The organism is Rothia sp. HMSC069C04, assembly GCF_001812895.1.
Lineage (GTDB): Bacteria > Actinomycetota > Actinomycetes > Actinomycetales > Micrococcaceae > Rothia.
On record NZ_KV810735.1, the window covers coordinates 1 to 98,494 of the forward strand.

Below are 98,494 nucleotides of genomic sequence, written 5' to 3' on the forward strand. Positions count from 1 at the left end.
ATTTATAGCGTCCAAGTTTCGGGGCGCAGTTCACGCTTCAACAGCGCAGGAGGCGGGGCTCGCTACCGAACTAAACCCTATCGGGTCAGCTTGCGGTGCACCACGCGGTGCGGCTTGGCGGCCTCGGGGCCGAGGCGCTCAATCTTGTTCTTCTCGTAGGACTCGAAGTTACCCTCGAACCAGTACCACTGATCCGGGTTCTCGTCGGTGCCCTCCCACGCCAGGATATGGGTTGCCACGCGGTCCAGGAACCAACGGTCGTGAGAGACGACCACGGCGCAGCCGGGGAATTCCAGCAGCGCATTTTCCAGGGATGCGAGGGTCTCAACGTCCAGGTCGTTAGTGGGCTCATCGAGCAGCAGCAGGTTACCACCCTGCTTGAGGGTCAGCGCCAGGTTCAGGCGGTTGCGCTCACCACCGGAGAGCACACCCGCCTTCTTCTGCTGGTCCGGGCCCTTGAAGCCGAACGCGGAAACGTACGCACGCGAAGGCATTTCAACGTTGCCGACCTGGATGTAGTCCAGACCGTCAGAGACGACCTCCCAGAGGCTCTTCTCCGGGTCGATGTTCGCGCGGTTCTGGTCAACGTACGAGATCTTCACGGTCTCGCCGACCTTCAGCTCGCCGCCGTCGAGGGGCTCCAGGCCAACGATGGTCTTGAACAGGGTGGACTTACCCACACCGTTAGGACCAATCACACCCACAATGCCGTTACGGGGCAGGGAGAAGGACAGGCCGTTAATCAGGGAACGGCCGTCGAAGCCCTTCTGCAGGTTCTCAGCCTCAATAACGACGTTACCCAGGCGGGGTCCCGGAGGAATCTGAATCTCTTCGAAGTCAAGCTTGCGGGTCTTCTCAGCCTCCGCAGCCATCTCCTCGTAGCGTGCCAGACGAGCCTTCGACTTAGCCTGGCGGCCCTTAGCATTGGATCGGACCCAGTCCAGTTCCTCGCTCAGGCGCTTAGCGAGCTTAGCGTCCTTCTTGCCCTGAACTTCGAGGCGGGCGCGCTTCTTCTCCAGGTAGGTGGAGTAGTTGCCCTCGTAGGGGTACAGGTTACCGCGGTCAACCTCGGCGATCCATTCTGCCACGTGGTCGAGGAAGTAACGGTCGTGGGTAATCGCGATGACGGCACCCTCGTAGGACTGCAGGTGCTGCTCCAGCCAGAGCACGGACTCTGCGTCCAGGTGGTTGGTGGGCTCGTCGAGCAGCAGCAGGTCGGGCTTCTGCAGCAGCAGCTTGCACAGTGCCACGCGGCGGCGCTCACCACCGGAGAGGTGGGTGACGGGCATGTCAGCGGGCGGGCAGCGCAGCGCCTCCATTGCCTGCTCCAGCTGGGAGTCGAGGTCCCAGGCGTTAGCGGCGTCGATAGCTTCCTGCAGCTGACCCATTTCTTCCATGAGGGCGTCGAAGTCAGCGTCGGGCTCAGCCATGAGGGCGGAGATTTCGTTGAAGCGGTCCAGCTTGGACTTGATTTCGCCCACGCCTTCTTCAACGTTGCCCAGAACGGTCTTCTCTTCGTTCAGCGGCGGCTCCTGCATGAGGATACCCACGGTGTAGCCTGCAGTCAGGCGTGCCTCACCGTTGGAGGGCTGGTCGAGGCCAGCCATGATCTTCAGGATGGTCGACTTACCCGCACCGTTCGGACCAACCATACCGATCTTGGCGCCGGGGAAGAACGACATCGTCACGTCGTTAAGGATGACCTTGTCGCCCACAGTCTTGCGGGCCTTGATCATCTGATAAATAAATTCAGCCATAGTTACCTATTTTAGCGTGGATTCGGCTGAGGGTACGAGAGTTTTAGGTTGCGTGCTAGGCGGGGTACCGTGCGGGGCACTAGACTCGAAGCTATGAGCACAAACCCCTCCCCCAAAGTTCTGCGGCCCGAGGACCTGGAGCAGACCCTGTACCGCATCGCGCTCGCCATGCCTCTGGCAACCTCCGACCAGCCGTTCGGGCCCGAGCACACGGTGTACCGCATCGGCGGCAAGATGTTCGCCATGTACACGGAGGGTATCGGCTACCCCATTGTGAACCTGAAGACCGACCCGGAAGAGTCGGAGGTGCTGCGGCGCATCTACCCGAGCATTATTCCGGCATGGCACATGAATAAGCGGCACTGGATCTCTGTGGGAGCCGGCGAGGGTGTCACCGAGCGGGTGCTGGAGGAGCTGGTCGAGGATGCGTACCTGCGCGTCATGTACTCGCTGCCCAAGGCGAAGCGGCCAATCGAGTTCCGCGAGCGCCCGGTACCCGAAAAGCACTAGCCGAAAAGCGTTACGGCCTGAAGGAATCTTTTAAACAGCGGAGCGGGTGAGCTTCGGTCCGGACCACCGAATTGCCCACCCGCTAAGCAAAGCACTTTCCTGTCCGCGATAAGGAGGGTCATCAACCACGATGAACGCTCGAACCACCAAGCTCCCATCCCATATATTGCGGGGTTCCGCACCATGCACCACTTGTGTGAATACGTGATAGTTGAGTCGGCACCCTTGCCAAACCTCCTATGCAGAGGAGGCGCTGACCTGGGTGCGCTGAATATTTCCCTTGAGTGACTCAGCTACGTCATGCGATGCAGCTGAGAGGGGATCGCCGTCTTCGCCCGAACTACCGGCACGGACGAAGTGTGCTCTCGGGAACAATAATAACCTTTTTGCATTAAAGTGTCACTTTCGGATTGAAGGATACAGAGGGTATTTATTGACCACAATTCAGGTGTTTTATAGCACCGAACCCACATATCCAACCACCACGAAATACCTGCAGATTTTATGCCCCGAAAAATCAAGGAGGGGCCGCGCCGACCCTCCCTTATATCGCCTCCACATGGGCTAATACCCACTTAAAGCAATATTCAGAAAAGTCAGCGCGACCCCTCACTATATGAGATAAATTCTTCATCTCACATGGGCTTCAACCGTAAATCCGGTCAGACGCAGACAAACACAGATGTTAGTCGTCGAATTCCACCTTCTCGAAGCTCATGGTGCCATCAGCGTGCGAGACAACAGTGTTCGGGTCACGCTCACGACGAGCCGCCGCGTACGCATCGTGGCTTGCCTCATCAACCCAGCGGGTCACCACAAAGTAGTCGCCGCCCTCATCCAGGGGGCGCCACAGCTCAAAACCCTCAAAGCCGGGGAAAGAGTCAGCAATGTGGCGGGCAGCAGTGAAGCGCTTCTCCAGCTCAGCCTGGTTGTCGCCAACGACAGCAAGACGGTGAACCTTAACAACGGACATGTGTCCTCCTTCTGTTGAGTACGTGCTTTCAACGATGAAAGCGTATTACCACCTCGCACCACCTATAGGTAGGCTATGTTCTTAGCGAGGTTACCCTCAGAATAACGGTTTGCAGGCACAAAAAATAGGGGTCAGCGCCAACTAACAGTTATATGACGCTAACCCCCATTCAGAGGTTTACGAGGCGCTCGCGAGCGCCTATTCGAGGCCTAGGAATTTGCCTCGGGCTGGGCGGTATCGGGCTGAGTAGATTCACCCTGAGGCGCGGTATCCGCCTGGGCGGCGGTATCAGCCTGCGGTGCGGGGCTCTTCTTCGCCTTCTTCTGAGCCGCCTTCGCGGGGTTCGCAAAATGCACCCCGCGCTCAGCCAAGAAACGGCGGTCCTTCTTATCCCACTGCTCCACCGGGTACGCCTCCAGCAGGTCCGGGCGGCGTTCCAGGGTGCGCTCAATCTGACGATCACGACGCCAACGCGCAATCGCACCGTGATTACCCGACAGCAGCACCTCCGGCACCTCACGCTCACGCCACACGGCGGGCTTCGTGTACACCGGATACTCCAGCAGGCCACCCGTATGCGACTCCTCCTCCAGGGAGGCGGGGTTACCCATCGCGCCCGGAATCAGGCGGGTGATAGCCTCAATCATTGCCATGACCGCGACCTCACCGCCGTAGAGCACGTAGTCGCCCAGGGACACGGGCATCACGCGGAAGCTCTCCTGCGCCCAGTCCAGCACGCGCTCGTCAATGCCCTCGTAGCGCGCCGGAGCGAAGACAATATGCTTCTCCTCCGCCAGCTCGTACGCCATCGCCTGATCAAAAACGGCACCCGCAGGGGACGGGACAATCAGCAGCGGACGGGTATCAGCGGCGGGTTCAGCGGGCTCGGCGCCCTCAGCAGAGTCTTCGGAGGCGGCATTCAGCGGGGAGGCGGCAAGCACCTCGTCCAGCGCCAAGCCCCACGGCTCCGCCTTCATCACCATGCCCGCGCCACCGCCGTACGGGGTGTCGTCCACCGTGCGGTGACGGTCAAAGGTGTACTCACGCAAATCGTGCAGGTGCAGATCCACCAGACCCTTCTCACGCGCCTTACCCAGCAGGGACAGCTTCAGCGGCTCCAGGTACTCGGGGAAAATCGTGACCACATCGTAGCGCACGGACTACTCCCCCGCCTGCTCGGTAGCCTGCTCAGCATCCTCAACCAGGTCAATCAGACCCGCCGGAGGAGTCAACAGCACAAAGCCGGGCTCGTCCTCGGTCGAGGGAACCACCTCGGGCACAATCTCCTCAACAAAAGGAATCATGATCTCTTCACCCGCACCGGATGCAAGGCGCGGCGAACGAGCCAGCTTAATCAGCAGCAAATCCTGAACCGGCATGGTCTGCAGACCGGTCACCTTGCCCAGCGGCTTGCCAACAGCCGGGTTATCCACGGGGCTCTCACCCTCGGGCACGTCAGCGAGCAGGTACACGGGCAGGTTCACGAGCTCCTGCTCGTAGAAGCCCTCTTCATCGCCCTCATCCTCGGGCACCTCGTAGACCAGGCGGCTACCGCGCAGCTCCTCAGCCTGGTTGCGGGTGGTCACCTCATCAAAACGGACCACCAGAATCTTCTTGTTCCAGCGGGCACCGGCAACCGTCAGCTCACCGGTAGGCGCCACCGAAGCGGCAGCAGAGCCGGGCTTAAAATTCTCGATACCGAGCACCTCACCGCGGGCAAAACGCTCCTGCGGGGCATCAGTAAAGAGCTGAACCGTCACCTCACCACGAATACCGTGAGGCTTACCGATACGAGCCACCACAACCTGCATAATTTTCCTCCGCTGGATACAAGCTAAAAACCTACGCCGTGCACGTGCACGGCTCCCACTATTCTACCGGGCACTTAGGACGGGCGCATTCTGCCGCCCGCACTACCACCGGGACCCGGGTACGCGAAAGCCCCCGCCTTCCGGAAAAACTCCGGGAGCGGGGGCTTCAAGCGTTTACGAGCTAGCGTCGCTTTTTGTCGGTGTCGATAATGTCGATACGCATCGGCTCGCCATCAGAAATAGCCTCCATCACCAGACGGATGCTCTTGGCGGTACGACCAGACCTGCCGATAACTCGGCCCAGGTCATCCGGATGCACGCGAACCTCAAGGGTTTCACGGTGACGCTGAGTGCGCAGGCGCACCTTCACGTCCTCCGGACGATCGACAATCCCTCGAACCAGGTGTTCGAGTGCGTCAGCCAACATAATTACTCAGCTGCTTCCTCAGCCTCAGCCTCGGGTGCTGCTTCCTCAGCAGCCTCTTCAGCCTTCTCAGCCTTGGGGGTGATAGCCTCGGGCAGGATCACGGAACCCTTTTCGGGAACAACGAACTCAGCCTTAGCCTCGACGGGCAGAACCTTGGACTCTGCCTTCTCGCCCTTGAATGCAGCCCAGTCGCCCGAGAGCTTCAGCAGAGCCAGAACCTGCTCGGTCGGCTGTGCGCCGACGGAGAGCCAGTACTGAGCACGCTCAGAGTTGATCTCGATACGCGAGGGGTGCTCGGTCGGGTGGTAAATACCAATCTCTTCGATGGTCTTACCGTCGCGCTTGACGCGCGAATCAGCAATCACGACGCGGTAACGAGGATCGCGGATCTTACCCATACGCTTGAGACGAATCTTAACAGCCACTTTAGTGGTTACTCCTGTTTCATAATTTGGTGCGAGGCACGCGGTTCAGCACCCGTGGGGCGGGCCATTCACGGCGCCTCTATGGACACAACGGCGCGCGAAGAGAGGGGTCGCGCGTCGCCGGGTACTCAGCTAGGGTATCAGAGCCCGAGATTTTAAGCTAGCGACACGGAAAAATAATTGCCGCAGGCACCGAACATCACTTTTAAACAGCGTTCTGTTCCCGTGATGTGCCCGGCTGTGCCCGGTCACTCGGCTGTTACTCGGCTCAAATAGCTGCCCCGGCGCCCTCACCGATGAGCTCTAGTCGAGGTTGCTAGGAATTGATGTGGCTAGGAGTCGAGGTTGCTCATCTCCAGAGTCTCCCCCGTCTCCAGGGCGCGGTAGCACTCACGCAGACGCTCCACCATCGACGGACGCACGTAGCCTTCCAGGTTCTCCGGAGCAACCCACTCATAGGTCACCAGCTCAGCATCCTGCAGGGTAATCTTCGTATCCGCCGCGATTACGCCGCCGTCATACATGTAGTAGGTCGAATCGCCCCACACGCCCAACGCCAGGCCGTGGAAAATCAGCAGCACGCGGCCCAGTTTCACATCCAGGCCCAGCTCCTCCACAATCTCACGCTCGCAACCGGGCTTGGGAGCCTCGCCAGCCTCCACGGTGCCGCCGGGAAGAATCCAGCCGTCCTTATAGTTCGGCTTCACCAGCAGCATCTCGCCGCGCTCATTACGAATCAGCGCGCCCGCCGCCAAACGGCGCGTAGGCAGGGTCGCGATAAAAGCCTTCAGCTCTTCATCGCTCAGATAGGAATCCTTCATGGCTTCTTTCCTTTAGCGGTCGGTTTTCTTTGCAGCGCGCTGCCTGATGCTACGCACTATACCCAGGGCACGCTCATGCAGTCCAGAGGGTGCTTGCTCCGTGGACGGGGCGGCATCCTCCACCGTGCGGTAGTTGCCCTCACGTAGGTCATCAATGAGAGTGCGCTTCTTGGTCGGGGGCTGCTCCCCTGCGGTGTCACCCGGATGCACCAGCTCAGCATCCGCAACCGGGCGGGCATGCTTCTTCAACTGGGTCTGCTCGAAAGAACGCAGAACCGTCGGAATCAGAGCCGACTCGACCGTAGCGTTCAGCGCAAAGAGCGCGGCAGCCACCGAGAACTTACGGCTCGCCTTACCCTGCGCGCGGCGGCGGCGCGCCACATTCGCCAAGGTCAGGGCAATAGCGCTCTGAGCCGTCACATCCGCGCCCAGGACAAGACCCACGCGGCGGGTCTTCGCACGAATCTGCTCCGGGGTCAGGCGCTTGCGGCGCGAACGAGGCGCGGGACTCTGAGCGGAAGAGCCCTGAGCGGAGGTGTTCTGCGGTGCGGGGGCCTGGGGTGCAGGACTCTGATCTGCAGAGCTTGAGGAAGCATCGGGCACGGTCTCAACGCTCGGGGCGGCTTCGTTCTGAGGTGCGAGCGCGGCAGAAGGCTCGGGAGCCTGCTGGCTTACCTTTGCCTCGTGCGATGCCTGCTCCTCGGTAGGCGAAGAGTCAGCCTCGTGCAGGGCGCTGTCAAGAGACAGGTAGCCCTCTTCAGTCTCCACGAAGGAATCCGGCGCAGAGCCCTCCGGCGAACCCATATGCGTGTACTCGTAGGGGATATGCGCGTTATTGAGAGCATCCATCCACTCGGCGAGAGTCACGCGGCGACCGGTCGCCACCAGGCGGTAGCTACAGTCCAGGGGCGAGGTGTAGCCGCCCGGGTAGGGTTCAATCTCCTCATCGTCAAAAGAAACATCCTCGGCGGGAGTACTCTCGGAGAAGGTAGCCTCAGCATCAATAGATACGGTCGCATCGGCGGACTGCGCGAGCTCCTCATCCTCGTTGCCGAACACGCGAGCCGTGCTAATCGACGCCACATCAAAACCGGTGGTCGGAACCAGCGCCAGCTCCGTGGGAACATCCAGCAGCTGCAGCACCGACTCCAGCGCCAGGATATTGCTCGTATCGCGCAGGTACGCGTTCAGGCGGCGGCCGGTAATGGAATCAGCCTCCACACCAAACATCGCCATGACATTAGCGATGCCCTGCTCGATTTCTTCCTCATCGGAACCAAAAATCTTCGAACCCGAAAGCTCCGGGGCGCTACCGGGAAGCTCCGACAGCAGATCCTCCAACACGCCGCCAAAACGTGCGACTTCCTCACGGCTGAGGGCCCGGTTCAGGCGCTTAGGCACACGCTGCCAGGTGAACTCCTCCACGATGTTCTCGTAGGGTTCGCCGAACGCCTCCAGGTACCACTCCTCATCCGAGTATGGGTCGCGGGCGGGCTCTTCATAGACCACCAGGTGCTGCTGGTTCGCGTTGCCCTCAGCAATCAGGGCGTTGCAGTTCAGCAGACCCAGCAGAGCCATGAGGTCCACCGGATCGGCAGAAATGAGGGTCCACTCCCCCGCCGGCGCAGCAACAACCTGCCGAGTACCGGCAGGAAGGTAGGCCAAAAGAAGCCCGGTAATCATGTCAATGGGCAGGTCAACGAGCATGGCGGCGTCACCGTCCACCAGGAACTCCAGCTCGCCCTGTCCACCGGGCAGCTCCTCCCACACGGTCGCCTCACCCTCCAGGGCGGCACCGGTGACCGGCAGATGCTCCACCAGCTGAGCCACATAATCCTCAACGGGGGTACCCACGTGCAGGTGGCCGTCAGCGACCTCCAGCACGTTCATGTAGCCCTCATCGTCCACCGCGCAGAGCACGTAGAGCTGCACCTGGTGCTCACCCATCTCGTAAGCAATCAGCTCCGGGGAGGCGGCGGTCGCCTCAATGAGGGCGGCAATCAGTTCCTCATCGGTGGTGGAACGAGCCATGATGCGGCGGCGCTGAATCTTCTCCTCCAGCTCCATGGTCTGCTCGATACGCTCATTGCGCTGCTTCTCGGCGGTGCGCTCCTCATCCTGGGCGCGCAGGTATTCGGGGCTATCCGACTCACCGGTTCCGGCAGGCGCGGGGGCACCGTCCCACATGTCGGTGAGCTTATCGACGGTCCACTCTTCGCTCTCCAGGGCGGCGGCGAGGCGGTCAACCTTCGTGCGGTCGTTCCAGGCGCGCTGCGTATCGGGGTCTTCCGCCTTCACCTCCTCGTGCATGCTGCGGGCTTCACGAATGAGGTTCAGGATAGTTGCGGCAACATCGTCGACTGCGGGGTCGTCGCTCTCGCTCGAGTAGACGAGGTCGCCAGCCAGTTCGGCGGAGTGCTCACCGTACTCGAGGGCAATACGCGCCCAGACGGGAGTGTACCCGGGAAGGATGCTCGAATCATTATCGAAGCCGTCCGCAAAGTCGCCCGAAAGGTCGTCTTCAAGAACCTCTGCGGGAGCATCAGAGAAGCCCAGCGAGCCCTCCTCAACTGCAGACTCGCCTGCAGGCTCCTCTACAAACTCAGCGGCAGATGCGCCGGCAGGGTCCTCTACAGCATCATCAGCGAAGGCGCGTTGAGACCACGGCGTGACCTGCTCATTCAGCTGATCATCCGCGTTCTCTCGATCCCAATTCTGCTCATTCTGAGCCATTGATACCTTCCCTTCACACCCATTCATGCACCCAAACCGGGCACCATACCGGTACGGGTGCGCCCCGTCACCACGTGCGCACCCGTACCACCCCTTACCGGGGCTCATATTTGCTCTTACTGCAGGAACTTCTCAAAGCCCTTCGGCAGGTTCATGCTGGACAGATCCATCTCCTGGTTCTGAGCCTGCTGACCGAATGCAGCACCGGCGCGAGCCTGCTGCGCCTTAGCTGCTGCCGCCTCCTGCGCCGCACGCTTCTGCGGGTTGCCGGAGCGAGCCTTCTTCTTCTTGTTGCTCTTCGCGTTCTTACGAGCGCCACCCGCCGCAGCCGCCATACCGGGCATCTGCATACCACCGGGCATGCCGGGCATCTTGCCCGAAGCGAGCTTCTTCATCATCTTCTGAGCCTGAGCGAAACGCTCCATCAGCTGGTTCACCTCAGACACGGTCACACCCGCACCCTTAGCGATACGGGCACGGCGAGAACCATTAATGATGCGCGGAGCCACACGCTCATGCGGGGTCATGGAGCGAACAATCGCCTCCACGCGGTCAATCTCGCGCTCGTCAAAAGCCTCAAGCTGCTGACGCATCTGAGCCGCACCGGGCATCATCATGAGCAGCTTCTTCATGGAACCAAGCTTACGAATCTGCTGCATCTGAGCCAGGAAGTCCTCAAAAGTGAAGTCTTCCTGATCGATGAACTTCTTCGCCATGCGGTCGGCTTCAGCCTTATCCCACTGAGCTTCAGCCTGCTCAATCAGAGTCAGGATGTCACCCATATCCAGGATGCGGCTTGCCATACGGTCCGGGTGGAACTGCTCAAAGTCAGTGACGTTCTCACCAGTGGACGCGAACATAATCGGCTTGCCGGTCACCGAAGCCACCGACAGCGCTGCACCACCGCGGGCGTCACCATCAAGCTTAGACAGGACCACACCGGTGAAGTCCACGCCCTCGTTGAATGCGTTAGCGGTGTTCACAGCGTCCTGACCGATCATCGCATCGATAACGAACAGAACTTCGTGCGGCTCAATAGCGTCACGAATGTTACGTGCCTGCTGCATGAGCTCAGCGTCAACACCCAGACGACCCGCGGTATCGACAATCACCACGTCGTGCAGCTTAGCGCGAGCCTCAGCCACACCGTCACGTGCCACCTGCACGGGATCGCCGGTGGGTACGTCAAACTCGCTGGTCACACCGGGGTGCGGCGCGTACACGGGCACGCCCGCACGCTCACCAACAACCTTCAGCTGGGTCACCGCGTTAGGGCGCTGCAGGTCGGATGCAATCAGCATCGGGGTGTGACCTTGGCCCTTCAACCAGTGAGCCAGCTTGCCCGCCAGGGTGGTCTTACCGGCACCCTGCAGACCCGCCAGCATGATGATGGTCGGGCCGCTCTTCGCCATGTTGATGCGGCGGGTCGAACCGCCGAGGATGCTCACCAGCTCCTCGTTCACGATCTTGACGATCTGCTGGGAGGGGTTCAGCGCCTCGGAAACTTCCGCACCAAGAGCGCGTTCCTTCACGTGGGCGGTAAATTCGCGGACCACGGGGACGGCGACGTCAGCGTCGAGCAGGGCGCGGCGGATTTCGCGGACGGTTGCATCAATGTCTGCCTCGGAGAGGCGGCCCTTGCCGCGCAGGTTCTTAAAAGTTGCCGTCAAGCGGTCGGAGAGAGAATTGAACACGAGCCGTGATCACTTTCTTAACGTTGAGGTGGCCCCCAGCCGCGAAGGCGAACGGGGATGGTTAGTCAGTCTTTAAGGATACAGGATGCGCGCTTTCTCCCCCGCCTCCACCTGTGGATAAGTGGCACCGGTTCACCCTGAGCTCAGGATTTACACTCAACGTCCCCTCCCGCACCCCTCAGCAAATGTGTGGCAGGTACCAGACTTACCCCCTCATAGAGGCGCGACAGAAACCCTCAGTAGATGTTCCGCGCCCCGCCTCAGCCTGCTCAACACGTCCGATAGATTAGATTTTCTAGACAGCCTGGGTTAGAATTCTAAAGGTGTTACGCACAAATGCGTGATACGCCCGAGTGGCGGAATTGGCAGACGCGCCTGACTCAAAATCAGGTTCTTCGGAGTGTGGGTTCGAGTCCCACCTCGGGCACCAACGCAAAAGCGGCGGGAAAGCCTCAAGCTTTCCCGCCGCTTTTCTGTATCCGCTTATACGCCGCCCGCTGACCGGATGAGGCCCTACACAGACACAAAACCGCCGCCCGGCCGTGAATTCACGACCGGGCGGCGGTTCTACATACCGAGCGTACAAGCGAAGGATTACCCTCAGCTACGCATCGGAAAGATTGGTAAACGGCTTAGCGCTTGACCTCGTTCTCCTCGTAAGGACGCAGAGCCTCGCGCTCGCCCTCAGCACCGTAGACGCGGTGTACCTGAACCATGTTGGTGGTACCTGCGCGACCTGCGGGAGCACCGGCAGCAACGACGACCAGGTCGCCAGCTTCTGCCAGATTATTCTTCAGCAGGTACTCGTCCACGAAATGGAACAGACCTTCCTGATCGGTGATCATCTCAACCTGCTCAGCCTCAACGCCCCACAGCATGGACAGGAAGGAACGAACCTTCGAGCTGGTGGTGAACGCGACAATCGGGGTCTCGGGACGCAGACGTGCCAGACGACGTGCGGAGTCACCGGACTGGGTGAAAGTAACGATGAGCTTTGCATCCAGCTGGTCAGCGATGTTCACAGCTGCGCGGGTGATTGCGCCACCGCGGGTGCGGGGCTTGCGGTCCAGCTCGGGCACGCGGTACAGGCCGCCCTTTTCGGTATCCTGAACGATTGCAGCCATAGCCTGCAGGGTCAGGATCGGGTACTTACCGACCGAGGTCTCACCGGAGAGCATCACAGCGTCTGCGCCGTCGAGGATTGCGTTAGCGCAGTCAGAAACCTCTGCACGGGTGGGGACGGGGTTGTCGGTCATGGACTCGAGCACCTGGGTTGCCACGATGACAGGCTTTGCCCAGCGGCGTGCCATGTCGATTGCCTTCTTCTGGACGAGGGGAACCTCGGAGAAGGGCAGCTCAACACCGAGGTCACCACGAGCGACCATGATGCCGTCGAACTTGTCGATGATGTCCTGCAGGTTCTCAACTGCCTGGGGCTTCTCGATCTTGGCGATGACGGGTACGCGGATACCCTCTTCGTCCATGATCTTGTGGACGGGGTCAACGTCTGCGCCGGTACGGACGAAGGAGAGTGCAATGATGTCTGCACCCATCTTCAGTGCGAAGCGCAGATCGTTTGCGTCCTTCTCGGTCAGCGCGGGCAGGGAGACTGCTGCGCCGGGCAGGTTGATGCCCTTGTTGTTGGAGATCGGGCCACCGACGACCACGCGGGTGCGAACGCGGGTGGGAGTTACCTCAATAGCTTCGAGGCGAATCTTGCCGTCGTCGAGCAGGAGCTTGTCGCCGAGCTTTACGTCGCCGGGCAGACCCTTGTAGGTGGTGCCACAGATTTCTGCGGTACCTTCAACGTCTTCGGAGGTGATGGTGAAGTCTGCGCCGGGCTCAAGGTATTCCTTGCCGTTTGCGAAACGCTCGAGGCGAATCTTGGGGCCCTGCAGGTCGGCGAGGATAGCAACGTCCTTACCGAGCTTTGCAGACTGGTCACGGATGGTGTCGTAGCGTGCCTGGTGCTCGGCGTGGTCACCGTGGCTCATGTTCAGACGGGCGACGTTCAGGCCAGCCTTGATTGCCTCGGAGATCTTCTCGGGGGACTCGATTGCCGGACCGATGGTTGCAACGATTTTTGCGCGCCTCATGTACCTAACCTTTGTGTGTTGTTTCATGTGGCCCCTGAGGGCTCACACTGATTTTCCGGGGAAGACTAATGTCAAATTCCCAATTATTCCCACGTGTTCTAACAGGTAACCACATGCCGGATGCGTGGGACTCTTTCTCAATTATAGGGGTTTTGCGCCCTCTTGGGTATGCTTCTCCCAACTCTTTCCACCGAAGAAATTGTGTTTCACGTCGCATTTTGAACGCCACCCCTCTTCCATCGAACACGCCACAGAAAGTCGATTTTCACCCCCACCACCCCCGCCTCGCCCGGAAAGTAAATTAGGGTGCTTTTTACCCATATCTAGCCAGTACTGCGCAATATTTAGTCTCGTTCGAGAACATTCGAGCATATTTCAAAAACATAGAGACACTCAGAGTGGGCTATGAGAAGATAGATGGGGCATCCAAAAGCTGGGCGATTTCACATTTTCGCGCGCCTAGCCTATATTGGAACCCATAATTAGTATTTGAAATGCGAAATATATCTGGAAGGTTCACAGATGACTACTCGCGTGCTGATTATCTTCGGCTCCACCTACGGCTACACCGAACAGTACGCCACCTGGCTGGCAGAAGATCTGCGTGCACTCCCGCAGGCCCCCGAGGTTGAGACTGTCCCCGCCTCCAAGGTCACCCCCGAGCAGGCTGAGGCATTCGACGCTTTCGTCATTGCCGGCAGCGACTACGGTGGATTCCTCAACGGCGCACCGGCACTTCGCAAGAAGATTCTGCCGATTATTGCGCCCAAGAAGAACCGCACCGCATTCTTCACCGTCTCCTTCACCGGTGAATACTCCAAGAAGCTGCTGGACAAGGCCGTCGCCAAGAGCTACACCCCCGAACTGACCGAAGGTCGCCCCGTCTACCACCTGCGTGGCGGCATCGACTTCGACAAGATTTCGCTGGCTCACAAGACCGCCCTGAAGGGCCCGGTGCGCGCATGGCTCATGGCTAACCCGCACCCGAACGAGGGTATTCAGCAGATGCTCGAATGCTACAAGACCGGCAAGGCTGAGTACATCGATCGCGAGACCCTCAAGCCGCTGGTCGAGGACATCGCAAAGTTCCTCTAAGCCCTCGAAATTTTAAAAAATTCGAGGAAAAATAAACTTTCGCCTCTTCCCTCCCGATCTTTCAGCCGGACACCAGAACCTGAAAGAGCGGGCGGGAAGAGCCGAGAAAAACGTGCCAACAGGCACCATATACGTGGTCGATGACTCTTCATCTCTCCTGCATCGACCATGAAACTCCGGGTGCCGGTGCGAGGCCGCGCCAAATACAGTACCCGGAACATGAGGGGTGGGTCTTTGTGTGTGCGGCCCACCCCTTTCCTTATGCCCAAAAGCCGACTCAAAAGTCGCAAGAGGCACCGCCCGGCGCATCAGCACCCGACTGCATCCCGGCAACGTAGCTCTAGATGCTGCGGCCCACCCTGAACAACGAACCGACACAGCGACGCCCCAATACAGCAGTCCACAGAGTGAAATTCGCAACACCCCGGCGTGTCGCGTGCCTAAAATTTTGTCCCAAAAACTTGAGCCAATAAATGCACCAACAAGCCACAAAGTAAAACAGGCACCCCAAAGATTCTAGGTTACTGTGCACTCTGCGAAAGATATGCCGCCAGAATGACACCCCAAATCATTGCGCACATCGGTGCAGGTACCGTACGCTGTTAGCTGTGTCAGCCGCATGACATACCCGGCAGCCGACACACACATCACTTCAACTACCCCACATATTCACTCGTGTCAGAAGCCCCCACACAGGGCCACATCGACACATCCACCTCTCAAACACAGGCAAAATCTATGAAGAAACTCCAGACTGCCGCACGCTCCGCGGCAGCCCGCTCCATCATGGCGTCCGCAGGTGCGCTCTCCCTGGTCGCCGCATCCCTCACCTCCGTTCCCGCCGCCTTCGCCGCTCCCAGCGCGAGCGCAGCCGCAGAGGTCGACCCCAACGCATCCTACGAGGAGCTCACCTACGCCCCCGCCCCGGATGCATCCCTGGTCGAACGCTCCAACCCCGCCATGGGTGCGGGCGAGCGCGAACGCCTGGGCACCGCCAATGCACGCACCGGTGCCATCTCCCCCGCTTCTACCGCAACTCTGAGCGGTATTTCCGCGACCCAGAGCTCCGCGCAGGGTCTGGGAGCTGGTCGAGCTCCGGCAGCCGGTCAGGCACTGGCACAGGGCCGCTCCGCGTGGACCCCCTCCGGCGGCACCCTCGGTATGGACGTCTCCTCGCACCAGCAGAACGTGGACTGGGCGAGCGCCTACGCCGCAGGTTCCCGCTTCGCCTACGTGAAGGCAACCGAGGGCGGTTACTACACCAACCCCTACTTCGCTCAGCAGTACAACGGCTCCGCCGAGTCAGGCATGATGCGCGGCGCCTACCACTTCGCAAACCCCCGCACCTCCTCGGGTGCCGATCAGGCACGCTACTTCGTGCAGAATGGTGGCGCGTGGACTGCCGACGGCAAGACCCTGCCCGGCCTGCTGGACATCGAGTTCAACCCCTACCCCGCCTACGGCAACACCTGCTTCAACATGACCCCGGCACAGCTGACCGCCTGGACCCGCGACTTCGTGGACACCTACCGTTCGCTGACCGGTCGCGACCCGATGGTGTACACCGCAACCTCCTGGTGGTCGCAGTGCGTGGGTTCGCAGCAGTTCGGCGTTCTGCCACTGCACCTGGCAAGCTACTCGACCGTGGTCGGTGCGATTCCGGCGGGTTGGAGCGGCTACGACATTTGGCAGTTCACCGATTCGGGCCCGTTCGTGGGTGACTCGAACTTCTTCCCCGGCACCGTGAACGATCTGAAGGTTCTGGCGAAGAACCCGAAGGCTGTGCACCGCAACTGGTCGAACGGCCAGGACCGCGCTGTGGAAGACCGTGCGGCAAAAGACCGTGCGGCACAGGATTCTAACGTGGTGACCACCGCGACCGGTTCCATTGATATTCGCACCGGCATCGGTAACTTCTGGAATAAGAACCGCTCCTTCTACGGCGACCCGATCGGTACCGAGTACACCCTGACCAACGGCGTGTATGCGCAGAAGTTCACCAACGGCAAGACCATCTACTGGACGAACTCTCACGGTTCGCACTGGCTGGTCACCAACGGCGGCCTGGATCATAAGTTCCGCTCGGACGTGGCACGATTCCGCGGCCTGACCACCGACGAGGAAACCCGCTCCGACACCATCGCGGTCTCTTTCGCCAACGGTGAGGGTGCCTACTGGTCTGCCGCTACCGGCACCCACATCATCAATGAGCGCGGCTCCATCTACGCGACCTGGCGTGCAGCTGGCATGAGGGGCGTGCCCACCACCGACGAGCAGAACCTGGGCAACAGCCTCATCAAACAGGAATTCACCGGCAACACCACCTACGTGTGGTCCGCACAGACCGGCACCCACCGCATGCACACCGGCGGCGCGTTCTACCACCGCTTCCTGCAGCACCGCGGCGCCTGGGGTGCACCGGTGACCGACGAAACCGCCACCTCCACGGGTGCTCAGGTGCGATTCGCCTCGGGTAAGGTGCTGCTCTGGTCGGATGCGTACGGTGCGTACGAGACCAACGGTAACGGCGCAATCTTCAAGCACTGGGAGAAGAATACCGCCCGTTACGGTGCGGCACGCGGTGACGAATCCTACGTGAACGGCGTGTACTACATGGACTTTGAGCGCGGCACGATCCGCTGGACCGCGCAGCGTGGAATCTACTAAACAGCGTGGAATCTACTCAACAGCACGGCAGCTAATAAACACTACAACGTGCATATAAAAACGAGGGGCACCTGGCAGAGGTGCCCCTCGTTCTTTTGCTACAGGAAGCATCTTCTGAACAACACAAAAATCAAGATGCGTTCTGCAGCGGGTGGGTTACCGAGTGAGTAGAGAACCCGGCTATGTTACCCGTGCCGGCAGGTAAATTTATAGCGTGGCGGGTGTGCCGCCTCGAAGTCATGCAATGTCCTAAAAGCCCCGGATTAGTGTGGCGGACATAGTCCCCATTGACTATGTCCGTGGGGCCCACACTAATCTTGTGAGACCTCACCCCGAAGGTGTCTAGAGGGGCGCCTGACCGGAAGTAAGGACTCAACGGTGAATAACGGCACGGTACGAAGATGCTGAAATTCACCCGGGTATGGCGTTCCGGGAGAAGGAATCGATATCTAGGAGGACCGAAACCTTCACACGTCATATCCCGTTACATCTAGGGTAGGTGTAGGCGCACGCGAAACCTATCTCTTCGGCAAATATTACGCCTCAACCAGTGGTTGAATGTTTACAATACAAGTATGCATTTTGAGGCCTATAGATGTCAAACAAAATGCTATATTGAACTAATTTAGTGAGAATTTTGAGATAATCCACCGGATATTTCAAAAATAAATTCCCACATATATTACGTTTAGGTGCCTAGTACTCACAGAGGAATTCGGCTCCTCACGATAACGACTCTCAACAACCCGGAGCCCTAAAACGCCGCATTAAAAACACTAGGACGCACCCCGCGTCGTATGCACAGCAGAAAGAGTACCCCTACTCCCCCGCCACACGGGATGCGCCCTAGGCGCTATAACCATCGAAACTACCGGCAAGACCCCAGCCGAGTGAGATCTTGAAGCCCTACCGGGCGCCTCGAACCATCCGCTAGCTTAGAGGCTAGCGAAGTCCAGAACCATACGGCCGGTAATCTTACCCGCCGCCATTTCCTCGAAGACAGCCGGTGCCTCGTCAACCTCACGCAACTGAACCACCGGAACCACGATGCCGTCAGCACCGAACTGGAACGCCTCCGCCAGATCCTGACGGGTACCCACCAGGGAGCCCACCACGCGGATGCCGTCCAGAATAATCTTCACAATGGACAGCTCCATCATCTCCGAAGGCAGGCCAACAGCCACCACGGAACCGCCTGCGCGAACCGACTCAACAGCCTGGTTGAACGCAACCTTCGACACCGCGGTCACCACAGCAGCGTGAGCGCCGCCGCCGGTCAGCTCGCGAATACGAGCCGGAACATCCTCAACCTCACGGCCGTTGATGACGTGATCAGCACCGGTCTCACGAGCCAGAGCCAGCTTGTCGTCGTTGATATCAACAGCAATAACCTTGGCGCCGAAAACCTTCTTAGCGTACTGAACAGCCAGGTTACCCAGACCGCCAGCGCCGTAAGCAACCAGCCACTGACCCGGGCGAACCAGCGACTCCTTGATTGCCTTGTAGGTGGTCACACCAGCGCAGGTAATGGAGCTTGCCTGTGCCGGGTCAAGACCCTCGGGAACCTTCACAGCGTAATCAGCGGTCACCAGAGTGTACTCACTCATGCCGCCATCGACCGAGTAGCCTGCATTCTTCACCGAACGGCACAGGGTCTCACGGCCCGAGGTGCAGTACTCACAGTGGCCGCAGCCCTCGAAGAACCAAGCCACCGACACGCGATCGCCTTCCTTCAGGGACTCAACACCCTCACCGACCTTGACGACACGACCAATGCCTTCGTGGCCCAGAATACGACCCGGAACCTCACCGAAGTCACCGGAAGCCACGTGCAGGTCAGTGTGGCACACGCCCGAGTACTCAATCTTCACGAGCGCCTGGCCGTGACCGACAGCCGGAACGGGAACCTCACGGACAACAACCGAACCGTCAACCTTCTCAGGGACAACAACAGCCTTCATGGTTTCCTTGCACATGATCTAAACTCCTTAGTCATCGGTGGTCGCGCTCAAACCGCAATCTGTAATCTGCGCTGTGCAACCTAGCGGGGTGAGCGCGCGTATTCTTTACATTTCCACCGTAAAATGAGGAGCCCCCAATCTAAAGGACCTTCCCCGAATATGACAGAGGGGTTAGATAGAGGCATTCTCGCGAGCAAGGATGATCTTTCGATAAGGTCTATTCCGACCAATGCGCTAAACCGCCAAAGGTTGATATGACGCTATGACGAAACAACACAGAAGATGAGAATGCCTCCCAAATAAGCGGTTTGGGAGGCACTCAGAAAAAATTTAAATATTAAGTTTGAGGCGCATACCACCCTAAAGAAAGGGTTCAATCTACACCTATACGATTCCTACAGGCTTATAGGAACTCTTAACCGATGAGACTTAGCTGCCTAGAAGCAGAAAGCAACCTCAATATAGCCAGCGCCGCGCTCACCCGGACCATTCGGAGCGTTCAACGCCCACCCCAGATCCATGATGCGCACCGTAGAATCCATGAACGTACCGCCGCCAGCGCCACCGCCAGCCAGCTGCACCGAACCCACCGCATAGCGGGCACGAGCCGAATCGTTATTCCACTTCTGCGACACCACACGAGCCGAAACACTCAACGCAGCGCCGGAACCGCCGCCGCCATAACCGGCGCCACCGCCTCCAGAAACCACCGACTGGTAGCCGTTAAACAGCTCGCCAGCGTTCGACGGGCGGTTATCGGTACCCTCCGGAGTCTGATCCCACTGGTACGAATAGCTCGCCACACCATCGGCGCCCTTCGCGCGGAAACCGCTCGAACCCGCCGCACCGGCAGTCGCAGTGCTCACCAGCTTCTGGGTGGCGGTGCTCGAAAAACCAATCACCGAACCATCAACAGTCGGCGGGTTCAGCTTCTCACCGCCAGCACCGCCCACACCACCGGCGGCACCCGAACCCGGGTTCACCGTCAGAATCGGATTAGACTGCGCCTCGTACGAGGTGAAACCAACAAAACCGGGCGAACCGTCGCCGTCACCCGAACCAGCGCCACCACCGGTGCTGAACTGGTGCTCGCCACCGGAGCTATCAAGCGAATAGTGCGCGGTCGGGCGCACAGCACCCGCCTTCGCGGGATTCGGCAAAACCGTCGCATACGACGCCAGAACGCCAGCACCGCCGCCACCACCGGCAACAATCATCGGCACGCCATCCACCTCAATAGCGGAGGAACCACCGCCGGACGCCGAATACAGCACAGCGCTCATGCCACCGCGACCGGTCACACCGCCAGAAATGCGGGTCAAATCATTAATCGCAGAAACAACGTTCGCGGGAACCGGCGAAGAAGCCTTCGAGGAGCCGCCCACGCCGTAGCCGTCGCCGCCCTCAGCGGGCTTCAGCTCACCATTACCGATACCGCCCGAACCGGCAGTCAGAGTAATAGTCTGGCCGCCGCGCACAGCCATAGAACCCTCCACCATGGCACCGGAACCGGCATCAGCCACAGTGTAGTTCGTGCCGCCAGCACCACCCACAGCGGTAAAACGCATACGCTTAGCGCCCGCAGGAACCGTCAGCACGGCAACCTTCTTCACGCCATCACCGGCAGTGATCATCGTCGAATCCTCGTAAGGGCCGGTGCACTCGCCTTCCTCATCAGAAGCCGCATACGCCGGAATCACCGACGACGCCACAACAACCGGGGTAGCCCACGCCGCACCAGCCACAAGACGACGACGGGTCAGACCCGGACGAGAAGAAGGAGAAACGGGGCGCGAAGAATCGCCGGCAGAAGAGCTCACGATAAAAATCCTGTACGTTGAGTGGGTGTTTCTAAACGCAGACGCGACGGGCGTTCGAAGAGCCTCATACTCCTTACACGGAGCCTCATGCCCCTTACGCGGGCGCCCGCCACACGCAATACCTCTATTATGCCTTCTCAACAGCCTAAATCCGTACAGGGCCCCGGCATATGCCACCATGAGAACATCCACCAGCAAGAAACAGACAGCAAGCACAAATAGCGGGCACAAAAAACCGCCGGACAGGGGCGCTCCCCCATCCGGCGGTTTTTCTATGAAATTTAGATGGAGCTAGAAGATGAAAGCTAGGAGCCCTTTGTCAGCTAGGAGCCCTTCGTCGAAGACTCAGAAGAGTCAGAATCCTCGGCGGGCTCTGCCTTCTCAGATGCCTTCTCGGATGCCTTCTCGGATGCCTTCTCCTCAGCGCCCTCTACAGACTCATCTGCGGCAGGCTTCGGAGCGAACTCGGCAGGTGCAGGCTCAATACCCGCAGCAGCCTTCGCCGCAGCACGACGACCAGCCACCACAAAACCAGCAGCACCCAGCAGAACCAGCAGCAGAGCAGTCCACACGTGAATACGAACGCCCCAGAGCATCTCCGAGGTATCAATACGCAAGAACATCTCAATGAAGAGGCGACCCACACCGTAGTAGAACACGTACAGCCACAGGGTCTGACCCAGCTTCAGCACGCCCTTACGGCCCAGCCACAGCAGCAACGCCACACCCAGCAGGTTCCACAGCGACTCGTACAGGAACGTCGGATGGAACAGCGTACCCGCCGGATACTGGGTCGGGAAATTACCGCTCGACGCGCTAATCTCCAAGCCCCACGGCAGAGTCGTCGGCTTGCCGAACAGCTCCTGGTTGAACCAGTTACCCCAGCGGCCAAACGCCTGAGCCAGCAGAATACCCGGCGCTACCGCATCCGCAAAAGCAGGGAAATTCATGCCATAGCGGCGGCAACCATACCAGGCGCCCAACGCACCAACCGACACGGCACCCATAATGCCGATGCCGCCCTCCCAAATCTTCAGGAAAGCCCACGGATCAGCAACATTCGGACCGAAATAGCTACCCGGGTCAGTAATCAGCACATGGTAGGCGCGGGCACCAATAATACCCGCCGGAATAGCCCACATCGCCACGTCAAAAACGCGCTCAGGGGTACCACCCGCCGCCTTCCAACGGCGAGAACCCAGCCACAAGCACACCGCCATACCCGCAAGAATACACAGGGCATAGAAATGCACACGGAACGGGCCCAACTGCAGGTACGAAACGCTCGGAGAGGGAATCGAAGCCAGCACGTTAGCTACCGGCACGCTCGCCAGCGACAGCACATCAGACATTAGCCTTCACGCCCCGCCAGCTCACGGGTCAGCTTAGCCACCGCCTCAACACCGCCAGAAGCCAAAGCCTTCACTAGCGCAGTACCGACAATCACGCCGTCCGCATACTCGCCAATCTCCTCAACGTGGGCACGAGTCGAAACGCCCAGACCCACGCACGCACGAGGCGCACCGGCAGCCTTAATGTCCGCAACCAGGGTGCGAGCCGCCTCCGACACGGAGGTGCGGGCACCGGTCACGCCCATCACCGACACGGCGTACACGAAGCCGCTCGACGCCTTCGCAATAGTCGCCAGACGCTCCGGCGAAGAAGACAGAGCAGCCAAGAAAATACGGTCCAGACCGTACTCATCAGAAGCTTCAAACCACGACGACGCCTCATCAGGCACCAGGTCCGGGGTAATCATGCCCGCACCGCCGGCAGCCGCCAAATCACGCGCAAAATTCTTCACACCGTACGCCAGAACCGGGTTCCAGTACGTCATCACGACAACCACCGCGTCGGTCGCCTCGGTAATGCGGCGGACCGCCTCAAACAGCTGAGGAAGCTTGAAACCGTTCTCCAGCGCCACGCCGGTAGCCTTCTGAATCACCGGGCCATCCATGACCGGATCAGAATAAGGCACGCCCAGCTCAATAATGTCCGCGCCGTTATTGCCCAGAGCAATCGCCGCGTCAATCGACTCGTCCAGGGTCGGGAAGCCCACCGGCAGGTAGCCAATCAGCGCCGCACGGCCCTGCTTCTCGCACTCAGCCAGACGAGCCGCCAGAGGCGACTGCGCATTCGGAGCGGGGAAAGAACCATCCAGCACCGTAAAAGGTGCCGCCTGAGAAATAGCGTCCTGGTAGCTCATTACTTAGCCTCACTTTCAGCCTGTGCGTTCTGTGCAGCGGATGCGGCAGCTTCCTTATTACCGGTCATCAGGGTCGAGGACGGAATCGCCTTACCCAGACCGAACCACTTCAGCGCGGTCTCCATGTCCTTATCGCCACGACCCGACAGGCAGACAATCATCGTCTTCTCACGTGCCGCCTCCGGATCCTCAGCAACCCAACGCTGGCACACGCGCAACGCGCCCGCCAGAGCGTGCGAGGACTCAATCGCCGGGATAATACCCTCGGTGCGGCAGAGCAGACGCAGAGCGTCCATCGCCTCGGTGTCAGTCACCGGCTCGTAAGTCACGCGACCAATATCGGACAGGTAGGAGTGCTCAGGACCCACACCCGGGTAATCCAGACCAGCAGAAATCGAATGGGACTCAATGGTCTGGCCGTCCTCATCCTGCATCAGGTAGGTCATCGCGCCGTGCAGCATGCCCGGGCGGCCCAGAGTAATGGTCGCCGCGTGACGGCCGGTCTCCACGCCGTCACCGCCAGCCTCAAAACCGTAAATCTCAACCGAAGAATCGTCCAAGAACGCGTGGAACAGACCAATCGCGTTCGAACCGCCACCCACGCAGGCAGCAATACCATCGGGCAGGCGGCCAGTCTCAGTAAGAATCTGCTCGCGCGCCTCCTCACCGATAGCGTCGTGGAAGAAACGCACCATCGCCGGGAACGGGTGCGCACCCGCAGCGGTACCCAGCAGGTAGTGGGTGTTCTCAACGTTCGAAACCCAGTCGCGCAGCGCCTCATTAATGGCGTCCTTGAGGGTGCGGGAACCGTTCTGAACCGCAATCACCTTCGCGCCCAGCAGCTGCATACGAGCCACGTTCAGCGACTGACGCTCAGTGTCTTCCTCACCCATGTAGACCACGCACTCCATGCCGAAGAGCGCAGCCGCGGTAGCAGTCGCAACACCGTGCTGACCCGCACCGGTCTCAGCAATCAGACGGGTCTTACCCATACGCTTAGCGAGCAGAGCCTGACCAATCACGTTATTAATCTTGTGGCTACCCGTGTGGTTCAGGTCCTCACGCTTGAGGAACACACGCGCACCAGCATGCTCAGAGAACTTCGGAACCTCAGTCAGTAGCGACGGACGGTTCGAATACTCAGCAGAAAGACGCTGGAACTCAGCAATGAACTCGGGGTCGTTCTTCGCCTCGTTAAAGGTTGCCTCCAGCTCATCCATGGCGGCAATCAGCGACTCGGGCATCCACCGCCCGCCGTACTCACCAAAATAGGGGCCGGGGGCATTCTTCAACGACTCGCCGTTGAGGAAAGCATCTGCCAGGTTCTCGCTCATCACTATTCCTTCCCTGGATGGTTGCCGCCGGATGCGCGCCGTGGGTAGGGCGGGGCATCAGGCCTGATCACAGCGAAACACCACGCCAACCGTGAATAGGTGGGCGGTGTTCGCACATATCCCCCTATAGTACCCGGGTGCAGGCGGTGACCTGTACCCCGGAGTGCACATGACCATTCCTAGGACATGTGACGTTCGCCGGGGTGGGTGTGCGGCGGACTACAGCAGCTCACGCAGCTCCTCCATCTGCTGAGAAAGCACCGTCGACACGCCACCGCGCATCGACACCCCGTACAGGGTCTCCGCGATCTGCATCGTGCGCTTCTGATGCGTCACCACAATCAGCTGCGAACGCTCCCCCAACTCACCAATCACCTGCAGCAGGCGCGAGAGGTTGCGGTCATCCAGCGCCGCCTCAACCTCATCGAGGGCGTAGAACGGCGACGGGCGAGACATATAAATCGCAATCAACAGCGCCAGCGAAGCGAGCGAACGCTCACCGCCAGACAGCAGCGACAGGCGCTTAACCTTCTTACCCGCCGGGCGCGCGTGAATCTCCACACCCGAATTCAACGGATCGGACGGGTCATCCAGCTCCAGGTGACCCTCGCCTCCCGGGAACAGGGTCTCAAAGATGCGGCGGTAGTGGGTGTTAGTGTCATCCATCGCGGCGGTGAACACCTCCGCAATGTGGCTACTGACCTCGTCCATGACCGTGTTCAGGTCGCGGCGGGTCGCCTTCAAATCCTCAATCTGCTGGTTCAGGTAGGCGTGGCGTTCGGACAGCGCCTCGTACTCCTCCAGCGCCAGCGGGTTAATGGCGCCCAGCGCCTCCAGTTCGGCGCGGGTTGCCTTGAGGCGAGCGCGGACGCTCTCGGTGGAGGCTTCGGTGGCCTCTGATGCCGTTTCGGTAGCAGCATTTTCGGAGGCGTCGTTTTCGGACGCCTCATCTGCGGGCACGTCAACCGGCAGCTGCTCGGAGTACTCCTCCTCCAGCTGCTCCAAGGTCAAACCGGTCACCAGGCGGGCACGCTCAGCCAGCGCCTGCACACGCTCCTGTACGCGCGCCGCCTCCGTCTGGGTGCGCGCCAGCAGGGTCAGTGCCGCCGCGTGCGCCGCCTGCAAATCCTGCACCTCATCGTTCGTGCTGGTCAGGCCCTCCTGGGCGTTCTTCAGGGCGCCGCTCAGCTCGTGCAGCTGCTGCTCACGCTCGCTCACCTGCTCGGCAAGCACCTCACCCAGACGCTGGGCGCGGCGCTCAATTGTCGCCGCGGGAGCCTGCTCCCCCGTGCCCGCCAGGTAGGAATCCTCGCGGGTGCGCGCCGACTCGTAGGCGGTGCGCGCTTCGGCTACGGATTCCTCCGCGGCGGTGAGGCGCTCGTTCAGGCGGGCGCGCTCATTCTGAATGTTCTGCGCGGAGGCTTCCAGGGACTCCGCCTGGGCGCGGGCGCGGGCATGCTCGGCGCTCGCCACGCCCGCCGCCTTCGCTGCCTCGCGTTCTGCTTCGACCGCCGATTCTGCCGCGGTCTGAGCCTGCCGAACGGCCTGCTCGGCTTCGTCTAGTTCGGTGCGGGTGCGGGTCACGACCTGGGAGGCGGCGCGGTATGCGGCGGCGAGTTCCAGGGGGCTGGCGCCCTCAGCCGGGTAGAGCAGGCTGTAGCGGGTGTGTTCGGTGCCTGCGGGGTCAAAAATACGCCAGATAGTGCGCTGACCTGCGAGGGTATTCTCTGCGAGCAGGTGCAGGGCTTGCTCTGCGGAGGCGGCATCCGGCGCGAACAGCACGCCCGTCAGGCGCTCACCCAGCGCCGCGGTGACGCGTGCCAGGGTGTGCTCGTCGATGCCGGCAAGCGCGGCGGCGTCCTCGTTGAGCGGTTCAATCATCTCGGTGGCGGGGCGGATACCCAGCTCGCGCAGCTCGGTGGCGCAGGATTCGGGCAGGGCGGTTTCGGGCAGTTCTGTTGAAAGTTCCGTCGCGGCAGATTCGCTGCTTTCGTCCCCCTTGCCACCGCGCAGCTGCGACACCTCGGCGCCCTCAACCGGCACGTTCAACGCCGCGGTCGCCAGCGAGGTCAGCGCCGCAGACGCCGCACGCGCATACTCGGGGTCAATCTGCACGGCATCCAGCACGCGCAGCAGGCTCGCGCCCTCGCTCGAAGAATCCATGAGCTCGCCGGTCTCGGGGTCGAACACCGCCTCGGCAGATTCAGTGTCCAGTTCGGCGGGTTCCTCGCCCAGGCTCTGGCCCAGCGCCTCACGCAGGGTTGCGGCACGCTCAGCCGCCGCCGCGTAGGCGCGGGTCGCCTCCACTGCAGTGGCGCGGGCGGCATCTAGCCGAGCCTGCGCGCGGGCACGAGACTGCGCCGCCTCACCCGAGGCGCGCTCAGTCTGCGCCACCTCGGACGCCGCCTTCTCAACGTTCTTCAGCGCCGCATCGTAGCGTTCCTCAAAGCTGGCGTAGCTTTCCACCGCGCGCTCTGCTTCTTCGCGGCGCTCCTTCAGCAGTTCCAGGGCGCGTTCGTATCCGGCGCGGGCGGCGGCGGTCGCCTCGGTCAGCTCCACGCGGTAGGTGCGCACGCGCTCGGCGGCGATGGATTGCACGGTGCGCGCACGCGCGGCGGACTCGCGCAGGGTCGACACGGCCTTCTGGCAGGCGGTGACCTCGGCGTTCAGGCGGTTCTGCTCCTGCTGATGCTTCGCGGATGCGGCGCGCGCCGCTTCCAGCTGTTCTTTCAGGGTTTCGGCGCGGCGGGTACCTTCCGCCTCGGAGGCGAGAGCCTGCGTCTGCTCAGCCTGCAGAATACCCAGCTGACGGGCCAAAAGTACCGCCTCCAGCTGGCGGATGCGCGCCTGCAGCTGGCGCGCGGTCGCGGCGGATTCTGCTTGCTCACTCAGCGGCTGCAGCTGCGAATCCAGCTCGGCAACCAGGTCGCTCAGGCGGGTAACGTTCGATGCCACAGACTCCAGTTTGCGGCTGGTCTTCTCCTGGCGGCGGCGGTACTTGACCACGCCCGCCGCCTGCTCGATCATGTCGCGGCGCTGCTGCGCGGTGGCGTGCAGGACCGCATCCAGCTGACCCTGGCCGACGAGCACGTGCATCTGCTGGCCCAGACCCGCCTCCGAGAGCAGGTCCTGAATGTCAGCAAGACGCGCCGGGGAGCCGTTAATCTCGTACTCGCTGCCGCCGGAGCGGAACATGGTGCGTGAAATCTGCACCCGATCAGCGGGAATGCTGAGGGTGCCGTCAGAATTATCGAAAGTCAGGGTGACTTTGGCGCGGCCCAGGGGCGCACGCTGGGCGCCATCGCCCGAACCAGCCTCGCCGGAGCCCGCAAAAATGACGTCCTTCATGCTGCCGCCGCGCAGGCTCTTAGCGCCCTGCTCACCCATCACCCAGGCGAGCGCATCCAGCACATTGGACTTGCCGGAGCCGTTGGGTCCGACCACCGCGTTAATGCCGGGGGTGAACTCAAAAGTGGTGGCGGAAGCGAAAGACTTGAACCCGCGCAGGGTCAGCGACATCAGGTGCACAAGGGGCCTTTCTGCAGAAGAACTGGTGTTTGCCGGGCACGTTCTGTGGTGCGTGGCGGCATCCCTCTAGTGTACGCGGTGCGGCGGGCGGGCGGCGTGAACGTGCACGGGGTGAAAGGGGTTCAAAGTTCCTCATTGTGCATCATCTTACGCGCGGGGTGAACGGGCGCGTTCATATTGGGTCTACGGATACGGGTTCGCCCGGTCGGTGCGGTAGATTGGAATGAGCATCACGAATTCTGCGGGGCCACTGTTCGCATCCCCGCGTTTTTCTATGTATCCCACTGACTTCTATTTTCAAGGGCCACACCATTGATGAATTCATCCGCCGATAAGATCGGCACGAACTCTGACATTCGCCACGCTAATGCAGCTCTGCTGTCTATTACCCATGAGCTGCCTCCGGAGGTCGTCACGAGCGACTACTTCGATGAGCAGCTGGCCCAAACCTATAAGCGTCTGCGCATGCCGAAGGGCCTGCTGGAGCGTCTAGCCGGTATTAGCACTCGCCGCGGCTGGGCTGAGGACCAGACCTTCGAGGACGGCGTTGTTGCCGCAGCCGAGAAGGCTATCGAACAGGCGGGTATTGACCGCTCCCAGATTGGCCTGCTGATTAACGCTTCGGTGACTCGCGATAACTTTGAGCCCGCCGTTTCGGTGGGTGTGCACGACCGCCTGGACCTGCCGCGTCACGCCCTGAACTTCGATATTACGAACGCATGCCTGGGCTTTGTGAACGCGATGACTGTCGCCTCCACCATGATTGATGCGGGCGCTATCGACTACGCCCTGATCGTCGCTGGCGAGGACCCCTCCCCGTGGCACCGTACCGCGGTGCGTATCCTAAACAACCCCGATTCGACCCGCGAGGATGTGCTGGCTCAGTTCGCGACCCTGACCCTCGGTTCGGGTGCGGCAGCGGCTGTGATTGGTCGCGCTGACCGCCATCCGGAGGGTCACCGCATCGTTGGTTCGGTGTCCCGCGCGGGCACTGAGCACCGTAACCTGTGCATCGGTGGCGAGGCGGATCAGGGCATGAACACTGACGCAGAGGGCCTGCTCAAGCACGGCCTGGAGCTGGTGGCGCAGGCGTGGGAGCAGGCGCATCAGGACGGCTGGGAATGGAACGACATGACCTCCTACGTGACCCATCAGATTTCTAACGCCCACACGAACGCCATTATTGAGGCGGTCGGTATTGAGCGTGAGCGCATCCCCTTGACCTTCCCGAAGTGGGGCAATGTGGCTGCGACGGCTCTGCCGATGACTCTCGCCGAGTGCGCGCCGACCTACACGGAAGGCGACCGTATTCTGTGCATGGGTGTGGGTTCTGGCCTGAACACCGCCCTGCTTGAGATTCAGTGGTAACCCGTTAGCTTTTGCGGTAGACATTCACCGATTCGATCCGGAAGGATTCCCAGCATGCGCCATTTGAACTTCCCTAAGGCTCAGCCCCCGTATAACCCGGAGGAATGGGCGGGCGTGAACCCGCGCTACTCCCACCTTCTGGAGGTGCCCACCTCCGCCCCCATTGAGCAGCGGGCGCAGCAGGCTGGCGCGCGCCGCTGGCACTACCTGGATAACCTTCCGGTGCTGGTCGAGCAGGGTTTGGAGCCGATTGGCACGATTCTGTGCGTGCACGGTAACCCGACTTGGTCGTACCTGTGGCGTACCGTGCTGGATGCGGGTGTGAATGAGCGCGCCCCGTGGCGTGTGGTTGCGGTTGATCAGATTGATATGGGTTATTCGGAGCGCACCCACCTGGATTTGGAGGGTGAGCGCCGCTCCCTGACCGACCGTATCGCTGACCTGGGTGATTTCACGAAGACGCTCGGCCTGGATGAGACCGATAAGCCGCTCGTGACTCTCGCCCATGACTGGGGTGGGCTGGTGTCCTTTGGTTGGGCGCTGGAGCATCGTGAGATTCTTTCGGGCGTGATGCTGACGAACACCGCGGTCTACCATGACGGCATTGAGAATATCCCTGCCGCCCTGCGCCTGGCGTTGGGTGTGCACGAGTGGGGTACTCACGATTCGACCGCGTTTATTGATGTGACCTTGGGTTTGGCTCAGAATGAAGGTCGCCTGCCCGCGCCGGGTTCTGCCGGTGCCGGCGCGCTTGATGGTGCCCTGCCGCAGCCGGTGGGCAAGCAGCCTAAGCGCCTGTACCCGAGCCCGCTGAACGAGGCGATTTACCGCACCTACCGTGCGCCGTACGCTCATTCAGCGTGGCGTGAGGGTGTGCGTAATTTTGTGGGCGATATTCCGACCGGCACCGATATTCCTTCTTATACGCCGATGCAGCGTATTGCCGAGCAGATCCGTGGCCTGGACGTGCCCGCCTTCTTCCAGTGGGGTACGAAGGACCCGGTGTTCCAGCGCCGCTACCTGTTCGACCTGATGGAGCGCATGCCGCAGGCGAAGGTGCACCGCTACGAGAAGGCCTCGCACCTGGTCATTGAGGATTACGATATTGCCTCCCCCATGATTTCGTGGCTTGCGCAGACTTTCGGCACGCTGGAGGACGGCATGCTGGTTCCGGCGCGTAATGCGGAGGCGGAGCATCGTGCCGCCCGCGCGCGCCGCCACGGTCTTACTGCCGGCGAGGGCGCTACCGCTGAGGGCGCTGTTCCCGCGGCGTTCCGCCCCATGCTCGCAGCCCTCACCGAACGCGCCGACGACGCCTCCACCGCCGTGGTGGACATGGACCCCAAGGGCGACGGCACCTCCGTTTCCGTGACCCTGACCTGGGCTGAGCTGAACCAGCAGGTCAACGCCGCCGCGACCCGCCTGCACGCCCTGGGTGTGCGTCCGGGCGACCGCGTGAACCTGATGGTGCCTCCGGGTGCCCGCCTGACCACCCTGATTTACGCCTGCATGAAGCTGGGCGCTGTCATTGTGGTGGCTGATACCGGTCTGGGTATTCCGGGTCTGACTCGCGCGTTGAAGGGCGCTAACCCGAGCTTCCTGGTGGGTATTCCCGCCGCGCTCAGTGCCGCCCGTACCCTGCTGTGGCCGGGTGTGCGTATTTCTGTGGAGCCGCTGGGTTCGGTGCAGGAGAAGCTGTTGGGCGTTGCCGGTTCGGTGTTTACCGCGCCCTCCGCTGACGGTACTCCGGGTGCGCCGGTGCCCACCCCGACCGTGGTGGAGTTCCCCTCCCCCGTGCCGGATGCTGATGCGGCGGTGCTGTACACCTCCGGTTCGACCGGCCCGGCTAAGGGTGTGGTGTACACGCAGCGTCAGCTGGCGGGTATGCGCGATGCCATTGCGAATACGTACGGTTTTGCGCCCGGTAGCGGTCTGGTGGCTGGCTTCGCGCCGTTTGCACTGTTGGGCCCGGCACTGGGTGCTACCAGCGTGACCCCGACGATGGATGTGACCCGTCCGAAGACCCTGACGGCTTCGGCATTGGCGTCGGCTGCGGCGGCTATTGATGCGTCGGTCGTGTTTGCTTCCCCCGCCGCCCTGGTGAATGTGGTGGCGACCGCCGATGAGCTGAACGCTGAGCAGCGTGCGGCGTTGGCTAAGGTTCAGACCGTGCTGAGTGCTGGCGCGCCGATTCCCGTGCCGCTGCTGGAGGCGCTCTCCGCCCTGGTGCCGAACGCCTCCCTGCACACCCCGTACGGCATGACCGAGGGTCTGCCGGTGACCGATGTGTCTTTCGAGATGATTCGCCAGGCGATTGCTGAGGGCACCCCGAATGCTGCCGGTGAGGTGCTTGACCCGTTCGCCCGTGACGGCGTGTGCGTTGGTTTCGCGGTGTACGGTGCGGCGGTGGCTATTGCGCCTCTGCTGCAGGACGGTTCGGTGGCGGATGAGCTGACCCATGAGCCGGGTGTGACCGGTGAGATTCTGGTCTCGGCACCCCACGTGAAGGACCGCTACGACACTCTGTGGGTGACCGAGGAGCAGTCCATTAGCACTCCGGGTTGGCATCATACCGGTGACGTCGGACACCTGGACGCTTCGGGTCGCCTGTGGGTTGAGGGTCGCCTCGCGCACGTGCTGCTGACCTCCCAGGGCGTGCTGACCCCGGTGGCTGCCGAACAGTCCGCCGAGTCCCTGCCCGAGGTGCGCCGCGCCGCCCTGGTTGCGGTGGGTCCCGCCGGTACCGCCGCCCCGGTGCTGGTCATTGAGGCTTCCGCGAATACCGCCGCCCTGGAGGCGCGCCAGTCCGCATCCGTGTTCAAGCGTGCCCTGCTCGACCGCGTGCCCGGCGCTCGCCGCTTCCCTATTGCGGAGGGTGTGGCGCCCTTTGAGCTGTCCCAGCTGGTGCGTCAGAAGGTTGCCGATGATACCGGCGTGGAGCTTGCCGCCGTGCTGGTGGTGCACGAGCATCCGACCGATATTCGCCATAATTCGAAGATTGACCGCCCCGCCCTGGGTGAGTGGGCGTCAAAGGTCCTTGCGGGGGCGTAAGCGCCTGCCGGATCCCTATGTCTAAGGAGTATGATGTCCCCTCATTCTTCGCGTGAGTCCTCTTCCCACGAGTCCGCACCCCGCTTGTCTGCGTCCCGCCTGTCAACTTCGCATGCGGTGACCTCCCCGACGGCGCGGTTCCGCAAGCCGGCGCAGCCGCTGGCGGCACGCTACACCGACCCCGCCCCTCGTTCGTTGCGCCCGGTTGAGGAGCCCGATTTCGCGCCGCGTATTGGCGAGCGCATCCTCTTTACCGGTGCGAGCGGTCTGCTGGGTCGTGAGAGCGTTCTGGCGTTGTTGCGTTCCGGCTATGATGTGCGCGTTTTTCAGCGTGGTGATTCGGGTATTGCGGCGCTTCTGCCCGATTCGATTCGCCCCCGTTTTGAGCAGGTGCGCGGCGATATTACGAACGCGCAGGCTGTGGATCTGGCGATGACCGGCGTGAACGGCGTGGTGCATGCCGCGGCGAAGGTTTCGGTTAGCGGCGAGTGGGCTGATTATGAGCGCATCAATATTAAGGGCACCCGCACCCTGTTGCAGGCGGCGCTGAACCATTCGGTGGGTTCTTTCCTGTACATTTCCTCGCCGTCGGTGGCTCATGCCGGTGCGGCGATTGTGGGTGACGGTGCCGGCGTGGCGTCCCCGGAGCATGCGCGCGGTAACTATGCGCGTTCGAAGGCTGCCGCTGAGCTGCTCGCGTTGGAGGCAAACGGCACCACCCTGCCCGGTGGCGGGGTTTTGCGCGTGGGTGCGTTGCGTCCTCACCTGATGTGGGGTCCGGGCGATACCCAGCTGGTCGAGCGTATTCTGGAGCGTTCCGCCGCGGGCCGCCTGCCGCTACTATCCGGCGGTACGGGCCTGATTGATACGCTCTACATTGATAACGCCGCGGATGCCGTGGTGCGCGGCTATCAGCGCCTCGACGCTTTTGCGGGCCGGGCGCTGGTGGTGACGAACGGTCAGCCGCGCACTATCGCTGAACTACTGGGTGGTTTCTGTGAGGCGGTGGGCGTTCCCGCCCCGCGTTTCTCGGTTCCGGCGAAGGTTGCGGCTCTGGCGGGTAAGGTCATTGAGCGCGTCTGGGAGCGTCTGCCGAAGAACGTGACTGCCGGTGATGAGCCGCCGATGACGGAGTTCCTCGCCGAGCAGCTGTCGACCGCGCACTGGTTTGATCAGCGCCGCACCCGTGAGTTGCTGCAGTGGGAGCCCGCCGTGTCGATTGAAGAAGGCTACGAGCGTCTGGGCTTGTTCTACGGGGACAAGTACAGCCGCTAGTTGCTTCTTTTTGGGTCGGTTCCCCCAGCCCCTTTCTCAACCCAGCTGTAAACGAATGACGGCGTAGCTACATCCCCCATGGGAGGAACGTAGCTACGCCGTCATATGCATAACTAGCGTGAGTTTGTGCCTATCGAGAGCGTGGGGCCCGCTGGCAGTGCGGGCAACGGTAGGATGAGCGGTTCTGGAACGGTTCGCGCACCATCAGGGTTGTGCGGCCCGCCTCCGCGCAACGGTGGCAGGGCTCCCCTGCACGACCGTAGGCGTTCAGCGAGCGCTCAAAGTAGCCCGACTCCCCGAGCACGTTCACGTACAGGGCGTCGAAGCTTGTGCCGCCAGCCGCCAGGGACTCACGCAGCACCTGGGTGACCGCCTCCAGCAGTTCGCGGGTTTGGGTGGCGCTGAGGGTGCGTGCGGGCTTCGCGTAGTGCAACCGTGCACGCCACAGCGCCTCGTCGGCGTAGATATTGCCCACGCCGGAGATCACCGACTGGTCCAGCAGCACCTTCTTAATGCCGCTGGAGGTGCGCAGGAACTTGCGGCGCACCGCCGCGGGGTCGAAGAACTCATCCAGCGGGTCGCAGGCAATGTGCTTGACCGCCTCCGGTACTAGAAAATGCTCCGGTACTTCGCTCTGCCCCATTTCATCGGGCGCTGCTTTATTCGTTGCAACCGCTGCGGGTACGTCCGGTACCAGCGGGCTGAGGAACATGCCGCCGAAGATGCGCTGATCCACGAAGAGCAACCACTGCCCGGTGCTTGCCCGGTTGGTGCTCGCCGCGCCACCGGTAGCTCCCGCAGCGCTGGTAGCTCCCGCCGGTCCTAGTTCGAGCGCCACGCGCAGGTGCCTCGGCTGCTCATCAAAGGCCGCACGCGCCTGCAAATCATTACCCGAGTCACTGCCCATTTCGCCGCCCGGCTCATCGCGCACGAGCAGCTGACCGCTCATGCCCAGATGCACCACGAGCGCCTCGTCGGCGAGCGTGCCGTCCGCCTCGCTCAGGGTCAGCCACAGGTACTTGCCGCGGCGGTAGGCGCCGCGCAGCGCCCTGCCGGTGAGTGCCGCTTCAAAGTGGGCGGGACCGGGCAGGTGCCTGCGCAGCGAACGGGCATCGACCACGCGCACCGCCCGCACGGGCCGACCCAACGAATGGTCGGCAATACCCGCACGAACGGTTTCCACCTCGGGCAGTTCGGGCATGAATTACTCCAATCAGCGGGGCTACAGAATCAAGAGCCCGCAGAGCTAACAGGCCTGCAGGATGCTTGAATGAGCCTAAATCAGAACGCGGTACGCCTGCTCAGCGGCAAGGCGCTCCGCCTCCTTCTTGCTCGGACCCACACCGGTACCGGCCTGCTGGTTCGCCACAATAGCAACCGCAGTGTACACGCGCGCGTGGTCGGGGCCCTCGCCGGTCACCTCGTAGCGCACGTCTCCCCAGCCGCGGGCGGTGGCGAGGTTCAGCAGCTCAGTCTTCCAGTCGCGTCCAGAGTTCAGGACCTTCTCATCGTCGAGCAGCGGCGCAATCAGGCGCAACACCAGGTCACGAGCCGCCTCGCGACCGCATTCCAAGTAGGTCAGGCCAAAAATCGCTTCCATGGTGTCGGCAAGGATCGAGTCCTTATCGGCGCCGCCGGTGTGAATCTCGCCCTTACCGAGCAGGATGTACCTGCCCAGGTCAAGGTCGCGTGCCACCTTCGCCAACGCCACCGTAGACACCACCACGTGGTGCAGCTTCACGAGCTCACCCTCGGGCAGGTCGGGGTAGCGTCGGTACACTTCTTCAGCGATCGCCAGGGAAAGCACCGAATCGCCCAGGAACTCCAGGCGCTCATTATGCTCCACTCCGGGGTTCTCGAAGGCGTAGGAGCGGTGGGTTAGGGATAGCAAAAACGTCTCGGCGTCGATATCGACTCCGAGACGTTTACGCAACTCCCTAGTATCAACACTAGGAAATTCAGTCATAAGGATTCACCGCTTCTTAGGCGTCTGCAACCTTACGGCCCTTGTACTCCAGGAACAGGGCGTTGCCTGCAGCGTCGGTTACAACCTTTGCCTGGTGGGGCAGGCTGTAGGTCACGCGACCGTTTTCAACGGTCTTAACCAGCTGGGGCACGGATGCCTTCCACTGGGAACGGCGTGCGCGGGTGTTAGCGCGGGACATCTTGCGCTTGGGAACAGCCACAGCTATCTCACAATCTCTAGTAACAACAATTTAGTTTTCGGTATCTGCACCGAGCAGGCCCTGTAGGGCCGACCAGCGCGGATCCAACACCTCGTGATGATGCCCGGGGTCATCCTCCAGGCGCGCACCGCAATCGGCGCACAGACCCTGGCAGGTGTCCCTACAAACAGGCTGGAACGGCAGTTGAAGGATTACTGCGTCCCGCAGAGCCGGTTCAAGGTCGATGGAATCATCCTCAACGGCGTACTGCTCATCTACTTCGTCTTCGGGGCCGCCAGCCGGGGCCTTCTCAAAGACGAAAAGCTCTTGAATATTGGCCGACATCTCGTAATCAATCGGATCCAAGCAGAGGCTACACTCGCCGTGTACATCCACAACGACGGAGCCGGTTACTAGGATACCATCAACAACAGACTCCATACGAATATCGAGGTCAATATCCGAACCCTCTTCCACGCCGATGAGCGTGTTACCCAGGTCTGCCGGTGCGGGCAGAACCTCAGTGAGAGTTTCCATGGTGCCGGGGCGGTGAATCAGGTTAGTGACCGATACCACCAGCGGCGATGCGTCTGCACGTGAAATGGCGTTTCTCCTTACGAAATGTATAAACCAAAGTCCCATTTTAGGGGTCATTCGCACCGTTAATCAAGATTAAGCGCCTTTTAAATCTCTTTAAGTGGCGCTCACCTCTTAAATATCCCCTTAAGGAGGCGCCGCGCGGCATTTAATCGGCCGGTCGGGGCTACTACTGGGGGATTTTAAGTGCCCGGCCGGTGGTGCAAGTTATTCTACCGGAGCCCTGCCGGTGGGCATGTCGGGCGTGTCGGGTGGGTGCACACATGGGTTGCCCGGGGTGCCCGGGTTGATGAGGCGTTTTCCTAGGCGCTCTTCAGGGCGCGGGCAACCGCCTCCGGCACGAAGGGAGTCACGTCACCCCCCAGCGACGCCACCTCACGAATAATCGTGGACGACACCGCACCGTAGCGGTCCTCACCGGCCAAGAACACCGTCTCAACCTGCGCCAGGTGACGGTTCATGCTCGCCATCGGAGCCTCATAGCTATAGTCCGTCGCAGAACGCAGACCCTTCACCAGCACCTTCGCACCACGCTCCGCCGCGTACTCGGCAAGCAGCACGCCTGGCGGAATCGGCTCCACGCTCACGCCCTCAATGCCGAGCTCCTGCAGGGATTCACGCACCAGCTGCACGCGCTCCTCCAGGGAGAAACGGTACTTCTTGGAGTTATTGTGCGCCACGCCCACGATCACCTCGTCAAAGAGCTGAGCGGCGCGGGCAATGATTTCCAGGTGGCCGTGGTGCACGGGGTCAAAAGATCCGGGGCAGAGGGCAATCATGGCGGTCCCTTCACGAATAAATATCAGAGGTTGGAATGGCTGGGGGCGGGTGGGTTAGAGGGGTTGAGCTCGCGGGGGATGCGCGAGCGCAGGGTTGCGCGAGCGCGGGCTTAGGCTGCGAGCTCTTCAGCGTCCTCGCCGGGCTCAGTATTCTCGCCGGACTCGTCGCCCGCCTGCTCCTCCGCCTCGTCAGGCTCCACGTAGTAGAGCACCGTCTCGCCGTGCTGACGGGTCGAAAAACAGTACAGGCCCTCGCCCCACACCGGCTCCGCATCGCGCGAAGAACGCTCCACCACGACCACGGCACCCTCGGCAAGCTTGGGGGTGAGCGCCTCCAGCAGCTCGCTGACCTGCTCGTTCGGCATGGCGTAGGGCGGGTCAACAAACACCAGATCCCACGGCCCGGAGGCGGATTTTACGTAGGTCAGCGCCTGAGACTGCTGCACGCGCGCCGCAGAACCGGTAGCACCAGAAGAACCGGTGCGGCCCATCGCCTTCTCCACCGCGGCAACGTTCTTGCGAATCACCGCAACAGCCTTCGGGTAGGTGTCCAGCAGAGTCACGGAGGCCGCACCGCGCGAGAGCGCCTCGCAGCCGAGCGCGCCCGAGCCGCCAAAGGCGTCCAGCACGCGAGCGCCACGAATAATGTCGTAGCTCTCCAGCTTGGAGAAGAGGGATTCCTTCACCCGGTCGGTGGTGGGGCGAGTATTATCCCCCGGAACCGAGGCAAGGCGAACGCCTCCGGCGGCACCGGAAATAATACGGCTCATAGGGTCTCTCCTCTTAACTAGTGCGGTGTGTTGAAGTCACGGTTTCAGTCGGTGGCGGGCAAGGCAGATTGGTGGGCACAACTGGCAGAGCGTTCTGCCCTGTGGGGCGCTTATCCCCTGCCGAGGAACGCCTCACGGTCAGCGTCCAGAGCGCGGTCAATCGTACGCGCCAACGACGGATGCTTAGCCAGCGTCGGGTCCTTCTCCACCACCGAGCGGGCATCCTCGCGGGCACGCTCAATAATGTCAGCATCGGCGAGCGCCCGCAAGAACCGCAGGGTGCTCTTCGAGCCCGATTGTGCAGCACCCAGAATATCACCCTCACGGCGCTGCGCCAGGTCGATGCGGGAAAGCTCAAAGCCGTCCGTGGTGGAGGCAACCGCATCCAGGCGCTCGCGGGACACGCCGCCCTCCTCCTGGCGGGTGACGAGCAGGCAGGTGCCCGCGTAGCCGCCGCGGCCCACACGACCGCGCAGCTGGTGCAGGCCCGAGATGCCGAAACGGTCGGCATCCATGATGATCATGAGCGTGGCGTTCGGGACGTTCACGCCCACCTCAATGACGGTGGTGCTGATGAGCAGGTCAATCTCTCCGCGCTCGAAAGCGGTCATGACGGCGGTCTTCTCCGCCGGGTCCATGCGGCCGTGCAGGGTGCCGATACGCACGCCGACGAGGGCGTCCTCAGCGCTCAGGTACGAGTACATTGAGGCGACCGAGGTCAATTGAACCTTGCCGTCGCTACTGGCGCTACCGCCCTGCCCGAAATAGCCCTGGGCAGAGTTGCCCGCGCCCGCACCCGCACCGTTCAGGCTGGATGCGCCAAAGAACGCGGCGCCTTCCTCCATGCCGTCGCCATCCTCCCCGATTTTGGGTACGACAACATACACCTGGTGGCCCGCATCGATTTCTTCGCGGGCGCGCCTCCACAGCCGGGACGCCCAGGCGGGCTTCTCGGCAAGGGGTACCACGTGCGTTGAGATTTTCTGGCGACCGGCGGGCAGGGTGTCGAGCACGGACACGTCCAGGTCACCGAACACGGTCATGGCGACGGTACGCGGAATGGGCGTTGCGGTCATGACCAGGCGGTGCGGCAGAACGCCGTCGGTGCCGCGCAGGCCGTCGCGCTGTTCCACGCCGAAGCGGTGCTGCTCGTCCACGACGACCAGACCCAAATCGTGGAAGCTCACCTCATCGGAGAGCAGGGCGTGGGTGCCAATCACAATCTGGGCGGTGCCGTCGGCGAGCTCCTGCAGAACCTTGCGCTTGGCGCGGGTACCCATGGAGGCGGTCAGCAGGCGCACGCGCACACGGCGGGGTTCATCCCCGCTCCTCGAGGGAGTTTCCTCGGCAGAACCGGCGGCTGAATCGTCAGAGTCTTCGGGCGCCGCCATATCCCCCAGGATGTCCAGCACCGAACGCAAATGCTGCTCGGCAAGCACCTCGGTCGGGGCGAGCATCGCGGACTGGCCGCCCGCATCGGCCACCTGCAGCATGGCGCGCAGAGCCACCACGGTCTTACCGGAACCCACATCACCCTGTAGCAGGCGGTTCATGGGCGATTCGCTCGACAGATCGGCGGCAATCTCAGCGCCCACCTTCTGCTGCCCCTCGGTTAGCTCGTAGGGCAGAACCTGAAGCAGCTGATCGGCGAGTCCACCCTCCACGGCGGGGCGCGGCTGAGTCAGGTGCGCGGCACGCGCCGAATGCAGGCGGGCGAGCGCGCTCTGCAACACGAATGCCTCGCGGTAACGCATCTGCGCCTGCGCGGCACGCCAGGTGTCCTCCGAATCGGGGGTGTGCAGGGCGCGGTACGTCCACTCCAGGGAGGGCACCTTGCGGGCGCGACGAATCGTGTAGGGTACCGGGTCTTCGAGTTCTTTGAGCGGCACCTTTTCGAGCAGCTGCACCATGTAGCCGCTGATGCGGTCGGTGGGCAGCTTCACGGGGGCGCGGTAGACGGGCACGGGGGCGGTGGCGGCGTCGGTGACGTCCGCGCCGGAGGCATCCTTCGAGAGCAGGGCGTAGTGCGGGTTGGTGAGGGTGTATTCGCCGCGGTAGATGTCGACCCTGCCCGAGAACATCATGGTTTCGCCCTCGTGGATTTCTCGGGCGGCGGTCCAGGCGTTGAAGAAGGAAAGCTTCATCTGCGAGCCAATAAGCGCACCGGGGTTCGTCATGCTGGGCGCGGGCACGCCAAAGAGGCCTCCCTGCACGAAGCTATCCTGTGCAAAACTATCCTGGCCGTAGCTATCTGCGTAGCCGCTATAGGAGGCGGGCTGGGCTCCCCTGCCTTGGGCGGTGTTAGCGAGCGCGTTAATGCGCGGGTTGTGCATCCCGGTTGCCTGCCAGTTCTGCGCGGGCACACCGGATACGCTGGATGCACTGGAGGAACCGAGGCGGTTAGCGCGCCCGGGCACCACGGAGACGGGCCCTCCAGCGCCAAAACCGCCAGCCCCAAAACCGGCGGGTGCGTCCTGCCCGGTGGCGTCGGAAAGCCGGTCGGTGATGGTCACTTCCGTGATTTTGCCGCGGCGCGCCGCCATGGTTCGGGTGCTCACGTGCACCACGCGGGCAATGATGGTGACGTCCTGGCCCTCAACGAGTTCGGCGAAGGAGCTGAGCTCGCCGCGCGGCAGGTACTTGCGCGGGAAGTATTCGAGCATCTCCCCGACGGTGTGCAGGTCCAGGTGCGTGGAGATTGCCTTGGCGCTGGGCGCGGGCAGGTACTTTTTGAGCGGCGCATTTTCGATGCGATCTTCGGAGGCGTAGCGTGCCAGAGCACGGCTCTTAGCCTCCGCGACGGCTGATGCGGGCTTCTCAGCCGCAACTGTCTTAGTAGTAGCTTGCTTAGTAGCTGTCTTCTTCGCGGAAGCTTTCTGGGCGGACGCTTTCTTCGGCGCGGGGGTTTTCTGTGCAGGCGTTGCCTTCTTGGAGGCGGTTTTCGGCGTAGCGGTTTTAGGCTTTGTCGGGGTTTTCGATGCCGGGGTTCTCGATGTCGAGGCTTTGGAAGCAGGAGCTTTCTCTGCGGGCACAGTCTTCTTCGCTACAGCCTTTTTGGGTGCAGACTTTTTGGTCGCGGACTTTTCAGCTTCTATCTCGGGCGCACTCTTCTTCGGCGCAGGCTCCTGCTCGACCTCTTCGCTTGCCTTCGTTACCTTTTGCGGGCGCGCCGGAATATCCCGCGCGGCAGTTTCACTCTCCTGCGGGCTCGGTTCGTTCTGAACTAGTTCTTTCTGGGCAGGTGCCTTCTGAACCGTCTTCTTCTGAGCGGGTGCCTTGCGGGTTGCCTTCTTCCGTGCGGGCTCCTCCGCCTGAGTTGCCTGCCGCGCCGCCAACGCAATATCGACCAGCTCGTAGAGAGCGTCGTCGGTCATGGTGTGCGCGGCGGGGCCCAGCGAATGTTTGAGCGTCTTGAGCGCCTTACGGTAGGGTGCGCTGGCGCGCTGTGCCGCGCGTTCGCTCAGTTCGGCGCGGCTCACCTCGCCGCGGGCGTAGGCGGCAAGATCACGCACGGTCAGCTCGGCGGTGGTGCGGAGCTGCTCATCGCTCAGTAGAAGCGTAGCTTTTTTCCCCCGCTGAGCGCGGGTAGGCTCGACAGCCGTTGACTCTGCGGGTTCACCCTGCGCTGCCTCGGCCTTCGCAGGTTTAGTCTTAGCGGGCGCAGGCTCGGGAAGCCCCAAATCCAGGGCTTCCTGCTGTGGGTTCACGGAACGTCGGGCGGGGCTCATACGCCGCCCTCCGCACCGCACGCGTGGTCGGCGTGGTGGCCATCCGTCAGGGAGGAAATACGCTCATCCGCCCACTGCCCGTAGCCCATAATCAGCTCGCGGGCGGGGTCGATGTCGGGCACATGCACGTGCAGCGCCCAGAGTCCAGCCGCCATGTCCAGGGGCGTAATGAGCAGACTGTCACCCATGGCTTCAAGTTCGGGGCGCAACTGCGCCAGGGCGAGGGGCTCGCAGGTCAGCGTACCCATGAGCTCCCAGCCGCTCTGCTCCGCGTGTTCTGCGTGCCCACCTTCTGCGTGCTCGGCAGGTTCAGCGCCCGCCTGTTCAGAACCCACTCGTGCCGCAGAACCGGCTACAGAAGTCACACCGGCAGAGGGAGCACGGAGCATGGACTCCACCTGCGCCTCGTTCAGGATCGCGCCCTCCCAACGCGGGTTGGAGTGCACCACGGCAAGGTAGAAGCCGAGCGCGCCAGCATCCACGAAACCTGCAAGCTCGGGTGAGGGCGGGAACTGCGCGGTACGTTCCAGAGCGGCACGCATCAGCGCACGTCGACGCTCTTTGAGCACCTCGTCAGCGGCATCCGTATCATAGTGCGCGTCCAGGCGGGCGAGCTCCACCATGACCGACAGCATCGTGGAGGGCACCATCTGCTCCCCCACGCTGGCGCGAATACGCTCAGCCGCGAACGCCATCGCGCGCGCCTCCGCGTGGGCGTACTCCAGCTTCACTTCGCGGTGCTTCGGCAGGGAACCGCCAGCCAGCACACGCTCGTAGTCTGCTTCCAGGGCGCGCACGAGCGGCAGCTCATCGGCTGCGTCGCCAAGCTCCCGAGCGAGGTTTCCGGGCAGGAACCAGTAGCTACGCACCGCCTCCAGCGCCCAGGCGCAGAGCAGGGTACCCGAGTTGCCGCGTGCCACACGGGATGCGCGCATAATCGCGTGCTCGTAGATTCCACCCAACTGAATCCACAGGTGGGCGAGGGTTTCCTCGTCAGAGGTGCCCTCCCCGCCAAGAATTTCGCCCGCGGGAAGAACCTCACTAGAAAGAATTTCACCGGGCAGAACCTGCTCCATGCCCCGCTCAAACTCCTCGGTCAGGGTCAGCAGGGTGTGGGCAATATTGGAGCCTGTATCCTTATCGGGCACGGGGAACCCGTTGAGCTCATTGAGCGCCTCGCGGTAGCGTTCGATGGTGGTGCGGGCGGCGGTGGACCACGCTACGCCGAAGCGGTAGGCGCGCACGCAGGCGCGGCGGTAAATCTCGCGCTCTTCGGTGCGCTGGTTCTGTTCTGCGTTCACGCTACCCTCCTCGTCGGTTTCGTCAGTTTCGCGTGGTTCTCGGCTGAATTCTCAGCTAGTTCTCGATGTTCTGCACTGCCCGCAGCACGGGCTGAATCTAACCTGTTTCGTACTTCTATTCTAGGTAATTTCGGTTAAATGTACGGTATTGCCGGTCATCTATCCCGCGGGATGAAAGCACGGAGGATGAAAGCCCGGACTAAACTTACAAACCGCACGCACCTCGCGGCACTCGATGGAACTCCTATGCGGAAGCCCCGTAGTGCTCCCAGCCCATGCCGTCCAGGGAGCGGCCGTCCATCACCACCGCGGCGCCGGTCACCGTATCATGGCGGCGCTCGGAACCGTAGAGCTCGGCGCTCAGCCCGCGCTCCGGGGCATCCGCAACACAGGTTCCCAGGGGCACAAATTCTTCGGGCACATCGCCGGGGAAGGTCGCCAGCAGGCCGTGATCTTCTCCGCCAACCAGCACAAAGGTACGCGCCAGGGATGCGGGACTCTCCCCCACCTCGTTACGCTCACCAATCACCAACAGCAGGCGCGCCAGGGGCAGCAGCGGCTCGGCAAACGCATCCACGGCGGCGCGGTCGAGGCGCATCTGCACCCCGGATGCGGCGGCAACTCGTCCAGCATCCTTGACGAGCCCGTCGGAAAGATCCAGCATGGAGCTCGCCCTATGCTGGCGTGCCACTTCACCGGCGGGGATGGGGCTGACCGGGTGGTGCTGCGAGTCGACGGCACGCTCGCAGACCGCGAGCATATGCGCGGCGTCTTCGGGGGTGAGGGTGAGGGCTAGCTCGATGAGTCCTTCAGGAAGAGCGGCTGAGTCTTCACCCGACTTTTCAGCCTGCTTCTGAGCCCACGCCTGAGCTACCGCCCCCAGCGCCGCCTCAGCATCCTGACCTGCGGCGATGGCGCGCAGTAGTGCCGTGGCGGGCAGGGAGAGCGGGTTGAGCAGCAGGCGCAGACCGGCATCGGACCAGGCGGTACGCCCCGCCAGGGCGATAGTGTCGCCGGGGCGCGCACCGGAGCGTAGCACGGCGCGGTCCGTGTAGCCGAGGGCGGTAACGGTCACCGACATTTCGGTGGAGTCGCCAATATCGCCGCCGCCAATCACGCATTCGGTGGCTCCGCAGGCGTTGATTCCGTCCACAATGCCGTGGGCGAAGCCGTCAATCCAGCCGTAAGGAGTGCTACCGGGCAGGCTCAAGGAGATGAAGAGGCTCGCCGGGCGCGCACCCATAGCGGCAACGTCGGCGAGGTTCTGGGTCGCGGCTTTGCGCCCCACATCGTAGCCGCTACTGCGGGCGGGTTCCAGATTGAACTCACCGTCTTCGCCCGCCCGTGCGATACCGCCGGGCCAGAGGTTCATAAAGTCTTGGTCCTCAACGAGAGTGTCGGTGGTGACCACGGTACGCTGACCGGGCGCGGGCTCGGCGAGAACGGCACAGTCGTCGCCGGGGCCCACCTCGAGGGGTTCGATGCGCCCCGCCTGGCGTGCTGCAGCGGCAACCTGCTCGTTGTGGGCGTTGATAATCGGCATGAAAGCGCGCAGAACGCGGGACTCCCCCAGCTTTGAGAGAGGTGTCTCTCGCATGGGGTTGTCCCGCGTTTCGCTAAAAGTCTGAGGATTCACATCCTCTATTATCGCGTATTCTTACGCGTTATGTTTGCCTTATGCTCCGCGGCTGAAGTAGCGGATTGCCAGAGCAATCAGCACCAGACCGATGAGTGAGAAGAGGATCAGCGGTGCAATGCCGGAAAGTCCGGAATCGTCCGCGTCCGCATTCTTCACGGCCTGCTCCTGGGCGGCGTTCGCGCCGTCAGCCTTTGCCACGCTCTTTGCGGAGCGGCTGGCGCTAGCCGAGGTGGAGGAGCTAGGCGACTTCGAAGCCGATACCGAGCTTGAGGAGCTCGAGGGGCTTACCTCGTGGGAGTGGTCCTCGTCGGTCTTATTGCGCGAGAGGTATCCAGCAACCCAGTCTGCCGCACCCGGGATGGAGTCATTCGAGCCGTTATTGGCTGCAATTCGTCCAAGGGTGGTACCGCCGGAACGCAACGGATCGTCATCGTCGCCATCAAGCCTGTCGCTCGGTGCCTTGCTCGGTGAAGAGCTCGAAGATCCCGAAGAGGAACTTGAGGATTCAGAGGAGTTGCCCGGTCGCGGAAGCTCAATGGAGATGATGACATCTTCCCCAGAGACTTCCTGACGATTGCCGGGGACGGTCACCGGGTTGTTCGCCGGAGGAATCGGAGCAACAGGTTCGGTCTCGATCGGGGTAACCGATTTGGAGTCCGAGCTGTCCTTGTTATCCTCTACCGGAGCTACGGGAGCTACCGGAATCACGGGGATGACCGCGTCCTTGGTCGGCTCGTTAGTCGGCTCCTGCTTAGCTTCCTTGGAGGGCTCCTGAGTCGGATCCTGAACCGGGGCCGGGACGACCGGAGCCTGAGTCGGCTCCTCTGAGGGTGCCTCGCTCGGTTCCTGAGTCGGCTCGGGAGTTACGTCCTTGGTCGGTTCAGGAGCGGGCACCGGATTCGGCTCCGGAGCGGGGTCCTGGGTCGGCTCGGGAGTCGGCTCCGGGGTCGGTTCGGGAGTAGGTTCCGGATTCGGTTCCGGATTCGGTTCGGGGGTCGGTTCGGGAGTAGGTTCCGGAGTCGGATCCTGAGTAGGCTCCGGGGTCGGCTCGGGAGTTACATCCTTCGTCGGCTCGGGAGTAGGTTCAGGGGTGGGCTCTACCGTAGGCTCAGGAATCGGATCCTTGGTGGGTTCCGCGGTGGGCTCCACAGTAGGCGCAACGGTCGGTTCCGGAGTGGGAGCAACAGTAGGTTCTGCCGTCGGCTGGACCGTAGGCTCCGCAGTCGGAGCTACAGTCGGCTCAGCCGTCGGAGTTGCAGTAGGAGCAACACTCGGTTCGGCACTTGCGCTAGGAGCTACGGTCGGCGTAGCAGTAGGTTCAGCGGTCGCCTCCTTAGAGGGCTCTGCGCTAGGACTCGCCGTAGCACTCGGGGTTGCGGTAGCACTCGCAGAAGCGGTGGGCTCGGCAGTAGGCTGCGCGGTAGCGTTCGGGCTGGGCGTAGCACTCGCGGAGGGCTCGGCGCTAGCGGTGGGCTGAGCACTCGAAGAAGCGCTAGGCTGAGCGGTGGGCTCTGCCTGCGCTTTGTCAGTCTTATTGTCCCCCTGAGCGGTGGGCCATGCGCTCACGGTTGCGAGCGTGGGTACTGCCGCCTGAGAGGAAGATGCCGCGGCCGCGGCGGGGTCCAGGGTTTGGCTTGCGGTGCCGACAGGGTTCGGCGGAAGCTGTGACGCTGCCTCCTGCACATCTTGAGCAAATGAGGCTACGTATGGACTTCCGGAAGCAACCAGTGCTGTCGCCAGACTCGCAGAGACCACCTTACGGTTTCGTTTTCCCAAAGGTTGTCCTTGACTTTCTAATACGTTGTGAGTGAATAGATACCCAATCGCTAGGGCAGATTGGATATGCCTTCATCTATTCTACCGAATCGGCTTTTTCTTCATTACTCATTTTAGCGCTTTCATACCAATCTTTGAGCTTCAAGATGTGCAACGACCATCAACCACATCTTTTTATTACCTAGAAGCATCATTTCATGCACTTATGAGCAGAATTATGTTTTGCCTTATCAATACCACTTTAAAACTTGCACTCCACTATCCAAGCAGCCTCGAGGCGAGTGTGAGTGATTTTTCTCATGGGTGAAATTCGAGCGATTCTCATCAAGATGTAGAGGCTAATACGTACCAATTACCCTTCCCACAAAGGCAGTAACTTGCCCACCGCGCAAAAAGCGCCCCGGCGCGAATCCCTCAAGAATCCGCACCGAGGCGCCTTACAGCAGGGGCTACTCCCCCACCGTTACGTATTCAATAACTGAGCGCAGTCAAAACGACAGCGTGCCCAAGAACTAACGCAGCTTCAAGAACAACTAACGCAGTCTCAGAACTAACGCAGCCTCAAGAACTAGCGCAGACCCAGGGGTCGTTCCATCGCCAGGGTCAGCAGCTCGCTAATCAGGTCAGTGTAAGAGATGCCGGTGTTCTCCCACATGGTCTTGTACATCGAAATCGGGGTGAAGCCGGGCATGGTGTTCACCTCGTTGATGACCAGGCGGCCATCCTCGGTGTAGAAGAAGTCCGCACGAGACAGACCTTCACCATCCAGCGCCAGGAACGCCTTCACAGCCAGCTCACGCAGACGATCCTGCACATCCTGCGGCAGGTTCGCCGGGCACACGGTCACAGCGGAAGACTCAGAAACATACTTCGCCTCAAAGTCGTAGAAGCCGTGATCCTCGTCCACAACCTCAATCTCACCGGGGTAGGATGCGCGGGGCATCTCGCCGTGGTGGCCATCGAGCACAGCGCACTCGATTTCGCGGCCCACAATACCCGCCTCAATAATGATCTTCGGATCGTGGCGGCGCGCCTCTTCAATCGCGGGCACGAGCTCCTCCACCGAATCCACCTTGGTAATACCGAAGGAAGAACCTGCGCGGGTCGGCTTCACGAACATGGGGAAGCCCAGCTTCAGCACGCGCTCCAGGATCTGCTCGCGGTCCTCGTGCTCCCACTGGCGGTTGGTGACAACCTCGTAGGGGCCGACCTCCAGGCCAGCAGACTCGAAAGCAACCTTCATGAAGTGCTTATCCATACCCACAGCGGATGCGGTCACACCGCAACCCACATAGTGCAGGTCAGCCATTTCCAGCAGGCCCTGCACGGTGCCGTCCTCACCGAAGGGGCCGTGCAGCAGCGGGAACACAACGTCCACCGGTGCGGTGCGGGTAACGTTACCCTCAGCATCCACCAGGGTCAGGCGGGAATCGCCGGCGCCCATCGGCAGGAACACCTGCTGGGTACCCTCGGGGAACTCTGCGGTACCGCGAGTGCCAGCGGTCAGCTCGGCAAGCTGCTGCTCGTCGGTCAGGTACCAGCGGCCGTCACGGGTAATACCGATAGTGATGACGTCGTAGGCGGTGCGGTCAATAGCGCCCAGAACGCCGGCAGCGGTAATGAGCGAAATCGGGTGCTCGGAGGAGCGGCCACCGCACAGCAGGGCGACGGTCTTCTTCTCGGTCATATATTTCTCCTAGTCAATGTTCCCCTACCCTTAGGTCCGGAAGGTGGAACGGCAATGCGTCAATAATCCTAACGCACGAATACCGTCGCGGTCACTGATGCGTTTCTCACGCACCGGTTTTCCGCAACGGTATCCGTCCTCGGATGTCTACATTCAATCTTCTTCTAGTATGTCCTGGCACACAACCCGAATCAAGGGGTGCCAGCACACCAGAAAGCTTCAAAACCTAGTGGCCCTCATGCTTGAGGCGGCGACCCAGCAGCTGAGGCGCCAAGTCCTCAATGCCAATGCGACCCGAAAGCACCGCCACCACAGCCTCCACGATGGGCATCTCCACGCCGTGACGGCGAGCCAACTCAGCCACCACGGGAGCCGACTTAATCGACTCGGCAGTCTGGCTCATGTGCTCGTGCAGGCGGTCAGGGGAAATACCCTGAGCCAGCAGACGACCCGCCGTGTGGTTACGGGACAACGGCGAAGAGCAGGTCGCAATCAAGTCGCCCATGCCAGCAAGACCGCTCATGGTCGCAGCCTCGCCGCCCAACGCCACCGCCAGGCGGGTAATCTCCGCCAGGCCGCGCGTCATAATGGACGCCTTCGAATTATCGCCGTAATTACGGCCCTCGCAAATACCCACGCAAAGCGCAATCACGTTCTTCACCAGGCCGCCAATTTCGGTACCCACCACATCCGTGTTGGTGTACGGGCGGAAGTACGCGCACGCAATCGCGTGAGCAACAGACTCAGCCACCGGCAGGGTACGAGCCGCAACCACGGAGGCGGTAGGCTCCTCCCCCATGATTTCCTTCGCCAGGTTCGGGCCCGAGAGCACGCACACGCGGTGCGGAATATGACCGATCGCGCGCACATCAGCACCGCGCAGAGCCATAGCCTCTTCCAGCTCCTCGGTAATGACCTGCGACATGCGCAGACCCGTACCGGTCTCCAGGCCCTTCGCCAAAGACACCAGCATGGCGTTCGGCTCAATATAGCGGGCGAAGCTCTGCAACTGCGAACGCAGAACCTGCGCAGGCAGGGCAAGAACCACGATATCGGCGCCGGTCAGCGCCGCGGGGGCATCCGCCGTGAAGTGCATGTTGTCCGGCAGCTTCATTCCCGGAAAATAGCGGGCGTTCTCGCGGGTGCGCTCGCACTCAGCCATCACCTGCTCATCACGACCAATGAGGGTCACACGAGTGTCATCTCCACGCTCACGGGCAGCATCCGCCGCGATCTTAGCGAAAGCGGTGCCCCAGCTACCGGCGCCGAGCACCGCAATAGACTGTACGGTCGCCGGAGGGGTAAATTCAGGGCTTGCTGCGGGGGTGCGTCCAAAGAAGGTCACGAAAACACCTGCCTCTCTTCCTTGCGAGCTTATTGTGCGAGTCCCTGACAGACGCCTCAGCAAATAGCCGCGGCTCCTATCAGGGCCTCACGATTTTCCCAGTTGGGATGCTACTTTTCGTCCGGTTCGCCGAGCGCGCCACCGACCGGCCCCGAAGGGGTGCCGGGGGCTTCACGACGCTTAGTGCGCGGATTCCAACGCCCCTCAGGAGCCTTCTCGCCGCGGATTTGCTCCAGCTCGGCGGTAATAGCATCCAGCATGGCGTCGGTGACCACGCCCAGTTCGGTGCGGGTGTGCTTAGCATCGGGGCTGGCATCCTCAACGAGGGAGGCAATATCCAGTGCCTTGCCAACCTTCACGCGGACGGTCTTGCGCGGGAACAGCGAAATCTTACGCTTCTCCTTGATGCGGCCGTCCTCGCCAGGCTCATCCACGTAACCGAGAATCTGCTCATCCCCCCAGTGCGCCACCGGGAAGACGGGCGCGCCGGTCGCAAGAGCCAGACGAGCCGCACCGGTACGCGCCTGCATGGGCCACAGTTGCGGATCGTGGGTGGTGGTGCCCTCCGGGAAAATTATGACGGCACCGCCAGCCTCAACAATCTTGCGGGCAGTAATCAGGGACTTACGCGCATCCACCGAACCGCGAACCACGGGAATATGCGCGAGCTTGCGCATAATGTAGCCGAGCACGGGTGCACGGAAGAGCGAATCCTTCGCCAAGAAGCGCGGCAGGGCGCCCTCAACGAAAGCAGGGAAAGCCACGGTCACCGGGTCAAGCTCGGTGGTGTGGTTAGCCACGATAATGTACCCGCCGCTCTTGGGCAGGTTCTCACGGCCGGCAATCTCAACGCGTGCGATGAGCATGTACAGCCCGCGCGCAGCGTTACCGAGCACCTTGTACAGAGCATCGCCGGAGGCGGTGGGCTCAATCTCAGGCAGAGCCTGCTTTCCCTGCTGTCCGCTCACTAGTCCTGAACCTCAACTTCCTCGGGCTCAACAACGACGATTGCTGCATCGGGCTTGGGAGCCTTCGACGCCTTGCGTGCCAGCACCTCAAAGTTGGCACCCAGGCCCTTGAGCTTCTCCTCGAAGTTCTCGTAGCCGCGAGCAATCAGCTCAACACCGCTCACGTGAGAGGTGCCCTTAGCAGTCAGAGCAGCAATAATGTGGGAGAAGCCGCCGCGCAGGTCCGGAACCTCAATGTCGGCACCGGTCAGCGGGGTGGGGCCAGAAATAATAGCGGAGTGACCGTAGCCCTTACCCTCGAAACGGCAGGGCGTGCCGCCCACGCAGTCACGCATGACGACAATATCTGCGCCCATCTGCTTCAGCGCGTTGGTGAAGCCGAAACGCTCCTCGTACACGGTCTCGTGCACGATGGACGCGCCCTTAGCCTGAGTCAGCGCCACGACGAGGGGCTGCTGCCAGTCGGTCATGAAGCCGGGGTGCACGTTGGTCTCAAAGACGATGGGCTTCAGCTGAGCTCCGGGGGTGCGCTGAGCCGGGTGGGTAAAGCGGATGCCCTCGGCGGTCACCTCGTACAGGCCGCCCATCTTGCGGAACTGGTTCAGGAACGCGGTCATGTCCTTCTGGGCTGCACCGCGCACGAAAATGTCGCCGCCGGTAGCCAGCGCCGCAGAAGCCCAAGAAGCAGACTCGTTACGGTCGGGCAGGGACGCGTGATCGTAGCCGGTCAGCTCGTCCACGCCCTCAATGACGATGGTGCGGTCCTCGTTAATGAAGATAATCGCGCCCATCTTCTGCAGAACAGCAATCAGGTCAATAATTTCGGGCTCAATCGCTGCGTTGCGCAGGATGGTCTTACCCTTAGCGCGCACACCGGTGAGCAGGACCTGCTCGGTAGCGCCCACGGAGGGGTAGTTCAGCACAATCTCTGCACCCTTCAGACCCTCTTCGGGAACAATCAAGGTGGTGCCGGTTTCGTCGTCCTTCTCAACGACTGCGCCGAACTTGCGCAGCGCAGACATGTGGTAGTCGATGGGGCGGTCACCGATCTTGCAGCCGCCCAGGTTGGGGATGCGTGCGGTACCGAGGGTGTGTAGCAGCGGGCCCACCATCAGAATCGGGATGCGGGAGTTACCACCGAAGAGCTGAATCTCCTCTGCGTTCTTTGCGGCGGTGGTTGCATCCTGTGCGGGGTTGAGGGTCAGAACACCAGCTTCGCGGTCGTAGTCGACCTTTGCACCGTGCAGCTCCACGAGGGTGGTAACGATTTCGACATCGCTCAGGTCAGGGACGTTACGCAGGGTCGAGGGGGTCGAACCGTGCAGTGCTGCGACCATCGCCTTGGGCACCAGGTTCTTGGCGCCTCGAACGTGAACCTCACCAACGAGCGGAGTGCCACCTTCAATGCGAAGCTTGCTGATGTTCTCAGTCATTAAAAATCCTTTGTGGAGTCGGCTGGTTTAGGCCGAACTTTAACAGTGTGCCGATGCGCCGCGTTCTGTCGTGCCGCGCCCCTGCCGGTAGCAGGGCGAAACGGGCGCATATATTCATCATTATTCTAAGCCCTGCGTAAAGGTGCTCCAAACACTGAAGAGCCTTTGGAACTTGTGACTGAGATTTTGCTCTGTTGTGTATGTGAAAAACCGCTCTGACCCCCTCAGATTCAGAGCCAGAAAAAACAAAAAGATACACAAATATTCACACTAATGCAAACATTTTCTGTTTCTTCGCCGAAATTTGACGTTAGTTTCGTCTTTTTAACGTCCGAATTTGAACTTGAGAGCAACCTCACCCCTACAATAACGTGCACACTCGTGCCCACTGAACGGCGCCTCCGCTCTCACGGAGGAGCCAATCAGCTCTACACTGCGGCATAGGCGCCGGCACCGACCTTGCACCCGCGCAGTACAGAGCCTCACAGGAGGGTGCGTGGCGTGCATTCACTGCATAAACCTTTGCGATGGTACCCAACCAAAACGGTTCGGCTTCCTGATTCACTTCAACTTCAAAAATTCACTTCAACATCACCGTAAATATTCGAAAGTCAACTAAAAACCAGGGCCCATCGCAACCAACCACAGGTCGCTTCGCGGCTGCATCCGCGAACTACCGGAGGACCCCAAATATGACACATCACAACACTGCATCACGCATTTCGCGCCGTCGCCTCGTACAGGGTACGGCATGGAGTGCCCCCGTTATCCTCGCCAGCGCAACCGTCCCTGCATGGGCGGCAAGCGGCGAGCCCACCTGCTCCCCCGCTCTGACCCTCAAGCCGACCGCAACCGGCTTCGACGACAAGGCTGGCGCATACACCGAATGGCTCGTCCCTGAAGGCGTTGGACGAGTACGATTCGACCTCGTGGGAGGTGCTGGCGGTGCCGCATCTTCCTTTACTCCCCGATACCTGACCGACGTCACGAACGCGGCCCTGGCTGGCGGCGGTGCCGGTGCACAGCTCAGCGGTGTTCTTGCGGTCAAGTCCGGCGACATCCTGCGCGTCTGGGCGGGTAACGGCGGCGTCGGCTCCGTAGCCGGCGCGGAGCCCGCACTCGGTGGCGAAGGCTACGCAGCCGGCGGCGACTCCACCGGCTCCAGCACCGCAACCGGCGCAGCGCAGGTAGTGGACACCGATAGCGGCTACGTGTACGGCGCGTCCGGCGGCGGCTCCTCCGCGGTCGAGCTCGTCCGCGACGGCGCAGTCACCGTCGTAGCCGTTGCCGGCGCTGGCGGCGGTGGCGCACAGCTGGGCACCCTCACTACCCACCAGCGCATCTTTGACGCGCAGCCCAAGGACCAGCTGAACCCGGCACTGCGCGTGGCACTGGACGGCCGTGACGCATCCACCACCGCAGGCGGTAGCGCAGGCGGCGACCTGGGCACCGACAACACCGGTCAGGGCGGCATGCTCATGGCAAGCCCCTACCAGGAGTTCAAGCCCCTCGACGAGGACGATAAGACCCTCGACATGCGTTTCATGGTCACCGGCGGTACCGCTGGTCGCTCCGGCGTAGCTGGCACCCTCGGTGAGGCACTGGCAGGCGTCCTCGACGAGAACAACGAGCTAAAGCTCATGCCCATGTCCGAATCCTGGTTCGACTCCTACGATTTCCCGCGCTACTACCGCTACGAGGGCGACTCCGTGAGTGATAAGGAAAAGGGAACCGGCGGTGCGGACGCTACCGGCTCTTACCGCGGTAAGGGCGGCTCGGGCGCGCTGCTCTCCCACACCTACGGCAAGCTCTCCCTCACTTCCGTAGCATCCGGTGGTGGCGCCGGCTACGGCGGCGGCGGCGCAGGCCTGAACATCTGGACCGTTGGCTCATACTACGAGGCCGTTTTCGGCCGTCAGGTGCAGTTCGAGGGCGAAGGCAACATCTACTCGCTCAGCGCCCTGAGCAGCGGCGGCGGCGCAGGCGGCAGCTACATTAACCACGAGGTGGTTTCTGACTTCGCTCTTGCCACCGCACAGAACGCGAACCCGACCGCGGGTGTGCGCTCCCCCGGTTCGGCGGCGCTGTACAGCTGCACCGAGAACGCAACCTTGAACACCCCCATCACTGAGGGTGCCTAAGCTCTAGGTATTGAATAAATACGCCTCCCCGGAAGTTCCGGGGAGGCACATTCATATGTGTGCCAGGTTTTTGGGTACAGAAAAGCTCGAAGGCGGCGACTGAATCAGTCGCCGCCTTCGAGCTTTATATATCTACGGCTTAGAGTTCCCCTACTTAGAGCTCCTGAGTGCGGGGCATCCAGGAGGGGCGCTTCGCCTCGTACGCTTCAATAGCTTCGAGGTTCTGCAGGGTCAGACCGATATCGTCCAGGCCCTCCATGAGGCGCCAACGCACGTAGTCGTCAATCTCGAAGGGAACAACCAGCGCGCCCACGGTTACGGTCTTGGACTCCAGGTCAACGGTGATTTCGGTGCCGGGCTCGTGCTCCAGCGCCTTCCAAATCAGCTCGATATCGTCCTGTGCAACCTGTGCGGTGACCAGGCCCTGCTTACCGGAGTTGCCGCGGAAAATATCGGCAAAACGAGCAGAGATAACGACCTTGAAACCGTAGTCGCGCAGCGCCCACACGGCGTGCTCACGCGAGGAACCGGTACCGAAGTCCGGGCCCGCAACCAGCACGCTACCGTGCTTGTAGGGCTCCTGGTTCAGGATGAACTCGGGGTCCTTACGCCAGTTAGCGAAGAGGGCATCGTCAAAGCCAGTCTTGGTCACTCGCTTGAGGTAGACGGCGGGGATGATCTGGTCGGTGTCAACATTCGAAGAACGCAGCGGCACGCCAATGCCGGTGTGCTTAATAATGGGTTCCATAATGGCTCCTTAGCTATAGCGGCGTGCTAGGCCACGACGTCGGACGGGGCGGACAGGGTACCGCGCACAGCGGTTGCGGCGGCGACCACCGGGGAGACCAGGTGGGTGCGGCCACCCTTGCCCTGGCGGCCCTCAAAGTTACGGTTCGAGGTGGAGGCGCAACGCTCACCGGGTGCCAGCTGGTCGGGGTTCATGCCCAGGCACATGGAGCAGCCGGCAAAGCGCCAGTCGGCACCGAAGTCCTTGAAGACCTTGTCCAGGCCTTCTGCTTCTGCCTGCGCGCGGACCTTCTGGGATCCGGGCACGACCATCATGCGCACGTTCTCGGCGATGGTGCGGCCGCGCACGATGTCTGCCGCGGCGCGCAGGTCCTCAATGCGGGAGTTAGTGCAGGAGCCCAGGAAGACGACGTCCACGGGAATTTCCTTCATGGGGGTGCCCGCCTTCAGATCCATGTATTCGAGGGCGCGTTCTGCTGCGACCTTGTCGTTCTCATCCTCGAAGTCATCCGGGGAGGGAACGGCGTGGCTCAGCGGAATACCCTGACCGGGGTTGGTACCCCAGGTGACGAAGGGTTCGAGCTCGTCAGCGTTAATGAAGATTTCCTTGTCGAAGACGGCGCCTTCGTCGGTGGGCAGGCTCTTCCAGTACTCGACTGCCTTGTCCCACTCTTCACCCTTGGGTGCGTGCTGGCGACCCTTGATGTATTCGAAGGTGATCTCGTCGGGGGCGACCATGCCGGCGCGTGCACCCGCCTCAATGGACATGTTGCACATGGTCATGCGGCCCTCCATGGAGAGGGAACGGATTGCGGAGCCGCGGTATTCGAGCACGTAGCCCTGACCGCCGCCGGTACCGATCTGCGCGATGACGGCGAGGATGATGTCCTTTGCGGTCACGCCGGGCTTGAGGGTGCCTTCAACGTTGATTGCCATGGTCTTGAAGCGTGCCAGGGGCAGGGTCTGGGTCGCCATGACGTGCTCCACCTCGGAGGTGCCGATACCGAACGCGAGAGCGCCGAACGCACCGTGGGTGGAGGTGTGGGAGTCGCCGCAGACGATGGTCATACCGGGCATGGTCAGACCCAGCTGCGGGCCGACCACGTGCACGATACCCTGTTCCTGGTCGCCGAGGGAGTGGATGCGCACGCCGAACTCTGCAGCGTTGCGGCGCAGGGTCTCGATCTGGGTGCGGCTGGTCAGGTCGGCGATGGTGCCGAAGATGTTGTCGGTGGGGGTGTTGTGGTCCTCGGTGGCGATGGTCAGGTCGAGGCGGCGCAGGGGGCGGTTCTCGATGCGCAGGCCTTCGAATGCCTGGGGGGAGGTCACTTCGTGCAGTAGCTGCAGGTCGATATAGAGCAGGTCGGGCTTGCCGTTTTCGCCGGGGACGACGACGTGTGCGTCCCAGACTTTTTCTGCCAGGGTGCGCGGACGGGTGCCCGCGGTGGTTGCGTTCTGTTCGCTAGTCATGCTTTCTCCTGCTTGATGCGTTCCTACGGTGGATGCGTTCGGTGTGGTGCGTGCCGCAAGTTTGCGGAGTTAAGGGGCGGATTATGTACCCGATGGGACCCTCAAATCGGTATTTCCCTGCGGCGTGTCGCATATTTTTTCACGGATTCTTAGCCTGTGAGACGGCCTAGAAACACCCCGAACTAGCGAGTGTTTTTATGTGGGTTTACTCTATGACTCCAGGGTAATTTTGCGGGATTGCGCGCATTTTCCTGCGGCTTTTTCACACATTTTCACCCATAAACACACATAAACACTTATTATGAAAAACTCATAATTTATCCCGTAGGGGGTGATTCCATCTTCAGCTGTGCACCCGAAAGAGTCCACGAAGTCCGGGGTATCTTTCATATTCTGAGATAGAATATAAGAATGACTCCTTCCGCTTCACGTTTTAACGCACACGGAATGCGTCACCCCAACGCATCCACATACCACAACGCACCGATTGTCGACCCCGTCAAGCCGCCCGAACACATGGCCGCCGACGAGCAGATGGTAGAGGTAAACTCCCACGGCTCCTCCGGCGTTGGCGTGCTCGACAAGGCGACCCTCATTCTTGATTGCCTCGAGGCAGGACCCGTATCTCTGGGTGACCTCGTCAAGGCAACCGGTCTGGCGCGCCCCACCGCACACCGCCTCGCCGTGGCGTTGGCACACCACCGCCTCGTAGCCCGCGACGTGCAGGGACGCTTCATGCTCGGACCCCGCCTGACCGAACTCGCATCCGCAACCATTGCTGACGAGCTCATCACCGTGGCAGACCCGATCCTGCAGAAGCTCAGCCTCGAAGCTGACGAGTCCACCCAGCTGTACCGCCGCCAGGGTGACTGGCGCGTGTGCGCAGCCACCTCCCCCCGCCCCTCCGGCATGCACGAATCTATTCCGGTCGGCACCCAGCTGTCCATGCAGGCTGGTTCCGCCGCCCAGGTTCTGCTGGCTTGGGAAGACCAGAACCGCATTGTTGAAGGCCTGCGCGACGCCCACTTCAGCGCCGCCATGCTCGCGGCTGTGCGCCGCATCGGTTGGGCGCAGTCCGTGGGTGAGCGCGAGCGCGGAACCGCCTCGGTCTCTGCTCCGGTGCGTGCGCCCGGCGGCAAGGTGATTGCGGCAGTGTCCATCTCGGGTCCGATTGACCGCATGACCCGCCAGCCGAACCGCAACTACCCTGAGCTGGTCGTTATGGCTGCTCAGGCGATTACGGACGGTCTGCGTGAGCTTGCGGCGTCTCAGCAGGCTCCCTGCGGTGAGAGTACTGAAGAGGACTAAGCTTCAGTAGCGTGTAGATTTAACGAAAAGAATCCCTCCCCGCCTCGATTGAGGTGGGGAGGGATTCTTTTGTGCGCTCTTAGTTTGATGCGGTTTCTCGGATGATACGCCGCTAAATGTCCAGCGCCTTGCGGTAGGCGTTGAGGCGCTTTGCTTCCTGCTGTACCGGGGCGACCACGCAGGACTGCACTGCCTTCTCCACGCCGGTCTGCAGGTGACCCCGCAACTTACGTGCGTAGTAGCGTGAACCCATGGCGGTAAGTAGCCTGCCCACACCCGCCGAGGCGATACCAAGCAGGATACCCAGCAGCAGAAGCAGGGTCGGCAGGGGCACCGGGGAGCCTTCGGGGGTCGGGGCGGGCGGCAGTTGAATCTGCAGGTACGCCATGCCGGAGATGAGGGTCAGCCAGCCGACGCCTACCAGGGCACTCAGTAGCGCGATCCACTGCAGGGCGTTGAAGATGACCCAGGGGGCGCGGGTGCGGCCCAGACCGTAGTCGATGCGCACCATGTCGCGTTCGAGCAGTTCGGGTAGCTCCGCCTCGCGGGAGAGGGCGGCTTCCTTCATGCTGCGCTTCCACGGCTCGTCGACGCGGGCCGCCATCTGCTTGCTGTACTGGCGCACGGCGTTTGCCATGCCTGCCTTCTGCGCGGCGCTCAGCGGGGGTAGCGAGGATGCCACCAGCTCGGGTGCGTTCTCGCTATCGGAACCGAGCATGCCCGCGGACTTCTCGGCCTTAGACATGCTCTTCGTTTCCTCTTGCTGCCCCAGGTGTAGGCGGCGCAGGGGGTCAGCCTTCAGGCGGCTCATCCAGCGGGTGAGGATCCAGCCGGTGTGCTGACCCGCAGTACGGCGATAGGAGGCGGTTGCCGCCTGCAAAACCTGCTCCGCCTGGCTGGAGGTGTAGCATGCCTTCACGAGCTTCTGTTCCGCTTCGAGGGCGTAGGCTCCGGCGAGCACGGTCCCCTCTCCCCCTGCGTAGGTGCGCAACTGGGAGGCGGTGGCGTGCAGCTGCGCGTCGGTTCGCTGCAGGGATAGGCTCTTGGCGGCGGCTACCTGGGCGAGCAGGTCGCGGAGCACGTCCACGCCCTCACCGGTTCGTGCGGAGACGGCGATGGGTGCGGCAAGCAGGTGCGCTTCGGTGCCCTCAGCCTGGAGCAGGCGGGTGAGGGATGCGAGCACGGCGGGAACCTCGGCGGGTGCGAGCTTATCCGCCTGGTTGAGCACGCAGAGTGCCTGCGCACCGGAGGCGGCGAGCGGCACCATGAAGTCGCGGTGGATGACGGCGTCGGCGTATTTTTGGGGGTCGACGACCCAGACGAGTACGTCCACGTAGCGCATCATGCGGGCGGCGAGGTCGCGGTTGGTGGTGGTGACCGAGTCGAAGTCGGGCATGTCCAGCAGGATGAGGCCGCCGGTGCGGGTGCGCATTTCGCCGCGTCCGCCTACTGCGCGGCGGATGCGGTTGAAGAGTCCGGGCGCCGGTTCGGTGACGGTATTGGGTGCCGCTACTCCCCCGGTTGCCTTATTACCCTCGGTTGTCTCTCCTTCGGCGGCGAGCGCCTGAGTTTGCGGGTAGACGCGCTTGTCGATGCCGAGCCAGTCAAGTAGCTCTTCGCTGCCTTCGGCTTCCCAGATTGCCGCCTGCACGGTGGAGGTGGTCGGGCGTGTGGGAGCGGAGAGGGCAATGTTCTGCCCGGCGATGGCATTGAAGAGGGTGGATTTGCCGCTGCCGGTCGCGCCGAAGAAGCCGATGACGGTGTGCTCGGTGGAGAGCTCGCGGCGCTGGCTGAGGCGTTCGAGGGTTTCGGCGGCGTCGAGCAGCACGGTTTCGGGGACTCGTCCTTCGCCGTAGCTGATGGCATCCTTGAGGGATGCAACGGAGCGCGCGAAGGGCGAGGTCGCCACGGCGGGGGTGGCGCCTCGCTCGGCGTTGCGATCGGTGTTGCGCTCGGCGTTCTCGAGTTTTTTCTCGGGGGTAGTCATAGTGCGTTATTTCTTCGTCTGTGGTGCGGGGTGCCTGCCCGGAGTGGTTTAGCGGGCAACCGTGCCGTTAGTGTGGGCTGCGGCTTGGCGCTGTGTGGTTTGACTCTGGGTGCTCATTTCTGCGGCGATTGCCTGTACCTGTTCGGCGGCGCGGTGAATGTCCTCGGCATCAGCCTGCGGGTCGGTTTCTTCCAGCACGGCGGTGAAGGGCTGGGCGTGCTCGGTGAGCAGATCCGCCATGCGTTCGAGCAGGTCGGTGCGGGCGCGGGTTGCCATGCGGCGCACCGCGTCTTCACCGAAGATGGACTCGAGCAGCTTGGTGCCGACCACGCCGCTACCGCCCGCAATACCCGCTTCAATACCGGTAATGCCGCCGGTGAGGCTGAACGCGGCGACCATGAGCATCACGGCGGTAGCGTTCACGCCCAGGGAAAGGAAGCGAGCACGTTTGCGCTTGTCGGCGCCTTCTTCGCGAATCATTTCGAGCACTGAGCCCTGCCAGAGGCGAATCTGCTCGGCAACAGCGGCGGAGAAGATGTCTTCGGCGGACTGCACTTCACCCTTCGCTTCGTTGCCCTTCGCCTCACCGTTTGCGCCTGCGTTCTGTTCGGGCGCCGCGGCGGAGGCCGTCTGCGGCGCAACAGAAACAGCCTGCAGCACATCCAGGCGCGCCAGCAGGGAGCGTCCGGCGCGGCTGGCACGCCAGCGGGTGCGGGTATTTTCGGAGGCGCGGGCGGCCGCATCCAGCACGACGGCGTGGATGCCGCTTTCGAGGGCGTCTTCTACCTTCTGGGCGGCGGCGGGCTGGCCTCGCAGGGCGGAGCCGACGCGGTCGCGCAGGCGACCGATGGTGCTGTCGAGGGAGCGGAAGAAGTCGCCGGTTCCCACGAAGTCGTGCCAGCGCGAGAGCACTTCGCCGCGTAGCAGGGAGCCGTCGGAGAGGGCGCCGTCGATGGTGGTCAGCGCGTCCTCGTATTCTTCGGCGACGATGGTGGCAAGCGACTGGTGCGCCGCCTGCTGGCGTGCCTGTTCGGCGGCGAGCACCTGCAGGTTTCCGGCGAGGGTTTCGACGGCACCGGCGAGGGTCTGCCGGGCGATGGCGGCGCGGGCGGGTGCGTCGGCGCCAAGTTCGCGGATCCACAGGGTCAGCGGGGCGAGGCTGACGGGGGCGAGCATGCCGCTTGCGTCGCGGGGCTGTTCGGTGACGGTGTGAATCAGTACGGCGTGGATTCCCGCCTCGTCGAGCATGCGTCGCAGGTCGTTTTCGATGGCTTCTTCGTCGCCTTCGGGCACGCGGTTGAGCACCACGGCGATGGCGATGGAGCGTGCGGCTGCTTCGTGGAGCAGTTCCCAGGGCACGGCGTCGGCGTAGCGGTTGGCGGTGGTGACAAAGAGCCACAGGTCAGCGGCGGAGAGCAGTTCCTTGGCGAGGGTGCGGTTTTCCTCGGAGACGGAGTCGATATCGGGTGCGTCGATGAGCGCGATGCCCTGCGGTAGCGCCGAGGTAGTAATAGGAATGAGGGCGCGCGCGATCTTCGGGTCGAGGCCGGGTAGTGCCTGCGATCCGGCGTTCATGCCGGAGGTGCGGGTGCGCGGCAGGGTGGGCAGGAAGCGTTCGGGTGATAGCGCCGCTTCGTCTTCTGCGCGGTGCAGGAGTACGGGGTGGCGGGTGGTGGGTCGAATCGCGCCGGACTGGGTGAGCGGTTCGCCGAGCAGGGTGTTGACGAGGGTGGATTTGCCGGCGCCAGTGGAGCCTCCGACCACGATGGTGAGGGGGTTATCGACGCTGGCGCTGCGCGGCAGGATGTAGTCGTCGAGTTGGCGTGCCATGGCGGCGAGCAGGGTGCGCGCGGTGGCGGTGCCGTGCTCGGCGGTACCGTCGTGGGTGACGGTGTAGGGGGTGCCGGGGGTTTCGCCGGCTTCTACGTCGAGCGGGAGGGGGATTCGAGTGAGCAGTTCGCGAGCTGCTTTGAGCTGCGCATAGTCGGTGGTAGTCACAGCGCTATTGTCCCATAGGGTGCACCTGCTTCATGCCATGTGTAGGCGTTGCGGTGGGCGCGTTGCGGTTGCGGGTTGTTTGGGGGCTCATATTGAGGTGTTTTTGATAGGTGTTTGGACAACCTGAAGAGGTTGAGATACTACTTGCACACAGGGTGCAACAACTCCAATTTATGATTTATTCATAAGAAGAGCAGGTGAGAAAATCCTTGATTTTCCGCAGGAAATCAGTACATTTCAATGCGGTTACCCGGAACACATTGGTACGTTTTATAACCCGCATAAAACGGGCAAATATTAAGATTTGATAACTTTTTACGCTCAAGCGCAGATATGGTCATTTTGAACCTGAAAGTACGCTTAGAATCGTTGAGCACGACATACAGGCAGGTCATAATCCACACCGAATCCCCAGGAGGTTTCTGACCTGCCCTTCGTATCGCATCCGTACTCACCGCGGTATGCGATACCCACCGGGAATGCTCACCGAACCCTCACGCAACTACATTCACAATTTACTGCCGTTGAGGTTCACTGCATCCGAGCTACCCGCATACTGTCTGCCCATCTTTACTCTTGCGAAAGGTTGCGTATGTTCGGTTCGCTGTCACGGCGCCATCTTCTTGCTCTTTCTTCCGGAGCAGCATTGAGCGCACTCGCAAGCGCTTGCAGCCCCAGCGCAGTTTCTCGCCCTCAACCACTCGCTAACCCTTCCCCTACTAAGGCTGCTCCTCAGAGCTCCCAGACCAAATCTGCGACCACCACGCGCAGCATTACGTACGCCGAGCCCCTGCCCGCATCCGCCCTGGACGGTCGCGGACCGGCTCTTCTGCCGGATCAGTTCTTTGAGCGTTCCGGAAATTTCTCAAACGGCACCCTGAGCCATCGAGCCGTCAATGTCCCCCGCCCCACCATGCCCCCGGAAGCTAAAGAGCGCACCGTCGAAGGTCTGCACGCCTTCCTGCAGTACTGGGGTGCGGCACAGAACTATATGCTCCTCACCGGCGACACCGAGCCCTTCATGAATCTGCCCGGCCAGGAGCACTTTAGTCAGATGGCGCAGATGTACCGCGATATCTACCGCTACAACATTGGCTGGTTGGTCTCTAAGAACAACCACCCCATGTGCATTAATCTGAGCTCCCCGCAGCCGGTGCCCGCCACTGAGCAGGACGTCTACTGCTGGAAGGCGACCCTGAAGGTGGACGAGAACGCGTTCCTGTTCAACCATGAGACCCGTCAGCGTGAGCAGCTCACCGGTATCTACGGCAGCAATCAGAAGGCGGATGCGTACGTCTACTTTGGTGAAGAGGGCTGGCAGATGCTGGAGGATCCGAACTCTTCCCCAAGTGCTACCGCTACCCCTGCGGCTACCGCTGAACCGTCCGCGAATATTCCGAGTGCGCACCCGACCCCGAATGAGAGCACCTCTTCTAAGGCGACTCGTTATATTCGAGGCTCAGCCTAAAGCTTCTTTACATCCGTGCCTCAAAGAACCCGTCATATTGGGTGATATGAGGCACGGATGAGAGCTTTTATTTGTGTGCCACGCGTGAAATCTATAGGCTAGGGCTAGATGAGGTCCGCCCATTTTCGCCTCAATACGCGTCTACCCGCCCTGCGGGTGACTGTTTCGCGCCCTCCTGTAGGGGCGTGATGTTAGGCTGAGAATTAGAGCGTGAGCTCTTCACTTATCACCGATACTTCCGCATCACAGCACATTCAAGGGGATCACTATGATTCACAGCCGCCGCCACTTTATTGCGCTTACGGGCACCGCCGCCCTGGGTGCGATGCTTGCCGCTTGCGGTTCCAAAAAGACTGAGGAGGCGACTGCCTCCCCCACTGCTTCCGCTTCGATTGCGGGTGCCTACGACAATCTGTCGGGCGAGCTGAAGTGGACTAAGTACATTGCGGGCAACGGTGCGGCCCCGATGAGCAGCACCGACCCGGAAACCGGTCAGGTGTACACGATTGAGCCGACTGCCGGCCCGGCAAGCGTTGATTCTAAGGCGAGTGCCGTGCCCATCCCGATTGAGGATGAGAGCATGTACGACAAGAACGCCCGCGGTCTGCGCGCCACTTTCGCGTATTTTGCGGCGGCGGTGAACTATGCCCGCATGACCGGTGACCCGGGTCCTGCTCTGCAGGTGGTTCAGGCGCAGAACTCTACCGACCGTGCGGCGCTGGAGAAGTTGCGTGCGTTCTATGCTCCCGGTACGAACTGGCTGGTGGGCGGCGAGTGGACGTTCCGTCTGACCGATAAGCAGCCGACGACCCGCGGCACGAAGTATTCGTGGGCGTGCACCGTGACTCAGGCACACGGCATGCGAGTTGAGAAGGCAACCAATACGACCAAGCCTCTGGAGGACACTGAGGCCCCGGAGATTAAGGCTCTGTACGCTGAGTACGATGAGGAGGCGAAGCGCTGGTTGGTGATTTCGCCTCAGCAGTACGATCCCGCGTTGACCCCGAAGCCGACGCAGACTCCGCGTGCGCATCCTTCCTCGACCTATACCCCGACGGTGACTGATGACAGCACCGTGGCGGCTAATGCTGGCGCACACACCGGCGCGAATACTTCGGGTAACGGCGCGGCTCAGGGCACTGCTCAGAATGGTGCCGCGCAGAACGGTGGTGCGCAGGCTCCTGCCGCCCAGAATGGTGCAGGTCAGGGCGGTTCCCGTCAGTACACTGGTTCCCAGAATGGTGGCGCACAGACCGGCACCGGTCAGGGTGGCGCGGCTCAGGCTCCTCAACCTGCCGCTACCCAGGCGCCTGCGGCTCCCGCGCAGCCTGTGGCGACTCAGCCTGCAGCTGCGACGGCTCAGCCGAGCGCAGCGCCCGGTGCCCCTGATGCGGGCGGTGTAGCTGGCGGTGTAAATGCTCCCGGCGCTGAGGCACCCGGCGGTATTCCTGGTGAAGGCGCACAGTAGCCCCTCCCCCTATAGACGATGAACGCGTCCCTCTTTCACCCCATCCGGTGCGATACTCCCGCTGGTTCCACTGAGTTCACTGGCGGCGGTAAGTTCGCTGATGGGCGGCATATCACGCTCCTATGAGCGCTGGTACGCACGGGTGTGAAGGCGGGGGCGCGTTATACTTAGGACTGTCTCTAGAGGGATGTCCGCGTGTGATATCCACTCGTCGAGGCGTTCTCTCACTCGTCTCTCACCTGAGATTCTCATTCGAAAGGTATTCCGTGGCGCTTTTCCCCATGACCTCCGGGCTTCCCAGTTCCACTACCGGCATCAGCCGCCGTTCTGCTCTGCGTTACGCGGGTGCGGGCGTTGCGGGCGTGTCTTTGAGCGCCCTACTGGTTGCGTGCGGTGGTTCTTCGTCCACCAGCGAAAACGCTGATGCGGATACCCCTCAGATTTCCCCTTCGGCTTCTGCGCGTACTGATTTTAGCGGCGAGGTCACCTTCGACAACTATGAGAAGAAGGGTACTTTCGTTCCGGCGACCGAGTCTGCGCCCGCTCAGAACGTGCCGTTCCCCAAGCGCCCGGCGAGCGCTTCGGAAAACTCGGTGCAGGGTCTGTACGATTCGATTGCATTCGTGTATGCGGCGATTAACTACCTGGTGCTGACCGGTGATGCGGCTCCGCTGCGTGAGTCGAAGGCTGATGAGAAGTTCGTTGCTTCGTTCTCGTCGTTTATGGATGAGTCGAATGAGAGCTCGCAGAATCGTGATTGGTTTGTGTCGCCGAAGGTGACCATGTCTGCGTTCACTGCGGTTCCTGCGCTGGTGAAGAAGAGCGTGCAGTGGACCTTTGATCTGGTGATTGATTTGGGTCCGACCGTGGTGATTGACGGTGCTCCTGCGGAGATGTCTGAGAAGGTGCGCCGTACTGAGCGCGGCTTGGTGATTACCGGTGTGCGCCACGATAATGACTGGACTTTGACTATTCAGGATGAGTACGAGGCTCAAGCGTCGGCTCAGCCGCAGAATGGTGGCGCTAATGGTGGTGCCGCTAATGGGGGTAATGCTGGCAATTCCGGCAACTCCGGTAATGGCGGCAATTCTAATGGTGACAACCTTTAAGCCCTCAGATGGATGAGGCATCATGCCCTAACTCGCACTCGGGTTAGGGCATGATCTGTTTTACTCTGGTAGTAACGAGCTTTCCTGGATTCAAGGTTTTTCTCTTATGTCTTCTTTTTCTCAGTCTTTCTCTCGCCGCTCCCTGCTGCGCCTGGGCTTGGGCGCATCTGCTGTTGCGGGTTCTGCGGCGCTGTTGAGCGCGTGCGGCTCGGGTAGCTCTAGCCAGCAGTCGGGTTCTCAGGGTGGTAGCCTGAACGGTTCGAAGTCGAGCGCTAACCCGAACGGGTACAGCGATGATGGTAAGAACTATTCGGGTCTGGTGGAGTACACCCACTATGAGGGTGCGCTGAATTATGAGCAGGGTACGGTGGAGCATCCGCCGCGTAATGCTCCGAAGCCGAAGGTGACTGATGCTCTGTCGGCGAATACGGTGACGGGTTTTCATGAGGCGATTGCTTATTTTGCGGCGGCTATGGATTATCTGGTGAAGACCGGTAGCACGGATGCGTTCTCGACCGGCATTCAGCTGTCGTCGAAGACTCGCTCTGAGGTGGATGCTCTGTCGGCTTCTATTCTTGCGGGTGTGGAGAAGGGTTCCTGGTATGTGAATCCGTCGGCTTCCTATGCGCTTTCGAGTGCGCAGCCGTCCATTATGAGCGATGGCAACCTGCTGTTTAAGGGCAAGTACACTCTGGACTTCGGTACGGAGGCGGTGGCTGAGGGCAAGATCCAGCCGGTGGTTGCCTCGGCGAGCGCTTCGGCGTCTGCTGAGCCTACTGATCCGTCCGAGGATGCGCTGGTGTCTGATGCGGCGTCCCCCACTGCTTCTGCTACTGCTTCTGCGGCGGGTCCGGCTTCTCGGGTGACGGTTCAGGAGTGTGATTTCCGCGGCCGCTACCACGCTGATTCTAAGATGTGGGAGCTGAGCGTGGCGTACGGTGCTACTGTTCAGGGCGGTGCTCCCTCCGCGAGCGCGGCAGCATCCGGTTCGGCTTCCGTGCCCTCTTCTGCCGCCGCTTCTGCTGAAGCTTCCGCTGAGGTGTCCGCCACCTCCGCGGCGTCATAGTTCGTCATAACGCTTTTATCTGCGAGGCGCTTCTCACGCTTCGTCCGCTCAACTCTGTATCCTGTTGGGTTTGCGGCTAAACTGGTTGCAATCACCGACTGACTGAAAGGTATCACTATGTCCGAGAACCTGACCCGCCGCGCGGCGCTGGGTGTACTGGGCGTCAGCTCCATGGCTTTGCTGGCGGCTTGTGACTCTAAGGCTACTTCTGAGGCGTCTGCTTCCGCTTCTGGCTCTGAGAGCGCTTCTGCTGCTGCTTCTGAGTCTGCTACCGCTTCGCCCTCTGCTTCTGCATCGGCGTCTGCTTCCCCTTCTGCTTCTGCGTCGGCTACTGCGACGAGCTCTCCGCTGCCTAACGACAATAAGGATTACAGTGGCGTAGCGAAGCTGGAGAAGATGGAGGATCACGGCGAGTACCAGCCGGGTAACGCTGAGCACCCGCCGCAGAATGTTCCTTCCCCGATTGTTCCGGAGGCTATGCACCAGAATTCGGTGGCTGGCTTCGCGGCGGCTCTGGCGTACTTCGGTGCGGCGTTTGAGTACCTGCTGCGTACCGGCGATATGCACTACATGAACGAGGTCAGCACCGACCAGGAGACCCTGGCGGCGATGAAGAAGTACGCGGATTCCACTAAGGCAGGTATTGACGAGAAGAAGACCTGGTACGTGAACCCGACCGCTACCTTGACTATTGGTACTAAGCAGCCGGTTCTGGCGCAGGGCGCGTACAACTGGACCGTGACTCTGAATGTTGATCTAGGTGAGAAGCTGTTCAAGGACGGCAAGGAGCAGACTGTGGCGGCTGATAAGCGTCACGTGAAGATGTTTGGTGAGGCTGTTGGTCGCTACTTGAACAACAAGTGGGATCTTCACATGGACATCAACTAGTCCTCTGAGGCTGGTTTTCTCCCCCGCTTTTAGCGTTGTGCCGTCTCAGGATGCGGTTTTTACTGTTTTTTCCATTGATGGCAATAAAATTTGTGGCTCCAGCTTGCGGTGAACGGAGTTCACCACTACTCTTATATACAGAGGTTGTCTTTTGGGCTACATAATGTTTCTAGAGAGCGCCGCACATTCATCGTCCTTTGTCGAGAAAGGGTTTGTGCGGCGCTTTTCTGTACCCTCTTTCTGAACCTCGTTCCTTGAGGTTTTTCTCTGGCATTATTACGAACTGTGACCGCAGGTTTAAACCTACTGCCGGTGAGTAGTAGAGTTGCCACGTAACCGATTATTCATTGCGGAGACCCCGTCGCGGCTGGCCTCCCCCAAGCTCATGAAGGAGCACCCCATGGCAAAGATTCTCAACAGCATTGTTGAAGCAACCGGCCAGACCCCCCTGGTTAAGCTGAACCGACTGGACGAAGGTCTTCCCGGTAACGTAGCGGTCAAGCTTGAGTTCTACAACCCCGCTGGTTCGGTTAAGGACCGCATCGGCCGCGCCATCATTGACGCTGCTGAGAAGTCGGGTGCGCTGAAGCCCGGCGGCACCATTGTTGAGGGCACTTCCGGTAACACCGGTATTGCGCTGGCTATGGTGGGTGCTGCTCGCGGTTACCGCGTCATCCTGACCATGCCGGAGACCATGTCCGCTGAGCGTCGCGTGCTGCTGCGCGCTTACGGTGCTCAGATTGTGCTGACCCCCGGTACCGAGGGTATGCGCGGCGCTGTGGAGAAGGCTAAGGAAATCGTTGCGACCACCGAGAACGCTATCCTGGCGTCCCAGTTCTCCAACGAGGCGAACCCCACCATTCACTACAACACCACCGGCCCCGAGATTTGGGAAGCAACCGACGGTAAGGTCGACATTTTTGTGGCGGGTATTGGCACCGGCGGCACCATCTCCGGTACCGGTAAGTACCTGAAGGAGCAGAACCCGAACGTGAAGGTTGTTGCGGTTGAGCCGAAGGACTCCCCGCTGCTCTCCGAGGGTCGCGTTGGCCCCCACAAGATTCAGGGCCTGGGCGCTAACTTCGTTCCCGACACCCTGGACCGCGGCATCTACGATTCGGTAACTCCGGTCAGCGCTGAGGACGCTATGCGCACCTCCCGCCTGCTGGCTACCCAGGAAGGTATTCTGGGCGGTATTTCTTCCGGTGCGGCTGTGTGGGCTGCCCTGGAGGAGGCTAAGAAGTCTGAGAACAAGGACAAGCTGATCGTGGCTATCGTTCCCGACTTCGGTGAGCGTTACATCTCTACCGCTCTCTACGAGGATATCCGCGGCTAATAGACCCCAGTCTTCGGCACCCCTCCCCGTGAGGCCGCCATCTAGAACAGTACGCAGTGTTCGACGCTCCGTCCCGGTTGCATGCCGGGGCGGAGCGTTTGCGTTTTCCCGCGATACTCCCCCGCTGAGACCCGCCCGAGCCCGAATATTACGTTCCGCACGCAATTGTGACCGAGATGTTAAAGAGAGCACTCACTATGACGACGACAGAGTTCGGGAATAGGTGAATGAGCACCGTTGTTGGTACCTTTGGAAAGGTCGCATACACAGAGCACGACCGATGAGGGAAAGGGAACCCATGAGTTTTATTGCGCGTCTGCGTGAAGATATTGAGAACGTCCGCCAGCACGACCCTGCTGCGCGCGGCGCTGTCGAGATTGCGCTGAACTATTCGGGTATGCACGCGATTTGGGTTCACCGTCTGACCCATAAGCTCTGGCAGAAGGATGAGACGAAGGCTCTGGCTCGTACTCTCTCGCAGTTTGCTCGTTTTCTGACCGGTGTGGAGATTCACCCCGGTGCGACCATTGGCCGCCGTTTCTTCATTGATCACGGCATGGGCATTGTCATTGGTGAGACCGCTGAGGTTGGTGACGACGTGATGCTGTACCACGGCGTGACCTTGGGCGGTCGCTCCCTGGAGAAGGTGAAGCGTCACCCCACCATTGGTGACCGTGTGACCATTGGTGCAGGTGCTAAGGTGCTGGGCCCGGTGGAGATTGGTGCCGATAGCGCTATTGGTGCGAACGCCGTGGTCGTCAACGATCACCCCGCCGATTCGATTATTACCGGCATTCCGGCGAAGCACCGCCCGCGTACCCCGGAGAAGAAGAAGCCGCTGGTGGACGCTGTGGAGTACATTGACCCCGCCATGTGGATTTAGCGCTTGGCAAGCGTTTTGACCCCGTAGAGGCGCACCTGGCGGCTCCTCATGAGGCTCCAAGCTCCTCACCGGGCTCCGCAGGTCTTCTCCCCTGCTATACGCCCCTCAAGATACCCCTGAGGCATCTCGGGGGTGCCCCATCAAGACATAACGAAAGCCCGCCTTCGACCGGATTCTCATCCAGCCGAAGGCGGGCTTTGACGTATTCAGCTACGTGAGCTTAGTGAACGTGAATGTCCGCTGCGTTCACCTCGGAGCGGTCACCACTCCACATGGTGTGGAAGGCACCCTCTTCGTCAATACGACCGTAGGTGTGCGCACCGAAGAAGTCACGCTGGCCCTGAATCAGGGATGCGGGCAGGCGGTCGCGGCGCAGGCCGTCGTAGTAGGACAGTGCGGAAGCGAACACCGGCACGGGGATGCCCAGTGCGGTCGCCTTAGCCACCACGCGACGCCAGGAAGGAACGAGCTCCTCCATGAGGTTCTTGAAGGCCGGTGCCAGCAGCATGTTTGCGGGTGCTTCGCCTGCGTAGGCAGCCATGATGTCGCCCAGCAGCTCGGCGCGGATGATGCAGCCTGCACGCCACAGCGATGCGATGGTGTCCAGCTTCAGGTCCCAACCGTATTCCTTGCCTGCGCGGGTGAGCAGGTCCATGCCCTGTGCGTACGCAACGAGCTTGGATGCGAAGAGTGCACGGCGCACATCCTCAACGAACTCGGGGTCGCCTGCACCGATGCCGGTGGTTGCAATCAGACCTGCGGGCAGTTCGCGCTGTGCCTGCTCGCGCTGCTCACGCTCAGAGGAGGAGAGGGCGCGTGCGAACACGGACTCTGCGATAGCGGAGACGGGGGAACCGAGGTCCAGGCCAGCCTTAGCGGTCCACAGGCCGGTACCCTTCTGGCCAGCTGCGTCAACGATAACGTCGACCAGGGGCTTGCCGGTCTTTGCGTCAACCTGTGCGAGCACCTCTGCGGTGATTTCGATCAGGTAGGAGCTCAGGTCGCCTTCGTTCCAGGTCTTGAAGATTTCTGCCTGCTCGGCGGGCTCAATGCCTGCCACGGAGCGGAGAATGTCGTAGGCCTCGCCGATCACCTGCATATCGGCGTACTCGATGCCGTTGTGGACCATCTTCACGAAGTGACCCGCACCGTCGGTGGAGATCCATGCGCAGCAGGGTGCACCGTCCTGGGGTGCCTTCGCTGCAATCTTCTCGAGCATGGGGCCGAGGTGCTTGTAGGACTCTGCGGAACCGCCGGGCATCATGGAGGGGCCCCAGAGAGCGCCCTCTTCGCCGCCGGAGACACCAACGCCTACGAAGTGCAGGCCCTTTTCAGCCAGGGCGTGCTCGCGGCGGATGGTGTCGGGGAAGTGGGAGTTACCGCCGTCAATAATGATGTCGCCCTCATCGAGCATGGGGGTGAGCTGCTCGATAACAGCGTCGACGGGTGCGCCCGCCTTGACCATAATCAGGATGCGGCGGGGAGACTCGAGGGAGTCGACGAGTTCCTGCAGGGACTCGGTGCGGATGAAGTCGCCGTCTGCGCCGTGCTCAGCCAGCAGTGCGTCGGTCTTCTCTACGGAACGGTTGTGCAGTGCCACGGTGTAGCCGTTACGTGCCAGGTTGCGGGCGAGGTTTGCGCCCATGACAGCAAGGCCGGTGACACCAATCTGTGCCTTCTTGTTTTCAGTCATGTATATAAGGATACGCGCTGAGGGCAGGCTATATATAGGTGGAGTGCACTTTTATGCTCTGAAGAGTCGCCCTTCTCACTCTTGGAGAAATATAGCGCGTGGAGAAAGTGCTTAGAACGGAAAAACCCCGGTACCTTGCGGTACCGGGGTAATTGGTGGGTCCTACCGGGATCGAACCGATGACATCCACGGTGTAAACGTGGCGCTCTACCAGCTGAGCTAAAGACCCGTAGTTCTCACCGTTTCGTTTGACGACCCAGTGGCGAACACAAGAAAAAACTATACGGGCTTTCGGTATGACATGCAAATCCACGGAGCGTGTTCTATGTCTCAATATTTTTTTCCTTTTCCCACTGCACCCCACACCAAGCCACACCAAGCCATAGTTGACACTCTCCCCTCAGATGGGTCACACCCCCTCGTTCCGCGCCATTCCGCCAACCCCACCATTCCGCGCCATTTAGGTGCAAAAAGACCCTAACTAGTACTTTTGATGCGTATTTTTCCCACTCAGATAGTCACAATACGAAACCCACACCACAAAAACCCTCATTTGAGACCAAGAGCCCCAGCTTTAGGTCTAAGATAGTAGAGATAAGAAGCGATGTGGGTCTTACGGACCTATAGCGCTTAAACACAAAGATTGTTCGACAACGCAACATCGCGGGGCGGGCGATCTCACAACCGCACAGAAGAGAGGTTGGATTAGTTTGGCTAACGTACCGAACGAGCACTCCCTGAGCACCCTTCTCGATGGCTTCAAGGACATCGACGTAGAAGAGACCCAGGAGTGGGCCGAGTCCCTCGAGGACCTTATCAAGACTCACGGCACCGAGCGTGCAGAGTACATCCTTCGCGCACTGCTCAAGGAGGCTGGCGCAAAGGGTGTAAAGGTCCCGACTCTGGTCAAGACCGACTACATCAACACCATCCCCGCCGACCAGCAGCCCGAGTACCCCGGTGATGAGGAACTCGAGCGCCAGTACCGCGCATGGATTCGTTGGAACGCAGCAATTATGGTTCAGCGTGCCCAGAAGAAGGGCATCGGCGTTGGCGGTCACATCTCCACCTTCGCAGGTGTGGCTGACCTCTACGAAATGGGCCAGAACCACTTCTTCCGCGGCCGTAACCACCCCGGTGGCGGTGACCAGGTCTTCTTCCAGGGTCACTCCTCCCCCGGTGTCTACTCCCGCGCATTCGTTGAAGGCGTCCTGACCGAAGAGCAGATGGACGGCTTCCGCCAGGAGAAGACCAAGGGCGCAAACGGTATTCCTTCGTACCCGCACCCCCGTTGCATGCCCGAGTTCTGGCAGTTCCCGACCGTTTCCATGGGTCTGGGCCCCCTGAACGCTATCCACCAGGCATCCTTCAACAAGTACCTGCACAACCACAAGATCAAGGACACCTCCGAGCAGCACGTCTGGGCATTCCTGGGCGACGGCGAGATGGACGAGCCCGAGTCGCGTGGTGCACTGCAGCTGGCTGCAAACGAGCACCTGGACAACCTGACCTTCGTCGTCAACTGCAACCTGCAGCGTCTGGACGGCCCCGTTCGTGGTAACGGCAAGATCGTTCAGGAGCTCGAGGCATTCTTCCGCGGCGCAGGCTGGCACGTCATCAAGGTCCTGTGGGGCTCCGACTACGACGAGCTGCTCAAGAAGGACAAGAGCGGCAAGCTCATCCAGCTGATGAACGAGACCCTCGACGGTGACTACCAGACCTTCCGTGGCGAAGACGGTGGCTACATCCGCGAGCACTTCTTCGGCAAGTACCCCGAGACCAAGGAACTCGTTGCAGACCTGACCGACGAGCAGATCTTCAACCTGCGCCTGGGTGGCCACGACGACAAGAAGCTCTACGCAGCCTACAAGGAAGCTATGGAGACCAAGGGCAAGCCCACCGTCATCCTGGCACAGTCCATTAAGGGTGCGGAGCTCGGCCCCTACTTCGAGGCACGTAACTCCACCCACCAGATCAAGAAGTTCACCATGGAAGCACTGAAGGGCTTCCGTGACCACCTGAACATCCCCATCTCCGACGAGGAGCTGGAGAAGGATCTGTACAACCCGCCGTACTACCTGCCCGAGGCAAACCACCCGGCACTGCAGTACATGCAGGCACGCCGCAAGGAACTCGGCGGTTACATCCCCGGCCGTGCAAACACCCAGCCTGAGATTATCCTGCCCGAGTCCAAGGTCTACGCACAGACCAAGAAGGGCTCCGGCAAGCAGACCGCTGCTACCACCATGGCGTTCGTCCGCCTGATGAAGGACCTCATGCGCGTGAAGGGCTTCGGTCACCGTATCGCTCCCATCACCCCCGATGAGGCACGTACCTTCGGTATGGACTCCTTCTTCCCCTCGGCTAAGCTGTACAACCCCAACGGCCAGAACTACGTGCCCGTTGACCACCAGCTCATGCTCACCTACACCGAGTCCCCCGAGGGCCAGATCGTTCACGTGGGTATTAACGAGGCAGGCGCAACCGCTGCGTTCATCGCACTGGGCTCCTCCTACGACACCCACGGCGAGCCGATGATCCCGATTTACATCTTCTACTCGATGTTCGGCTTCCAGCGCACTGGCGACGGCTTCTGGGCTGCTGCCGACCAGCTGTGCCGCGGCTTCGTCATCGGTGCAACCGCAGGTCGTACCACCCTGTCCGGTGAGGGTCTGCAGCACAACGACGGCCACTCCCCGATTCTGGCGTCCACCAACCCGGCGTTCAAGATCTACGACCCGGCTTACGGCTACGAGATCGCTCACATCGTGGAGCGCGGTATCGAGCAGATGTACGGTACCAAGGACGAAGACCACAACGTCATGTACTACCTGACCGTGTACAACGAGCCGATTCACCAGCCTGCTGAGCCGGCAAACGTTGACGTTGAGGGCATCATCAAGGGTATCCACAAGATCAGCGAGTCCCCGCTGACCTCCGGCCCCAAGGCACAGCTGCTGGCATCCGGCGTTGCTGTTCCGTGGGCTGAGAAGGCTCAGAAGCTGCTGGCTGAGGACTGGGGCGTCTCCGCAGACGTCTGGTCTGTCACCTCGTGGACCGAGCTGCGCCGCGACGGCATTGCCGCTGAGGAAGAGGCTCTGCTGAACCCGAACCAGCCCGCTCGCGTTCCTTACGTGACCCAGAAGCTGGCAGGCGCTGCTGGCCCGATCGTCGCGACCACCGACTTCGCTTCGGATGTTCCCGACCAGATCCGCCAGTTCGTTCCGAACGACTTCGCAACCCTGGGTGCTGACGGCTTCGGCTTCGCAGACACCCGCCCGGGTGCACGTCGCTTCTTCCACATCGATGCAGAGTCGGTTGTTGTCCGCACCCTGCAGATGCTGGCAAAGCGCGGCGAGGTTGCAGCAGACGTTCCCGCGAAGGCATTCGCTAAGTACGACCTGCTCAACGTGAACGCTAACTCCGAGCTGGAGCAGCACTAAGCATTTAGCGGTAGAACCCCGGTTCTGCGTTAGAAGCTAAACGATGCCCCCGGTTGATGATTCATCAACCGGGGGCATTCGTGTTTTAACTGTGAAGGGGTGCAGGATACCCGAGCTGATTCCTGTCGATATGCTCGTTGACTATGCGTTTCTCATGTAATAAATCAGACGTGACCGGAGTTTTGGTTGCCTGGTGCGTCTAGCCGGCGAAGTGGCCGGTCACCTCCGCCAAACGCGCCGGATTCACCAAATCAGGGTGCGTACCCTCCAGCAGCACCGAACGGAACGACGACGCATGCGCCGCCCAACCCGCCGCATCCAGGTACGGCTGATCCTCATGCGGCACACCCACCAGCAACACGTCACCATCAAAGAACGCCTGCTCAGCACCACGCATCAACGCCGCCGAAGCACGCATACTACCCAAGCACACGCCCAACTTCTCCTCCGGTAGGTAACCCATCGCCGAGCCTGCCCTCTGCAGGCGTTCCAGGGTACCCGGCAGGTCAAGCTGCTCACCAGCCGCAGGCTCCGGCAAACCGCCCATACGCAGCAGCGCACGGAAGCTCTCCTGCTCATCCGGCGCAGGCACGCCCTGCCACTGCTCCGAAGGATACGCATCCAACAGGATGACACGCTCAACCTGCGCACCCGCAGCCTGCGCCAACGCCGCAACCTGCACCGCGGCAGTACCGCCCACAGACCAGCCCATCAGGGCAAAACGACGCGGCAGCGAACGCTCCGCCAGGGTCTTCTCAATCTGTGCCAGGTAGCCCTCAGCCAACTCCTGCAGGCTCGACGCAAACCCAGCCTGCGGGTCAGAGAACGCCTCAGCCTGCACAGCATACACACCCTGCTGAGCCGGAAGATGCGAAAGGTACCCCGCATAGCACCAGCCCAAACCACCCGCAGGCGGCAGGATAAACAGCGGCGCGGGGGCCTCGGTAGTATCCGGGACAACGGGCTGCTCACGCTGAGTCACAACGTGTTCGCGCTGAGTCAAAATGTGCTCACGCAGCGGCAGAACCGGCGCGAACTCCGCACCCTCGCCACGCTCGCCCGCAATGGACGCCGCCAAAGCCTGCACGGTCGGATGCGCAAAAAGCGCACCGATGCTCACGCTCAGACCCAGCTGCTCCTCAACCGCGGCAATCACCTCAAGAGCCGCCAGCGAATGACCGCCCGAAGCGAAGAAATCCTCATCCACGCCGAAACGCTCACGACCCAGCACGCCCGCAATAATCGAGCACAGCTGCTGCTCCAGCAGACCGTGCGGGCCCTCAGTATCAGCAGTCTGCGGAGTCAGGTCCAGGGACGCCAACAGCTTGCGATCAGCCTTGCCGGAGGGGCTCACCGGCAACGCAGGCAGAGTGTGCCACAGAGTCGGAACCATGTAGTCCGGCAGAACCTGCGCACAATGCTCACGCGCCGCCTCCACCAGCTGCTCGGCACGCTCAGCGGGCACATCGCCGACCTCCAGCACCGCCGCCAGGGCAGGCTCACGCAGACCGCGGTACAGCAGAGCCACCGAAGCGCTCACGCCCTCAACCGCGGCAAGAGCCATCTCAATATCGCCCAGCTCCAGGCGCTGACCGCGCACCTTAATCTGATAATCCGTGCGGCCGCGGTAGCCAATGACGGCGCGACCATCGGGAAGAATCTCCCAGCATGCCAAATCGCCCGTACGGTACAGGCGCTGACTCTCACCGTTCAGCAGCGCGAGCGCGCCAGCAGGAGCCTGCTCCACAAAAGCCGCCGCGGTCGCCTGTGGGTTGTTCTTGTAGCCGCGCGCCAGCTGCACGCCCGACAGGTGCAGTTCGCCCGTCACGCCCAGCGGCACGGGGTGGCCGGTCGGGTCAAGAATCAGGGTTCCGGTGTTCCAGACCGGCTCACCAATGGGCACGCTCTCGCGCTGCGGGTCGGCGGACGTCTCCCAGAAGGTGACATCCACCGCCGCCTCGGTCGGGCCGTACAGGTTCAGCGGGTACACGCCCAGAACCTCGCCCGCAGCCTGCACCTGGTCCTTCTGCAGCGCCTCACCCGAGCAGACCACATAGCGCAGGGGCTGCTCTCGATCCCTGCCGAAGCCAGCCTCCGCCAGGATGCGGCGCGCCGCCGGCGAAGAGGTCAGCGCCGACAGCATGGTCGGCACAAAGTGCACCGCCGTGACGGACTGCTCGGCAAACACGCTCGCCAGGTAGGCGGGGTCGCGGTGACCATCCGGGGCGGCAATGACCACGGCGGCACCCTCGGCGAGAGGCCAGTACAGCTCCCACACGTGCACGTCAAAGGAGATGGGGGTCTTGTGCAGAACGCGGTCGCCCTCCCCCACCGGAATCTGGTGCTGCTGCCAGCGCAGGCGGTTATCAATCGCGCGGTGGCTGATGGCAACGCCCTTAGGCCTGCCCGTGGAGCCGGAGGTGAAGAGCACGTAAGCGTCCTCGTCCAGGCCGGTTTTCGTGCCCGGAAGCTCCTCTGCGGCGGGTGCCTGTACAGCTTCCTCGATGGTCAGCTGCGGTAGGGTGTGCTGGGGCAGGTTTGCGTGACGCTGCGGCTCCTGGGGGTTCAGCTCTTCCGCGCTCAGCGGCTGCAGACCGGGGCCGTGCAGCAGCAGGGAACATTCGGCGTCCTCCATCATCACCCCCACACGCTCGGCGGGCAGATCAGGAAGCACCGGCACGTAGGTGGCGCCAGCGTACAGCAGGGCGTACAGCGCCACATACTGCTCGGCGCCGCGGTGCACACGCAGACCCACCGCGTCGGAAGGGCGAACACCCCAGTCCAGCAGCTGCGCGGCAAGCGCACGGGCGCGCTCGTCCAGTTCGGCATAGGTGAGGGCGCGGTCGAAGGCGTAGGCGCGTTCCGACTCGGGGGTGAGCACCTCGCCGGGCGCGGGGGCGGAATCCAGCACGGCGAGCGCCTGCGGATGCGCCGCCACCGCGTCACGGAAACGATCCAGCAGGGTCTTGTACTCCAGCGGGTGCTCGGTGCGCGCCGGGGCGGTCAGCTCGCGCAGGGTTGCCAGTTCTGCCTCGGTCGCCAGACCCAGGTTGTTCAGGGAGGCGCCCTCGCGCTGCGCCTCCGCCGCGTAGGCGGGCAGCCACTCGCTCAGGCGGGCGGCGTGATGTTCCAGCTCCTTAGCGGTGTAGAGCGCCGGGTTCATGTCAATCTCGCAGGAGATGCTGTTGCCGCGGCCGGGCATGCCGCGCAGGGTGAAGGTCGCGTCGGCAACGGGACCGGCAGAGATATTGTGAATGCGCGCGGTCGGTACCGCGGCTCCGGACCCGCCCTTGGAGGGGGCCGCCAGCGGCAGCACCGCGTCGAAGGGCACCACGTTAATCTGCGCACCAAAAAGCCTGGACTGGGCGTTACGTGCGGTACGTTCCAGGTCTTCCTGACGAGCCAGCGGGTGCTCAGCGTTGCGCGCATACTGCTCCTTCACCGAGTGCAGGGACTCCGCGATGGAACCGGTCGCCGCGACCTGCACCGGCAGCACGTTCACCGCGGTACAGCCGGTCTGAGCGCTCACCGTGCCCAGGGCGCGGGTCGCCTCCGGCAGAGTGCGGGCGAACATGCGGTTCATCTGCGGCACGCCGAACGAAGCCTGCGGGTAGCCGCCCACACGCGCCAGGTACGAGCCGACGGCGGCGGTCGCCAACACGGGCCAGGAGACGGCGTGCTGCTTTGCCGCATCCAGCAGGGCCTGCTGGGTGGGCACATCAATGCTGAACGCCAGGCGCACAGACTGCGCCGACGGGGAGGCGGTACGACCCGCCAGGGAGGTGTCTTCCTGCTCCAGGGCGCCGCTCGCCTCCCAGAAGGCGACGTCTTCTTCACGGGCGGTGGAGGCGGCATCGTCGGCATCGAGCAGCTGCTGCAGGCTCATGCGGCGGGTTGCCGGAACCGGCTGACCGGCGGACAGGGCGCGGTATATCGCCGCCACGCGGGAGAGGCCGTTGAACGCCGCGAATCCGTCGGCAACCACGTGGGAGAAGGAATGGTACACCCAGAGGAACCCGCCGTAACGCGCCACTGCGCTGCGCACGGTCACGCCCTCATCGGTGGTAAGGGGCTGGGCGAGCAGGCGCTGCGCCCAGGCGCGTACCGGCGCGGGCAAATCAGAGTCAGGCAGGGCTGATTCGGGCAGGTCAGAGGCGTTCTCCTCCCCCGCCTTCGCGGTGCCGCTCAGTTCGCTCTCTTCCAGTTCGCCCCCGTCCAGCTCCCCCTCATCTACGAGCAGGTCAATACCCGCAAGGAACGCCTCCTCGGTCAGAATCTGCTGGGAAGCGGCACCATCGGCAATGCGGGTGCGCACGCGGAAGCCCTCGTTCTCGCGGTAGAGCTGTTCAAAAGCCTCACGCAGCAGGGTGAGGTCGGTGTCCGCGGGGCATTGCAGAACCTCCGCGGTGTTGTAGCAGGGGTTTTCCGGGTCAATTGCGGCGGCAAAATAGATGCCGCGTGCATTGGTGGTCAGCGGCAGCCAGGGGCTGTCAGCGCTGTGCGATGCGGGGTGAGTCGCGGCGGTGCGAAGGTCGGAAGCAGTCCCGAAGCTAGCGGGTGCGGTAGTATCAGCTACGCCCATGGTGGCCTCTCTCAAGGTCTGGATCAGGGATCTGGATTAGGGATGAGGTGTGTGTGAAGGGTCGGGCTACTCCCCCGCCGTTTCGCGCTGGCAGAAGTGCACTAACAGAAGTGCGCTGACAAGTGCAAACGCAGCTACACAACACGGCGCAAAACCGGCGCACAGAAAAAAACGAGGCGAGTAGCAAACACCCCGGGCACCCGTCTGCATTCGCGGCAGGCGGGCACTCGGGGTGCGGTAACGCTTAGCCCAGGCGGGAGGCGATGAACTCCACGGTCGGGTTCTCCACCAGCTCGGTAAACTCAATCACGGCGCCCTCAGCGGCAAGGTCGTCGAGCAGGGCGAATGCGCCCATAGAGTCCATGCCTAGGGAGAACAGGTCGGTGGTCGGCTCGTCAAAAGCGATCTGCAGGGAGTCGGGCTCGACGATGTACTTCTCCATGATGGGGCGCAGGGTCTCAAATGCGGACATTTTTCTCCTCAATAGGGGTAGGAATAAGGGCGTACGGTTTAGCCGAAAATGGTCAGCTCAAAGGGTTTAGCCGAAAATTTCGGCAAGCTTGGCGCGCAGTTCGCGGCGGGAAATCTTACCCACGTTCGTGGTGGGCAGCTCCTGCAGAACCTGCACGCGCTCCGGGATCTTGAAGTCGGCGAGCTTCTTCGAGGTGAAGAACTCGTGCATCGTGCGGCGCGGGTTTTCGCCCAGGTCAGCGCCTTCCTTCGGCACAATGACCAGGCCCACGCGCTCGCCCACAGTCTCATCCGGGATACCCAGAACCACGGCGTCAAAAACGTCGGGGTGGGTCAGCGCCAGCTCTTCGATTTCGTCCACGGCAATCTTCTCGCCGTTGCGGTTAATCTGGTCCTTCGCGCGGCCGGTCACCTCAAGGTACTTGCCTGCAACCAGTCGCACAATGTCGCCGGTGCGGTAGAAGCCGTCCTCGGTGAAGCCGTAACGGTTCGCGTTCTCCTCCAGGTAGTAGCCGCGAATCGTGTACGGGCCGCGGGTGAGCAGGTGACCGCTCTCGCCGCGCTTCACCGGCTGGTCCTGATCATCAACAATCAGAATTTCGTCGTCGGGGCTGATCGGGTAGCCCTGGGTCCTCAGGCGCAGCTCAATCATGTCGGTCGAGCGGGTGTAGTTCACCAGGCCCTCAGCCATGCCGAACACCTGCTGAACGGTGCAGCCGAGCACCGACTCAATCTTGCCCGCAACCGCCGGAGCCAGCTTCGAACCGCCCACCTGCAGGGTCTGCAGGGACGGCAGGGACACGCCGCGCTTCTCCGCGGAGGCGACCCACGCCTGAGCCAGCGGAGGCACCAGCGCGGAGGTGGTCACACCCTCCATCTCAATGAGGTGGAACGCGGTCTGCGGGGACGGATCCGCCGCAAACACCAGCTTTCCGGAGGCGCACATGACGCCCAGGATACCGGGCGAGCTCATCGTGAAGTTGTGCGCGGCGGGCAGCACCACGAGCATGGTCGTGTTGTTGTTCAGCTTGCAGATATCGACCGAGCCGCGCACCGAGTACAGGTAGGCGGCGTGGGTGCGAGGAATCAGCTTCGAAATGCCGGTCGTACCGCCGGAGAGCTGCAGGAACGCCACCTGCTCGCTCGCGCGCAGGTTCTCGGTGTTCTGAATGACGCCGGGCACGAACTCTTCAGCGAGTTCCTCTTCGGTCAGCGGGGTCAGCGGCTCCGCAACGTCAATAGCGACCGGCGGCTCCAGGGAGTTCTTGCGCAGCTCGGCGGCAACGTCCTCGTGCAGGGCGGTGAAATCTGCGCCCGGGGTCAGCGAAGAGAACACGTGCGCCGCAGCGTCGGTGCGGGTCGCAAAGTGCACGAGCTCGGTGGTGCGGTGCTGCGGCAGGCAGAACACCGGCAGCGCAGCCGCCCAGAAAATACCCAGCAGGTACACCAGGTACTCGGCGGTGTTACCCAGCTGCAGCAGCACGCGGTCACCGGGCTGCACGCCAGCCTGAACGAGGCGCGCCGCAGCGGCACGACCTGCCGCCTCCAGCTCACCGTAGGAGAGGCGAATCTGCTGGGGCTTGCCGTCCTCATCGAGCTGCGCGTGCGAGATTGCCACCAGCGCCGGGAAGTGCGGCTTCGCGCGGCAGGCATCGAGCAGGAACTCGGGGATGGTCTGGTCAATCCAGTAGCCGGCTTCGCGGTACTTCGCGGCAAAAGACTCGGGGATGAGCGGCGTGGGGGCCAGGGGGCTACGTTCTACGGTCATCTTCTCTCGATTTCTGTGTCGTTTGCGATTTCTATAGCGCTCACGTTGTGTTCGCAGCGTGATGCCATCTCGTCAATGAGGGCGGGTGCGCACCCTACGCCGGGTACCTTCTTAGTACCCCTCGCGGCGCGGTAGTGTTGCACTTCTCTTAGGCTGTACTTCTCTAGGATACGGGCGAGGCGGTGTTTACCCTAACGGGAACCCAGCACGCCCACCATGCGGGGCGGCTCCAGCGGGGACCCACCCCGTAGAAGCTTAGGCGGCATCTCGCTGCTCCTCCGCGGAGCCCCGCTCAGCGTCAGCATCCTGACGGCAAGAAGCAATCATGCGCTCCAGCGCCGGCACAATCGCGCCGCGCCAGCACGCATAATCATGACCACCATTGAAGGTCGTGCAGCGTGCGTTCTCCAAACCCAGCTTCTCCAGGCGCGCCTTCAACTCACGGTGAGGCGGCACCAGAATCCATTCCTGCTCCCCCACCTCAATCTCAAGGTACAGGTGGCGCAGACGATCAATCTCGCCCGCCGCCTCCAGCTCGTCTAGGCGGTCCATTACCTGCGGCTGCCACAGCGACGAAGACTGCGCAATCGCGCCGCCAAACGCCTCCGGACGGCTCAGCACCGCCAGCAGGGAGGACAGGCCACCCAGCGACTGACCGTTAATCACAATGTTCTGCGGGTCGGTCTTAATGCCGTGCACCGCCTCCAGGTGCGGGAAGGCAATCTCCACCAGGTAGTCGGCAATCGGGTTGTCACCGTTCAGTTCCTTCCAACGGTTTTCACGACCGCCAGAGTGAAGGAAGAACACATGCATCGCCGGAATACGGCCCGCCTCATGGGCACGGTTGAGGGTCTGCTCCATGCCCTGGCTGAACCACATCTCACCGTCGAACTGCACGAACAGCGGCGCATCCGGGGCGGGGTCACCCACGCGGCCAAGCACGTACTGGTGACCGTCAGAGGTCTGCATCCACTCGGGGGCGGGCAGCGCGTCAATCTCTTCCTGAGTCAGGATGAACTCCTGCACCGGCGCGTGCTCAAGCTGCACCACACCCATGCAACGACCAATACGGTTGCACACGGTCTCGGGGTTCAGCGGGTCGCCCTCGCCGGAGTCCAGGGCGGCGCGCAGGCGCACCTGGTCGTCGTCACCCAGCCAGGCGGGGCGCTCGCCGGGCAGCGCCGGCAGGAAGTTGTAGGAGGCACGCCAGGTGGTTTCCATCTGCATGCTCAGCTGCCACCAGGCGGTACCCTCAATGCGGGTCATGAGGGAACGGTCGAGGTTCTTCTCATCGGTCAGGCGGTTGATGAACATGAGCACCTGCTCCGCCTGCTCATTGTGGTAGAGGAAGGTGACGATGCGCTCGTTCTCGCTGATGCTGCCGTCTTCGCGGTGTACCGGCTCAATAATCGGGGTGCCCTCGGAGACGACCTCAACGATGCGGGCGTTCAGCTCTTCGGGGCTGACCGCCTCGGCGATGAGGGCGCTGATGAGGGGGCTGTCCACGCGCGGTGCCGGTACGGGGCGCGGAGTCTTGGGAGGGGTCGGGCGCACAGCCGGCGCAACGGTACGCGGCTGCGCAGGGGCAGTCTGCACAGAAGTAGCCTGTGCGGGAACGGTCGCGGTGGGTTCGTGCTCGCCCAACGGTTCCTCCTTGGTCTGTGGAAACACTCAATCGGTGAGAATCGGTGAGGAGGCGCATTATCGTTAGTTAGCCTCTACTACCTCACTCTATGGTATCCCTTACCCAAACTCTAGCCAAAGGGAAAAGCGAAAGAACCAAAACATGACAAGATGACAGCGAGCGCGGGCATTTTTCTCGCCTCTCTCCCCCCCCCCCCAAAAAAAATGGGGTCGAAAATTGGGGCACCCAGAATAGGCTGTACGAATAGGCGGCACGGATAAGCGACACAAACCGGGCGGTTAAATGAGATGAGGCACCGAGACCGTGCATCAAACCTCTCAAGTCGCAACTCTCAAGGTCTCATGCGGCAGTCTCGGTGCCTCATCTGCGGGTTCCCAAAATGGAACCTACCCAGTGCTCGTTTCCGTTCATGCGTCAAAGACGGGCGAGCACCGGGTAGGCGCCCTACGCGCAGGGGATCCTGGGTCCCTCAGATCCTAACGTTCGCTGCTTGGCGCAATGCCGAGCTTTTCCACCCGTACTGAGACAGGTGGCGCAAACTCCCACGCGGCTTAGGGGCGAAAACTTATTTGCTTTCGCGGGCCGCCGAAATAGCGTCAGCGGCAATATGAATTGTTTGGTTCTCCTTCGGAATAACCAAAGGGGTACCAGTGCATGGATCAGGAATAATGACCGATTGCAGGTCAAAAACTTCCTGAATAAGTTCCGGTGTAATTATCGCACGCGGATCGCCCTGAGCGATAATCCGACCCTGCTTCATTAACACAACATGAGTAGCATACCTGAAAGCAAGGTTCAGGTCATGCAACACCACGGCTACCGTTCGACCTTCGGAGTGCAACTTCTTCGTCAGGTTCAGCACCTCAATCTGGTGCGTGATGTCCAGGTAGGTGGTCGGCTCATCCAGCAGAATCAGCGGGGTCTGCTGCGCCAGGGTCATGGCAATCCACACACGCTGACGCTGACCGCCGGACAGCGCCTCAATGGGACGTTCCGCAAGCTCCAGCACGTTCGCCGCCTGCATCGCCTCCACGCAAGCTTGCTCGTCCTCATCAGACCAGGAGCGCAGCAGCGACTGGTGCGGGTAGCGGCCGCGAGCCACCACATCCGCCACGGTCACGCCGCTGGGCGCCTCCGGGGTCTGCGGCAGCATCGCCAGAATCTTTGCGATAGCGCGGGACTTCATCTGCGGCAGCGGGGTGCCGTCCAGGCGAACCTCACCCTCCTTGAGCGGGTTCACGCGGGCAAGAGCCTTCAGGGTGGTCGACTTGCCGCAGGCGTTCGGGCCCAGGATAACGGTCAGCTCCCCCTCCGGCACCTGAAAATCTACCCCGTTGAGCACCGTATGCTCACCGTAGGCAACCACCATGTTCTCGCCTTCAAGGCGGGTCGTCACACTAGTGTTCACTAGCTCTTCTTCCTTTCGAGGTAAATCAGGTAGATCAGGTACAGGCCGCCAATCGCGCCGGTCACCACGCCCACCTGAATGATGCGTCCGGGAACGGCGAATCGGCCAATCAGGTCAGAGCCGAGCACCATGAGCGCGCCCATGAGTGCCGCGGAGGTGAAGCCCACCCCGCCGCTGCGGGAGAGGGTCTTCGCGATGTGCGGTGCCGCCAAAGCAACAAAGGCAATCGGGCCGGTCGTCGCGGTCGCCAGCGAAACCAGAAGCACACCGATAAACAGAGCCGCCACACGGTACGCATTCACGCTCACACCCAAACCGGATGCCACCTGGTCACCAAAACGAATCGCGCCCAGCGGGCGGACCAGCATCAGCAGCAGCGGAGTCACCACGAGCAGCAGACCCATCAGCGCGTAGGTGCGCTCCCACGTGATGTCATTGAGCGAACCGGCAAGCCAAGACGCCGCGGTCTGCGCCTGAGTCAGCGAAGCACGCACCACCAGCAGCGCATTGAACGCCGCCAGGGTCGAACCCACACCAATACCGACCAGCACCAGGCGGAAGCCATGCAGGCCCGTACGGCGCGTCAACAACCACACCAGCACCGAAGTCGCCAAGCCACCAATCACAGCGCCCAGAGCAACCTCAACGGGGCCGGAATTGAAGACAATAATCTGTAACAGCGCACCGGTCGCAGCACCATTCGTGAAGCCGATAATATCCGGCGAACCCAGGGCATTACCCGAAATCACCTGGAAAATCGCACCCGAGAGACCAAGCGCCGCACCCACCAGAAGCGCCGCCACAATACGCGCCGCACGCTGCTGAGCGAAAGTCACCGTAATCTGCTTGCCCTCACCCAGCAGCGCCGGGATCAGCTTCTCCGGGGCGATCTTATAATCACCCTGCAACATGCCCCAAAACGCCAGCGCCGCAATCAGCACCACCAACGCCACATTCAAAATCAGCACACGCCACGGCACCTGAGCACTCAGCGGACCGCGCACAGTCAACACCGGGCGGCCACCCAAATCGCGGCCGCTACGACGCGCAGAACGATTAGCTGCAGTGGTGACGGTCGCCGTCGAAACAGCGGAAGAATTCGACATTAGAGAGCCTCCACCTTACGACGAGTCATCAAGAACAAGAACACCGGGGCACCGGCAAGAGTCGCCACAATACCCACCTGAGTCTCCTGCGGAGCCACCAGCACACGCGCCAACACGTCAGCACACAGCAGCCACACCGGACCCAACAGCGCCGAACCATAATTCACCCAGCGCACATCATTACCGAGTAGGGCACGCACCACAAACGGCACCGCCAAACCCACAAAACCAATCGGACCCACCGCAGCAGTCGCCGCACCGGCAAGCACCGTCACCGCCAGCAACGTCAAATTCTGGGTCGTACGCACACTCACGCCGAGGCTGGTCGCCGCCTCCTCGCCCATACTCAGAGCATTAATCGCAGGAGCCACAAAGAACGCCACCAGCATACCCAGCAGAATCACCGGACCCACCGTCGACGCGATATCCATACCGCGGCCCTCCAGCGAACCGGCAACCCACACACGGAACTCGTTATATGCATCCTGATCAGCCAAAATCAGGCCCTGTGCAATCGCCGACAGCGCCGCAGAAATCGCCACACCCGCCAGAGCGAGCTTCACAATCGACCCGTCACGACCACGACCCAGCGTGTACACCAGCACCGCAGCCAACGCGCCACCAATCGTCGCAGCAACCATGTACTGCCAAATACCCATCACGCCAAAAACCACCACGGAAGCAATCACAGCCACCGCAGCACCGGCATTCACACCCATCAGGCCGGGCTCAGCCAGCGGGTTACGAGTCAACGACTGCATCAAAGAACCGGCAACCGCCAACGCCGCACCCGCCGCAAGACCCACCAAGGTACGCGGAATGCGCTGCTCCATCACAATCGTCTGCGCCTGCTCAGAAGCAGTGCCATTGAAAACAGCCAGAACCTGATCCGGCGGAAGATTATTCGACCCGAACAGCAAAGAAGCAGCCACAGCCCCCACCAAAAGCACCGCAAACAAGAACAGAAAAGCCAGGCGCTTACCCAACTTCTGCCCCTGAATCACAGAACCCTGACGGGACGTACTCTCCTGCTGAACATCTCGGGACAATGAGCTCGTGAAGGCCACTATGCTCCTTATGCTCGATACAAGAAAACGGGGAGGCATACCCGGCGCACCCACACCACACGAGGGGCACCCGGCACACCGGTAGATAATGAGAGAAACGCCGGAGCGGGCGGGTTACTCCCCCACCCGCATCCGACGTTAAGTCTTAGCGCTTACGGGTCAGCAGCAGTGCAGCGGCACCCACAATGCTTACGCCCAGAACCACCACGCCAATCCACGGGAACGCAGCACCGTAAGTCACGGTCTGAACAGTGGATGCGGTGTTAGCGGAGTTCGAAGCCGAAGCGCTCGGGCTCGACGCGGTACCGCGTGCAACAGCCGAAGAAGATGCGCTCGCCGAAGCGGTCGCCTTCTTCTGGGCATTTGCAGAAGCCGAAGCAGCAGGCGCAGCGGAAGAGCCAGAGGTACCGGAAGTATCGGAAGAGTCAGCTGCCGCGTTCAGACGGTCGTACTCCTCCTTGGTGATGGTGTTGCCGTCAGCGTCGGTGTACACGGTCTCAGCCTCAGCCGCGCCGCCTGCAGAACCATTCGAGGAACCGGTCGAGCCGCCATTGGACGAGGACTCGTTGGAATCGTTAGAGCCCTGAGCCTCGTCTGCAGAGTCTGAGTTGTTAGAGTTCGAGCCGCCGTTCGAGGAACCACCGTTGCTCTTCGAGCTGGAAGAGCCGCGGTTCGAGGAAGAACCCGAAGAGTTCGAGGAGGAATTATCCGAACCGCCCTCACCCACCACGGTGAACTCGGGGCTGCGGTTGCTGTACGCCTCGGTACCCAGGTACTTGCCGTCCTTGTCACGCTTCTCACCAGTTGCAAGGAAACGCAGGGTGTGGGTGCCAGCGCCAACATCCGGCAGAATGAAGGAACCGGAGACGTTACCGTTACCATCGGTCTTCTGCTGGTGCACCACGCAAGCGCCCTGAGCCGCGTCGGAGGGGCACAGGTTACCGTCGTCCACCTTCACGGACACCACAGTATTCGCGGGGAAGCCGCTCACGCTAAAGGAAATCACGCCGTGCTCGCTCACAGAAGAGGAAACGGTCGAAGAGGTGCCGGGGGTCGATGCCTTTGCACCGCCCGGAGGCAGAGCGGATGCAGTGCCAACACCCAAGCCCAGCGCCAGGGTTGCGGCAGCGCAGGCGGTCAGCGCCTTAGAGGTCAGGGATGCCTTCGGGGCTCCCGAAAAAGGTGCACGCATGGTGGTCCTTTCAAAATTACCGGGGTCGACACTGAACGCTACCGGGTTCGTGCCAGTGCAGTTCAGTAGGTCGGTGCAGTTCAGTAGGTTGCGACCCGAGTGGTTAGTGGGGCATCCGGCCCACGCCCCTGTTCAAGGGTGCGGGGCCAAGAGTGGGGGGCGTGAGCCGGTGCCGATATGAATGTGTGGTCAGAGCTTACTTCTTGAGAGAGCTTACTTCTTGGAGGTGCGCAGCAGCAGAGCCGCAGCCAAAACCACCAGGCCAGCCGCCGAGAGCAGCAGGTTATTGGCGTTGTTGACCAGCCACTTGGTCAGACCGGTCAGCTCAGTACCCTCAATGACCGGACCCTGTGCCTTGGTGCCAGCGGCGGAGTTCTGCGAACCCTGCGTGTTCTGCGAGTTCTGCGAGTTCTGCGAACCAGCGGCTGCCTTCGCAGCCTTCTTCGCGTTGGCTTCGGTCTTCTGCAAGCTGGTAGCCAGGGACTTCTGCGCGTTCTGAACCTTCGCCTTAGCCTGCACGCGGTTCACGACCGGAGCGGTGCTCTGCGAGAGGGCGGCGAGGGATGCGTCTACGTCGGTGGCGCGGGTGCTGATGCGACCGCCTGCGTTACGCATGGGCACAGGTGCCGTGGAGGTTGCGGTTGCGGGGTTCTCGTTCAGCTCTTCGACCTGCTGGTCGGTGGCGTCCTGCTCATCGCGGGAAACTTCCTGACGAGGGGTAACGGCACGTTCCACGGTCATGTCAGCAAAACCGAGCACCGCATTTTCAGCGCCCTGGTTGCCGTTGTGCACGACCACACGGTAGGTGGCGGCGGGCATACTCACGGTGGTTTCGTAGCTGAAGCTGCGGTTGTTATCCAGACGCTTCCAGCCGGAGCCGTAGAGGGTCTGCGGGGAGTTGCCGAGGTAGGTCGCGGCGTACACCCAAGTGCCCGGTTCAGCGTTCGGCACGGTCACGGTCACGGTGGAACCGTCACGGCTCACCTGCACGCCATTACCCGCGGTCAGTTCGGAGGCGTTGACCGGCTCGGGTGCGTCAATGGGGGCGTACTCCGGAGCCTTGTCGCTGAGCTTAATCTTCTGTCGAATAGACACGCCGCGGTCGTAGTTTTTACCCTGCTCATCTGCTCCGCCCAGGGAACCGGAGAGGATCTGCACGTTGTGCTCGGAATTTTCGGTAGCCCAGCCTGCCTTAGCCAAATCTTCAGCGCTCAAGCCGGTGTTTTCGGTGGTGGGCAGGGGAACCTCAACCTCGAAGGTGCCGTCTTCATTGGCGATTGCCATGAAGTTTGCGGGCGAGTTGCCGCCCTTCTTGGTCAGGGGGTTAATGGCCTGGTGCGCATTATCGGGGACGGCATCCAGGAATTTGACCGCAAATATGGCGCCGCGACCGGGAGCATTACTTACGAAGCCTTCACCGCGCACCACAATCTTGCCTTCGCGCCACTTTTCGGTGGAGATGGTGACATTCGCCTTTACCGGGTTCGCGGGCTTGGGGTCAGCAGGCTTCGGGTCAGCGGGCTTGGGGTCAGCAGGCTTGGGTTCAGCGGGCTTCGGGTCAGCGGTGGGCTCTGCGGTCGGTGCGGGGGTGGGTTCTGCGGTTGCGCTCGGCTCCGCGGTAGGCTCGGCAGTCGCAGAAGGCTCAGCGGTAGCAGAGGGAGCAGCGGTAGGCTCGGCAGTTGCGCTGGGCTCAGCGGTAGGCTCAGCCGTCGCAGAAGGCTCTGCGGTCGGTGCGGGGCTCGGCTCCGGATCGCTCAGCGTAATATTCTGCGACACAGATGCACGACGGTCGTAGGTGTTGCCGTCCGCATCCACACCGCCCAGGGAACCGGAAAGCACCTGAATACGGTGACTGGTACCCTCCACGGTCCAACCCTTGGTCTTCAGATGTTCAGCGGTCAGACCGGTGTTTTCGGGGGTCGGCAGGGACACTACAACCTCGAAGGTGCCGTCCTCGTTCGCGGTTGCCATGAAGTTCGCGGGCGAGTTGCCGCCCTTCTTGGTGAGCGGGTTAATCGCCTGGTGAGCCTCATCCGGCAGGGCGTCGAGGAACTTCACCGCGAACACGGCGCCGCGACCGGGAGCGGTGCTGGTAAAGCCGGTTCCGCGCAACACGAGCTTGCCTTCGCGCCACTTCTCGGTGGAGATGGTCACGGTAGCCTTATCAGCCTGCTGGGTGGTGGCGGGAGTATCCGCGAATGCGATGGTAGTGCCGGTCAGCGCTGCTCCGGGGGTGATGAGCGCGCCGGCGAGAGCCACGACGGCACCGTAGCGGGCTGCGGTGCGCACGGGTCGAGTTTCGGTCATTGTGGTCCTTGAGGATGGTGTGGTGGGTCGTGCATCCCCTTCCCACCGCGGTTTTTAGGTCGCGGCGGGAAGGGTGGCGGAAGCTTCAGCGGGTGATTGCTTCACAGGGTATTTAGAGCGGGGCGTTTAGAGCGGAAGCGCCTTCTTGACGTCTTCGATAATGCCCTCGAGCAGCAGCGGGCCGCCGGTGGAGGTCCACTTGGAGCCGTCCACGAGAATCACGTGGTCGTCCTTGACTGCCTTCAGGTTGGTGAAGCCGGAGGTTTCCTTCGCCTTATTCAGTGCTTCTTCGGCGCCCTGCAGACCTGCGGTACCCTGTGCGTTCGGGTTCTTCTGGCTTGCGCCGCCGAGGGTGCCGAGGAACATGTAGTCCGCGTCGATGGTTGCCAGGTTCTCCAGAGAGACCGGTTCGGAGTGGCCCTGGCCGTTGCGGTCCTGCGCCTCGGGGCGCTTGAGGCCCAGGTCGTTGAGCACCTGACCGGCGGGCAGTTCCTTGAGGATGAGGGCGGGGCCGTTGCCTGCCCAGCGGACGATGGAGAAGGTCTTGTCGCCGTACTTGGGGGCGAGCTGATCCTTCAACGTTGCGGCGCTTGACTCGTATGCCTTGATGACTTCTTCGCCCTTGTCGACCATGTTCATAGCGTTGGCGACGTTGCGGAAGTTGATGCGCCAGTCGCCGCCCGCGTAGCCGCAGTAGACGACGGGAGCGATCTTCTTGAGGGTTTCGAAGGCCTCGGAGCGCTTGTCCACGCCGGTGGAGTCGACCAGAATCAGGTCGGGATCAAGGTTGCCGATCTGCTCGTAGTTGACCTGGGCGACGGTGCCGATAATCTGCACGCCCTTGGCGCGGTCGGCAAGGTAGTTGGGCACGCCGGACTGGCCGCGACCGGAGACGGAACCGACGGGGGTCACGCCGAGGGCGAGCAGGCCGTCGAGGGTGGGTTCAGAGAGGACGATAACCTTCTGCGGGTTGGCGGGAACTTCTACATTCTCGTCGTCAATGTCCTTGATGGTGCGGGTACCGCTGTTGCCACCGGAGGTGGAACCGCCGGAAGTGGTGGTCGTGGTGGTCTCGCTGCTGCATGCCGCGAGGGCGAGAGCAGCCGAGGAGGCGAGCGCCAGGCCGAAGAATGCGCGGCGGTTAACGCCCGATGCGCCGTGGTTTTCGGCGTCGGTCAGCTCGGTTCGGTTGAAAGACATAGTTCCCCCTAGATATGACTAAACTATACCTAACCTTACAGATATCTGAGTGTTACATCAAGGCGGGTTCAGCTTGGATTCTCCGACCGCAGGAATGCCCGGTTTTGCCGCGGAATTGCGCGGGGTAACGTATTTCACGCTTTGTCATAGTCTTGCTGACACTACGTCACTTAAATGGGGGTCTATCCCCTGCTATTACCTTGCTATAAATCTGCGGTGGTTGAGAACGCCTGGCACGCAAAACGCCCCGCCGCGAAGAGCCGCGACGGGGCGCAGACTTCACAACGGGGCGTTGAGGTTTTATAGACGCGGGGGTGTCATCGATGCGGGGCACCGTTACAAGCAAGCACCGTTACCGGCAAGCACCGCTAGCAGCCGCAACCGGCGCCGGAACGCTTGACCGATGCGGCCGCCGCACGCAGGGAGGCGATTGCCGCCTCCGGACCGCCGAGCGCCTCGTCCACACCGTAGACCGAGCTACCGGCAACGAAGCAGGTTGCGCCCGCATCCGCGGCACGCAGGATGGTCTCTTCGGTGATGCCGCCATCCACCTGCACGGTCACCGGCAGGTTCGCACCCTCAATCGCCTTGGCGGCGCGGGCGATCTTCGGCAGGGTCACGTCCAGGAACGCCTGGCCGCCGAAGCCGGGTTCCACGGTCATGATTAGCAGCATGTCCAGTTCGCTGAGCATGTCCAGGTAGGGTTCCACAGCGGTTGCCGGGCGCAGCGCCATACCCGCCTTCGCACCCTCAGCACGCAAGGTGCGCGCCAGCTTGATGGGGGCGATAGCCGCCTCCGCGTGGAAGGTCACCGATTCGCAGCCCATGCTGGCGTATTCGGGTGCCCAACGGTCGGCGTCCTCAATCATCAGGTGCACGTCGAACGGCACCGGGGAGATTTCGCGCAGACGCTTGACCACCGGCGGGCCCCAGGTGAGGTTGGGGACGAAGTGGTTGTCCATCACGTCAATATGCGCGGCGTCTGCGGTGGAAATGCGCTCCAGCTCGCGCTGCAGATTCGCGAAATCCGCCGAGAGAATCGAGGGGTTAATGGCAATACCCATGGGGTTCCTTTCAAATCCGTGCCGTATGGCGAATGATGCTAGGCGGTGAAGCGGCTAGTTCTTACGCAGCAGGGCGAGGAACATGGCGTCGGTTCCGTGCACGTGCGGCCACAGCTGCGCGGTGGTCGGGTTCTCCGAAGCCTTCACAACCGGCGCGCCCTTCTTCACCTTGATCTCGGGGGTGTGGCCGGGGTTCTTCTCCCCCGCCAGCACGCTCACGGGTTCGCCGTTCGCGCCTTCGGTGTGCAGGGCGACTTCACGCAGTGCGGCGGCGGAGTCGAGCAGGCTGACCGCGCCGCTTTCGAGCACCTCAGCCACAATGTTCTGGGTTTCTGCCGCGTGCGGGGAGCAGGTCACGTAGGCGATGACGCCACCGGGGCGGGTCGCCTCAATGGCCGCATCCAGGAGCTGACGTTGCAGGGGCAGCAGCTCGGCAATATCGCGCGGGGACTTGCGCCAACGCGCCTCGGGGCGGCGGCGCAGGGCACCCAGACCGGAGCAGGGCACATCCACCATCACGCGGTCGAAAAGCTGACCGGGTTCAATGGATCCGGGCAGGCTGGAGGCGTTCTTGCGCAGGGTCTCGCGGATCTGGCGGCCGTCGCCGGTGAGTACCGTGTAGCTGTCCTCGGGCAGGGGGCGCATGGAGGATTCCACGAGCTGGGCTCGGTGCGGTGCCGCCTCGTTGGCGACCAGGGATGCGCCGCGCTGAATACCGAGCGCGCCGAGGAGTGCCGCCTTACCGCCGGGGCCCGCGCACAGGTCGAGCCAGGCGGTGTCGGTGCCGTCCAGGGGTGCTGCGGCGAGCGCGCGTGCTACCAGCTGGGAGCCGGCATCCTGGGCACGGACGGTGCCTTCACGTACGGATTCCAGGCGTGCCAAGTCACCGGAGGTGTACAGCGCCGAGCCCTCAACCAGCTCGCCGTCGACTGCTCCCTGTTCGCGTGCCTCGTCGAGGCTGCCCAGGCCGGGCAGTGCCACCAGGTTCACCACGGGGGCGAGGTTGTCCGCTTCGAGCAGCTGCTCAATTTCGGAGGCGGGGCGGCCGTGCGCGACGAGTGCCTGACGCATGGAACGCACAATCCAGGCGGGGTGCGAGGCGAGTAGCGCCATGCGCTCAGTGTCGTCCTTCGCGTCCTCGATGATGAGTTCGTACCACTCTTCGGGGGTGCGCTCGGAGACGCGGCGCAGCACCGCGTTGATGAAGCTTGCCGGGCCCGCACCGATCTTTTCGCGTGCCAGGGACACGCTCTGGTTCAGCGCCGCGTGGGCGGGAACGCGCATGTTCAGCAACTGGTGCACGCCCATGCGCAACACGATCAGGGTGGTGGTGCCGACCTTCTCGATGGGGCGGTCTACGCAGCGGCTGAGGATTGCGTCGTAGGTGCCCTGGTGGCGTAGCGTGCCGTAGGTCAGCTCGGTGGCGAAGCCTGCGTCGCGGTGGTCGAGGCGGTGGCTACGGATCGCCTTGGGCAGCACAAGGTTCGCGTAGGCGTCAGATTCCGCCACGGAGCGCAGTACGTCGAAGACGGTTGCGCGTGCGGTGTCTGCGGTACGCGAGCGTGCGGAGGGTGCCGCCGCGGAGAATTCGCGGGCGGACATGGAGCGGCGGTTGCGTTCGTGGCCGCTCTTATTGCGCTGGGAGGTGCCGCCGCCACCGCGTTTGGTGTCGTCGTGTTCGGTCTTGGCGCGGCGTGCGGCGCGTTCGACGCTGGTCAGGCCGTCAAAGCGGCGGCCGGTGCGGGATTCTGCGCGGTTCTCATGACGATTTTCGCCGCGCGGCTCGAAGCGCTTCTTGTCGCCGCGGGAGTTGTTATCCCACTTCTGCTGGCGGTTCTGCTCGCCTGCACCCGAGCCATTACCCGAGCCGGAGCGGCGGCGACGCTTACGCTTCGCGCCGCCCTGGCCGCCGCCCTGGTTGAACTTACCCTGACCGCTACCCTGGCTGAACTTGCCGTTGCCGGGCTTGCCATTGCCAGCGTGACCGGATTTGCCGTGTCCTCCCTTGTAGGGGCGCTTTTCGTTGCTCATGCGAGTACCACCAGGCCTTCCGCCATGTCCTTGCCAGCGCCGCGAGCCCACGCGGGCGCATCCATCATTTTCTTACCGGCAGGCTGAACCTGCAGCAGCATCAGGGGTTCGGTACCGGTGCCGACCAGTACCTTCTTTGCGTGCAGACGCACCGCACCGGGTGCGAGGGGGCCGCCGTTCGCCTCGGTCAGGGACTGCACCAGGCGCTCGTCGGCAACCGCCAGGCCACCGATCTTGAAGCGGTTTTCGCCCAGTTCGCACCATGCACCGGGTTCGGGGGTCACGCCGCGGAAGCGTGCCAGGATTTGCTCGGCGGGTTCGGTCCAGGTGAGGCGGCCGTCGGCAATGCTCATCTTGGAGGCGTAGCTGACCGATTCGTCCTCGATCTGCACGGTGCCGTTCTCGCCCGCTTCGAGGCGTTCGAAGGTGCGTTCAAGCAGTGCGCCGCCGCTGGTTGCGAGGCGCATCAGCACGGTGCCTGCGGTGTCGTCGGCGGCTACGGGGGTGGATTCCTGTTCGAAGGTGGGGCCGGTGTCCAGGCCTTCTTCGAGCAGGAAGGTGGTGGAGAAAATTTCCTGCTCACCTGCGATGAGGGCGCGCTGCACGGGGGCGGCGCCGCGCCATGCGGGCAGCTTGGAGAAGTGCAGGTTGACCCAGCCGTAGCGCAGGGATTCGAGCGCGGGCAGCGGCAGCAGGGCACCGTAGGCGACCACGGCGGCTGCGTCAGCGTTCAGTTCGGCGATGGCTGCGGCGGCTTCGTCGTTCCAGCGGTTTGCCTTCACGATGGGCAGGCCGAGCTCTTCGGCGCGCTGCGCGACCGGGGAGGGGGTGAGCACGCGCTTGCGGCCCACGGGGGCGTCTTCGCGGGTGAGCACGCCGACCACGCGCACCTTATCGGAGTTAGCCAGGTAGTCGAGCGGGGGCACGGCAACGTCGGGGGTGCCTGCGTAAATGATGTTGAGCATGTGAGCCTACTTTCCGAAGCTACCGAAGGATGAACCAGCAGAACCGGCACCGAATGCGCCGCCGCCACCGAAGGCACCGCCCACGCGGGTTGCACGCTCGGTCACGGTCTTCGCGGCGACCGTGTTGTAGTCTGCGGCGCGCAGGGCACGCATCACGCGCTGGCGGTCTTCACCCACGAGGCGGTCGATGAACAGCTTGCCGTGCAGGTGGTCGGTTTCGTGCTGCAGCATGCGCGCGAACAGGCCCTCACCCTCCAGCACGAGGGGTTCGCCGTGGCGGTCCACGCCGGTCACGCGCGCCCAGTTCTTGCGCGGGGTCGCGGACTTCTGACCGGGCACGGACAGGCAGCCTTCGCCGCCTTCCTGGTCTTCTTCGCCGACTTCGAGCACGGGGTTGATGATGTAGCCTTCGCGGTCGTCAATGCCGCCGAAGGTGAAGATCTGTTTGGAGATGCCAACCTGCGGGCCGGCAAGGCCCACGCCGCCCACGTCGTACATGGTTTCTAGCATGTCGTCGATAAGTCGTGCCAGGTCGTCGTCGAAGACGGTGATGGGGTCGCAAACGCTGCGCAGCACCGGGTCGCCTACGGTGCGGATGCTCAGGATGGTCATGGTTCTCCTCTGCCGGCAGGTGCCGGGAATGTGCTTACGGATTTCACTATGGTGGCAGAACTGCGCTGGTGGAGCCTCCCGGGTGAAACCGCGCTGGCGGGCTCTCTCGGCAGGAGGGTTCTCCCAGTAGCGGGTTCTTCACAGCGGGTGCGCGCCGTTCTGCCTATTGTTCTATTGTCGCCGATTCAGTAGCGCGAATCTAGAACGAATCGAGGCGCTGGGGGTGGAGGCGGCAGGGTGAGGGCTGAGCCTCACCTCCCCACACTCATCTCCCCGCGCTCACCTCCTCAGGGGGTTTGAGCCTCTCCCCTATACCCGCTACTCCCCTATACCGCCCAGTCTTCTAGTCGGCGGGGGTGCTGGCCTATGCCGCAGGTGGCGGCACTACGGGCATGAGCGCGGGGTCTTCAAATTCTTGAACCTGGCGGTCGAATTCCCAGACGCGGCGCAGGGCGCAGAACTTGTACCAGTTGCGTTCGAGCACGGCGGGGTTTGCTTGCTGCGGCAGCACCTGCGTTTCGCCGAGGGCCACGCCCATGAGGACGGGTGCGTCGCCGTATTTCCAGGGTTCCCAGGTGCCTGCGTCGGGGTCGAGGAGGGATTCTTCGGCTTTGAGTCCGGCTACGAGCTGCATGACGACTTTTTCGTCGAGTGCTTTGACGCGGCCGCGTTTGTCGGTGCCTTTGGTTTTGTAGTCGATGATGCAGGTTCGGCCTGCGATTTCTGCGACGAGGTCGAGGGTTCCCGCGTAGCCGACGGTGTCGTTCCAGATGGTGACTTCGGCGGCGAGGGGGCGGGGCTTGAAGGCTTCCCACCATTCGTCGAAGCGGTCGGCGTAGGCTTGTTCGCCGTTCATGATGAGCTGTTCGCGGCTTTCGTCGAGGTTGTGTTCGCGTCCCATGGCGCGTAGGGCGACGTTTTCGGCGTAGTTGTGGACGCGGTCGCCTCGGGCGGCGGCTGCGTCGCGGTATCGTTCGGAGGCGTTGGCGGCGTCGCGGATAATGGCGAACTTGAGGCCGTGGGATCCGGAGGCGCGGTAGGCGCGCTGATCTTCGAGGGCGGCTTTGGCGGCCATGTACCCGTGCCAGCCGCTGAGGTCGTTGGCGTGTTGCCCGATGACGGTGGTGATGGAGGGGACGAGGAGTTCTCCTCCGCGGACGCGCGCGTACATGCGTCCGTAGTCGGTGGCTGCGGCGAGTTCGGGTGTTGTCACGGGGTACCTCATTCTCGGGTGGTTGTGTCCGCGGCTGGGTTTGTACTGCGTGTGGGCACAAATACCGGTGGGCATAATAAAACCCCCGTTCCTTGAAACGGGGGTTATTGGTGCGTGATACTGGGTTCGAACCAGTGACCTCTTCGGTGTGAACGAAGCGCGCTACCACTGCGCCAATCACGCTTACGGATAAGACTATACCGAGGCTTGGCGTGAAGGTCAAATTTTGCGCTCCCCTTTTTTTTCTTCCCGTTCCTTTCCGCCGAGAAGCCACTTGTGTTTCGAAAAGCCACAAAAATGGTGGCTTCTCGAAACACTTGTGGCTTTTCGAGGAGTATGCGGCGGCACCATAGAATCTGGGCTCAGTTTTGCCCAATAAACAAATAAACCCTCAGCCAGAAGACTGAGGGTTTATTTCCTAGTGTGACCCCAACCGGATTTGAACCGGTGTTGCCGCCGTGAGAGGGCGGAGTACTAGGCCGCTATACGATGGGGCCGCAACCTCCGTTAGGAGGTTAGCTGGGATACCAGGACTCGAACCTAGAACAAAGGAACCAGAAACCTTCGTGTTGCCAATTACACCATATCCCATTACTCTATTGAGTTACCGTTCCGTTTTTCGCCTTTCGGCTTTTCACCGGAACGAGTAATAACTATACGGGTCTTTCTGGAGGCGTGCAAGCCGAAATCTGGAGAGACGCCTCACATTCACGGTTTTATGCCCGCTACTTCCGCGTGTTTCCGGGGTTTTTGGGGTTAAAAAGTTTTTTAAATTTCTTCAAAAAGAGGGTTTTGGAGCCGATTTTCCCCCTTCACAGCAGCTCCGAGGTGGCTCGGAGAGTAGTTTTACCCCCCCTCCTCTGCACGCTTTGTGTCCCAAATTTTTTGAAGATTTTTCCTGCACTGCCTCCCGATAGCCAGATGACCGGGCAGTCAGGTCGTCAGGTAACCAAAGCAGCCTGGCGGCCACCCCACCCAAGCAACAACCTCGGGAAAAATCACAGGACCCGCTGCCCACGCCTCCAAAAAACTAAAAACCCAGAGACAACGAAAAAGCCCCGAGGCGAACCTCGGGGCCTTAGTGGAGCGGTTGACGAGACTTGAACTCGCGACATCCA

General features: G+C 61.9%; 66 protein-coding genes and 5 tRNA genes. 17 read left to right on the top strand and 54 right to left on the bottom strand.

The window, feature by feature from the left end; translation table 11 throughout:
• Positions 1-77 precede the first annotated feature (77 nt).
• Positions 78-1,757, bottom strand: a complete 1,680-nt coding sequence (ettA, locus tag HMPREF2879_RS02280; protein WP_070599850.1) for an energy-dependent translational throttle protein EttA — start codon at positions 1,755-1,757, stop codon at positions 78-80.
• A gap of 93 nt (positions 1,758-1,850) precedes the next feature.
• Between ettA and HMPREF2879_RS02285 the strand changes: the two genes are divergently transcribed.
• Complete coding sequence (locus HMPREF2879_RS02285) at positions 1,851-2,267, top strand: MmcQ/YjbR family DNA-binding protein (RefSeq protein ID WP_070634722.1); 417 nt, start codon at positions 1,851-1,853, stop codon at positions 2,265-2,267.
• A 685-nt stretch (positions 2,268-2,952) separates the two neighbouring features.
• Here HMPREF2879_RS02285 and HMPREF2879_RS02290 read toward each other — a convergent pair.
• The 8 genes from HMPREF2879_RS02290 to ffh form a co-directional block, all read right to left on the bottom strand.
• Complete coding sequence (locus HMPREF2879_RS02290) at positions 2,953-3,240, bottom strand: antibiotic biosynthesis monooxygenase family protein (RefSeq protein ID WP_070506085.1); 288 nt, start codon at positions 3,238-3,240, stop codon at positions 2,953-2,955.
• A 209-nt stretch (positions 3,241-3,449) separates the two neighbouring features.
• Positions 3,450-4,397: a tRNA (guanosine(37)-N1)-methyltransferase TrmD gene (trmD, locus tag HMPREF2879_RS02295; RefSeq protein WP_070634723.1), complete on the bottom strand. Its 948-nt coding sequence runs from the start codon at positions 4,395-4,397 to the stop codon at positions 3,450-3,452.
• A 3-nt stretch (positions 4,398-4,400) separates the two neighbouring features.
• Positions 4,401-5,051 (bottom strand): ribosome maturation factor RimM, encoded by a 651-nt coding sequence (gene rimM / locus HMPREF2879_RS02300; protein WP_070634724.1) that lies wholly within the window; start codon positions 5,049-5,051, stop codon positions 4,401-4,403.
• Positions 5,052-5,232: 181 nt separating this feature from the next.
• Positions 5,233-5,478 (bottom strand): RNA-binding protein, encoded by a 246-nt coding sequence (locus HMPREF2879_RS02305; protein ID WP_012903360.1) that lies wholly within the window; start codon positions 5,476-5,478, stop codon positions 5,233-5,235.
• 2 nt (positions 5,479-5,480) lie between these two features.
• Positions 5,481-5,903: a 30S ribosomal protein S16 gene (gene rpsP, locus HMPREF2879_RS02310; protein WP_005505689.1), complete on the bottom strand. Its 423-nt coding sequence runs from the start codon at positions 5,901-5,903 to the stop codon at positions 5,481-5,483.
• A 332-nt stretch (positions 5,904-6,235) separates the two neighbouring features.
• Positions 6,236-6,724, bottom strand: coding sequence for an NUDIX domain-containing protein (locus tag HMPREF2879_RS02315; protein WP_070634725.1), 489 nt, complete (start codon positions 6,722-6,724; stop codon positions 6,236-6,238).
• 12 nt (positions 6,725-6,736) lie between these two features.
• Positions 6,737-9,457, bottom strand: a complete 2,721-nt coding sequence (locus HMPREF2879_RS02320; protein ID WP_070634726.1) for a hypothetical protein — start codon at positions 9,455-9,457, stop codon at positions 6,737-6,739.
• Between the two features lie 116 nt (positions 9,458-9,573).
• A complete protein-coding gene (ffh, locus tag HMPREF2879_RS02325) occupies positions 9,574-11,151 on the bottom strand; it encodes a signal recognition particle protein (protein WP_070634727.1) in 1,578 nt (525 codons plus the stop codon).
• A gap of 347 nt (positions 11,152-11,498) precedes the next feature.
• Between ffh and HMPREF2879_RS02330 the strand changes: the two genes are divergently transcribed.
• A tRNA-Leu gene (locus HMPREF2879_RS02330) sits at positions 11,499-11,581 on the top strand.
• Between the two features lie 202 nt (positions 11,582-11,783).
• On the opposite strand, the gene pyk is transcribed toward HMPREF2879_RS02330, so the two are convergent.
• Positions 11,784-13,247: a pyruvate kinase gene (pyk, locus tag HMPREF2879_RS02335; protein ID WP_070634728.1), complete on the bottom strand. Its 1,464-nt coding sequence runs from the start codon at positions 13,245-13,247 to the stop codon at positions 11,784-11,786.
• A gap of 522 nt (positions 13,248-13,769) precedes the next feature.
• Between pyk and HMPREF2879_RS02340 the strand changes: the two genes are divergently transcribed.
• The gene (locus HMPREF2879_RS02340) at positions 13,770-14,342 is read left to right on the top strand and encodes a flavodoxin domain-containing protein (protein WP_049327782.1); all 573 of its coding nucleotides are present in this window, start codon (positions 13,770-13,772) and stop codon (positions 14,340-14,342) included.
• 738 nt (positions 14,343-15,080) lie between these two features.
• Positions 15,081-17,009 (top strand): GH25 family lysozyme, encoded by a 1,929-nt coding sequence (locus tag HMPREF2879_RS02345; protein WP_070634729.1) that lies wholly within the window; start codon positions 15,081-15,083, stop codon positions 17,007-17,009.
• A gap of 935 nt (positions 17,010-17,944) precedes the next feature.
• Here the strand turns inward: HMPREF2879_RS02345 and adhP are convergent.
• The 6 genes from adhP to HMPREF2879_RS02375 all read right to left on the bottom strand — a co-directional run bounded on the left by adhP (position 17,945) and on the right by HMPREF2879_RS02375 (position 27,849).
• The gene (gene adhP, locus HMPREF2879_RS02350; RefSeq protein ID WP_012903352.1) at positions 17,945-18,985 is read right to left on the bottom strand and encodes an alcohol dehydrogenase AdhP; all 1,041 of its coding nucleotides are present in this window, start codon (positions 18,983-18,985) and stop codon (positions 17,945-17,947) included.
• 422 nt (positions 18,986-19,407) lie between these two features.
• Entirely contained in the window at positions 19,408-20,790 is a 1,383-nt protein-coding gene (locus tag HMPREF2879_RS02355) for a phosphoenolpyruvate synthase (protein ID WP_070634730.1), read from the bottom strand.
• 323 nt (positions 20,791-21,113) lie between these two features.
• Complete coding sequence (lgt, locus tag HMPREF2879_RS02360; protein ID WP_012903350.1) at positions 21,114-22,142, bottom strand: prolipoprotein diacylglyceryl transferase; 1,029 nt, start codon at positions 22,140-22,142, stop codon at positions 21,114-21,116.
• Positions 22,142-22,996, bottom strand: coding sequence for a tryptophan synthase subunit alpha (gene trpA, locus HMPREF2879_RS02365; RefSeq protein ID WP_012903349.1), 855 nt, complete (start codon positions 22,994-22,996; stop codon positions 22,142-22,144). Before trpA ends, lgt begins: the two co-directional genes overlap by 1 nt.
• The gene (trpB, locus tag HMPREF2879_RS02370; protein WP_070634731.1) at positions 22,996-24,330 is read right to left on the bottom strand and encodes a tryptophan synthase subunit beta; all 1,335 of its coding nucleotides are present in this window, start codon (positions 24,328-24,330) and stop codon (positions 22,996-22,998) included. The genes trpA and trpB overlap by 1 nt, the downstream gene beginning before the upstream one ends.
• A 219-nt stretch (positions 24,331-24,549) precedes the next feature.
• Positions 24,550-27,849 carry a chromosome segregation SMC family protein gene (locus HMPREF2879_RS02375; protein WP_083309625.1) on the bottom strand — a complete coding sequence of 1,100 codons (3,300 nt, stop codon included), beginning with the start codon at positions 27,847-27,849 and terminating at the stop codon, positions 24,550-24,552.
• A 324-nt stretch (positions 27,850-28,173) separates the two neighbouring features.
• Here HMPREF2879_RS02375 and HMPREF2879_RS02380 point away from each other — a divergent pair, with 324 nt between their 5' ends.
• From HMPREF2879_RS02380 to HMPREF2879_RS02390, 3 genes are read left to right on the top strand one after another with little or no spacing between them, the layout of a single operon-like run.
• Positions 28,174-29,226 carry a 3-oxoacyl-ACP synthase III gene (locus tag HMPREF2879_RS02380; RefSeq protein ID WP_070634733.1) on the top strand — a complete coding sequence of 351 codons (1,053 nt, stop codon included), beginning with the start codon at positions 28,174-28,176 and terminating at the stop codon, positions 29,224-29,226.
• A gap of 54 nt (positions 29,227-29,280) precedes the next feature.
• The gene (locus tag HMPREF2879_RS02385; protein WP_070634734.1) at positions 29,281-32,277 is read left to right on the top strand and encodes an alpha/beta fold hydrolase; all 2,997 of its coding nucleotides are present in this window, start codon (positions 29,281-29,283) and stop codon (positions 32,275-32,277) included.
• A 33-nt stretch (positions 32,278-32,310) separates the two neighbouring features.
• The gene (locus HMPREF2879_RS02390; protein ID WP_070634735.1) at positions 32,311-33,552 is read left to right on the top strand and encodes an NAD-dependent epimerase/dehydratase family protein; all 1,242 of its coding nucleotides are present in this window, start codon (positions 32,311-32,313) and stop codon (positions 33,550-33,552) included.
• Between the two features lie 130 nt (positions 33,553-33,682).
• Here the strand turns inward: HMPREF2879_RS02390 and mutM are convergent, their stop codons facing one another.
• From mutM to murA, 14 genes are all read right to left on the bottom strand, one after another.
• Positions 33,683-34,753 carry a bifunctional DNA-formamidopyrimidine glycosylase/DNA-(apurinic or apyrimidinic site) lyase gene (mutM, locus tag HMPREF2879_RS02395; RefSeq protein WP_070634736.1) on the bottom strand — a complete coding sequence of 357 codons (1,071 nt, stop codon included), beginning with the start codon at positions 34,751-34,753 and terminating at the stop codon, positions 33,683-33,685.
• A gap of 75 nt (positions 34,754-34,828) precedes the next feature.
• Positions 34,829-35,518: a ribonuclease III gene (gene rnc, locus HMPREF2879_RS02400; RefSeq protein WP_049349058.1), complete on the bottom strand. Its 690-nt coding sequence runs from the start codon at positions 35,516-35,518 to the stop codon at positions 34,829-34,831.
• 16 nt (positions 35,519-35,534) lie between these two features.
• Complete coding sequence (gene rpmF / locus HMPREF2879_RS02405) at positions 35,535-35,738, bottom strand: 50S ribosomal protein L32 (protein ID WP_005505656.1); 204 nt, start codon at positions 35,736-35,738, stop codon at positions 35,535-35,537.
• 30 nt (positions 35,739-35,768) lie between these two features.
• Complete coding sequence (locus tag HMPREF2879_RS02410) at positions 35,769-36,377, bottom strand: YceD family protein (RefSeq protein ID WP_012903341.1); 609 nt, start codon at positions 36,375-36,377, stop codon at positions 35,769-35,771.
• Positions 36,378-36,616: 239 nt separating this feature from the next.
• Positions 36,617-37,093 carry a pantetheine-phosphate adenylyltransferase gene (coaD, locus tag HMPREF2879_RS02415; protein ID WP_049349056.1) on the bottom strand — a complete coding sequence of 159 codons (477 nt, stop codon included), beginning with the start codon at positions 37,091-37,093 and terminating at the stop codon, positions 36,617-36,619.
• Positions 37,094-37,203: 110 nt separating this feature from the next.
• Entirely contained in the window at positions 37,204-37,863 is a 660-nt protein-coding gene (gene rsmD / locus HMPREF2879_RS02420) for a 16S rRNA (guanine(966)-N(2))-methyltransferase RsmD (protein ID WP_070634737.1), read from the bottom strand.
• Positions 37,864-37,973: 110 nt separating this feature from the next.
• Entirely contained in the window at positions 37,974-41,591 is a 3,618-nt protein-coding gene (locus HMPREF2879_RS02425; RefSeq protein ID WP_083309624.1) for an ATP-dependent DNA helicase RecG, read from the bottom strand.
• Positions 41,588-42,892 carry a DAK2 domain-containing protein gene (locus HMPREF2879_RS02430; protein ID WP_049356668.1) on the bottom strand — a complete coding sequence of 435 codons (1,305 nt, stop codon included), beginning with the start codon at positions 42,890-42,892 and terminating at the stop codon, positions 41,588-41,590. Before HMPREF2879_RS02430 ends, HMPREF2879_RS02425 begins: the two co-directional genes overlap by 4 nt.
• 244 nt (positions 42,893-43,136) lie before the next feature.
• Entirely contained in the window at positions 43,137-44,489 is a 1,353-nt protein-coding gene (locus tag HMPREF2879_RS02435) for a thiamine-phosphate kinase (protein WP_070634738.1), read from the bottom strand.
• A gap of 78 nt (positions 44,490-44,567) precedes the next feature.
• Entirely contained in the window at positions 44,568-46,214 is a 1,647-nt protein-coding gene (locus tag HMPREF2879_RS02440; RefSeq protein WP_305793977.1) for a PT domain-containing protein, read from the bottom strand.
• A 661-nt stretch (positions 46,215-46,875) separates the two neighbouring features.
• On the bottom strand, positions 46,876-47,994 hold the full coding sequence (locus tag HMPREF2879_RS02445; protein ID WP_049347437.1) for a D-alanine--D-alanine ligase family protein: 1,119 nt from the start codon (positions 47,992-47,994) through the stop codon (positions 46,876-46,878).
• A gap of 226 nt (positions 47,995-48,220) precedes the next feature.
• Positions 48,221-49,339, bottom strand: coding sequence for an NAD(P)H-dependent glycerol-3-phosphate dehydrogenase (locus tag HMPREF2879_RS02450; protein ID WP_049347434.1), 1,119 nt, complete (start codon positions 49,337-49,339; stop codon positions 48,221-48,223).
• Between the two features lie 110 nt (positions 49,340-49,449).
• On the bottom strand, positions 49,450-50,307 hold the full coding sequence (locus tag HMPREF2879_RS02455) for a lysophospholipid acyltransferase family protein (RefSeq protein ID WP_012903333.1): 858 nt from the start codon (positions 50,305-50,307) through the stop codon (positions 49,450-49,452).
• The gene (murA, locus tag HMPREF2879_RS02460) at positions 50,307-51,740 is read right to left on the bottom strand and encodes a UDP-N-acetylglucosamine 1-carboxyvinyltransferase (protein ID WP_049347430.1); all 1,434 of its coding nucleotides are present in this window, start codon (positions 51,738-51,740) and stop codon (positions 50,307-50,309) included. The genes HMPREF2879_RS02455 and murA overlap by 1 nt, the downstream gene beginning before the upstream one ends.
• Positions 51,741-52,432: 692 nt before the next feature.
• On the opposite strand from murA, the gene HMPREF2879_RS02465 reads away from it, so the two are divergent.
• Complete coding sequence (locus HMPREF2879_RS02465; protein ID WP_070634740.1) at positions 52,433-53,881, top strand: transcriptional initiation protein Tat; 1,449 nt, start codon at positions 52,433-52,435, stop codon at positions 53,879-53,881.
• Between the two features lie 154 nt (positions 53,882-54,035).
• On the opposite strand, the gene leuD is transcribed toward HMPREF2879_RS02465, so the two are convergent.
• Together leuD and leuC are read right to left on the bottom strand one after the other, a co-directional pair.
• Positions 54,036-54,629: a 3-isopropylmalate dehydratase small subunit gene (gene leuD / locus HMPREF2879_RS02470; RefSeq protein WP_005505627.1), complete on the bottom strand. Its 594-nt coding sequence runs from the start codon at positions 54,627-54,629 to the stop codon at positions 54,036-54,038.
• Positions 54,630-54,655: 26 nt separating this feature from the next.
• Positions 54,656-56,098: a 3-isopropylmalate dehydratase large subunit gene (leuC, locus tag HMPREF2879_RS02475; RefSeq protein WP_012903327.1), complete on the bottom strand. Its 1,443-nt coding sequence runs from the start codon at positions 56,096-56,098 to the stop codon at positions 54,656-54,658.
• Positions 56,099-56,509: 411 nt separating this feature from the next.
• On the opposite strand from leuC, the gene HMPREF2879_RS02480 reads away from it, so the two are divergent.
• Positions 56,510-57,406, top strand: coding sequence for an IclR family transcriptional regulator (locus HMPREF2879_RS02480; protein ID WP_371325931.1), 897 nt, complete (start codon positions 56,510-56,512; stop codon positions 57,404-57,406).
• Positions 57,407-57,518: 112 nt separating this feature from the next.
• Here HMPREF2879_RS02480 and HMPREF2879_RS02485 read toward each other — a convergent pair whose 3' ends face one another.
• Positions 57,519-59,393 (bottom strand): GTPase, encoded by a 1,875-nt coding sequence (locus HMPREF2879_RS02485; protein WP_070634741.1) that lies wholly within the window; start codon positions 59,391-59,393, stop codon positions 57,519-57,521.
• A 48-nt stretch (positions 59,394-59,441) separates the two neighbouring features.
• A complete protein-coding gene (locus HMPREF2879_RS02490) occupies positions 59,442-61,391 on the bottom strand; it encodes a dynamin family protein (RefSeq protein WP_070634742.1) in 1,950 nt (649 codons plus the stop codon).
• Positions 61,392-62,037: 646 nt separating this feature from the next.
• On the opposite strand from HMPREF2879_RS02490, the gene HMPREF2879_RS02495 reads away from it, so the two are divergent.
• The 7 genes from HMPREF2879_RS02495 (at position 62,038) to epsC (ending at position 69,609) form a co-directional block, all read left to right on the top strand.
• Positions 62,038-62,859, top strand: coding sequence for a DUF6318 family protein (locus HMPREF2879_RS02495; protein ID WP_246822891.1), 822 nt, complete (start codon positions 62,038-62,040; stop codon positions 62,857-62,859).
• A 268-nt stretch (positions 62,860-63,127) separates the two neighbouring features.
• Positions 63,128-64,327, top strand: coding sequence for a DUF6318 family protein (locus HMPREF2879_RS02500; protein WP_070634744.1), 1,200 nt, complete (start codon positions 63,128-63,130; stop codon positions 64,325-64,327).
• 266 nt (positions 64,328-64,593) lie between these two features.
• Entirely contained in the window at positions 64,594-65,436 is an 843-nt protein-coding gene (locus HMPREF2879_RS02505; RefSeq protein ID WP_070633953.1) for a DUF6318 family protein, read from the top strand.
• 106 nt (positions 65,437-65,542) lie between these two features.
• The gene (locus HMPREF2879_RS02510) at positions 65,543-66,502 is read left to right on the top strand and encodes a DUF6318 family protein (RefSeq protein WP_070634745.1); all 960 of its coding nucleotides are present in this window, start codon (positions 65,543-65,545) and stop codon (positions 66,500-66,502) included.
• 117 nt (positions 66,503-66,619) lie between these two features.
• The gene (locus HMPREF2879_RS02515) at positions 66,620-67,390 is read left to right on the top strand and encodes a DUF6318 family protein (protein WP_070634746.1); all 771 of its coding nucleotides are present in this window, start codon (positions 66,620-66,622) and stop codon (positions 67,388-67,390) included.
• A gap of 400 nt (positions 67,391-67,790) precedes the next feature.
• The gene (gene cysK / locus HMPREF2879_RS02520) at positions 67,791-68,726 is read left to right on the top strand and encodes a cysteine synthase A (RefSeq protein ID WP_005505601.1); all 936 of its coding nucleotides are present in this window, start codon (positions 67,791-67,793) and stop codon (positions 68,724-68,726) included.
• A gap of 298 nt (positions 68,727-69,024) precedes the next feature.
• Positions 69,025-69,609: a serine O-acetyltransferase EpsC gene (gene epsC, locus HMPREF2879_RS02525; RefSeq protein ID WP_005505599.1), complete on the top strand. Its 585-nt coding sequence runs from the start codon at positions 69,025-69,027 to the stop codon at positions 69,607-69,609.
• Positions 69,610-69,829: 220 nt separating this feature from the next.
• Here the strand turns inward: epsC and gndA are convergent, their stop codons facing one another.
• Both gndA and HMPREF2879_RS02535 read right to left on the bottom strand, forming a co-directional pair.
• On the bottom strand, positions 69,830-71,302 hold the full coding sequence (gene gndA, locus HMPREF2879_RS02530) for an NADP-dependent phosphogluconate dehydrogenase (RefSeq protein ID WP_070599791.1): 1,473 nt from the start codon (positions 71,300-71,302) through the stop codon (positions 69,830-69,832).
• Between the two features lie 153 nt (positions 71,303-71,455).
• A tRNA-Val gene (locus HMPREF2879_RS02535) sits at positions 71,456-71,531 on the bottom strand.
• Positions 71,532-72,012: 481 nt separating this feature from the next.
• Between HMPREF2879_RS02535 and aceE the strand changes: the two genes are divergently transcribed.
• Entirely contained in the window at positions 72,013-74,745 is a 2,733-nt protein-coding gene (gene aceE, locus HMPREF2879_RS02540; protein ID WP_070634747.1) for a pyruvate dehydrogenase (acetyl-transferring), homodimeric type, read from the top strand.
• A 199-nt stretch (positions 74,746-74,944) separates the two neighbouring features.
• Here the strand turns inward: aceE and HMPREF2879_RS02545 are convergent, their stop codons facing one another.
• The 18 genes from HMPREF2879_RS02545 to HMPREF2879_RS02630 all read right to left on the bottom strand — a co-directional run bounded on the left by HMPREF2879_RS02545 (position 74,945) and on the right by HMPREF2879_RS02630 (position 97,967).
• Positions 74,945-79,327, bottom strand: coding sequence for a non-ribosomal peptide synthetase (locus tag HMPREF2879_RS02545; protein WP_210399473.1), 4,383 nt, complete (start codon positions 79,325-79,327; stop codon positions 74,945-74,947).
• 244 nt (positions 79,328-79,571) lie between these two features.
• Complete coding sequence (locus HMPREF2879_RS02550; RefSeq protein ID WP_070634748.1) at positions 79,572-79,799, bottom strand: phosphopantetheine-binding protein; 228 nt, start codon at positions 79,797-79,799, stop codon at positions 79,572-79,574.
• A gap of 66 nt (positions 79,800-79,865) precedes the next feature.
• The gene (locus tag HMPREF2879_RS02555) at positions 79,866-81,566 is read right to left on the bottom strand and encodes a (2,3-dihydroxybenzoyl)adenylate synthase (protein ID WP_070634749.1); all 1,701 of its coding nucleotides are present in this window, start codon (positions 81,564-81,566) and stop codon (positions 79,866-79,868) included.
• Between the two features lie 255 nt (positions 81,567-81,821).
• On the bottom strand, positions 81,822-83,210 hold the full coding sequence (locus tag HMPREF2879_RS02560; protein ID WP_070634750.1) for an enterochelin esterase domain-containing protein: 1,389 nt from the start codon (positions 83,208-83,210) through the stop codon (positions 81,822-81,824).
• Positions 83,211-83,776: 566 nt separating this feature from the next.
• Positions 83,777-84,619 (bottom strand): ABC transporter ATP-binding protein, encoded by an 843-nt coding sequence (locus tag HMPREF2879_RS02565; protein ID WP_070634751.1) that lies wholly within the window; start codon positions 84,617-84,619, stop codon positions 83,777-83,779.
• The gene (locus HMPREF2879_RS02570) at positions 84,619-85,725 is read right to left on the bottom strand and encodes a FecCD family ABC transporter permease (RefSeq protein ID WP_070605456.1); all 1,107 of its coding nucleotides are present in this window, start codon (positions 85,723-85,725) and stop codon (positions 84,619-84,621) included. Before HMPREF2879_RS02570 ends, HMPREF2879_RS02565 begins: the two co-directional genes overlap by 1 nt.
• A complete protein-coding gene (locus HMPREF2879_RS02575; RefSeq protein WP_080974537.1) occupies positions 85,725-86,792 on the bottom strand; it encodes a FecCD family ABC transporter permease in 1,068 nt (355 codons plus the stop codon). Before HMPREF2879_RS02575 ends, HMPREF2879_RS02570 begins: the two co-directional genes overlap by 1 nt.
• 145 nt (positions 86,793-86,937) lie before the next feature.
• Positions 86,938-87,984: a plasmid partitioning protein gene (locus HMPREF2879_RS02580; RefSeq protein WP_070634752.1), complete on the bottom strand. Its 1,047-nt coding sequence runs from the start codon at positions 87,982-87,984 to the stop codon at positions 86,938-86,940.
• Between the two features lie 213 nt (positions 87,985-88,197).
• A complete protein-coding gene (locus HMPREF2879_RS02585; protein WP_070634753.1) occupies positions 88,198-90,291 on the bottom strand; it encodes a peptidase in 2,094 nt (697 codons plus the stop codon).
• A gap of 126 nt (positions 90,292-90,417) precedes the next feature.
• Entirely contained in the window at positions 90,418-91,491 is a 1,074-nt protein-coding gene (locus HMPREF2879_RS02590; protein WP_070634754.1) for an ABC transporter substrate-binding protein, read from the bottom strand.
• A gap of 368 nt (positions 91,492-91,859) precedes the next feature.
• Positions 91,860-92,555 (bottom strand): ribulose-phosphate 3-epimerase, encoded by a 696-nt coding sequence (gene rpe, locus HMPREF2879_RS02595; RefSeq protein ID WP_070634755.1) that lies wholly within the window; start codon positions 92,553-92,555, stop codon positions 91,860-91,862.
• Between the two features lie 54 nt (positions 92,556-92,609).
• Positions 92,610-94,586: an RsmB/NOP family class I SAM-dependent RNA methyltransferase gene (locus tag HMPREF2879_RS02600; RefSeq protein WP_070634756.1), complete on the bottom strand. Its 1,977-nt coding sequence runs from the start codon at positions 94,584-94,586 to the stop codon at positions 92,610-92,612.
• Positions 94,583-95,551, bottom strand: coding sequence for a methionyl-tRNA formyltransferase (gene fmt / locus HMPREF2879_RS02605; RefSeq protein WP_070593438.1), 969 nt, complete (start codon positions 95,549-95,551; stop codon positions 94,583-94,585). Before fmt ends, HMPREF2879_RS02600 begins: the two co-directional genes overlap by 4 nt.
• 6 nt (positions 95,552-95,557) lie before the next feature.
• A complete protein-coding gene (def, locus tag HMPREF2879_RS02610; protein WP_070506019.1) occupies positions 95,558-96,163 on the bottom strand; it encodes a peptide deformylase in 606 nt (201 codons plus the stop codon).
• Positions 96,164-96,527: 364 nt separating this feature from the next.
• Positions 96,528-97,376, bottom strand: coding sequence for a PD-(D/E)XK nuclease family protein (locus tag HMPREF2879_RS02615; RefSeq protein WP_070506391.1), 849 nt, complete (start codon positions 97,374-97,376; stop codon positions 96,528-96,530).
• Positions 97,377-97,484: 108 nt separating this feature from the next.
• Positions 97,485-97,559, bottom strand: a tRNA-Val gene (locus HMPREF2879_RS02620).
• Positions 97,560-97,800: 241 nt separating this feature from the next.
• Positions 97,801-97,873 (bottom strand) — tRNA-Glu (locus HMPREF2879_RS02625).
• Between the two features lie 22 nt (positions 97,874-97,895).
• Positions 97,896-97,967: transfer RNA gene (locus HMPREF2879_RS02630), tRNA-Gln, on the bottom strand.
• Between the last annotated feature and the right edge of the window lie 527 nt (positions 97,968-98,494).

Excerpts from the sequence above, each read along its gene's own strand:
- adhP (WP_012903352.1), bottom strand. The coding sequence starts at position 18,985 with ATGTGCAAGGAAACCATGAAGGCTGTTGTTGTCCCTGAGAAGGTTGAC.
- HMPREF2879_RS02500 (WP_070634744.1), top strand. The coding sequence starts at position 63,128 with ATGATTCACAGCCGCCGCCACTTTATTGCGCTTACGGGCACCGCCGCC.
- HMPREF2879_RS02480 (WP_371325931.1), top strand. The coding sequence starts at position 56,510 with ATGACTCCTTCCGCTTCACGTTTTAACGCACACGGAATGCGTCACCCC.
- pyk (WP_070634728.1), bottom strand. The coding sequence starts at position 13,247 with ATGAGGCGCGCAAAAATCGTTGCAACCATCGGTCCGGCAATCGAGTCC.
- HMPREF2879_RS02375 (WP_083309625.1), bottom strand. The coding sequence starts at position 27,849 with ATGTCGCTGACCCTGCGCGGGTTCAAGTCTTTCGCTTCCGCCACCACT.
- HMPREF2879_RS02555 (WP_070634749.1), bottom strand. The coding sequence starts at position 81,566 with ATGACCGTAGAACGTAGCCCCCTGGCCCCCACGCCGCTCATCCCCGAG.
- HMPREF2879_RS02285 (WP_070634722.1), top strand. The coding sequence starts at position 1,851 with ATGAGCACAAACCCCTCCCCCAAAGTTCTGCGGCCCGAGGACCTGGAG.
- HMPREF2879_RS02515 (WP_070634746.1), top strand. The coding sequence starts at position 66,620 with ATGTCCGAGAACCTGACCCGCCGCGCGGCGCTGGGTGTACTGGGCGTC.
- leuD (WP_005505627.1), bottom strand. The coding sequence starts at position 54,629 with ATGGAACCCATTATTAAGCACACCGGCATTGGCGTGCCGCTGCGTTCT.
- HMPREF2879_RS02510 (WP_070634745.1), top strand. The coding sequence starts at position 65,543 with ATGTCTTCTTTTTCTCAGTCTTTCTCTCGCCGCTCCCTGCTGCGCCTG.
- rimM (WP_070634724.1), bottom strand. The coding sequence starts at position 5,051 with ATGCAGGTTGTGGTGGCTCGTATCGGTAAGCCTCACGGTATTCGTGGT.
- def (WP_070506019.1), bottom strand. The coding sequence starts at position 96,163 with ATGACCATCCTGAGCATCCGCACCGTAGGCGACCCGGTGCTGCGCAGC.
- coaD (WP_049349056.1), bottom strand. The coding sequence starts at position 37,093 with ATGATTGCCCTCTGCCCCGGATCTTTTGACCCCGTGCACCACGGCCAC.
- HMPREF2879_RS02580 (WP_070634752.1), bottom strand. The coding sequence starts at position 87,984 with ATGCGTGCACCTTTTTCGGGAGCCCCGAAGGCATCCCTGACCTCTAAG.
- HMPREF2879_RS02340 (WP_049327782.1), top strand. The coding sequence starts at position 13,770 with ATGACTACTCGCGTGCTGATTATCTTCGGCTCCACCTACGGCTACACC.
- trpA (WP_012903349.1), bottom strand. The coding sequence starts at position 22,996 with ATGAGCTACCAGGACGCTATTTCTCAGGCGGCACCTTTTACGGTGCTG.
- HMPREF2879_RS02290 (WP_070506085.1), bottom strand. The coding sequence starts at position 3,240 with ATGTCCGTTGTTAAGGTTCACCGTCTTGCTGTCGTTGGCGACAACCAG.
- HMPREF2879_RS02425 (WP_083309624.1), bottom strand. The coding sequence starts at position 41,591 with ATGAGCCCCGCCCGACGTTCCGTGAACCCACAGCAGGAAGCCCTGGAT.
- murA (WP_049347430.1), bottom strand. The coding sequence starts at position 51,740 with ATGACTGAGAACATCAGCAAGCTTCGCATTGAAGGTGGCACTCCGCTC.
- mutM (WP_070634736.1), bottom strand. The coding sequence starts at position 34,753 with ATGCCCGAACTGCCCGAGGTGGAAACCGTTCGTGCGGGTATTGCCGAC.
- gndA (WP_070599791.1), bottom strand. The coding sequence starts at position 71,302 with ATGACTGAAAACAAGAAGGCACAGATTGGTGTCACCGGCCTTGCTGTC.
- HMPREF2879_RS02320 (WP_070634726.1), bottom strand. The coding sequence starts at position 9,457 with ATGGCTCAGAATGAGCAGAATTGGGATCGAGAGAACGCGGATGATCAG.
- trpB (WP_070634731.1), bottom strand. The coding sequence starts at position 24,330 with ATGAGCGAGAACCTGGCAGATGCTTTCCTCAACGGCGAGTCGTTGAAG.
- HMPREF2879_RS02600 (WP_070634756.1), bottom strand. The coding sequence starts at position 94,586 with ATGAGCAACGAAAAGCGCCCCTACAAGGGAGGACACGGCAAATCCGGT.
- HMPREF2879_RS02435 (WP_070634738.1), bottom strand. The coding sequence starts at position 44,489 with ATGCGAGAGACACCTCTCTCAAAGCTGGGGGAGTCCCGCGTTCTGCGC.
- HMPREF2879_RS02585 (WP_070634753.1), bottom strand. The coding sequence starts at position 90,291 with ATGACCGAAACTCGACCCGTGCGCACCGCAGCCCGCTACGGTGCCGTC.
- rnc (WP_049349058.1), bottom strand. The coding sequence starts at position 35,518 with ATGACTGAATTTCCTAGTGTTGATACTAGGGAGTTGCGTAAACGTCTC.
- cysK (WP_005505601.1), top strand. The coding sequence starts at position 67,791 with ATGGCAAAGATTCTCAACAGCATTGTTGAAGCAACCGGCCAGACCCCC.
- HMPREF2879_RS02570 (WP_070605456.1), bottom strand. The coding sequence starts at position 85,725 with ATGTCGAATTCTTCCGCTGTTTCGACGGCGACCGTCACCACTGCAGCT.
- HMPREF2879_RS02445 (WP_049347437.1), bottom strand. The coding sequence starts at position 47,994 with ATGACCGAGAAGAAGACCGTCGCCCTGCTGTGCGGTGGCCGCTCCTCC.
- HMPREF2879_RS02590 (WP_070634754.1), bottom strand. The coding sequence starts at position 91,491 with ATGTCTTTCAACCGAACCGAGCTGACCGACGCCGAAAACCACGGCGCA.
- HMPREF2879_RS02545 (WP_210399473.1), bottom strand. The coding sequence starts at position 79,327 with ATGGGCGTAGCTGATACTACCGCACCCGCTAGCTTCGGGACTGCTTCC.
- HMPREF2879_RS02305 (WP_012903360.1), bottom strand. The coding sequence starts at position 5,478 with ATGTTGGCTGACGCACTCGAACACCTGGTTCGAGGGATTGTCGATCGT.
- rsmD (WP_070634737.1), bottom strand. The coding sequence starts at position 37,863 with ATGAGCCGTATTATTTCCGGTGCCGCCGGAGGCGTTCGCCTTGCCTCG.
- ettA (WP_070599850.1), bottom strand. The coding sequence starts at position 1,757 with ATGGCTGAATTTATTTATCAGATGATCAAGGCCCGCAAGACTGTGGGC.
- rpe (WP_070634755.1), bottom strand. The coding sequence starts at position 92,555 with ATGGGTATTGCCATTAACCCCTCGATTCTCTCGGCGGATTTCGCGAAT.
- HMPREF2879_RS02315 (WP_070634725.1), bottom strand. The coding sequence starts at position 6,724 with ATGAAGGATTCCTATCTGAGCGATGAAGAGCTGAAGGCTTTTATCGCG.
- HMPREF2879_RS02345 (WP_070634729.1), top strand. The coding sequence starts at position 15,081 with ATGAAGAAACTCCAGACTGCCGCACGCTCCGCGGCAGCCCGCTCCATC.
- fmt (WP_070593438.1), bottom strand. The coding sequence starts at position 95,551 with ATGCTCAACATCATTTACGCAGGCACCCCCGACGTTGCCGTGCCCCCG.
- leuC (WP_012903327.1), bottom strand. The coding sequence starts at position 56,098 with ATGACTAGCGAACAGAACGCAACCACCGCGGGCACCCGTCCGCGCACC.
- HMPREF2879_RS02385 (WP_070634734.1), top strand. The coding sequence starts at position 29,281 with ATGCGCCATTTGAACTTCCCTAAGGCTCAGCCCCCGTATAACCCGGAG.
- HMPREF2879_RS02380 (WP_070634733.1), top strand. The coding sequence starts at position 28,174 with ATGAATTCATCCGCCGATAAGATCGGCACGAACTCTGACATTCGCCAC.
- HMPREF2879_RS02485 (WP_070634741.1), bottom strand. The coding sequence starts at position 59,393 with ATGACTACCCCCGAGAAAAAACTCGAGAACGCCGAGCGCAACACCGAT.
- HMPREF2879_RS02390 (WP_070634735.1), top strand. The coding sequence starts at position 32,311 with ATGTCCCCTCATTCTTCGCGTGAGTCCTCTTCCCACGAGTCCGCACCC.
- HMPREF2879_RS02465 (WP_070634740.1), top strand. The coding sequence starts at position 52,433 with ATGACACATCACAACACTGCATCACGCATTTCGCGCCGTCGCCTCGTA.
- HMPREF2879_RS02550 (WP_070634748.1), bottom strand. The coding sequence starts at position 79,799 with ATGTCCGCATTTGAGACCCTGCGCCCCATCATGGAGAAGTACATCGTC.
- epsC (WP_005505599.1), top strand. The coding sequence starts at position 69,025 with ATGAGTTTTATTGCGCGTCTGCGTGAAGATATTGAGAACGTCCGCCAG.
- lgt (WP_012903350.1), bottom strand. The coding sequence starts at position 22,142 with ATGTCTGATGTGCTGTCGCTGGCGAGCGTGCCGGTAGCTAACGTGCTG.